This is a genomic window from Flavobacterium flabelliforme (assembly GCF_017948675.1).
GTDB lineage: Bacteria > Bacteroidota > Bacteroidia > Flavobacteriales > Flavobacteriaceae > Flavobacterium > Flavobacterium pygoscelis.
Window position 1 is genome coordinate 115343 of sequence record NZ_JAGFBU010000004.1, and the last position, 115343, is coordinate 230685.

The 115343-nt window shown below is 31.6% G+C and carries 95 protein-coding genes, 1 other RNA gene and 1 pseudogene (2 of these 97 running past the window's edge); 55 read left to right on the plus strand and 42 right to left on the minus strand.

Annotated features, from left to right (window positions below; genetic code table 11):
- From J3S90_RS11085 to J3S90_RS11110, 6 genes are all read left to right on the plus strand, one after another.
- Nucleotides 1-2988, plus strand: partial view of a glycoside hydrolase family 3 N-terminal domain-containing protein gene (locus J3S90_RS11085; RefSeq protein WP_210646247.1) — the 3' portion only. 9 nt of this gene lie to the left of the window's left edge; 2988 of the gene's 2997 nt are visible here — the last part of the coding sequence; the start codon falls outside the window, past its left edge; the stop codon is at nt 2986-2988.
- A 158-nt stretch (nt 2989-3146) separates the two neighbouring features.
- A complete protein-coding gene (locus J3S90_RS11090) occupies nt 3147-3791 on the plus strand; it encodes a phosphatase PAP2 family protein (RefSeq protein ID WP_210646248.1) in 645 nt (214 codons plus the stop codon).
- Between the two features lie 26 nt (nt 3792-3817).
- Nucleotides 3818-5017, plus strand: a complete 1200-nt coding sequence (locus J3S90_RS11095; protein WP_236023936.1) for an MFS transporter — start codon at nt 3818-3820, stop codon at nt 5015-5017.
- Nucleotides 5001-7022 carry a heavy metal translocating P-type ATPase gene (locus J3S90_RS11100; RefSeq protein ID WP_210646249.1) on the plus strand — a complete coding sequence of 674 codons (2022 nt, stop codon included), beginning with the start codon at nt 5001-5003 and terminating at the stop codon, nt 7020-7022. The genes J3S90_RS11095 and J3S90_RS11100 overlap by 17 nt, the downstream gene beginning before the upstream one ends.
- A gap of 80 nt (nt 7023-7102) precedes the next feature.
- On the plus strand, nt 7103-8236 hold the full coding sequence (gene bshA, locus J3S90_RS11105; RefSeq protein ID WP_210646250.1) for an N-acetyl-alpha-D-glucosaminyl L-malate synthase BshA: 1134 nt from the start codon (nt 7103-7105) through the stop codon (nt 8234-8236).
- Between the two features lie 70 nt (nt 8237-8306).
- Nucleotides 8307-8738, plus strand: a complete 432-nt coding sequence (locus J3S90_RS11110; protein WP_210646251.1) for a protease complex subunit PrcB family protein — start codon at nt 8307-8309, stop codon at nt 8736-8738.
- A gap of 48 nt (nt 8739-8786) precedes the next feature.
- Here J3S90_RS11110 and J3S90_RS11115 read toward each other — a convergent pair whose 3' ends face one another.
- Entirely contained in the window at nt 8787-9293 is a 507-nt protein-coding gene (locus J3S90_RS11115) for a hypothetical protein (RefSeq protein ID WP_210646252.1), read from the minus strand.
- Nucleotides 9294-9656: 363 nt separating this feature from the next.
- Here J3S90_RS11115 and aroC point away from each other — a divergent pair, with 363 nt between their 5' ends.
- The 3 genes from aroC to J3S90_RS11130 all read left to right on the plus strand — a co-directional run bounded on the left by aroC (nt 9657) and on the right by J3S90_RS11130 (nt 14462).
- Nucleotides 9657-10715, plus strand: coding sequence for a chorismate synthase (gene aroC, locus J3S90_RS11120; protein ID WP_210646253.1), 1059 nt, complete (start codon nt 9657-9659; stop codon nt 10713-10715).
- 96 nt (nt 10716-10811) lie between these two features.
- On the plus strand, nt 10812-12092 hold the full coding sequence (locus tag J3S90_RS11125) for a dicarboxylate/amino acid:cation symporter (RefSeq protein ID WP_188050375.1): 1281 nt from the start codon (nt 10812-10814) through the stop codon (nt 12090-12092).
- Between the two features lie 171 nt (nt 12093-12263).
- Nucleotides 12264-14462: a response regulator gene (locus J3S90_RS11130; RefSeq protein ID WP_210646254.1), complete on the plus strand. Its 2199-nt coding sequence runs from the start codon at nt 12264-12266 to the stop codon at nt 14460-14462.
- A 131-nt stretch (nt 14463-14593) separates the two neighbouring features.
- Here J3S90_RS11130 and J3S90_RS11135 read toward each other — a convergent pair whose 3' ends face one another.
- Both J3S90_RS11135 and J3S90_RS11140 read right to left on the minus strand, forming a co-directional pair.
- A complete protein-coding gene (locus J3S90_RS11135) occupies nt 14594-15847 on the minus strand; it encodes a DEAD/DEAH box helicase (protein ID WP_188050377.1) in 1254 nt (417 codons plus the stop codon).
- Between the two features lie 130 nt (nt 15848-15977).
- Nucleotides 15978-17018, minus strand: a complete 1041-nt coding sequence (locus tag J3S90_RS11140; RefSeq protein ID WP_188050378.1) for a formimidoylglutamase — start codon at nt 17016-17018, stop codon at nt 15978-15980.
- Between the two features lie 91 nt (nt 17019-17109).
- On the opposite strand from J3S90_RS11140, the gene J3S90_RS11145 reads away from it, so the two are divergent.
- Entirely contained in the window at nt 17110-17994 is an 885-nt protein-coding gene (locus J3S90_RS11145; RefSeq protein WP_210646255.1) for a hypothetical protein, read from the plus strand.
- A gap of 48 nt (nt 17995-18042) precedes the next feature.
- Here the strand turns inward: J3S90_RS11145 and hutI are convergent, their stop codons facing one another.
- Both hutI and J3S90_RS11155 read right to left on the minus strand, forming a co-directional pair.
- The gene (gene hutI, locus J3S90_RS11150; RefSeq protein WP_210646256.1) at nt 18043-19281 is read right to left on the minus strand and encodes an imidazolonepropionase; all 1239 of its coding nucleotides are present in this window, start codon (nt 19279-19281) and stop codon (nt 18043-18045) included.
- Nucleotides 19282-19487: 206 nt separating this feature from the next.
- The gene (locus J3S90_RS11155) at nt 19488-20561 is read right to left on the minus strand and encodes a glutaminyl-peptide cyclotransferase (protein WP_210646257.1); all 1074 of its coding nucleotides are present in this window, start codon (nt 20559-20561) and stop codon (nt 19488-19490) included.
- Nucleotides 20562-20649: 88 nt separating this feature from the next.
- On the opposite strand from J3S90_RS11155, the gene ffs reads away from it, so the two are divergent.
- The 3 genes from ffs (at nt 20650) to fsa (ending at nt 22520) form a co-directional block, all read left to right on the plus strand.
- Nucleotides 20650-20747: signal recognition particle sRNA small type (ffs, locus tag J3S90_RS11160), an RNA gene on the plus strand.
- A gap of 110 nt (nt 20748-20857) precedes the next feature.
- Nucleotides 20858-21661, plus strand: coding sequence for an SDR family oxidoreductase (locus J3S90_RS11165; RefSeq protein WP_210646258.1), 804 nt, complete (start codon nt 20858-20860; stop codon nt 21659-21661).
- Between the two features lie 202 nt (nt 21662-21863).
- Entirely contained in the window at nt 21864-22520 is a 657-nt protein-coding gene (gene fsa, locus J3S90_RS11170; RefSeq protein WP_035672771.1) for a fructose-6-phosphate aldolase, read from the plus strand.
- 83 nt (nt 22521-22603) lie between these two features.
- On the opposite strand, the gene J3S90_RS11175 is transcribed toward fsa, so the two are convergent.
- The 3 genes from J3S90_RS11175 to J3S90_RS11185 all read right to left on the minus strand — a co-directional run bounded on the left by J3S90_RS11175 (nt 22604) and on the right by J3S90_RS11185 (nt 26172).
- Complete coding sequence (locus J3S90_RS11175; protein ID WP_210646259.1) at nt 22604-24265, minus strand: MFS transporter; 1662 nt, start codon at nt 24263-24265, stop codon at nt 22604-22606.
- Between the two features lie 163 nt (nt 24266-24428).
- Nucleotides 24429-25130 carry a LytR/AlgR family response regulator transcription factor gene (locus J3S90_RS11180; protein ID WP_210646260.1) on the minus strand — a complete coding sequence of 234 codons (702 nt, stop codon included), beginning with the start codon at nt 25128-25130 and terminating at the stop codon, nt 24429-24431.
- Nucleotides 25120-26172 carry a sensor histidine kinase gene (locus J3S90_RS11185; protein WP_210646261.1) on the minus strand — a complete coding sequence of 351 codons (1053 nt, stop codon included), beginning with the start codon at nt 26170-26172 and terminating at the stop codon, nt 25120-25122. The genes J3S90_RS11180 and J3S90_RS11185 overlap by 11 nt, the downstream gene beginning before the upstream one ends.
- 340 nt (nt 26173-26512) lie before the next feature.
- Between J3S90_RS11185 and J3S90_RS11190 the strand changes: the two genes are divergently transcribed.
- The 4 genes from J3S90_RS11190 to J3S90_RS11205 all read left to right on the plus strand — a co-directional run bounded on the left by J3S90_RS11190 (nt 26513) and on the right by J3S90_RS11205 (nt 35689).
- The gene (locus J3S90_RS11190; protein WP_210646262.1) at nt 26513-29554 is read left to right on the plus strand and encodes a SusC/RagA family TonB-linked outer membrane protein; all 3042 of its coding nucleotides are present in this window, start codon (nt 26513-26515) and stop codon (nt 29552-29554) included.
- Nucleotides 29555-29681: 127 nt separating this feature from the next.
- Nucleotides 29682-31262: a RagB/SusD family nutrient uptake outer membrane protein gene (locus J3S90_RS11195; RefSeq protein ID WP_210646263.1), complete on the plus strand. Its 1581-nt coding sequence runs from the start codon at nt 29682-29684 to the stop codon at nt 31260-31262.
- Between the two features lie 389 nt (nt 31263-31651).
- Nucleotides 31652-33589 carry a glucosamine-6-phosphate deaminase gene (gene nagB, locus J3S90_RS11200; RefSeq protein WP_210646264.1) on the plus strand — a complete coding sequence of 646 codons (1938 nt, stop codon included), beginning with the start codon at nt 31652-31654 and terminating at the stop codon, nt 33587-33589.
- A gap of 27 nt (nt 33590-33616) precedes the next feature.
- Nucleotides 33617-35689 (plus strand): beta-N-acetylhexosaminidase, encoded by a 2073-nt coding sequence (locus tag J3S90_RS11205; protein ID WP_236023937.1) that lies wholly within the window; start codon nt 33617-33619, stop codon nt 35687-35689.
- A 150-nt stretch (nt 35690-35839) separates the two neighbouring features.
- Here the strand turns inward: J3S90_RS11205 and J3S90_RS11210 are convergent, their stop codons facing one another.
- On the minus strand, nt 35840-36556 hold the full coding sequence (locus tag J3S90_RS11210; RefSeq protein ID WP_210646265.1) for an ion transporter: 717 nt from the start codon (nt 36554-36556) through the stop codon (nt 35840-35842).
- A 272-nt stretch (nt 36557-36828) separates the two neighbouring features.
- Here J3S90_RS11210 and J3S90_RS11215 point away from each other — a divergent pair, with 272 nt between their 5' ends.
- The gene (locus J3S90_RS11215; RefSeq protein WP_188050390.1) at nt 36829-38448 is read left to right on the plus strand and encodes an ABC-F family ATP-binding cassette domain-containing protein; all 1620 of its coding nucleotides are present in this window, start codon (nt 36829-36831) and stop codon (nt 38446-38448) included.
- 94 nt (nt 38449-38542) lie between these two features.
- On the opposite strand, the gene tamL is transcribed toward J3S90_RS11215, so the two are convergent.
- From tamL to J3S90_RS11230, 3 genes and pseudogenes are all read right to left on the minus strand, one after another.
- Nucleotides 38543-40837, minus strand: coding sequence for a translocation and assembly module lipoprotein TamL (gene tamL, locus J3S90_RS11220; RefSeq protein ID WP_210646266.1), 2295 nt, complete (start codon nt 40835-40837; stop codon nt 38543-38545).
- Entirely contained in the window at nt 40830-45833 is a 5004-nt protein-coding gene (locus J3S90_RS11225) for a translocation/assembly module TamB domain-containing protein (RefSeq protein WP_210646267.1), read from the minus strand. The genes tamL and J3S90_RS11225 overlap by 8 nt, the downstream gene beginning before the upstream one ends.
- Nucleotides 45834-46326: 493 nt before the next feature.
- Nucleotides 46327-47821, minus strand: a pseudogene (locus J3S90_RS11230) (succinate CoA transferase).
- 157 nt (nt 47822-47978) lie between these two features.
- Between J3S90_RS11230 and J3S90_RS11235 the strand changes: the two are divergent.
- From J3S90_RS11235 to J3S90_RS11250, 4 genes are all read left to right on the plus strand, one after another.
- Nucleotides 47979-48809 carry an AraC family transcriptional regulator gene (locus J3S90_RS11235; protein ID WP_188050394.1) on the plus strand — a complete coding sequence of 277 codons (831 nt, stop codon included), beginning with the start codon at nt 47979-47981 and terminating at the stop codon, nt 48807-48809.
- A 110-nt stretch (nt 48810-48919) separates the two neighbouring features.
- Nucleotides 48920-50290, plus strand: a complete 1371-nt coding sequence (locus J3S90_RS11240; RefSeq protein WP_210646268.1) for a TolC family protein — start codon at nt 48920-48922, stop codon at nt 50288-50290.
- A gap of 37 nt (nt 50291-50327) precedes the next feature.
- Nucleotides 50328-51380, plus strand: coding sequence for an HlyD family secretion protein (locus J3S90_RS11245; protein ID WP_210646269.1), 1053 nt, complete (start codon nt 50328-50330; stop codon nt 51378-51380).
- 4 nt (nt 51381-51384) lie between these two features.
- Nucleotides 51385-52968 carry an MFS transporter gene (locus J3S90_RS11250; RefSeq protein ID WP_210646270.1) on the plus strand — a complete coding sequence of 528 codons (1584 nt, stop codon included), beginning with the start codon at nt 51385-51387 and terminating at the stop codon, nt 52966-52968.
- A gap of 159 nt (nt 52969-53127) precedes the next feature.
- Here J3S90_RS11250 and J3S90_RS11255 read toward each other — a convergent pair whose 3' ends face one another.
- The 3 genes from J3S90_RS11255 to J3S90_RS11265 form a co-directional block, all read right to left on the minus strand.
- Nucleotides 53128-53565: an acyl-CoA thioesterase gene (locus J3S90_RS11255; protein WP_210646271.1), complete on the minus strand. Its 438-nt coding sequence runs from the start codon at nt 53563-53565 to the stop codon at nt 53128-53130.
- A gap of 86 nt (nt 53566-53651) precedes the next feature.
- Nucleotides 53652-54041: a DUF1398 domain-containing protein gene (locus J3S90_RS11260; protein ID WP_210646272.1), complete on the minus strand. Its 390-nt coding sequence runs from the start codon at nt 54039-54041 to the stop codon at nt 53652-53654.
- A 111-nt stretch (nt 54042-54152) separates the two neighbouring features.
- The gene (locus tag J3S90_RS11265; protein ID WP_210646273.1) at nt 54153-54485 is read right to left on the minus strand and encodes a hypothetical protein; all 333 of its coding nucleotides are present in this window, start codon (nt 54483-54485) and stop codon (nt 54153-54155) included.
- Nucleotides 54486-54773: 288 nt separating this feature from the next.
- On the opposite strand from J3S90_RS11265, the gene dnaK reads away from it, so the two are divergent.
- Complete coding sequence (gene dnaK / locus J3S90_RS11270; RefSeq protein WP_188050401.1) at nt 54774-56660, plus strand: molecular chaperone DnaK; 1887 nt, start codon at nt 54774-54776, stop codon at nt 56658-56660.
- A gap of 97 nt (nt 56661-56757) precedes the next feature.
- Here dnaK and J3S90_RS11275 read toward each other — a convergent pair whose 3' ends face one another.
- Nucleotides 56758-57651: a Brp/Blh family beta-carotene 15,15'-dioxygenase gene (locus J3S90_RS11275; RefSeq protein ID WP_210646274.1), complete on the minus strand. Its 894-nt coding sequence runs from the start codon at nt 57649-57651 to the stop codon at nt 56758-56760.
- A 109-nt stretch (nt 57652-57760) separates the two neighbouring features.
- Between J3S90_RS11275 and J3S90_RS11280 the strand changes: the two genes are divergently transcribed.
- Nucleotides 57761-58486, plus strand: a complete 726-nt coding sequence (locus tag J3S90_RS11280) for a bacteriorhodopsin-like (protein ID WP_210646275.1) — start codon at nt 57761-57763, stop codon at nt 58484-58486.
- A 127-nt stretch (nt 58487-58613) separates the two neighbouring features.
- Complete coding sequence (locus J3S90_RS11285) at nt 58614-59219, plus strand: hypothetical protein (RefSeq protein WP_210646276.1); 606 nt, start codon at nt 58614-58616, stop codon at nt 59217-59219.
- 143 nt (nt 59220-59362) lie between these two features.
- Here J3S90_RS11285 and J3S90_RS11290 read toward each other — a convergent pair whose 3' ends face one another.
- The gene (locus J3S90_RS11290) at nt 59363-61924 is read right to left on the minus strand and encodes a zinc-dependent metalloprotease (RefSeq protein WP_236023939.1); all 2562 of its coding nucleotides are present in this window, start codon (nt 61922-61924) and stop codon (nt 59363-59365) included.
- A gap of 325 nt (nt 61925-62249) precedes the next feature.
- Between J3S90_RS11290 and corA the strand changes: the two genes are divergently transcribed.
- The 4 genes from corA to J3S90_RS11310 all read left to right on the plus strand — a co-directional run bounded on the left by corA (nt 62250) and on the right by J3S90_RS11310 (nt 68434).
- The gene (gene corA / locus J3S90_RS11295) at nt 62250-63320 is read left to right on the plus strand and encodes a magnesium/cobalt transporter CorA (RefSeq protein WP_210646277.1); all 1071 of its coding nucleotides are present in this window, start codon (nt 62250-62252) and stop codon (nt 63318-63320) included.
- Nucleotides 63321-63392: 72 nt separating this feature from the next.
- Entirely contained in the window at nt 63393-65486 is a 2094-nt protein-coding gene (gene pta / locus J3S90_RS11300; protein WP_210646278.1) for a phosphate acetyltransferase, read from the plus strand.
- 205 nt (nt 65487-65691) lie between these two features.
- Nucleotides 65692-66891, plus strand: a complete 1200-nt coding sequence (locus J3S90_RS11305; protein ID WP_210646279.1) for an acetate/propionate family kinase — start codon at nt 65692-65694, stop codon at nt 66889-66891.
- 166 nt (nt 66892-67057) lie between these two features.
- On the plus strand, nt 67058-68434 hold the full coding sequence (locus tag J3S90_RS11310) for a M28 family peptidase (protein ID WP_210646280.1): 1377 nt from the start codon (nt 67058-67060) through the stop codon (nt 68432-68434).
- A gap of 47 nt (nt 68435-68481) precedes the next feature.
- On the opposite strand, the gene J3S90_RS15965 is transcribed toward J3S90_RS11310, so the two are convergent.
- From J3S90_RS15965 to J3S90_RS11355, 10 genes are all read right to left on the minus strand, one after another.
- Nucleotides 68482-69093: a sensor histidine kinase gene (locus J3S90_RS15965; protein ID WP_236023940.1), complete on the minus strand. Its 612-nt coding sequence runs from the start codon at nt 69091-69093 to the stop codon at nt 68482-68484.
- Nucleotides 69094-69243: 150 nt separating this feature from the next.
- On the minus strand, nt 69244-69594 hold the full coding sequence (locus J3S90_RS15970) for a PAS domain-containing protein (protein WP_236023941.1): 351 nt from the start codon (nt 69592-69594) through the stop codon (nt 69244-69246).
- Nucleotides 69595-69887: 293 nt separating this feature from the next.
- Nucleotides 69888-70733 carry a hypothetical protein gene (locus J3S90_RS11320; protein WP_210646281.1) on the minus strand — a complete coding sequence of 282 codons (846 nt, stop codon included), beginning with the start codon at nt 70731-70733 and terminating at the stop codon, nt 69888-69890.
- An 18-nt stretch (nt 70734-70751) separates the two neighbouring features.
- Nucleotides 70752-71570: a 3-deoxy-8-phosphooctulonate synthase gene (gene kdsA / locus J3S90_RS11325; protein ID WP_210646282.1), complete on the minus strand. Its 819-nt coding sequence runs from the start codon at nt 71568-71570 to the stop codon at nt 70752-70754.
- A 169-nt stretch (nt 71571-71739) separates the two neighbouring features.
- A complete protein-coding gene (locus J3S90_RS11330; protein ID WP_188050412.1) occupies nt 71740-72192 on the minus strand; it encodes a 2-dehydro-3-deoxyphosphooctonate aldolase in 453 nt (150 codons plus the stop codon).
- 260 nt (nt 72193-72452) lie between these two features.
- Nucleotides 72453-72638: a YgaP family membrane protein gene (locus J3S90_RS11335; protein ID WP_188050413.1), complete on the minus strand. Its 186-nt coding sequence runs from the start codon at nt 72636-72638 to the stop codon at nt 72453-72455.
- Between the two features lie 23 nt (nt 72639-72661).
- The gene (locus J3S90_RS11340) at nt 72662-72967 is read right to left on the minus strand and encodes a hypothetical protein (RefSeq protein WP_210646283.1); all 306 of its coding nucleotides are present in this window, start codon (nt 72965-72967) and stop codon (nt 72662-72664) included.
- Between the two features lie 78 nt (nt 72968-73045).
- Nucleotides 73046-76294, minus strand: a complete 3249-nt coding sequence (locus tag J3S90_RS11345) for an efflux RND transporter permease subunit (protein ID WP_210646284.1) — start codon at nt 76292-76294, stop codon at nt 73046-73048.
- 131 nt (nt 76295-76425) lie between these two features.
- Nucleotides 76426-77502, minus strand: a complete 1077-nt coding sequence (locus tag J3S90_RS11350; RefSeq protein WP_210646285.1) for an efflux RND transporter periplasmic adaptor subunit — start codon at nt 77500-77502, stop codon at nt 76426-76428.
- 475 nt (nt 77503-77977) lie between these two features.
- Nucleotides 77978-79291: a TolC family protein gene (locus J3S90_RS11355; protein WP_210646286.1), complete on the minus strand. Its 1314-nt coding sequence runs from the start codon at nt 79289-79291 to the stop codon at nt 77978-77980.
- Between the two features lie 247 nt (nt 79292-79538).
- Here J3S90_RS11355 and J3S90_RS11360 point away from each other — a divergent pair, with 247 nt between their 5' ends.
- Both J3S90_RS11360 and J3S90_RS11365 read left to right on the plus strand, forming a co-directional pair.
- On the plus strand, nt 79539-80099 hold the full coding sequence (locus tag J3S90_RS11360) for a YeeE/YedE family protein (protein ID WP_188050418.1): 561 nt from the start codon (nt 79539-79541) through the stop codon (nt 80097-80099).
- Nucleotides 80100-80142: 43 nt separating this feature from the next.
- Complete coding sequence (locus J3S90_RS11365) at nt 80143-80559, plus strand: DUF6691 family protein (protein WP_210646287.1); 417 nt, start codon at nt 80143-80145, stop codon at nt 80557-80559.
- Between the two features lie 41 nt (nt 80560-80600).
- On the opposite strand, the gene J3S90_RS11370 is transcribed toward J3S90_RS11365, so the two are convergent.
- The 8 genes from J3S90_RS11370 to J3S90_RS11405 form a co-directional block, all read right to left on the minus strand.
- The gene (locus tag J3S90_RS11370) at nt 80601-81284 is read right to left on the minus strand and encodes a lysoplasmalogenase (RefSeq protein WP_210646288.1); all 684 of its coding nucleotides are present in this window, start codon (nt 81282-81284) and stop codon (nt 80601-80603) included.
- A 9-nt stretch (nt 81285-81293) separates the two neighbouring features.
- A complete protein-coding gene (locus tag J3S90_RS11375; RefSeq protein WP_210646289.1) occupies nt 81294-82565 on the minus strand; it encodes a sterol desaturase family protein in 1272 nt (423 codons plus the stop codon).
- A gap of 95 nt (nt 82566-82660) precedes the next feature.
- A complete protein-coding gene (locus J3S90_RS11380) occupies nt 82661-82936 on the minus strand; it encodes an ATP-dependent Clp protease adaptor ClpS (protein ID WP_210646290.1) in 276 nt (91 codons plus the stop codon).
- A 45-nt stretch (nt 82937-82981) separates the two neighbouring features.
- On the minus strand, nt 82982-83815 hold the full coding sequence (gene prmA / locus J3S90_RS11385) for a 50S ribosomal protein L11 methyltransferase (RefSeq protein WP_210646291.1): 834 nt from the start codon (nt 83813-83815) through the stop codon (nt 82982-82984).
- A gap of 108 nt (nt 83816-83923) precedes the next feature.
- Nucleotides 83924-84676, minus strand: a complete 753-nt coding sequence (gene tpiA, locus J3S90_RS11390; RefSeq protein ID WP_210646292.1) for a triose-phosphate isomerase — start codon at nt 84674-84676, stop codon at nt 83924-83926.
- Nucleotides 84677-84727: 51 nt separating this feature from the next.
- Nucleotides 84728-85222 (minus strand): TlpA family protein disulfide reductase, encoded by a 495-nt coding sequence (locus tag J3S90_RS11395; protein WP_210646293.1) that lies wholly within the window; start codon nt 85220-85222, stop codon nt 84728-84730.
- Nucleotides 85223-85483: 261 nt separating this feature from the next.
- Entirely contained in the window at nt 85484-86584 is a 1101-nt protein-coding gene (locus tag J3S90_RS11400) for a BT_3928 family protein (protein ID WP_210646294.1), read from the minus strand.
- A gap of 139 nt (nt 86585-86723) precedes the next feature.
- Nucleotides 86724-87269 carry a DUF1599 domain-containing protein gene (locus J3S90_RS11405; RefSeq protein WP_188050427.1) on the minus strand — a complete coding sequence of 182 codons (546 nt, stop codon included), beginning with the start codon at nt 87267-87269 and terminating at the stop codon, nt 86724-86726.
- 89 nt (nt 87270-87358) lie between these two features.
- Here J3S90_RS11405 and folP point away from each other — a divergent pair, with 89 nt between their 5' ends.
- Nucleotides 87359-88183 carry a dihydropteroate synthase gene (folP, locus tag J3S90_RS11410; RefSeq protein ID WP_210646295.1) on the plus strand — a complete coding sequence of 275 codons (825 nt, stop codon included), beginning with the start codon at nt 87359-87361 and terminating at the stop codon, nt 88181-88183.
- The gene (locus J3S90_RS11415) at nt 88183-88806 is read left to right on the plus strand and encodes a hypothetical protein (protein ID WP_236023942.1); all 624 of its coding nucleotides are present in this window, start codon (nt 88183-88185) and stop codon (nt 88804-88806) included. The genes folP and J3S90_RS11415 overlap by 1 nt, the downstream gene beginning before the upstream one ends.
- Before the next feature lie 37 nt (nt 88807-88843).
- Here J3S90_RS11415 and J3S90_RS11420 read toward each other — a convergent pair whose 3' ends face one another.
- The 4 genes from J3S90_RS11420 to J3S90_RS11435 all read right to left on the minus strand — a co-directional run bounded on the left by J3S90_RS11420 (nt 88844) and on the right by J3S90_RS11435 (nt 91071).
- Nucleotides 88844-89413, minus strand: a complete 570-nt coding sequence (locus J3S90_RS11420; protein ID WP_188050429.1) for a helix-turn-helix domain-containing protein — start codon at nt 89411-89413, stop codon at nt 88844-88846.
- A gap of 103 nt (nt 89414-89516) precedes the next feature.
- Nucleotides 89517-89990, minus strand: a complete 474-nt coding sequence (gene rlmH, locus J3S90_RS11425) for a 23S rRNA (pseudouridine(1915)-N(3))-methyltransferase RlmH (RefSeq protein ID WP_188050430.1) — start codon at nt 89988-89990, stop codon at nt 89517-89519.
- 115 nt (nt 89991-90105) lie between these two features.
- Nucleotides 90106-90597 carry a CIA30 family protein gene (locus J3S90_RS11430; protein ID WP_210646296.1) on the minus strand — a complete coding sequence of 164 codons (492 nt, stop codon included), beginning with the start codon at nt 90595-90597 and terminating at the stop codon, nt 90106-90108.
- 27 nt (nt 90598-90624) lie between these two features.
- Complete coding sequence (locus J3S90_RS11435) at nt 90625-91071, minus strand: hypothetical protein (RefSeq protein WP_210646297.1); 447 nt, start codon at nt 91069-91071, stop codon at nt 90625-90627.
- Nucleotides 91072-91285: 214 nt separating this feature from the next.
- Here J3S90_RS11435 and nadC point away from each other — a divergent pair, with 214 nt between their 5' ends.
- The 4 genes from nadC (at nt 91286) to priA (ending at nt 96148) form a co-directional block, all read left to right on the plus strand.
- Nucleotides 91286-92143 (plus strand): carboxylating nicotinate-nucleotide diphosphorylase, encoded by an 858-nt coding sequence (gene nadC / locus J3S90_RS11440; RefSeq protein WP_210646298.1) that lies wholly within the window; start codon nt 91286-91288, stop codon nt 92141-92143.
- Complete coding sequence (locus J3S90_RS11445) at nt 92140-93051, plus strand: YihY/virulence factor BrkB family protein (RefSeq protein WP_188050434.1); 912 nt, start codon at nt 92140-92142, stop codon at nt 93049-93051. The genes nadC and J3S90_RS11445 overlap by 4 nt, the downstream gene beginning before the upstream one ends.
- Nucleotides 93052-93193: 142 nt before the next feature.
- Complete coding sequence (locus J3S90_RS11450; protein ID WP_210646299.1) at nt 93194-93622, plus strand: DUF2147 domain-containing protein; 429 nt, start codon at nt 93194-93196, stop codon at nt 93620-93622.
- Between the two features lie 75 nt (nt 93623-93697).
- Entirely contained in the window at nt 93698-96148 is a 2451-nt protein-coding gene (gene priA / locus J3S90_RS11455; protein WP_210646300.1) for a replication restart helicase PriA, read from the plus strand.
- 114 nt (nt 96149-96262) lie between these two features.
- On the opposite strand, the gene J3S90_RS11460 is transcribed toward priA, so the two are convergent.
- The gene (locus J3S90_RS11460) at nt 96263-96958 is read right to left on the minus strand and encodes a LytR/AlgR family response regulator transcription factor (RefSeq protein WP_188050437.1); all 696 of its coding nucleotides are present in this window, start codon (nt 96956-96958) and stop codon (nt 96263-96265) included.
- Nucleotides 96959-97125: 167 nt separating this feature from the next.
- Between J3S90_RS11460 and rpsF the strand changes: the two genes are divergently transcribed.
- From rpsF to J3S90_RS11490, 6 genes are all read left to right on the plus strand, one after another.
- Nucleotides 97126-97467 carry a 30S ribosomal protein S6 gene (gene rpsF / locus J3S90_RS11465; RefSeq protein WP_188050438.1) on the plus strand — a complete coding sequence of 114 codons (342 nt, stop codon included), beginning with the start codon at nt 97126-97128 and terminating at the stop codon, nt 97465-97467.
- Nucleotides 97468-97469: 2 nt separating this feature from the next.
- Nucleotides 97470-97766, plus strand: coding sequence for a 30S ribosomal protein S18 (gene rpsR / locus J3S90_RS11470; RefSeq protein ID WP_066077030.1), 297 nt, complete (start codon nt 97470-97472; stop codon nt 97764-97766).
- Nucleotides 97767-97832: 66 nt separating this feature from the next.
- On the plus strand, nt 97833-98276 hold the full coding sequence (gene rplI / locus J3S90_RS11475) for a 50S ribosomal protein L9 (RefSeq protein WP_210646301.1): 444 nt from the start codon (nt 97833-97835) through the stop codon (nt 98274-98276).
- A gap of 216 nt (nt 98277-98492) precedes the next feature.
- Nucleotides 98493-98966: a DUF6495 family protein gene (locus J3S90_RS11480; RefSeq protein ID WP_210646302.1), complete on the plus strand. Its 474-nt coding sequence runs from the start codon at nt 98493-98495 to the stop codon at nt 98964-98966.
- A 76-nt stretch (nt 98967-99042) separates the two neighbouring features.
- Nucleotides 99043-101040, plus strand: a complete 1998-nt coding sequence (gene ligA, locus J3S90_RS11485; RefSeq protein WP_210646303.1) for an NAD-dependent DNA ligase LigA — start codon at nt 99043-99045, stop codon at nt 101038-101040.
- 108 nt (nt 101041-101148) lie between these two features.
- The gene (locus J3S90_RS11490; protein ID WP_210646304.1) at nt 101149-101850 is read left to right on the plus strand and encodes a hypothetical protein; all 702 of its coding nucleotides are present in this window, start codon (nt 101149-101151) and stop codon (nt 101848-101850) included.
- Here J3S90_RS11490 and J3S90_RS11495 read toward each other — a convergent pair.
- Together J3S90_RS11495 and J3S90_RS11500 are read right to left on the minus strand one after the other, a co-directional pair.
- A complete protein-coding gene (locus tag J3S90_RS11495; RefSeq protein WP_210646305.1) occupies nt 101847-102758 on the minus strand; it encodes a bifunctional metallophosphatase/5'-nucleotidase in 912 nt (303 codons plus the stop codon). The two genes, J3S90_RS11490 and J3S90_RS11495, sit on opposite strands and share 4 nt — an antisense overlap.
- Before the next feature lie 157 nt (nt 102759-102915).
- On the minus strand, nt 102916-103692 hold the full coding sequence (locus J3S90_RS11500) for a 5'-nucleotidase C-terminal domain-containing protein (protein ID WP_210646306.1): 777 nt from the start codon (nt 103690-103692) through the stop codon (nt 102916-102918).
- Between the two features lie 46 nt (nt 103693-103738).
- On the opposite strand from J3S90_RS11500, the gene J3S90_RS11505 reads away from it, so the two are divergent.
- The 12 genes from J3S90_RS11505 to J3S90_RS11560 all read left to right on the plus strand — a co-directional run.
- Complete coding sequence (locus tag J3S90_RS11505) at nt 103739-104257, plus strand: DUF6913 domain-containing protein (RefSeq protein ID WP_210646307.1); 519 nt, start codon at nt 103739-103741, stop codon at nt 104255-104257.
- A 7-nt stretch (nt 104258-104264) separates the two neighbouring features.
- The gene (gene dapA / locus J3S90_RS11510) at nt 104265-105146 is read left to right on the plus strand and encodes a 4-hydroxy-tetrahydrodipicolinate synthase (protein WP_210646308.1); all 882 of its coding nucleotides are present in this window, start codon (nt 104265-104267) and stop codon (nt 105144-105146) included.
- A gap of 134 nt (nt 105147-105280) precedes the next feature.
- Nucleotides 105281-106075: an outer membrane protein assembly factor BamD gene (locus J3S90_RS11515; protein WP_210646309.1), complete on the plus strand. Its 795-nt coding sequence runs from the start codon at nt 105281-105283 to the stop codon at nt 106073-106075.
- Nucleotides 106076-106083: 8 nt separating this feature from the next.
- Nucleotides 106084-106401, plus strand: coding sequence for a DNA-directed RNA polymerase subunit omega (locus J3S90_RS11520; RefSeq protein ID WP_073017603.1), 318 nt, complete (start codon nt 106084-106086; stop codon nt 106399-106401).
- A 7-nt stretch (nt 106402-106408) separates the two neighbouring features.
- Nucleotides 106409-107632, plus strand: coding sequence for a bifunctional phosphopantothenoylcysteine decarboxylase/phosphopantothenate--cysteine ligase CoaBC (gene coaBC / locus J3S90_RS11525; RefSeq protein WP_210646310.1), 1224 nt, complete (start codon nt 106409-106411; stop codon nt 107630-107632).
- 51 nt (nt 107633-107683) lie between these two features.
- Nucleotides 107684-108568 carry a type IX secretion system protein PorD gene (gene porD / locus J3S90_RS11530; RefSeq protein WP_210646311.1) on the plus strand — a complete coding sequence of 295 codons (885 nt, stop codon included), beginning with the start codon at nt 107684-107686 and terminating at the stop codon, nt 108566-108568.
- A gap of 57 nt (nt 108569-108625) precedes the next feature.
- Nucleotides 108626-110278 (plus strand): DNA repair protein RecN, encoded by a 1653-nt coding sequence (gene recN, locus J3S90_RS11535; RefSeq protein WP_210646312.1) that lies wholly within the window; start codon nt 108626-108628, stop codon nt 110276-110278.
- A gap of 89 nt (nt 110279-110367) precedes the next feature.
- Nucleotides 110368-111558, plus strand: coding sequence for an enoyl-ACP reductase FabV (gene fabV / locus J3S90_RS11540; protein ID WP_188050451.1), 1191 nt, complete (start codon nt 110368-110370; stop codon nt 111556-111558).
- Nucleotides 111559-111710: 152 nt separating this feature from the next.
- Entirely contained in the window at nt 111711-112712 is a 1002-nt protein-coding gene (locus tag J3S90_RS11545) for a glycosyltransferase (RefSeq protein WP_210646313.1), read from the plus strand.
- A 2-nt stretch (nt 112713-112714) separates the two neighbouring features.
- Nucleotides 112715-113308: a dephospho-CoA kinase gene (gene coaE / locus J3S90_RS11550; RefSeq protein WP_210646314.1), complete on the plus strand. Its 594-nt coding sequence runs from the start codon at nt 112715-112717 to the stop codon at nt 113306-113308.
- Nucleotides 113309-113370: 62 nt separating this feature from the next.
- Complete coding sequence (locus tag J3S90_RS11555; RefSeq protein WP_188050454.1) at nt 113371-114954, plus strand: sensor histidine kinase; 1584 nt, start codon at nt 113371-113373, stop codon at nt 114952-114954.
- 3 nt (nt 114955-114957) lie between these two features.
- Nucleotides 114958-115343: the 5' portion of a response regulator transcription factor gene (locus J3S90_RS11560; protein ID WP_188050455.1), read on the plus strand. 331 nt of this gene lie beyond the right edge of the window; only the first 386 of its 717 coding nucleotides appear in the window; its start codon is at nt 114958-114960; the stop codon falls past the right edge of the window.

Genomic DNA, 115343 nt, shown 5'->3' on the forward strand with positions numbered 1-115343 from the left:
ATAGGCATCAAAATATTTACCTTTTATGTCTTATTTCTTTTTGTTGCTACTAGTTGTGTTGGTACAAAAATTAATAAGAATAAAATACTTGTAACCAACGTTCCCGTCAAAGCTCAAAACCTTGATAGCATTGCCATTACTAATACTCCAATACTTTTTGATTTAGTTTCTGAAGGTGAAAAATGGGTAGATAGTGTTTATAACGGAATGTCTTTAGATGAAAAAATAGGGCAATTATTCATGATTGCAGCTTATTCGAATAAAGATGCTAAACATTACGCTGCTATTGATAAACTCATTCAAGAAAATAAAATAGGCGGATTAATTTTTTTTCAAGGTGGACCTGTTCGTCAAGCTAAATTAACAAATAGGTATCAAGCTTTGTCAAAAACACCTTTATTTATAGGTATTGATGCAGAGTGGGGATTAGGCATGCGCATTGATTCTACCTATCGCTATCCTTGGAATATGACCCTTGGAGCCATTCAGGACATGCAATTAATAGAAAAACTTGGTAACCAGATGGGAATGCAAAGTAAACGATTGGGTTTACAGTTTAATTTTGCTCCCGTTTTAGATATTAATTCTAATCCCAAAAATCCTATTATTGGATTTCGTTCTTTTGGAGAAGATAAATTTAAGGTTACTGACCACGCTATTGCTTTGATGAAAGGAATTCAAAGTCAGGATATATTTGCCACTGGAAAACATTTTCCTGGTCATGGTGATACCTCAAAAGATTCACATAAAGAATTGCCAACAATAAATGCGTCAAGAGAAAGGTTAGAAGAACTTGAATTCTATCCCTATCATAAAATGTTTCATGAAGGTCTTTCATCAGTTATGGTGGGGCATTTAAATGTTCCTAGTTTAGAATCACGACCTAATTTTCCTTCTTCTCTTTCATGTAATATTGTTACAAATGTGCTTCAAAAAGAATTAGGTTTTAAAGGGCTTATTTTCACAGATGCTTTAAACATGAAAGGAGTAAGTGATTTTAAAGTTCCTAGTGAAGTTAATTTTGAAGCCTTTATGGCTGGAAATGATATTTTATTATTTCCTGAAAATGTTCCTGCTACAATTCAGAAATTTAAGCTCGCTTTTTCCCTTGATTTATTCACGGAGGAAAGATTGGCTTTTTCTGTAAAAAAAATTCTCAAGTTTAAATACAAAGCTGGTTTGAACTCCTATAAACCCATTGAAACAGAAAATTTATATTCGGATTTAAATTTGGTATCAAATGAGGCGCTACAATATCAATTGTATGAAAATGCCATTACAGTATTAAAAAATACAGATGCAGTATTGCCTATCAAAAATTTGGATAAACAAAAGATAGCTTATGTAAAAATTGGTGATGATAACAATGATAAGTATGTATCAACGCTTCAAAAATATGCTGATGTTACTGTAGTAGATGATAAAAATATAGACAGTTTGCAGGTTAAATTAAGTTCTTACACAACTGTAATAATTGGCTATCATAAATCTGATATTGCCTTCAAGAATGATGATTTAAGAGTAGATGAGTTACTTAAGATAGTTGCTTTGGCTAAGAATAATAATGTGATTTTAAACGTTTTTGCCAAACCTTATTCATTGTTGGCATTTGATAATTTTGATAGTATTGAAGGATTGGTAGTTTCTTATCAAAATAGTCCTATTTCTCAAATTGTTTCTGCTGAATTAATTTTTGGTGCGATTGAAGCAAAAGGTAAATTACCCGTTTCTATTAATTCTTTTTTTAAAGTTAATGATGGACTTTCAACAGAAAAACTAAATCGATTAGGATTTACTACTGCAGAAAATGTTGGTATGAATTCCCAAATATTGTCAAAAATTGATGGTATTGCCAATAAAGCAATTGCGGATAAGATGACACCTGGAATTCAGGTTTTAGTAGCCAAAGCAGGTAAGGTAATTTACCAAAAATCATTTGGATATCACACTTACGATAAAAAGATTAAAGTTCAAAATTCGGATATTTATGATGTAGCATCATTAACTAAAATTTTGGGCACTTTGCCCAATGTTATGATAGCTTATGATCAACATAAAATAAATTTGGGAACTACATTGGGATCAATGTCTCCTATTTTTAAGGATTCTAATAAACAAAATATCAGTTTCAAGGATTTATTGTCACATTATGCTGGATTGCCTGCTGGATTACCATTTTATAAAGCTGCATTGAATAAGTCTAAAAAACCATCTGAAGATTATTTTAGAAAAATACCGGAAGTTAATTTTACAAAACAGTTAGGAGATAGTCTATTTATTAGAAATGATTTTAGCGATACCATCATGAAAATGATTGTAAAAAGTAAAATTTCCATAAAAAAAGAATATAAATATAGTGATTTAACCTTCATGATCTTGAAGGATTATTTAGAGAAAACAACTGGTAAAACATTAGATGTTTTAATTCAAGAAAATTTTTATCGTTCGTTAGGTATGAATAATTCTAGTTTTAATCCATTGGCAAAATTTGATAAAAATAGAATTCCACCAACAGAAACAGATGCTTATTTCCGTCATCAGCTTTTGCAAGGATATGTAAATGATTTAACAGCTGCTTTAGAAGGCGGTGTTTCAGGACATGCAGGTGTATTTTCAAATGCTATGGATGTTGCTAAAATAATGGAACTTTATCTACAAAAAGGAAGTTACGGAAATCAACAATATTTTTCTGAAAAAACATTTGATGATTTTAACACTTGTTACTTTTGTGCAGAAGGAAATAGGCGAGGCGTAGGTTTTGACAAGCCTCAACTAGGTACTTCGGGTCCTACCTGCGGATGTGCTTCAATGACTAGTTTTGGTCATACCGGTTACACTGGTACAATGGCTTGGGCAGATCCAGAAACTCAAATTGTGTATGTATTTTTATCTAATAGAACTTTTCCAGTAGCTACAGAAAATAGATTGTCTAAGGCTAGCATTCGTGAAAACATACAGCAAGTTATTTATGATGCAATTATTAGGTAATAAATCAATATGCTTTATTTTCCTTTTTAATTGTAGAATAATTATTAAATTGATTTTAGATTTCTAAAGTTTAAGCTACTAAAATCTAATGTTTGTTTTCTAAATCCTATGAGTTTTTTTAATCAGAATATGTTACATTTGATAGGAAAAATTTCGGTATGAATACAAGGACTCCTTTTTTGAAAATCATTAACTTTTTGGGATTGTTTTTTTGTGTCAGTCTTATGAATGCACAAAACATAGATGTCGATATTTTGCATAATATTAATGTAAACAGAAATACATCCTTAGACGGCACATTTAGAGTTGTTACCAATAGTGCTTTACCCATTAGTATTGCAACCCCTTTAATTATTTATTCTGTAGGACTTATAAAAAAAGACAGCACTACCAAAAAGACAGCCTTATTTATTGGTGAATCATTTGTAGTTTCGGCTTTTATTACTACTGCTTTAAAATATACAACAAAAAGGCAACGTCCTTTTAATGCATACGCTGATATTGAAAAAGGAACTGCCGGACCTGGGTTTTCATTTCCTTCAGGGCATACCTCTGTAGCATTTGCCACTGCCACATCATTAAGTATGGAATATCCAAAATGGTATATTATTGCTCCTTCATTTGCATGGGCTTCTGCCGTTGGGTATTCTAGAATGCACTTGGGTGTTCATTATCCTTCTGATGTTTTAGCAGGAGCAATAATAGGTAGTGGATCGGCTTACCTGAGTTATAAATTAAATAAGTGGATCAATAAGAACAGTAATGAAGAACAAAAGATTCTTAAAAACAACGAATTGAAATAGCTTTTACGAAATAAAATTATCGAAAGATGGGAATGTTAAAGTATATTTCAAGATCGGTTTGGATACTATCATTAGTAAGTTTATTTACCGATATGGCAAGCGAAATGCTATATCCCATTATGCCTATTTACCTCAAAACAATTGGCTTTTCGATTGTTTTAATAGGAGTTCTAGAGGGTTTTGCCGAAGCTTTAGCAGGTTTAAGTAAAAGTTATTTTGGCAAATTATCTGATAACTCAGGCAAGCGGACTCCCTTTGTTCAGTTTGGTTATGGATTAAGTGCAATTTCAAAACCGATGATGGCTTTATTTATTTTTCCGATGTGGATATTTTTTGCCAGAACCATTGATCGTTTTGGAAAAGGAATTCGCACTGGTGCTAGAGATGCCATTTTATCAGATGAAGCGACTCCCGAAACGAAAGGTAAAATTTTTGGATTTCATAGAGCAATGGATACTTTGGGTGCCGTTCTGGGACCTGTAATTGCTCTCGTATATTTATATTATTATCCACAAGAATATAAAACTCTTTTTTATATGGCATTTCTTCCCGGTTTAATAGCCGTTTTAGTGTCATTTTTATTAAAAGATAAAAGGAATAGTAAGCCAATTGCAATAAAAAAAGTTTCTTTTTTCTCTTTTTTAAACTACTGGAAATTAAGTCCATATGAATATAAAAAAACGGTAATCGGATTATTAGTATTTGCTGCATTTAATAGTTCTGATATTTTTTTATTACTAAAAGCAAAACAAATGGGTCTTAACGATACTTATGTAATCGGAATTTACATCTTTTATAATTTGGTTTATGCTGTTGTTTCTTTACCAATTGGTATTCTAGCGGATAAAGTCGGGTTAAAAAAAATGTTTATTTTTGGCCTAACCTTATTTGCTGTGGTTTATTTTGGAATGGCTTTTACCGAAAATAAATATTTTATTATTTTATTCTTCTTTTTATACGGCGTTTATGCAGCAGCCACTGAAGGAATATCAAAAGCATGGATTAGCAATATTAGTGACAAGAAAGACACTGCTACTGCGATAGGAACTTATAGTGGTTTTCAAAGTATAAGTGCGCTTATTGCGAGTTCTTTGGCGGGTCTAATTTGGTACCAGTTTGGAGCCTCTGCTACTTTTATTACAACTGGAATTGCTACAGTTCTAGTTATTATTTACTTTTCTTTCTTCATGAAAGATAAAATTATTAAAAATGAAACATTCAGATAATCAAGAAGATCAATACAATGAGGAGTGCTGTACTCCAAAGAAAAAAGCAACTCATAAAAATACTCATACAACTTCCGGTTGTTGTTCTTCAGAAGAGGATTCTGAAGATCATTCTGGACACGACCACGACCATGGCGAAACAAACGGAAGCACAATACAATTATTTTTACCCTCTATAATCAGTTTCGTTTTATTGATCGTTGGCTTGTTATTCGATCATATAATTGGTCCATCTTGGTTCAAAGACTGGATCAGAATTATTTGGTACATTGTTGCTTATTTGCCTGTTGGACTACCTGTTTTGAAAGAGGCGATTCAAAGTATTAGAAAGGGTGGCATCTTTTCTGAATTTTTTCTAATGAGCATTGCAACTGTTGGTGCTTTTGGCATTGGTCAATATGCTGAAGGAGTTGCTGTAATGTTATTTTACTCTATTGGAGAACTGTTTCAAATGCTAGCAGTAAGAAAAGCTAAATCAAATATTAAATCATTATTAGATCAAAGACCAGATGTAGCTAATGTTTTAGAAGGAAATAAAATCATTTCAAAGCAAGCTTCTGAAGTTACGATTGGTGAAATTATTGAATTAAAACCAGGAGAGAAATTAGCTTTAGATGGTAAATTACTTTCGGATCATGCGACTTTTAATACGGCTGCATTAACCGGAGAAAGTAAACCTGATTCTAAATCTAAAGGAGAGACTATTCTGGCCGGAATGATCAATCTTAACACTCTTGCTCTTGTAGAAGTAACAACTGAATTTAAAGACAGTAAATTGTCTAAAATTCTAGAAATGGTTCAAGAAGCTACCACCAAAAAAGCACCTACAGAATTATTTATTAGAAAGTTTGCCAAGATTTATACACCAATAATTGTCTATCTGGCGATAGGAATTTGTTTGATTCCAATGCTATTTGTTGACGATTATATATTTAAAGATTGGTTGTACAGAGCCTTAATTTTCTTAGTTATTTCGTGTCCTTGTGCATTGGTTATATCCATTCCGCTAGGCTATTTTGGTGGAATAGGAGCTGCTAGTAAAAACGGAATATTGTTTAAAGGATCCACTTTTCTAGACATAATGGCGGCTATTCAAGTAGTAGTAATGGACAAAACAGGGACCTTGACTAAAGGGGTTTTTAAAGTGCAAAAAGTAGTTGCTATTGGTGTTTCCGAAACTGATTTAGTACAATATACTGCCGCAATTGAAGCGAAATCAACTCATCCAGTAGGTTCAGCAATAGTACAATATGCTAAAGATAACTATAAGGAGATTATTGTTGCCGATGTAAAAGAAATTCCTGGTATGGGATTGAAAGGAGTTATAGATGGAAAAGAAATTGCAGTTGGCAATCCTAAATTGATGAAGGAATTGAATATCAATTATGATTTAGAATTAGATTCGATACCGTACACTACAATCCTAGTAGCGATCAATCAAAAATATGCAGGTCATTTTATTATTGCTGATGAAATAAAAGAAGACGCTAAAACGGCTATTGAAAGTTTACACAAACTAAAAATTAAAACAATTTTACTTTCAGGAGATAATCAGGCGGTAGTTTCGGCTGTAGCCAAAGAATTAAATATTGACGAAGCTTTTGGAAATTTACTACCCGAAAATAAAGTCGAAAAAGTAGAAGCCATGTTAAGTCGAAAAGTAAAAGTAGCCTTTGTAGGAGACGGAGTAAATGATGCTCCGGTTATAGCTTTGGCAGATGCTGGAATTGCAATGGGAGGATTAGGAAGTGATGCCACAATTGAAACAGCTGATATTGTTATACAAAATGATCAGCCAACTAAAATTTTTACGGCAATCAACATTGGGAGGAAGACAAAACAAATTGTCTGGCAAAATATAACTTTGGCTTTTGTGGTAAAATTGGTTGTTTTAATAATGGGTGCGGGAGGATTAGCAACCATGTGGGAGGCCGTTTTCGCTGATGTTGGGGTAGCTTTATTGGCCATTTTAAATGCAGTTAGAATCCAGCGAATGAAATTTTAAAAGAGGATCTTTTTTTTTAACTTAAATTTCAATAAAACTCAGCGCTATTTTGTTAAATTCGTTTTTATTAAATTACATACATGAAAATAGCAATAGTTTGTTATCCTACATTTGGAGGAAGTGGCGTAGTAGCTACAGAATTAGGTTTAGAATTGGCCCGCCGCGGTCATGAAATACATTTTATAACTTACAGCCAACCCGTACGTTTAGCCTTATTAAGTCCTAACGTACATTACCACGAAGTAAACGTTCCAGAATATCCATTATTTCATTACCAGCCTTATGAATTAGCTTTATCTAGCAAATTAGTCGATATGGTAAAGTTATATAAAATTGAATTACTACATGTACATTACGCTATTCCGCATGCTTATGCAGGTTACATGGCTAAACAAATGTTAAAAGATGAAGGTATAAATCTTCCTATGGTTACCACACTTCACGGAACAGATATTACTTTAGTCGGAAGTCATCCTTTTTATAAGCCTGCTGTGACTTTCAGCATCAATAAATCGGATTTTGTAACCTCTGTTTCTCAAAGTTTGAAAGAAGATACCTTAAAGTTATTCAATATAAAAAATGAAATTGAAGTGATTCCCAATTTTATCGAATTGAATAAAAATGTAAAAGATGCTGGCGTTCCTTGTCAACGTTCGGTTATGGCCAAACAAGAGGAACGAATTATTACCCATATCAGTAACTTCAGAAAAGTAAAACGCATTCCTGATGTTATCAAAATTTTCTACAACATTCAAAAAGAAATTCCAGCTAAATTGATGATGGTTGGAGATGGTCCCGAAAAAGAAAAAGCAGAAGTTTTATGCCAAGAATTGGGTATTGAAGACAAGGTGATTTTCTTTGGAAACAGTAATGAAATTGATAAGATTTTATGTTTAACAGATCTATTTTTATTACCATCAGAAACCGAAAGTTTTGGTTTAGCCGCGCTCGAAGCTATGGCCTGCGGTGTTCCAGTTATATCCAGTAATTCAGGTGGTTTACCAGAAGTTAATTTTGAGGGAATATCAGGCTACTTAAGTAATGTAGGTAATATAGAAGATATGGCAAAAAATGCTTTAAAAATTTTAAAAGATGATGCTACATTAGAAAATTTTAAAGAGAATGCTTTATCAGTTGCAAAACAGTTTGATATTAAAAATATACTACCTCTTTATGAAGACCTTTATCAAAAAGCTATTAATAAATATTTATAAACAGCGGTATAAAGTCATTAAAAATTACAAGACCATTAAAAGTTATCGATACTAATTAAATAATTATTAAATGAAAAAAACTTTTCTATCCTTATTTGCCATAACCTTATTTTCTTGTAGTACAACTAATGCTACAAAAAATGAAGGTCATAATAAACTTTATGAAGTATTAACGCAGCAATCTAATGGAGGAGCGAGTATTCGTTTTTTTGAAATACTTTCTGAACCTAATGAAATCAAAATGTTACAGGAGGATGATAATTTAAAAAATAAGATAAAAGACACTGACATTCAGAGCTCTAATTTTATTATTTTAAATATGGGAGAAAAGACATCTGGAGGTTATGCAATTGGTATTGAAAATGTTGTTGAGACAGATAACGATATAATAGTAACTGTAAAAGAAACTAATCCGGAAGCAGGAGCAATGGTAACACAAGGGTTTACAAATCCATTTTGTGTGGTTAAAATAAATTCTAAAAAACATCTCATTATTAAATAAAAAAAAAAGGCTATTCAGATGAATAGCCTTTTTTTAATATATTTTAGATTAGAACTGGAATCTTAGTCCTAAAGCAATATCTGAACCATAATTGTTTTTGTAGTAACCATTTCCTCCAAACTCAGGTCTAAAATCTAATGATATTAATAAAGGAAAATCAAAGTTGTATTCAATTCCGATATCACCCGCTGCAAATACAAAAGTGTCGCTATAACGTTTGTCATTTTTAACATCGTAGCTGTAGTTACCAACTCCACCACCTACACTAGCATACCAATTAAAACCACCATCAATGTTCCATACCCATTGGTATAAAGCTGCTAGTTTGATAGCATTGTCATCGTATCCACTATTTTCATAATTATTTCTATTTCTCCATCCTAAATCTAATTCAAGTCTATTACTTTTAGACAATCCTCTTTGATAAGAAAGTTCTCCTCCAAAACCATTATTTCCTCCTAAACGTAGACCTAAAGCATTTTTAGATATATCCTGTGCTTGAGCTGTAAATGCTAATCCAATTAACATTAATGCCGATAAAATAATTTTTTTCATATTGTATGTTTTTAAAGACGCAAATGTAACTCTTAACTACTTCCGGTTCTTATGAAATTATTGCCATTATTTATATAATTACCACATTTGTGATTTAAAACAATAATTAATTATTACATGAACAAATAAACCTAAGTAAATTTTTGTTAAAGTTTATAAGCAGAATTTTGAGATTAAATAAATGATAATTCTACACTATTAAAATTAAAACGGAATAATAATATATGATTAATATAAGTTGGAATTAATTAATGAAAAATTTAAAGATTTTATTCTTAAATAATGTATTGGTTTTTCAAAAGTTTAAACTCAAAAATTTTGAACTTTAAACTAAAACGTTACTTTTGTTTAAAACTATTTATAATGGCAGGTAATAGCTACGGAACACTTTTTAGAATAACAACTTTCGGGGAATCTCATGGTGAAGCTTTAGGAGGAATAATAGATGGTTGTCCTCCGGGAATAGCAATAAATTTAGAAGATATTCAATTCGAGATGTCTCGACGCAAGCCTGGTCAATCTGCAATTGTTACTCAACGCAAAGAACCAGATGATGTTCAGTTTTTGTCTGGAATCTTTGAAGGAAAAACAACAGGAACACCAATTGGTTTTATTATACCTAATACCAATCAGAAATCAGATGACTATTCTCATATAAAAGATAATTTTAGACCTAGCCACGCTGATTATGTCTATGAAAAAAAATATGGAATACGAGATTATAGAGGAGGTGGTCGCAGTTCTGCCAGAGAAACAGCTAGTAGAGTAGTGGCAGGAGCAATAGCCAAACAAATTTTACCTGAGATAAAAATTAATGCATATGTATCTTCTGTTGGACCTCTATTTTTAGAGAAACCTTACCAAGATTTAGATTTTTCAAAAACAGAAAGTAATCCTGTACGTTGTCCTGATATCGAAATGGCAACGAAAATGGAAGATTACATTCGTGACATTAGAAAGCAAGGTGATACTGTTGGTGGTACGGTAACTTGTGTGATTCAAAATGTACCAATTGGATTAGGTGAACCTGTGTTTGACAAACTTCATGCTGAACTAGGAAAAGCAATGTTATCCATTAATGCAGTGAAAGGTTTTGAATTTGGAAGTGGATTTTGTGGTGCGAAAATGAAGGGAAGCGAGCATAATGATTTGTATAATCCAGATGGAACAACTAAAACAAATCTTTCTGGTGGAATTCAAGGTGGTATTAGTAACGGAATGGATATTTATTTCCGTGTTGCTTTCAAACCGGTGGCAACAATAATGCAAAAACAAGAATCATTAGACAATAAAGGAATAATCACTGAAATGACAGGAAAAGGACGTCACGATCCTTGCGTTGTTCCCCGTGCTGTGCCAATAGTTGAAGCAATGGCAGCCATTGTATTAGCTGATTTTTATTTGATTAACAAAATATATTAATATTAATCTTTAACATTTTTTCTAGTAGTAATTGCACGTCAAATTTTATAATGATCAAAGTAATTATACCACTATAAAACTAAATATCTAAATTTAATGGATACCAATACAATAAAGAAAACATCCTTCTTTTCAGGATTAACAGGACAAATATTAATTGCTATGGTTTTGGGTGCTATTTTAGGCATCATCATACACAATTATATTTCACCAGCCGATGCAGAAGCCTTTAGTAAAAAAATTAAAATCTTAGCGACTGTTTTTATTCGATTAGTGCAAATGATTATTTCTCCGTTAGTCTTTACAACTTTGGTTGTAGGAATTGCTAAACTTGGGGATATAAAAGCAGTAGGTAGAATTGGTGGTAAGGCAATGGGGTGGTTTTTTACAGCTTCATTTATATCTTTATTATTAGGAATGTTTTTTGTAAACGTACTTAAACCAGGTGTAGGACTTAATTTACCAAGTATTGATTTGGCTTCGGCTTCAGAAGTTACTGGTAAAACCCAAAATATTTCATTCGAAAATTTTATTGAGCATATTGTTCCTAAAAGTATTTTTGAAGCCATGGCTACCAATGAGATTTTACAAATTGTAATTTTCTCTATTTTCTTTGGTCTTGCAGCTGCTTCATTGGGAGAATACGTAAAACCAGTTACTAATGCTCTAGAAAAGACATCTCATATTGTCCTTAAAATGGTTAATTACGTGATGAAATTTGCTCCAATTGGAGTTTTTGGAGCGATTGCAGGAGTTTTTGCAGTACGAGATTTTCAAGAATTAGCGATTACCTATTTCAAGTTCTTTGGCTCTTTTTTAATTGGAATTTCATCACTTTGGGTGGTCTTAATTCTTGTAGGTTATATTTTTCTTAAAAGCAGAATGACTGTTTTACTAAAAAGAATTATAAGCCCTTTAATTATTGCTTTCGGAACTACAAGTAGCGAGGCTGTTTTTCCAAAATTAACAGAAGAATTAGAACGCTTTGGTGTCAAAGACAAAATTGTTTCCTTTATGTTGCCACTGGGTTATTCTTTTAACTTGGATGGAAGTATGATGTATATGACTTTTGCAAGTATTTTTATCGCACAAGCCTACGGAATACATTTAGACTTAGGAACGCAGATGACTATGCTGTTAGTATTAATGCTTACGAGTAAAGGAATTGCTGGTGTTCCAAGAGCTAGTTTAGTTGTTGTTGCAGCAACTTGCGGTATGTTTGATATTCCTATTGAAGGAATCGCTTTGATCTTGCCAATTGACCATTTTTGCGATATGTTTCGTAGTGCAACCAATGTATTAGGAAATGCTCTAGCTACTTCTGTTGTAGGACAATGGGAAGGTGATAAAGAAGTAGAAGTGCCTACATTAGAATAATATTTTAACTAGTTATTGTCAATTTATATACTAAACCTGTTCCCTTATTTGTGAACAGGTTTTTTTATGCCTAATTTTATTTTTATGTACACTTATTCTGTATAATAAATTTGTTTAAATAAAGTTTTTATTTTGCTAATAAAAGGTATATTTGATAAATAAATTTTAGCTATGTATCTGAATCGTATTGTTTTGCTATTCGTTGTATTGACTGTTTTTTTTGATAATAACATACTAGCACAGACAATTACCTTTTCCAAAAAAGAAATTACTGTTTTAACAGATCAAGCTTCTCAATATCTAAAAGAGACAAATTTTAGTAAATCACTCGAGATTTCAAAAATGGCCTTGCATGAAGCCATCTTAGCAAATGATTTTTCATCTATAGCCATTTCATACAATACGATTGCTGCTAACTATGCAGAACTTGCACAATTTGAAAAAGCTATTTTTTTTTACAACAAAGCCTTAATTAATGCCAAAAAAGTAGAGTTTGATACTTTAAGCAATAAAATATACAATAACCTAGGAAATATTTATTGTTTTGAAAAAAAGCAATATCTAAAAGGAATTGCGTATTACCAAAACTCATTAAAATACAGTCAGAAAATAGCCGATACAAATCAAATTTTCATGACGAAATTAAATATTACTTGGGCGTATTTTGATATTAAAAATTTTGAAAAAGGATATGATAGTTTAAAATATATTAATAATCACAAGTCAAAAAAGGGTGATGATTCCAGTTTTGCTGCAATAAGCATGCTCAATGCAATGTATTATGCGCATGAGGGAAATAAAGAAAAAGCTAATGCATTTTTTTTAAAGGCTATAAAACTTGGAAATGAAACCGATCAAAAATCAGATTTATCTTTTGCTCATTTAGAATATTCTAAATTTTTAATTGGAAACGGAGATTTTAAAAATGGGTATCTAAACCTATCAAAATACAATGAAATTACAGACGCGCTTTACAGTAAAGATAAAATTGATCAAGCTAATAGTGTTGGTGTAAATTTAGAATTAGAAGACTATAAAAGAGAAATTGATAAGTTTGAAGCCGAAAAAAAAGCTAATCTGATATTGCTTGGAAAATCAAAAACAATATTATTTTTATTTTTAGCGATATCTGTTATCTTACTGTTGTTAATTTATTCTTTATTTAAAAATAATAATTTAAAGAAGAAATCCAATGCTGATCTTTCCCATTCAAACAAACAATTATTGATTGCTATAGAAAAAGCAGAGGTAGCCTCTAAGCTAAAATCTCAATTTGTATCTACGGTAAGTCACGAGCTGAGAACTCCTTTGTATGGTGTCGTCGGAATTACAAACATCTTGGCAGAAGAACACAAAGAATTAGCCAATAGTCCTTATTTAAGTTCTCTGAAATTTTCTGCTAGATACTTGCTATCATTAGTAAATGATATTCTCCAAATTAATAAAATTGAAGATAAAAGAATTGTCCTAGAAAATTTAACTTTTAATCTTTTAGATGAAATTAATCTGGTAAAAAACTCTCTTTCCTTTTTAGCAAAACAGAACAATAACAGCATTGTAGTGAACATTGATCCTGATATTCCGGACTATTTGATTGGAGATAAACTGAGGTTTTCGCAAATTATAATGAATTTGGTAAGCAACGCGCTAAAATTCACATCCAATGGAGAAGTAAGTATAAGTGCTAACTTGATTAAAACAGTTCACAAAACATATTTTATAGCATTTATAATTGCAGACAATGGTATTGGAATTGCTGCAGAAGATCAAGAAAAGATTTTTGATAAGTTTGTACAAATTCGAAGGAAAGAAACTGATTATCAAGGAACCGGTTTAGGACTTTCAATAGTGAAACAACTCTTAGAATTGTTTGATAGTTCTATTTCGGTAGAAAGTTCTATTAATAAAGGTTCGATTTTTAAATTTGTTATAGGTTTTGAATACAATCCTGAAAAAACAATTGATATTATAAACAGTATTCAAGTCAATCTTAGTCATTCTCCCAATACTGTAAATGTTTTGGTTGTAGAGGACAATCGCATCAACCAGTTGGTTACCAAAAAAACCATTGAAAAAAACAACTTTAAATGTAGTGTGGTTGATAATGGTTATGCTGCCATTGAAATTTTAGAGAAAGAATATTTCGATATTATTTTAATGGATATTAATATGCCTTTGATAAATGGTTTTGATACAACTCGAAAGATTCGTTCTAAAGGAATTATAACGCCAATAGTAGCATTAACAGCATTTGATAAGGCTGAAATTACTGAAGAAGCTATTTCGGCTGGAATTAACGATATTATAATGAAACCATTTGATGCTATTAAATTAGTTGATATGATTACTATTTTAATTTCTAAAAATTAATCAATTTCTGGAAAGATTGTTATTTCAAAATAATAAAAAAATCGCTGGATTAGAAAGTTTTAAATTTCAGATCCAGCGATTTATAAATTATTGATTCAGATATAATTAATCTATTTAAAATAAAAATTAGACTAATACCAGCGTTTTTTATTTTGTTTAGAAACTTCCGATTTTCTAGATTTATGAGCACCTGCACTTCTGTTAGAATTACTTTGTTTTGCACCAGGAGCTGTTTCTGGACTTCCTGAATGCCAGCCATAAGGATGATCACTTACTATTTTTACATCTACTTTGATTAATCTCTGAATGTCTTTCCAATACTGATGTTCGTCTTTTCCACAAAAAGATATGGCAACACCTACATTTCCAGCACGACCCGTTCTTCCAATCCTATGAACATAAGTTTCAGGCACATTGGGTAAGTCAAAATTAATTACAAATGGTAACTGATCAATATCAATTCCTCTTGCCGCAATATCAGTAGCTACTAATACGTTAACTTCTTTATTTTTGAAACCATCTAAAACGCGTTGTCTAGCATTTTGAGATTTATCTCCATGAATGGCTTCGGCAGCAATATCATGCTTACGCAACGCTTTTACAACATTGTCGGCTCCATGCTTGGTTCTCGAAAAAACCAAAACATTAGACAAGTTTTCATTTTTTATTAAGTGGTATAATAAATTTCTTTTTTCTCCTTTTTCGACAAAATAAACTCTTTGTTCTACACTTTCGGCAGTAGATGAAACGGGTGAGACGCTAACAGTTGCAGGATCTTTAAGAAACATTTCTGCTAATTCTCTGATAGCAGTTGGCATTGTTGCTGAGAAAAAAAGTGTTTGTCTATTATTAGGTGTTAGTTTTACAATTTTTTTGACATCATTTACAAATCCCATATCAAGCATTTGATCTGCTTCATCGAGTACTAATGTATGTAAATGATCTAGATCTATAAATCCTTGTTTTACTAAATCTAATAAACGGCCTGGAGTTGCAATTAGAATATCGATTCCTTTTTTTAGCATTTCTACTTGAGGAACTTGAGAAACGCCACCAAAAATAGTAAGTTGTACTAGGTTAGTGTATTTTGCATATTGATCAAAATTTTGTCCAATTTGGACTGCCAATTCTCTTGTTGGTGTAATAACAAGGGCGCGAATTGGACTAGCTTTTTTAGACGAACCTACAATTCTATGCAGTTGATGAATAATAGGTATTGCAAAAGCTGCCGTTTTTCCGGTTCCCGTTTGAGCGCAACCAATTAGATCACGTCCTGATAAAACGATAGGTATTGCTTGTTCTTGTATTGGGGTTGCTTCTATATAGCCTTGTTCAAATACGGCTTTTTGTATACTTTTTGAGAGCGATAAATCTTCGAATAACATAATTTTAATATTAAATATCTTGTATTAAGTACATAGATAAGGCAACAAAGATAGTATTATTATTTTTGATGCTTATTTATAACTTGTTCAAGACCTCAATTATAGCTGTTGTGCGTAAATATTGATTGGCTTATGAAAGTGCTGCACTGTTCGATTTCATAAAATCGGTTACAAGATATCCGATGAGTTTACCAATTAAGTGGTTGTTTTTTTCTTCTCCTAAATCTGGAGCTCCTTCACAAATGTGCAGATAAGATACGTTTTTGGTTTTTCCAAAATAGGAAATAAACTGTCTAAGTTGTTCTACCGAGAATCCGCTCATTGTCATTGCACTACTGGCAATATTAGGAATGGCATCTAAGTCAATTTCTAAGCCATAGAAATCATCATTAATAAAGTCTAAAGCTTGTTCCATCTCATGATCAAATTCTTTTTCTCTTCTGATATTTACACTATCATAGGTATTAAAACGAACTCGGTCTTCTATTTTTTTGATAATATCTAAAACACTTTTGGAAATGTAATTTTCATGCAAACCAAAAATGAAATATTTTTTAAGAAATCCTTCTTCGTAGGCATATGAAAAGCCATTTCCGCTGTGACGCCCCTCTAAAATTCTAAAATCAGAATGTGCATCAAAATTAATTGCATTTATTGGTTTTCCTTTTGCTAAGGCGGTACCTTTTATATTTCCGTAGGAATTATTATGACCACCACCAATTACAATAGGTATTTTACCTAATTTGATAAGATTAAAAATTATATGCGAAACATCTTTATCGATTTTGTCAACCAATTGACTTAATTTTGAACGATCATCAATGTCATTAAAATCTAGTAATTCGACATTTTTCATTACTTGAGTTACATCTAGTTGTCCTAAAACAACCAGTTGATTGCCTTTGCAAAAACGGTTGTGTTGTATGTTAGCGATGTTTTTTATGGCACTTTCCCAAGCTGATGCTGCTCCAGGTCTGCCATAATTTGCTCTAACGCCTATATCTTCAGGAATTCCAAATAATACATATTTAGCTTCACAAGTTTTTATAAATTCAAGAGAATCAGTATCTTTTGGAATAGTTATCATTTTCTCTCCAAATTTTATTTCACCACTTCTATGATTTGTTATTTTTGATAGATCTTTGATCGTGAAAGGGATAATTTTTTCCATTAAAAAAATATTTTTTCCAAAAATACTATAATTGTGTTAAGTTTCGTTATTAGATAATTATATATTATTAAATTTGAAAAAAAAAATCTATATGGAAAATCAAAAAAGCAATTCAAGTCTTAAGGCAGTAGTAGCAGTATTAGCTATTTTATTAGTAGGAAGTTTAATATACATATTTAAAATGACCTCTGACGCGGATACCGTTAAAACAGAATTGAAATCAACTATGACTGAAAAAGAATTAGTCATGAAGGATCTAGAAGAGCTAAAATCGACTTATGATGCTGCTATTTCAGAAAACACATCGATGTCTGACGAATTAATTCAAGAAAGAGACAAAGTTGTTAATCTAATGGCTGATTTAAGTAAATCTAAAGGTGATGTCGCTTCATTATCAAAATACAAAACTCAATTTGTTGCCTTGCAATCAAATATGAAAGTATTAATGGCAGAAAATGAGACTTTAAAAAAGGCAAACACTACACTAACCTCACAACGTGATAGTACAGTAGTGGTTTTAGGAGAGACTAAGAAAAATGTAGAAGCATTAACAGGTCAAAACGAAGAATTGTCTAAAGCAGTAGAAATGGGTTCTAAACTAACGGTTTTAAACACAAGAGGTTCTGCTTATAAATTAAAAAGTTCAGGAAAACAAATTGAAACAGATAAAGCTAGTAGAGCTGATGTTTTGAGAGTTAACTTTACAATTGCTGAAAATGCTATTGCAAAATCTGGTGCTAAAAGCTATTATGTACAAGTAATTGACAGTAAAAATAATGTTTTAGGTGATAAGAAAACAGAGACTTTTGGACAAAATATTTTGACGTACAGTTTTATAACTAATGTTAATTATGAAAACAAAACAATTCAAGTTTCTGAGGATTTAAAAGGTAAAGATTTTGCTAAAGGAACTTATTTTATCAATATTTTTGATAAAGATCAATTGGTTTCTAAAACAAGTTTTAACTTAAGATAGTCTTGAAGTAAAATAAAAAAAAAGAGGAACGTAATGTTCCTCTTTTTTTTATGCCAAAATTTCACCTTCTATGATAATCATTTCAATTAGGTTACTACCAAAAGCGTAGGGCAATTGGTAATAGGAGGGAATGGGTTTTGTGATAATGAGATTTGCTTTTTTGCCAATAGTAATACTTCCATGAGTTTCTGAAATTCCCATGGCATAAGCACCATTTATTGTTGCTGCATTTATAGCTTCTTCTGGAGTCATCCTCATTTTAATACAGGCTGTTGCTACCACAAAATTCATATTTCCTGATGGAGTTGATCCAGGGTTATAATCTGTAGCCAATGCTATTGGCAGTCCTTGAGCGATCATTTCGCGTGCAGGTGTGTAAGGAATACTCAGAAAATAAGAGCATGATGGCAATGCCACTGGCATTGTTTCGGTGTTTTTTAGAGCCATAATATCTTCTTTAGTCATAACTTCTAGATGATCTACAGAAAGTGCCTGGTATTTTACTCCAGCTTGAATTCCTCCAATAGAGTTAAATTGATTTACGTGAATTTTGGGTTTTAAACCTAGTTTAATTCCAGCTTCCATAATGGCTTCTGTTTCGGCAACAGTAAAATAACCGGTTTCACAAAACACATCTATGAAGTCAGCGAGTTTGTTTTTAGCAATTTCAGGAAGCATTTCATTTAACATGCAATCTATATATCCTTTTCTATTTTCTTTGTATGCTGTTGGAATAGCATGAGCGCCAAGAAAGGTAGCTTTAATCGTTATAGAATAATTTTGAGCTAATTGTTGAATAACACGAAGCATTTTAAGTTCTCCTTCTACGGTTAGTCCATAACCCGATTTAATTTCTACGGCGCCAGTTCCTAAACGCATCACTTCTTCTAAACGTGCTTTTGATTGCTGATAAATTTCCTCTTCAGAAGTTTCGTTGAGTTTTTTTGCCGAGTTTAAAATTCCACCACCGCGATTGGCAATTTCTTCGTAGGTCAATCCGTTGATGCGATCTACAAATTCTTGCTCTCGATTTCCAGCATATACAATATGAGTATGACTGTCACACCAAGATGGTAGCACTATTTTTCCGGTTGCATCAATAATCTTATCTGTGTCTATTTTTGGTACATCATTCATCGATCCAAAATCAGCAATAAAATTGTCTTTGATAACTAAATAAGCATTTTTTATAGTTGGAAGAATAGCCATTTCTGCTCCAGAAACTTTAGCAACACTAATTGCTCTAACTTGGAGTAATTCCTTAATATTTGTGATTAAAGTTGTCATTTTTGTGGGTTTGTTTTAGGTAGATTTCAATGTCTGATTCCTGACATTTTTTTTTTACGCAACGAAGGCACTAATGCACAAATTTTAAATTTAATTTAGTGGACTTAGTGCCTTCGTGGAAAAATTTATAAATCAATTTTAGTTTACACAGAATTTAACTTAGTGTCTTCGCATCTTTCTGGCAAGTAGTAATACTCTAAATTATGTTACTCTGAAACTGAAATTTCAAACATTTTATCCCAGTTTTTTCCAGTTACAAAAATGGTTTTAGTTTTAGGATTGTAAGCAATTCCGTTTAAAACATCAGTGTCGGGTAAATGACTGACTTTACTTTTTAGGTCAACAAGATTGATAATTGCTTCAACAATTCCGCTTTTTGGATCTATAATAGCAATAGCATCTTTTTGATAGATATTTCCGTAGATTTTACCATTAATCCATTCCAATTCATTCACCGCCTTTATTTTGGTTTCATAAGAGTAAACGTTAATATAATCTACTTCTTTGAGTGTTTTAGGGTCTAATTTCCAAATTTTCTCTGTTCCGTCCGATTGGTATAAATAAGTTCCGTCATTTGTAAGTCCCCAACCTTCAATTTGTTTAAAGTACGGGAATGTTTTTTCTTTCTTGAAAGTATCGGCATTATAAATATAGCCTTCGTTATTTTGCCAAGTTAGTTGGTAGACTTTGTTATTTAGAATTGTGATCCCTTCACCGAAATACTGATCCGCAAGTTCTACTTTTTTGTAAACTTTACCAGTTTTATAATCTGTTTTTCTTAAGCTCGAAACACCTCTTTTACCAGTTGGACCACTTCCATTTCCTGTTCCTTCATATAATGTGTCACGATAAAATTCTAAACCTTGAGTGTACGCTTCATAATCATGAGGGTAAGTATTTACAATTTTATACTTTAATAATTTAGGTTGTACATTAGAAACTAGCTCAACTCTTGCAGTAGCTTCAGAAAATTCATTATCATAATAAACCTTTGCTTTAAGGTTTTGATAACCTAATTTTTGCTCTTTTAAATCAAAGTTAAGTTTTTCAACTCCTTTGATTGTTGCTACTTTTTTATCATTTACAAAGTAAGTGATACTATCTACCGCTTTGTTATTTGGATTTAATATAGCTAATATAAGAGACTCTTGTGGCTGATATTGCTCCTTAAAAGCACTATTATCAATAGTAAATATAGAATTTTCACCTTTTTTTGTATCACCGCAATTGGATAATGTGATTCCTAATAAAATGATAAATAGGAAGTTATGATTTTTCATAGTTTAAATTTTTGATAGAACAATATACAACGATATTTTATAGCTGCAAAGGTATTGCAAAAATATAAAAAGTGTTGTATATTTGCACCGGCAAGTCCTACACGACCAGCTCCTGCAGACTCCCCCAGGATGGGAACATAGCAAGGGTACGTGGTTGAGCGGTGCGATGTAGGTCGCTTGCCATTTTTTATAAATCTTCTTTTTTGGAAGATTTTTTTTTGAAATAAAGATAATAATAGTCTTCCTTCGGGAGGATTTTTTTATTTTTGGACCTTTCGTATTAAATAGTATAGCAAATGGGTAAAGTAGTTCTTATTACAGGAGGTTCTTCAGGAATTGGGAAATCTATAGGTGAATTTTTGCATCATAAAGGTTTTGTTGTTTATGGTACGAGTAGAAATCCTGAACGTGTTTTGAATTCGGTTTTTCCCTTAGTAGCTTTAGATGTCAGAGATTCTAATTCTATTGGTTTGGCTGTAGCCAAAGTTATTGCTTTGTCGGGAAAAATTGATATTGTAATTAATAATGCTGGTGTTGGAATAACAGGACCTTTGGAAGAAATTCCAATGGAGGAAATCAAAAATAATTTTGAAACGAATTTTTTTGGTCCTATTGCAGTTATGAAAGCAGTTTTACCACAAATGCGCAAACAAAAATCTGGATTAATTATCAATATTACCTCTATAGCTGGGTATATGGGATTGCCTTACAGAAGTGTTTATTCCGCCTCCAAAGGGGCTTTAGAACTGATTACAGAAGCTTTACGAATGGAAGTAAAGGCATTGGGAATCAAGATCACCAATGTGGCACCAGGAGATTTTGCAACCAATATCGCTTCTGGTCGTTTTCATGCACCAGTAATTCAGGATTCTGATTATAAAGTTCCGTATGAAAATACCTTACGTACTATGGATGAACATGTTGATTCTGGCAGTAATCCTAACGAAATGGCAGAAGCAGTTTATAAAATTATTCAATCTCCAAATCCAAAAATCCATTATAAGGTGGGGGTTTTTATGCAGAAATTTTCAATCGTTTTAAAAAGAGTTTTGCCTGATATAGTGTATGAAAAAATGCTTATGAATCATTATAAATTGTAATTTTGCACTCAATTTTAATAGCACGAGGTATTACTTCACTAAGCGTCTATTTTTTATAGGAGTTCAGTGATTTTCATTTGTAGTGAAAAGCCCATAGTATAATGTAGCATCAGCGGAATTATTTGAGGACTTGTAGCGCAAAGCCCGTTTCGCCACGGCGAACACGCCCAAATTATAAAACACACAATTAAATACAAAAATTATGAAATTTTTTATTGACACGGCTAATTTAGCTCAGATTAAAGAAGCACAAGCATTAGGCGTTTTAGATGGCGTTACTACAAACCCATCGTTGATGGCGAAAGAGGGAATTACAGGAAAAAATAGCATTTTGAAACACTATGTTGACATTTGTAATTTGGTTGATGGTGATGTGAGTGCCGAAGTGAATGCTTTGGATTACGACGGAATGATTAAAGAAGGGGAGGAGTTAGCTGATTTACACGATCAAATCGTGGTAAAATTGCCTATGACTAAAGAAGGTGTTATGGCTGCAAAATACTTTTCGGATAAAGGAATTAAAACAAATGTAACTTTAGTATTCTCAGCGGGACAAGCTTTATTAGCTGCTAAAGCGGGAGCTACTTATGTTTCTCCGTTCATTGGTCGTTTAGATGACGTATCTACCGATGGTTTGGCTTTGATTGAAGAAATTAGATTAATTTATGACAACTACGGTTATGAAACTCAAATTCTTGCTGCTTCAGTGCGTCACACCATGCATATTGTGAATTGTGCTAAGATTGGTGCTGATGTTATGACGGGACCACTTTCTGCAATTTACGGATTATTGAAACACCCACTTACTGATATCGGATTAGCTCAATTTGTTGCTGATTTTGAAAAAGGGAATAAATAAAAAGTTTTTTTTAGATTTCTATATTATTATAAAAAAATCCCATTCGCCGCGGCAAATGGGATTTTTTATTAGTTTTATTTTAATTAGTGTCCACTACCTACTTCTATTTCTTTTCCAATTCCTTGTTTCTCTAAAATTCTAATCACTTTCCAACCATAGAATGCAATAAAGGAGAAGCAAAGTACAGGAATAAAGTACGAAGCATGAATGCCTATAATATCAGCTAATTTTCCTTGTAATGGAGGAATAATTCCGCCACCTAAAATCATCATTACTAAAAAGGCGGAACCTTGTGAAGTATATTTACCTAATCCTGCAATTGCTAATGAGAAAATACAAGGCCACATGATACTTAGGAATAATCCACCACTCATAAAGGCAAAAATAGCAATTGTACCTGTAGTAAGTAATCCTATAATCATAGCTGTCATTCCCATTAATCCAAATATCATTAGCGTTCTTGAAGGTTGATCTTTACCTAAAAAGAAACCAGTTATTTGAAATAAAATTACAAATGCATAAGCATATAACGGAGTAACATCTTGTCCAGAAATTGCATTAGCAGTTAGTATAACACCAAATGCCACATAAGGAACTACAATTAATAATATTTTCTTTACCATAGACGACGGATTGAATACAGTAATTGCTCCAGCCCAACGACCAATCATTAAACTTCCCCAGTACATTGACATATAAGGAGCAAGACCAGGCCCAGAAATAGATCCAAAATCAGGAGTTACCAATAATTCACCAAGATTACTTCCTATCGTTACTTCTACACCTACGTAGGCAAAAAGCGCTACCATTCCCAAAACTAACTGAGGATATTTCATGGCGCCCCAACCTTCAGGATTTTTTTGTGCTGTAGTATTTGCAAAAAAGAGACCAATAACAACTACTAATAGCGTTGAAATAGTAAGTGCTAATCCTAAATAATCTTTTTCTTTATTTTCGATAAAATGGGTAATAAAGGTTGGGTCTTCGTATCGAGAAAAGATATAAGCAAAAATAATTACTAAAATTACTGTAATAGCAATAAGCGTCTTGATGGCTTTGTTTGCCATTTCAAAGGTAGCATCCGTTTTCCCAGCGGGCAGTTTTTTTGAAAAATGAAATAATGCAGCTGCCAATAAAAATAAACCACCTACAAATACATATAAAATTCTCATAGACTCTAATGAATCTGGTTTTTGAGCATATTCTTCAATATTTACTCCAGCAATTACACCAAATAATGCTATAGAAACTACTATTGGTCCTATCGTTGTTCCCAATGAGTTGATTCCTCCAGCAAGGTTTAACCTACTTGATGCCGTATGTGGCTCTCCAAGAGAAGCAGCAAATGGTTGTGCCGAAGTTTGTTGTAATGAAAAACCAAGGGCAACAATGAATAAAGCTCCAAGAATAAAAAGATAATTTCCTTCAGTTACTGCAAGAATCATTAACCCTGCGCCAAAAGTGCTTATTAATAAACCATAGATAATTCCTTTTTTGAATCCCCATCCATTTAAAATGTCTTTTTTAGCGATACTACTTAAAATAAAAAGTAATAATGCACCAATATAATAAGCGCCATAAAAGGCAAAATCAATTAGCTGACTTTGAAATTGGTCTAACCCAAATTTAGCTTTACAAAACGGAATAAAAACACCGTTTGATGCACCAATAAAACCCCAAAAGAAAAATACGGTTATTAGCGTGTAAAGCGCAGAATTGTTAGACTGAGTTTTTTCTGTATTCATAATTTTTGTTTGGTTAATTTTTTAGGTTAATAATTTGTTCCATCCGTAAATGTATCTTTTAGGAAAATTAAAAAAAAGTAATTCATTATAAAAATGACTTATATTATACCATCGACAGTATTTCTTTTACCAACTGCAAAATGTGTTGGTTGTAAAATTGCAATTACTCTAAAATTCTAATTTTTACATCCTTACTATAATTTCGGCCAATTGGTAATATGTATGAATGCACTTGTATTCTATTGCCCTCTATAAATTTTACTTTATTAATGGCAATTATATACGATTTATGAATGCGAGTAAATTTATCTACAGGTAATTCTTCGGACAGAGCGGTAAGAGATTTGTGGGTAATATAGGTTTTATCAGCGGTTACTACTTTTATATATTCTTTCATTCCCTCAATAAAAAGAATTTCATCAATAATTATTTTGACCATTTTTTTATCTACTTTGATAAAAATATGAGGATCTAATCTAGGTGTTTCTACTTTAAGATTATTTTTTAAATTAAAATCAGCTTCAATTTTATGAATGCATTTTATAAAACGAGGAAGCGGAATAGGTTTTACTAAATAATCCAACACATCTAACTCATAACTCTCTGCAGCAAACTCTCTAAAAGCAGTTGTAATTACAATTTTAGTTTTATTCTCAATCAATCGGATCAATTCAAATCCTGTCATCAAAGGCATGTGTATGTCTAAAAAGACAATATCAATCGTATTATTGTTTATAAAATCGAGCGCTTCTATGGCATTGTGAAAAACGCCAATAATTTCAAAGTCTGCAAAATTTGTGAAATAATTTTGCAGAATTTTTGTAGCCAATGGCTCATCATCAATCAAAACACATTTAATCTTCATTTTGAACAGGTATTTGTAAACGAATGATATAATAATTGAATTTAACTGTTTTTTCTAGGGTAAAATTATTCTGAAAAATTAATTTCAATCTCTTTTTAGTATTAGATAAACCAATGCCTTTTTTAGTTTTAGCATTTTGTGAAAGTACAAAATTATTTAGTATTTCAAATTCCAGTATTGTGTTGTCAATAACTTTGCAATTGATTTTGATTCTAAGATTACTGTTACAAGGACCACCATGTTTGAATGCATTTTCTATTAGCGTAATCACCAATAAGGGAGGGATTTTTATGTCGTCGATATTCGATTCTATATTTACTGCGACTTCTACGTTTTCAAAACGAAGCTTTTCAATTTCTATATAATTCTGTATGTAATCAATCTCTTTAGTCAAATCGACCATCTTAGTTCCCTTAACGTCATACAGAATATATTCCATCAATCGGGAAAGTTTTAGAATTACATCGGGAACTTTTTTTGAAGATTCTAAAGATAAAGCATATAAGTTATTGAGTGTATTAAAAAAAAAGTGAGGTTGTATTTGAGTCTTTAGATATTTTAGTTTCATTTTAGACTGATTCTTTTTCATAATCGTGTTGCGATCTCTTTCTTTTAACCAATTCATGGTAGAAAAAACAGAAGACGCTATCGATAGAACATAAATTTCACCAATGGTAACTGCTACAATATGATTGATATCAAAAGGATGATACATTTTATTGGCTTCTGGCCAAATATTCTCAGAAATCATATAATATGTCAAACCTGTCTTTAATATATAGATTACTGCTAAACTACCTAATAGAGCCAGAGTGTATTTATAATATTCAAATTTTACAATGTAACGCGGAATGAGTACTAACAAATTAAAGTACACAAAAGGAATGTGTAATGAAAACTCGATCAGATTGGATTTGAAAGAATACGGATAATTATCAAAGTAAGATCCCCAACGTAAAAAGTTGATTAAAAAAAAGATAATCCAAAAACCAAAATGGTTTCTAAATTCGGTATTAAATTTTATTTTTTTAATGAGGTTCAATACTAAATAATTTATTGATAAGAGATTGTTTTTTACAAATTCAAATAAGAATGTTTTGCAACTTTAAGGAATTTGAAACCAAAAATCGAATTTTATAGTACCAAAATTTAAAATAATTTAAAAATAAATTGGTAACGACTTTCAAAAAGCATTTCGTAGTAGAAACAGTGTCGTTGGTTGAATATAGTTGCGATCTCACTGTTAAATTTCATAAAATTTACGCATTGTTTATTAAAGTAAGTGGTTAATGTTGATTTTATGGTTGTTAGTATATTTTGTTTTTTTAAGAATGTTTTAACAATTAGATTTACACTATAACTAACAAAATAAATCATTTATAATGAAAAAAATTATTTTAATCTTTATGATTCTTTTCAGTGCGCAGGTTTCGCTTGCTCAAATGAAAACAATTAAAGGTTCTGTGACGGACGGAAGTGGTTCGCCATTGCCTGGTGCTAATGTAAATGTACTTGGTGAAAAAAACGGAACTGTTACTGATCTTGATGGTAGCTTCTCTATTAAAGCAGAGAAAGGAAGGACTTTAGTAATTTCTTACATCGGTTTCGATCAACAAAATGTTGTTGTTGGAGACGAAGTAATTAAAGTACGATTAAAAGAGTCCTCAGAAAATAAACTTAATGAGGTTGTGGTTACGTCATTGGGAATTAAGAAATCTAAAAAATCCTTAACCTATTCTGCTCAGGAGGTCAAAGGAGATGAAGTTACCAGAGTTAAAGATGCAAACTTAGTAAATAGTCTGTCCGGAAAAGTGGCAGGTTTAACCGTAGAGAAAAGTGCTTCTGGAGCAGGTGGTTCTGTAAAAGTTACTATTAGAGGAAATACATCTGCTACAAACAATCAACCGTTGTATGTAATTGATGGAATACCAATGTTAAATACCTCTTCGTCTCAAGGGAATCAAGTTTTTGGAGATACAGCTGGTGGAAATAGAGACGGTGGAGATGCCATTTCTATGATGAATCCAGATGATATAGAATCTATTACGGTGCTAAAAGGAGCTTCGGCAGCTGCATTATATGGTTCTCAAGGAGCTAATGGTGTAATCTTAGTCACTACCAAAAGAGGTAAAGAGGGTAAAGTTACAGCTAATTATAATTCAAGTGTATTTGTTGATAATGTAGTTTCTTTACCTGAGTTTCAAACTTCTTATGCTGCAGAAGCTGGTGCTACTACTTCTTGGGGCGCTGCAAAAAAGTCACCAAATCATGTAAAAGATTTTTATAATACCGGTATGACCTATATTAATTCTGTTTCGATAAACGGTGGAACAGATAAAATGACAACGAGTCTAACTTATGCCAATACTAAAGTTGATGGTGTTATGCCAACAAATGAGTTTAAGAAAAACAATATTGCGCTACGTCAAAGTATTAAAATGTTTGATGATAGAGTAACTGTTGACGCGTCTTTGTCTTATGCGGAACAAAAAATTAACAATAAACCAGTAAATGCATTGTATTTTAATCCATTAACGGGTGTGTATTTATTTCCAAGAGGGAATGATTTTGATACTTATAAAAACAATTATGAAGTTTTTGATCCAGCAAGAAACTTAATGGTACAAAATTGGCCAACGGGTACTAGTGATATTATTCAAAATCCTTTTTGGATTCAAAATAGAAACCGATCTATTGATAAAAATCAGTCTTTAATTTCATCTGCAGCAATTACTTATAAAGCGAATGATTGGTTAAGTTTTAAAACTAGAGGAGGATATAATAAATTAAATAATTCATTTGACAAAAGAATGTATGCTAGTACAAATCTAACCTTATCTGGTGCTAATGGAAGATATATTTATTCTGACAGCGAAAGTTCTCAATTGTATGCCGATTTAATTGCTACTATTTCAACTAAAATCAATGCTGATTTTTCATTTAATGCTAACATTGGTACGAGTTTAACTAAATCAACAATTAATGATGCAATTACAAGTGATTCCGGTACTACAAAAGGCGGATTAGTTTATGCTAACTGGTTTAACACAGGTAATTTTGACTCTGCAGGTAAAAATAATCAAATTGTAGGTGCCAAAAAAGAAGTTCAATCGGTATTTGCTAGTGCCACTTTTGACTACAAAGAAATTCTTTTTCTGGATGTAACAGGTAGAAACGATTGGTCTTCAACCTTAGTAAATACAGATAATTTAGGTTTCTTTTATCCGTCAGTAGGTCTTACAGGGATTTTAAGTGAAATGGTTTCATTGCCAGAAACAATTAGTTTTGCAAAATTCAGAGCTTCCTATGCTCAAGTTGGTAATGATGTTGGTGCTTATTTAACAACTCCTTTAAATACAGTAGGTAACGGAGGTCAACTGGGTATTCCGCAAGTAGGACCGAGTCCAGGATCCTCTTTGAAACCAGAAAAACAAAACTCTTATGAGTTGGGTACAGAATGGAGATTTTTTAATAACAGATTGGGTTTTGATTTTACATACTACCAAAACGAAACCAAAAATCAATTGATACAAGCTCCAGCTCCAATTCCTAACACTACAGGATACGCTAATTATGCTTTTAATGCCGGAAGTATACAAAATAAAGGATTAGAGATTACATTATTTGCAAAGCCAGTAGTTTTAGATAATTTTTCATGGGATTTAGGTTTAAATTTTGCTTCGAATAAGAATACAGTTTTAGATTTAGGAGCTGGTGCTCAAGGAGCTGTTAATACTGTTATTCTAACAAATGGTGATCCAAACAGTTATAGATATGTATTAGAAGTTGGTAAACCATTTGGAGAAATACAAGGAAAAAATATTCTAAGAAATGACAAAGGCCAAATTGTATTAGATGCCGACGGTCGCATTCAAAAAACCGAATTTGTTGATTTAGGAAGTTCTAATCCAGACTTTATGTTAGGTTTCTCTAACACGTTCAAATACAAAAAAGCATTTTTAAATGTTCTTGTAAATGGAAGATTTGGTGGTCATGTAATGAGTATGACTGAAGCTATGTTAGATTTTTATGGTGTTTCTAAAGCTTCAGGAGACGCTCGAGATGCAGGTGGTGTTGCAATAAATGCTGTTGATATTAATGGTAACGCAGTAACTACAATGTCAGCTAAAGAGTATTACAATCAAGTGGGTGACAGAAGTGGTGCTACGGGAGAATATATGTACAAAGGAACCAATATTAAACTAGGAGAAATTTCATTGGGCTATTCTTTTGATTTTAGTAAAAGCACCATTTTTAATACCGTAAACCTTTCTGTAGTAGGTAAAAATTTATTTTTCTTTTACAAAGATGCCCCGTTCGATCCAAACGTGACATTAAGTACGGGAGAAGGTTTACAAGGAGTGGACATTTTTGGAGCTCCTTCAACAAGAAGTATTGGTGTTAATTTAAATTTAACTTTCTAATTCTATTAAAGAACTCCGTTTTTTGATTGTAAGATGTTTGTTTTTTCAACTTTAAAATAAATAGCTGAACTCGAAAGAGTTGCTTACAAGTCAACGAAAAGATTTTAATCAATAAAAAAATCCACAAATGAAAAATAAATTATTAATCTTAGGTACATTCATATCCCTTTCTTTAGGGAGCTGTACAGGTGATTTTGAAAATATAAATACTAGCGATTCTAATTTTAGTAATGCACAGTTAGAACAAGATTTTAATCATGTCAAAGGACCGATTAAAAAGATGGAACGTTCCATGTATATTCTTGTTGCCGATGATTGGCAAGGCGATATTCAGTTCAATTTAAGTGCCGATATATTCTCTGGATATATGGCAACTCAGCATGATTTTGCTGGAAATAGTAATAACTCTACTTATGCTCTTACAGATGGTTGGAACCAAGCAGAATGGGTTCAGAAGTATCAAAATGAAATGGTGTATGCTTATAATCTTGAAAAATTAACTAAAGACAAGTACCCACAATTTTATGCTTGGTCTTTGATTTTGAAAGTCTATGCAATGCATAAAACCACAGATTATTATGGACCAATTGTATATTCTGGTTTTGGTAATCCTGATGGATCCACTCCTTATGATTCTCAACAAGCTGTTTACAACCAATTTTTTGCGGAATTAAAAACGGCTACAGATATATTGAATGCAAAAGTAGCTAGTGGTACTACTACATTTTTCCCTGATGCAAATGACAAGACAGATGGAACTACCGCAAAAGGAAGTATTGTAAAATGGATAAAATTTGCTAATTCATTGCGTTTGCGTTTGGCAATGCGCATCTCAAATATTGATCCAGCAAAAGCAAAAACAGAAGGTGAAGCGGCTTTAACAGGTTATGGAGTTATTAGTTCTAATGATGACAATATGCTTTACTTAGCAGATCATCCTGTTGCTACTTTTAGCGGACCGTGGGCTGATATTGCTGCTGGCGGAGCCATAACGTCTATCATGAACGGATATAATGATCCAAGAAGAGCCATGTTTTTTAAGACGGCAAAAAATGGTACTTTTCAAGGTATCAGAATGGGATCTTTGGTAAATGATGAATATAGATTTTCAAAAGCGGATCAATTTTCTATAATTGGTCCTATTGTTGAAAATGGAATGATACCTTGGTTTTGTGCTGCTGAATCCCACTTCTTGAAATCGGAAGGAGCTTTAAAAGGTTGGAATGTTGGTGGTACTGCACAGAGTTTTTATGAGTCAGGTATAACAACCTCTTTCGCACAGTTAAGTACTAGTGGAGTTGCTTCTTACCTAAGTGATGATGTTTCTATGCCAGCTAATTTCTCAGATCCATTAAATGCGGCAAATAATAATGCAGCTCAAAATTTAGTAACTGTTAAATGGTCTGATGCTGTTTCTAATGAAGTGAAACTACAAAAAATTATTACTCAAAAATGGATTGCAGGTTTCCCTGACGGTCAAGAAGCTTGGGCAGATACTAGAAGAACAGGATATCCTAAATTATTTTTACCGGTAAACAATTATTCAGCAGGAAAGATTCCGGTGGGAACTTTTGTGAAAAGATTGAACTTTCCTGTAAATGAGAAAACATCAAATCCAATGGGATATGCTAAAGGGCTTCAACTTTTAGGTGGTCCAGATAATGGCGGAACTAAACTTTGGTGGGATACAGGTATTAATAAATTCTAAAAAAAGGAAATAAAAAAGGAATAGAATTGGCATAAGTATTTCCATGCTTATGCCTTTTTTTATTTTGAAATTACATAAATTTTACAATCCAATTTTGTTAGAATTATTTGTAAAACCAGCTGTATTTTAATCCTAATAGTCAATTTAAAAACGGAATAGTTTGTATGATTTAGTATAATAACGATACTATACCCAATGTGATTATCCAATCTGATAATAAATAAACGTACAAACAAAATAGGCCAGTGCTTCCAGAAGAATAAAGCGGAACTAAAAAATGAAGAGTAGCTTTTTGATCGGAATAATTTAGATTAAAACGATTTGAACTCAAGCATCAATTTAGAGCACATTAATTTCAAGAAATGCTAGCCAATTGAAAAAAAATAATAATGAAAAATACTTTAGAAATTAAATCTGATATAAGTTATAAAAGCGCAGGAAAATTTGAAGACACCAGATTTGAAAAAATTCATAATGAAATCTTCAAAAATTCTATTGATGGTTCTCTAATTGTTGCTCAGGAAATAGCGCAATTAATAAGAAATAAACAAGAAAAAAACAAAAAATGTGTTCTTGGTTTAGCTACCGGTTCTTCCCCGATAAAAGTTTATGAAGAATTAGTACGTATGCACAAAGAGGAAGGACTTAGCTTTACCAATGTTACTACTTTTAATTTGGATGAATACTATCCAATGACCAAAGAAAATAGCAAAAGTTATCATTATTTCATGCACCAACATCTCTTTAATCATATTGATATTAATCCTGAGAATATCAATATTCCTGATGGAACAGTAGCAATAGAAGAGTTAAACCAATATTGTGTGGATTATGAAATGAGGATCAAAAATGCCGGCGGATTAGATTTTCAATTATTAGGAATTGGACGTACGGGTCACGTTGGATTCAATGAGCCAGGATCTCACATCAATTCAGGCACCCGAATCATTACTTTAGATCATATTACAAGAGTAGATGCTTCTTCTGATTTTAACGGAATTGATAACGTTCCTAAAAGAGCAATTACAATGGGAGTTTCTACAATTATGAGATCTAAGAGGATTGTACTAATGGCTTGGGGACAAAACAAAGGAGAAATTATAAAGAGAACAATTCAAGGAAATATTAGCTCGGATATTCCTGCTACATTCTTACAAAATCATACCAATGCGACATTCGTTTTAGACCAATTTGCTGCTTCCGAGTTAACTCGTTTTAAAACTCCTTGGTTAGTGGGCGAATGCATTTGGACACAAGAATTAAAAAGTAAAGCAATCGTTTGGTTATGCCAGAAAACAGAGCAATCTATTTTAAAATTAACAGATAGAGATTACAATAATAACGGTATGTCAGATCTTTTGGCACAGGAAGGTTCCGCTTATGATTTAAACATCAATATGTTTAATGTATTGCAACATACCATAACGGGATGGCCAGGAGGAAAACCTAATACAGATGATTCGCACAGACCAGAAAGAGCTACTCCTGCCAAAAAAAGAATCATCCTTTTTAGTCCACATCCAGATGATGATGTAATTTCTATGGGAGGTACTTTTTCAAAATTAATAAAACAAGGTCATGATGTTCACGTAGTTTATCAAACTTCGGGTAACATAGCAGTTACAGATGATGAAGCATTAAAATTTGCTGAGGTTTCGAATGATTTTATTGCAAAAGAAAAAAGTGTTCTCGATTTTGAGTCGATAATTCATTTTCTTAATAATAAAAAAGAAAATCAAATTGACTCTCTTGAAGTTCGAAAACTAAAGGGATTAATCCGAAGAAGAGAATCCTATGCCGCCACAAGATATATTGGTTTAAAAGATGAAAACACCCATTTTTTAGATCTTCCTTTTTATGAAACGGGTCAAATTAAGAAAAATCCATTAGGAAACGTAGATGTTGCTATTGTCGCAGCTATAATTGCTAAAATTAAGCCCCATCAAGTTTTTGCTGCTGGAGATCTAGCAGATCCACATGGTACACACGAGGTTTGTTTGAACGCGATTTTTGCTGCAATGAAACAATTAAAATCAGAACTTTACATGAAAGATTGCTGGTTGTGGTTGTACCGTGGCGCTTGGCACGAATGGGATTTACACGAAATAGATATGGCTGTTCCTTTGAGTCCAGATGAGGTTTTGCTAAAAAGGCACGCTATTTTATACCATCAATCTCAAAAAGACAGAGTTATGTTTCAAGGAAATGATTCTCGAGAGTTTTGGGTAAGAGCCGAAGACCGAAATAAAAACACCGCAAAACTGTACGATGATTTAGGGCTTGCTGAATATGAAGCGATTGAAGCATTTAAGCGTTTTGATTATTAAAACAACATTTAATTTAGTTCCTACAATATGAAATACTCCCTAATCTTACTATTGGTAGCTTTTGTATCGAATGCTCAAATAAAAAAAGAGCAATTAGATTTGATGCCTTGGCCCAAAAATATAAATTTGACTGATGGTACTTTTACAATTAACAAAAATTTCAAAGTAAATATTACAGGCAATCCCAATCCTAGAATTTTTGTTGGTGTAACTCGTTTTTTAAGAAGATTGGATGGAAGAACCGGATTGTTTTTTCAGCAAGATTTTATAACCAAAATAAATCAAGAACCTTCGGCAGAATTACAAATAAATTGTGTTCAAAGCGGAAAAATAGAATTATATGAAGATGAAAGTTATCAGTTAGAAATACAATCGGATAAGATCATTATTAATGCAACTTCAGATCTTGGTGCACTTCATGGTTTAGAAACATTATTACAACTGTTGCAAAATAATAGTACTTCTTATTATTTTCCAACAGTAAAAATTACAGATTTACCAAGATTTACTTGGCGTGGACTTATGATTGATGTTGCAAGACATTTTCAGCCAGTTGATGTAATTAAAAGAAATTTGGATGCAATGGCAGCCGTAAAAATGAATGTTTTTCACTGGCATTTAACAGACGATCAAGGTTGGAGAATACAGCTAAAAAAACATCCAAAATTAACGGAATTGGCATCAGACGGATTGTTTTACACGCAGGAAGAAATCAGAAGTATTGTGAAATATGCCGATGAAAGAGGAATTCTTGTAGTCCCAGAAATTGATGTACCAGGACATGCTTCGGCTATCTTGACAGCCTATCCCGAAATGGGAAGTAAAGTTCTTCCTTTTTCTAATGCAAATGCAGAGAAGAAACAAGAATTGTTGTCCTTATCAAATTATACAATCGAAAGAAATGCAGGTATTTTTAATCCAACATTAGATCCCTCAAATCCTAAAACCTATCAGTTTTTGAGTGAAGTTTTTGATGAGGTTTGTCCTTTATTTCCTGGCGCTTATTTTCATATTGGTGGAGACGAAAATGAAGGAAAAGATTGGGATTCAAATCCTAAAATCCAGGAATTTAAAAAGAAAAATAAATTAGTAACCAATCACGATCTTCAAACCTACTTTACCATGCAGTTAGTTCCGATGCTTAAAAAACATAAAAAACAATTGATGGGCTGGGAAGAGATCATGACAAAAAATATGTCTAAAAATGCTATTATTCATTCCTGGAAAGGTCCAAATGAAGGAATTCCAGTAGGAGAATCAGTTGCAAAAGCGGCTAAAAATGGCTATAAAACGGTATTGTCAAACGGATATTATATCGATTTAATGCAGAGTATAAATGATCATTATTTGAATGATCCAATTCCTCAAAATAGCAATCTAACACCTGAAGAAAAAGCAAAAATATTAGGTGGAGAGGCGACTATGTGGACAGAACTTGCGACACCATTGACGTTAGATTCTAGAATTTGGCCAAGAACGGCAGCCATTGCAGAAAGATTATGGTCTAATGCAGACGTAAATGATTTGCAAAGTATGCACAAGAGAATTAAAACAGTATCTTTTAGATTAGAAGAGCTTGGCATTACGCAACTTAGAAATAAAGAAGTAATTTTAAGAAATATTAGTAACAATCAAGATATAACAGCTGTTCAAAATTTTTCTAATCTGTGTGAACCATTAAAAATTTATTCCAGAAATGCAGGAGGAACAGAATACCAAACCTATTCACCTCTAACTTTGTTTGCCGATGCTTGTACTCCAGATGCCTCAGCAGCTTTAGATTTTGATGCCGCCGTTTCTCTTTATTTAGCAGATAAGAATAAGAATAATGCGGTTTTGGTTAGCAGTTTTTTGAAAAAATGGATTCAAATCAATAAAGATTTAGCTCAAATAAGTTATAATGCTCCTCTGGTAAAACCTATTTTGCCGTTATCAAAAAGTTTAAGCGATGTATCGGAACAACTTTTGTTGGTTATGGAGAAGAATCAAGTAGCTAATTCTGATTTATTAAATCAATTGTTAAAACAATGCAATTCTAAAGAGCATGCAGATGTAGAATTAGCGGTTTATGCTAGTTTGAAAAAGTTAATAGGTTCGTAGAATCTAATAATATTTGACGTATTTGAATTAGTTAGATTTAATTTGGTTTTGGTTTAACTGAAAATTGCCTTTTTTAATATGTCAATAGGATGACCTGGTATTTTTTATCAGGTTTTTTCTGTTAGTAAAAATACGACGCAATAATTGTTTTTATTCTTCTTTTTCCTCTAAAGTTCTCGCTTTTGTTAATGCTGTAGCTACTAATCCTGCTGGAATTGTAACAATACCCACACCAATTATAAGAACAAAAAAAGTAAATATTTTACCACCTAAAGTGATTGGATAAACATCACCATATCCGACTGTAGTTAAGGTTACGATCGACCACCATAAACTATGAAATAAGGAGCTAAACACTTTGGGTTGCGCTTCGTTTTCAAAAAAGTAAATCCCTGATGATGTTAGAAATACTAAAATTAAGGTAATCATAAAAAATAGCACTAATTCCTCTTTTATGATAGTGAATGCCCTGCTGAACCTATTTAATGCCTTATTGTATCGAACCAATTTGAAAGCCCTAAATATTCGAAATATTCTAAAAGCTCGTAAAGCTTTTAAGTTGAAAGTGGCACTTAGATAAAAAGGAAGAATCGATAATATATCTACAATTCCATAAAAACTAAAAATATATTTTAGAGGTTTTTCAGCAACATAAATTCGCAGTAAATATTCAATGCTAAAAATCACAATACTGATCAATTCTATAGTTGCAAGTATTTTTTTAGTTTGTAAAGAATTGTCTGGTAAGGTTTCTATAGAAAAAGCGACTAAAGAAATTAATATTAAGATTTGAATAAAATAGTCAAAAATTCTTCCTATTCTGGTTGTATTGTCTTCGATTATCAAACGTAATTTATTTCTCTTCATTTTTTTATTCTTTAAAAAGATTCTTTTCCAGCAAACTGTTTTACTAAAAAAATGGAATGCAAAGTTATAAAAAACATTTTATTTGGTTTTTGAACTAGAAAACGTGTGGTAAAAAAAGGAGTATTTTAAAATCCAGAAGTACTGATTAGTAAAAGTTTTTCGCGATTGCACGCTTTAAAAAATCTATTAGCAAATCACTAATGCGTGTTTTAAAATGGTTAAAAATCAGTATTTTTTTCGTACTTTTGCCAAAATTTTATAAAAAGATATTCATGTTAACAGTTAATAATTTATCAGTTCAGTTTGGCAAAAGAATTTTGTTTGACGAAGTAAATACAACCTTCACTCACGGTAATATCTATGGTGTTATTGGAGCAAACGGTGCTGGAAAATCTACTTTTCTTAAAATAATTGCCGGTGAAATGGATCCTACTTCAGGACATATTCATTTAGAACCAGGAAAACGGATGTCGGTTTTAAACCAAAACCACAATATGTTTGACGAAAGTACGGTTCTTGAAACGGTAATGATGGGGAATAAAACCCTTTACGCTATCAAAAAAGAAATGGATGCTTTATATCTTGATTACGATGATAAAAATGCTGACAGAATAGGGGAGTTGCAAGTGCAATTTGAGGAAATGAATGGATGGAATGCGGATTCAGATGCAGCATCTATGCTATCCAATCTTGGAATTACAGAGGAGCATCATTATACGTTAATGGGCGATTTAGAGGGGAAAATAAAAGTACGTGTACTTTTGGCACAAGCTTTATTTGGAAATCCAGATTTACTTATTATGGATGAGCCTACCAATGACCTGGATTTTGAAACCATTGCTTGGTTAGAAAATTTCTTAGCCAATTATGAGAATACAGTAATTGTAGTTTCTCACGATAGACACTTCTTGGATTCCGTTTGTACACACATTTCGGATATTGATTTTAGTAAAATAAATCACTATTCTGGAAATTATACGTTTTGGTATGAGTCAAGCCAATTAGCGGCAAAACAAAGAGCGCAACAAAACAAGAAAGCAGAAGAAAAGAAACAAGAATTAGAAGAATTTATTCGTCGTTTTAGTGCGAATGTAGCCAAATCAAAACAAGCTACTTCCCGTAAAAAAATGATTAGTAAGTTGAATATATCCGAGATTAAACCATCAAGTCGTCGTTATCCAGCAATCATTTTTGATCAAGAGCGTGAGGCAGGAGATCAAATTTTGAATGTTCAAAACTTAAGTGCTTCTATAGAAGGAGATGTTTTGTTTAAAGGAGTCGACTTAAATATGGCAAAAGGAGATAAGATTGTTCTTTTCTCTAAAGATTCCCGTGCTACGACTGCATTTTATGAAATCTTAAACGGAAACAAAACAGCAGATTCAGGTACTTTTGATTGGGGAGTTACTACAAACCAAGCGTATTTACCGGTAGAAAATCATTCTTTTTTTGAAAGTGATTATACTTTAGTAGATTGGTTGCGTCAATGGGTAAAAACAGAAGAAGAGCGCGATGAGGTTAACATTCGTAGTTTTCTAGGTAAAATGATTTTCTCTGGAGAAGAAGCTTTAAAAACCTGTAGAGTTTTGTCAGGAGGAGAAAAAGTGCGTTGTATGTTGTCTCGTATGATGATGGAAAGAGCGAATGTATTAATGTTGGATGAGCCTACGAATCACTTAGATCTAGAGTCTATTACTGCTTTTAATAACTCTTTGAAAAACTTTAAGGGTTCTGTGATTTTTACTACTCATGATCACGAATTCTCTCAAACGGTTGCTAATAGAGTTATCGAATTAACACCAAACGGAGCCATTGATAGATATATGACTTTTGATGATTATCTTGATGATGAAAAAGTTCAAGAATTAAGAGTTAAAATGTATACAGTATAAAAAGATACTTTATAATAAGTCAAAAAAAATCTCCTGAATTTCAGGAGATTTTTTTTTAATTAAATAAGAGGCAATTGAATAAATATTAAATGGCTTAGAAAGGATAACCAATAGCTAAATTGAATATCAGATTTTCTTTTCTCCAAGAACCACTACCAAAATCTACTTTATCCAATACCCAGCGATTGCCTTCTGATAAATAGGGTTTGCGAATTGGGAATGCCAAGTCGGTTCTTAATACTAAAAATGAGAAGTCAAAACGCAATCCAGCTCCAGCTCCAACTGCTAATTCGCTAATAAAGTTTTTTGAAAATTTAGCTCCAGGTTTATCTGCGTTTTCATTTAGTAACCAAATATTTCCAGCATCTATGAATAATGCTCCTTTTACCAAACCATATATTTTAGCTCGGTATTCCGTATTCAATTCTAATTTTATATCTCCAGATTGATCTGGTAAAAATGTGTTAGTAGCCGTAGTAGATCCGTCAAATGTTCCCGGACCTATAGAACGAGCTCTAAAAGCGCGTAAGCTATTGGTACCACCAATAAAAAATTGTTTTATAAATGGCATTTCTGTTGAGTTTCCATACGCATAACCAGCGCCTACAATAATCCTACTGGCTATTTGAGAATCGGGACCTAATTTATAATAATGTCTAAAATCATTTTCAATTTTTATAAATTGACTAAAAGGAACATTAAAAATGTTAATCGTATTTCCCTTTTTAGTGTCGGCACCAGTAGCCAATCCTGTAATATTTCCTGCTAAATCGACTGTTCCTTTATAGTAAAAAGTGTTTTTCTTTCTTTTTTGTACTGTGTTCGTATAAGTGTAGGAATAGGTTGGCCCAAAAATTAATTGTTTATCAATTACTTTTTGTAACGATTGATTGGCTTGAATTTGATCCAAATACAATGCAGTTACGTTCCGTGGACTAGCATAAGTGATTTCCGTTAGATTTAATAAGTGTTCTTTTCTTTCACTTTCTTTCCATAAGTAACCAAAAGAACCTTTAAAAGTCTGTAAGGAATACAATTTAGTTCTGTTTTGATATTCGTATCCTAAGGTTAGTTTCGTTTTTGGTACAAATCCACTTGGAGAATGAAATCTAAAAGGAGCCACTAATCTAGGCCATATTAAATTGGCTTCTGATCCAAAACGATACACATTAAAACCGTTATTTTGTCCCGATACTTGCACTTCAAGACCTCCAAATGCTGAAATAGTGAGTAATTCTGCACCACCAATCGCATTTCTATTACTCCAATTTAAGTTTAATTCCGTTCCAGTATAATTGGCTGAATTAGTTTTTGCTAACAATTCTAAACGTAAAGACTTTTTAGGTAATGGCGTAAGAAAATAATAAGCATCTAAGTAGTTTCCGATAGTATCAGAAACCTTAAACTGATTTTTTACAAATTTAAATGTTCCTAAGTTTACTAAACGATTTAAAGACAAATTATGATCGGTGCGATTGTATAAATCTCCTTTTGAAAAATTTAAAGTACGATCAAAAACTCGAGGTTTGAACATTTTTGTCGAGTCTATAATGGTAATATCATTGTATTTAACAATAGAGTTTTTATTGTCTATCAGACTATCAACGCCAATAGAGTAATTTGGATAAACAATGATTTTATTAATTTGATAAGGCGTTTCAGCCATCTTAGGTGTTGCTTCTTTTATTTTTACGATAAGGTCTACCTGATGATCTGCTACGGTACTATCTACTTGAATTAATAAATAATCAGGATTAAAGTAAAAGAACCCTTTTTCTTTTAATCGTCCGTCAATACGAGCTCTTTCCTCTTTTATAACATCAAGATTAAATGCTTGATCTTTCTTTAAGAGACTTCTTTTAGAGGTCTTTCTTACGGCTGTTGCTAATACTGATGAGTCCGTTGGAAATTTAACTTCGTTGATCTTATATTGTCTTGCAGGCTTTACGGTATATTCTGCTGTTGCTTTTTTCCCTCTTCGAGTAGAGTCGGCACTTGTTTTTGCATTAAAGTAGCCATTGTTTTCAGAGAAGTTTTGTAAAACACTTTTGTTGTATTCAAGATCTACTTGACTATACAATACGGGCGGTTCTCCCACTTTATTTTTTAACCAATAACGAAAACCTTTATCTTTTTTCGTTTCACCAGCAATATTGTAAATGTATAATTTAGGTCTTAATCCTAATATTTTTGCATTAGGTTTTGGCCGAACGAGTTCTTGTAATTTGCTTTTTAATGCTTTTCTTTCTTTTTTACTCACTTCTTTTCCCTCGACTTTTACTGTAGCTCCAGTATATAGTAAATCTCCTTCTGACAAGAAGCGAGTGTTACTACATGATGAAACGAGTACAATTAAAAAAAAGGTATATATAAAAGGATACTTATTCATTTGATTTTTTTTTCGATTCCTCTTTGTTTTTTTTTGCAACTTTTTTCGATTCACTTTTCGAAAATAATTCTTTGAATTTATTATAATCCATCGTTATTATAAAAGCAATACCCGTTTCTACTACTTCTCCTTGAAGTGCCACTTGATATTTATTAACGCGATAGGCTCTCATTTTATACCTTCCGTCTTTCGATAGTTGATAATCTATAGAAATATCACCTGCTATATTGTTTGCATTCTGATTGGTTTTCTGTGGGCCTTCGATTCCAAAACTACTACCTACAGTAACTTTTAGACGGTCATTTAATAGTTTTTTAGAGACACCAACATTCAAATCTGTTTTGTTTTCTCGCTGTCCTGTGGTATAATCATCAGAACTGTCTATATCAAAATTAAGTTCAACACCTTCAATTAAGTCACCAGCTAAATTATTAAGTTGTTGTGATAAAATTTTACTCGCACTTTCACGTGCTAAAGAGGAAACGTTGGTACCTCCAGTTTCACTCGCAAATGGATTTTCTCCAATAAAACGATTTAAAAGTAGCAAGGCAAAAACTTGCTTGTTCATTTCATCAGGTTGCTGACGCAATTGCGTTAATTTAGCTTGAGTAGTATTTATAATTTCTGTAGAAACGCTATTGTTTCCTTCTGGTAAAACGACATCAAAAGAAATGGTTGGTTTCATTAACTCTCCTGTCATTTTTAAATTCGTTTCAAAAGGAATTTTTTGCTTATAAGTATTTCTAACTTCATTTGTTATTGCACCAAGTTGGTCGCTTACCAAATCTATTGGAGCAGCTTCAGTTTTATAGATAGCCGTTATGTTTATATCGGCCATAGTTGGCTCGCCAGTCCAGAGAATATAACTTCCTTCTTTAATATCAAATTTTCTCTTAATAGCGTTAAAACTCATTTCGTAACTTCCTTGGGATAATTCATATCTACCAGTCAGCGTAGTTTTTCCAGAAGGGTCAATACCACCATTAAGTTGTGCTTCTCCTTTTAATTTTAAGAAATCTCCATTTGCTTTATCAATAACCATCGATAGTTCTGCATCTTTATCAATTTCGATGTTTACAGACGCATTTATACCTTTAATATCCATTTCACTACTGACATCAGATAAAGCCAATTTTTGAACTATTTTAGGTTTATCTTGATCTATAAATTCTATAATTCCTTCTCTATCCGCTATAGACGGATCAGATTGTGGTAATACTACTGTAAATTTGGTGTCTTTATTAATCTTGATAGTTCCTTCTACAATAGGATTATCAAGTGTTCCTGTTACTTTTAGATGGTTGTCCATAAAAAGGGCACCATAATACAAATCGTTGTCTTTTGCCTTTGAATTAACTGCTTGAAAATTATCAGCATCCACAGTTAAATTGAAACCAAAATTGCTAAAATTACTACTGTTTATTTTTCCGTTCACTACTAAGTCATTATCATTTTGATCCTTAACAGTAAAATCATTGAAAATAATGGCATCGCTTGTAAATCTAATTTTATCATTTATAGATTTAAATGTGGCGTTCAGGGCAGTTGCTTTAAAGCCAACATCATTAAATTTTAACTCTCCAAGAATCAAAGGTTGTTTTGTATTACCTGTAATTTTAAAGTTTCCGTTCAAGAATCCAGTACTCTCCGCTAGGTTATCTAATGTAAATCCTTGAATACTTTTTAAATTCAATTTTTCAATATTCAGATCCATATCAAAACTTGCCTCAGTGGCTTTATAAAATCCTTCCAAATTTAATTGATTGCCTTGTCCGGTTATCGCAATTTTTGCATCGTATCGATTGGCAATGTTATTATTGACTTTTATACTAATTGTACCAATTGTATCGTTTTTGAATGCAAAATTTTCAATATTTAAATCAGAAGTGAAAAGCGGACTTTTATCTAAATTTTTAACTTCTGCAGTTCCATTAATTGTACCTCTGAATTGTAAATCTTTTTTCTCGATGAAACTAGTGATGGTGCTAATTTCAAAATCCTTAAAATTGACCGCAATAGGAGCATTGGGAACATTCGTTTCTGATTGTATTTTTATGGTACTTCCGGCTTTACTCAAATCAAATTGTCCAACATAAATGCCTTTGTCTCCAAAACGAATTACATTTTCGGGTGCAATGGACCATCCGTCGTAATTTAGCACTAATTTACTTGGATCAAGACTAACTTCATTGCTACCATCTATACTTTTTAAAGTTCCAGCAATTAAATAGCGTTCGACTTCTTTTAAATCTTTTAGTTGCAAAGTATAACCTACGCTATTTTTCTCTACTACTCCAGAAATACTAGTGTACGGTAATTGAAATTGTTTGTTTTGTATATCATCGATAACTACATTATATACTAAGGATTTGTCTTTTGTTTCTACTTTTAAAACAGCATTAGTAATCGTATTTTCTCCATAAATAAGTTTAGGAATTGCGCCATTAATAACAATGGAATCATTAACTGAATTGTATTTTCCTTCAATAATTATGGGTTCTAAACTTTTTAAATTTGGAATTAACTTGTATAAAATTGGATCATCTTTTACATTCACTTTAAAAGTAAATTGCTGCTTCTCAACTACTGTTTTTTTAGATTTAGGATTTGCATCATAATATTTTGCAATAGAATTACTGAGCGCTTTACCTATTTTAGAAAAACTATATTTCCCATCTACATCTGCAACTAAAAAAGGAGATTTTATAGATAAGATATTTTTCTCAGCTGTTGATTTTGCAATAATACTTATAGAATCAATAGCAAATTCTTCTTTTGCATCAACAACACTGATGCTGTGTGCGTAAACAGATCCGTTTAAATAATCTAAATTTGCCGACTGAATATCAGCATCTATTGCACCTCTTATTTTTAAAGGTCCAGCATGAAGATTTAGTTTTTCTAAATCCGCAATATCTACATTCAACTTTAATTTTGCAACAGGATATTTATCTTTAAAACTTCCATTACTCACTAAGTCAAAGGTTAGATTAGGATCATTTGCTGAGGCAACTGCATTAAATTTTCCGTTGGCAATTGCACCTTTTAAAGCAAGGTTTGTATAAGTGTATTTATTATAATAGGCTTTTATAATATTCCCGTTTAATGATGCTGTGGCGGTTTTAGGATCAAAACCTGTTCCCTTAATGTTCGCTTTAAGCGTAACTTTTCCAACTGAATCATTTTTGATTAATTTACCCAAATCAAAATTAATTAATTCAGTTTGTGCATTATATCGTTCGTATTTTTTTCTGCTTTGATCAAAAGAGGCATTTATTTTGGCATTACCAAAACTACTTGTCAAATTCATTTTTGTACTGAAATTAGCGATCATTCCTTTAAAGGTTCCTTTTGCGCTAAATTTAGAGGGCAATTGTATAGAGTTCGGAATTGTCCCTTTTGGTAAAAAACTAAGAAAATCTTTCTGTGTTGAATTTAATTCTTTAATGTCTAAATCGAAAACAGTTTTATTAATATCGGGCAAACCAACAATGCTTCCGCTGGCTATCAAATTGGTGTTACCAAATCCGCTGATGTTAATACCAGGAAATTCTAAATTTTTTAGTTTTCCGTTAATGACACCATCAATTAATAAAATTGCATCTTGATTACTATTAAAGGGACTCGTATTTGCCAAAGTAGGAGCGAAGAGCAAAATATCTTTGATGCCTAACTTGCTTTTCTTAAGATTGGCATTTAATCCTAATTCTCCGGGATTTTTTGCTAAAGAAGCTATTGATGGATATCCTATTCTAATTTCATTTTTTAATTCGGTTTGGGGAGTTTTTAAATATAATTTCTTAAAAAAAGCATTCTTATTACCATAGAAAAATTCTGTGGTCATAGCTTGTATGTTTAAACCGCTTTTATCCTTTACCGTTAATGAATTTACCGTTCCCGAAATATTTTCAGGATTGTAATTTAAGGCTTTAGCTTTTAAATTAAGATTGGTAATATTTAAGTGATTGTAGTCAATTCCTTTTTGGGTGGCAGCAACACTATTTTTGTCAAAACGAAAATTAATTTTTTCTAATTCTGTTGTATTTACTTTTATTTGCCAGTTATTGGAATCATCATTTGATGCTGGTTTTTTAGATTCTATTTTGTCTGATTTATCAATAGATAGATTTCCTTTTAGTCCTTTTATATCCAAACGTTCAACTATAGCAAATTGATTATTGAGATCCATTTTATCAATTTTTGCAAGCAGTTTTTTCAAATAAAAAGTAGTAGCTAATTTGGTCTCTTCACTTTTATAATCAAAGTCAATCTTAGCCAAATCAATTTCACCTAATTTTAATTTTAGCAATGATTCTGGCTCATTATTTACAGTAGCTTTTTTAGTTTTTTTGGATGCGTCAGCAATACCTTGCTGCAATTTTAATTTTAAACCATTGATTTTAGCTTTAGGAATTTCAAAATTCATTTGGGCTAAATCAAAAGTCTTAATCTTTGTTTGAAAATAAGTCAGATTGACATCAATATTATTATTGGTAATTTGATCATTATATTTCAAACGGATACGATCTAATTCTATTTCGGCCACAGAAAATTCCATAGGAGGAGAATCACTTTTTGGTTTATCAGGAGAAGTAAATGATTTTATAATGTAGTCAAAGTTAAAAACAGATTTCGAATCTCTTTTTAAATTAGCTGTAATTCCTTCTAAATGAACAGAGTTGATTTCTACTTTATTATTTAGTAATTGAAATAAACTAATATCGACTGCTAGTTTTTCTCCAGCAAGAAGCGTGTCTTTTTTCTGATCTTCAAAATAAACGCCCTCCAAAATTATTTTTTTAGGCAAACCAATTTCGATCCTATTTATCTGAACCTTAGTTTTAATTTTTTCCTGCAGGTAGGTAACCGCTTTATTTTTTGCTAAATTTTGTATAGAAGGAATCTGAAGTGCGATAACCAATAGAAGGAATAATAGAATAATAGATCCTATTATCCAAAGCAAAATTTTGAGACTTTTCTTTAAATATTTTTTCAATCGAGGCAATTTTTTGGTTAAAAATAGCAAAATTAAATCAGAATTACAATTTCATCGCTAAAGGCACTAGTTGGTAAAGATCAAAAATTAGCGGTACAACTCTTTATAAAATTTACGATTAAAATTATAAAATTTAGGGTTTCTTAATTTCTAATGTTAATACTAAAGTGTATTTGCTGAACTGAAATTCAATAAAAAAAGTAGTTGTATAATATGATAAAGTCTTTTGGAATCATTTACATTATAGGGGAGTATAACCACTCAATTTAAACTTGTTGTCCGTTTTTACTTCTGTAAGGTTGTTTAAAATTGTTATGTAATTCTATTTGAAATTCCTCAAACGATTTAAGTAATAGTAAAGCGATAAATAATTTATTAGTTTTAATAAAAACCTAAGTACAAAAACATGATTTAATTTAATATAAAAAAAACTACAACTTTTAAGGCTGTAGTTTTTAGTATCAAATGGAAAAAAAGGGAATTAGATTCAGGTTTACTTCTTCATACTTCCTGTTTCCATAAATCGTAAGTTAAGTTTAAATGCTTCTTCCAGAAGGTGAGGAGTATGACCGCCACGCGCACAAGCACGGTTAAAATAATCTAATAATTCCTCTTTGTATTCGGGATGTACACAGTTTTCAATGATGACTTTGGCTCTTTCTCTCGGAGCAAGTCCTCTTAAATCAGCGACTCCTTGTTCTGTTATCAAAATATCGACATCATGTTCCGTATGATCCAGATGCGAAACCATGGGTAATACATGAGAAATAATATTCCCTTCTTTAGAAGAAGATTGAGTAACAAATATGCTCAAATACCCATTTCTTGCAAAATCTCCCGAACCGCCAATTCCGTTCATCATTTTTGTTCCAGAAATATGTGTGGAATTTACATTTCCATAAATGTCAAATTCAATGGCTGTATTAATTGCAATGACGCCTAGTCTTCGGATTACTTCTGCTGAATTGCTAATGGTTTGTGGTCGAAGCACTATTTTGTCTTTATAAAAATCGAAATTTTCAAGAATATTTTTATAACAATTTTCAGAAACTGTAATTGAAGAGGCCGAAGCAAAACTCATTTTTCCGCTGTCAATAAGTTCAAAAGTGCTGTCTTGCAATACTTCTGAATACATTACTAGATTTTCAAAATTGCTTTTGGCAAATCCAGACATTACTGCATTAGCGACTTTTCCAATTCCGGCTTGCAAGGGCATTAGTGAATTGGTTAAACGGCCTTCTTTAATTTCATTTTCAAAAAATTCTAACAAATGATTAGCAATAGCAGCCGTTTTTGGATCTATTTCGGTTGGTTTTGCAGGACTGTCTAAAATTTCAGTAAAAACAATTCCAACCACTTTTTTGGGATCAATACTAATGAAATCTTGACCAATTCGGCTATCTGTAGCAGTGATGTTTAAAACAGCTCTATTGGGATATGATTTTGAAGTGTAAACATCATGAATTCCTTTAAATTCTAAAGGAATTGAAGTGTTTATTTCGATGATTATTTTATCTGCCAAATGCGCAAATGTGGCGGAGTTTCCAACAGAAGTTGTCGGGATAACATTTCCGTTTTCATCAATATAAGTGGCTTCAATTACCGCAATGTCAATTTTAGGAAGGTGTTTGTTTTCTAATAATTCAGCGGTTTCACTTAAATGTTGATCGATATATAAAATGGTACCTTCATTTATTTTTTTTTCTCAAACTTGCATCAGATTGAAAAGGCATTCTTTTATATAAAGCATTATTGTTAGCTAAATCAGTATCGGTAGTTTGACCTAAAGAAGCGCCCGTAATCAATGTGATTGCAATCGTTTCCGATTTTGCCCTTTCTGCAAAAGCTGGTAAAACGGCTTTACTATCACCTGCTTTTGTAAATCCGCTGGTTCCAACAGTCATTTTATCTTTAAAATAAAGAGCGGCTTGCTGCGCAGAAATAACTTTGTCTTTGTAACTTTGAAATCTGATTCTGTCCAATTGCATAATTTGTTTTTATTTTGAAATAAAACACCTAAAAAATGATGTTTCCTTAATGAATGAATTGTTTTTTTTAATATCATTTATAGGTAGTGCAATTTTAGCAAAAAATGAAATTGGATAAATATCGTAGGAAGCCATAAAAATATTCATTTCAGCCAGTATGGAAGAGCAAACGATTTTAGCCGAAAAATATTACACGAGAGAGGTTGATACTGATAAAAAAAGTATTTATTGTCATCATGATTTAATGGGAGAACTGATGATTCCCACTCATAAACATGAAAAAGGCCAAATGCTGTATGCAGAAGGCGGAATAGTTTATGTTACCACCGAGGCTAAAACTTATTTTCTTCCGGCCAGACATTTTATTTGGATTCCTGCTGGAATTGCGCACAGCATTCAACCCAATTCTCAAAGCGTAATGATGCGTAATTTGTATTTTCCGGTGGAAATGAATGAAGATTCCTTTTATGGAACCGAAGGGATTTACCCCATCAATGATTTATTGTTGCAAATGATGCTTTTCACGAATCGATGGAATGGAAATCTAAAAAAAGGAAGTCGTAATTATAGTATCGCCCTTGCTATAAAAGCTATTTTACCCGAAATCTGCTTGACCAATTTGCCTTTATCACTGCCTTTTCCAAAGGATACTCGGCTGATTAAAATTATTGATTACTTAGATAAAAACTTAGGCGACACAATACTTTTTTCTGATTTAGCGGATCGATTCGGATTTAGCGAACGCTCCTTATACCGCTTATTTCAAAAGGATTTAGGAATGTCTTTTATCCAATATTTCACAATTCGAAGAATTTTAAAAGCGATTGAATTATTGCTTGAAAAAAAACTTTCGGTAAATGAAGTGGCGCAAGCAGTTGGTTATAATAGCGTACCTACCTTTAGTAATACCTTTTTCAAAACTTTAGGGCAACGACCTTCGGATTATTTAAACGGAGTGGAGATTTTAAAAAAGAACAATTATAGTTAGTAGTAATTTTTTTTTCATTTTATTTTGTCTGAAATGAATAAATATATGACTTTTGTTGATTTTACCACATGAAATAGAGTAGATACCTTTGTGGTAAATACTTTTATATTATGTTTCTCATAAACTGGGTTTCTTCAAACCAATCGAGAATTAATTTGCTTCAAGTTCTCTTATTAGCATTCCTTTTTTTTCAAGTTCCAATAGGAGCACATGCGCAGCAACCAAAAGTCCTTACTTTGAATGAAGCAATCCAAATTGCAAAAGTTAATAATAGGACAATACAAAAATCCCATATTTTAAAGAAAATTTCGGAAACTGGAATTAAGGAGGCCAAAAATCTTCGTTTACCAGAAATTGGTTTTAATGCCATGTATTCAAGATTGTCTGATGTGACTTTGTGGGAAGGTGGTGGTTTTACTAAACAAATAGTGGTCGCTCCAGAACCTGGAAATACAATTTATGATGCGGTTACAAAGTTTGATATGCCACTTTATGAAGGAGGTAAAATTAAAAATGAAATCAAAAAATCACACCAAGAAAATGAAATTGCTGAACTACATGTGGAGAAAACAGAGAACGATGTTCAATTAGAGGTTACAGCTACTTTTTTGGGAATTTACAAAATGATGGAGCTCCAAAAAATAATTGAGGAAAGTATTAAGGAAGAAGAAGAACGATTGAAGGAAGTGAAAGCATTTAAAAGTCACGGAATCGTTACCAAAAATGAAGTACTTCGTGCTGAATTACAACTTTCTGATCGCGAGTTAAGTTCTTTGACCAATAAAAAAAATATCAGAATTGCTCTTCAGGATTTAAAGACACTATTGCAGTTGCCCGAAGAGGAGGACATTAGAATTGATTCAACAAGCTTGATCGATATGATACCTGTCATGAAACAGTATGATTTTTATTTTAAGGAAACGATGCAAAACGAAGAAATGCGTATTGCAAGCAGAGAAATTGATGTCAAAAAAACAGAGTTGAAAATGGTAAAAGCAAATGCTTTGCCCAGGCTAGCCTTCTTTGGAAATTATAATTTACGCTATCCGATGTATTTGACTTTTAGTCTAGATATGCCATTTATGTACACAATTGGGCAGGTAGGGATTGAGGCTTCTTATGATATTTCAAATTTATATAAGAATAGAGCCAAAGTACAACTTGCTAATTTGAAAGTGGAATTGCAAAAAAATGAATCTGAGATAGTGAAAAATGAGATGAACGATAAAGTCTTTCGAAATCACACACAGTATCAGGAAATACTAGATAAACTGAAAGTTACTGATAAAGCTTTGGTTTTAGCCCAAGAGAATTATCGTATTGTAAAAGCAAAATATCTCAATCAGTTGGTTTTAATTACCGAAATGGTCGATGCTGATAATGCATTGCTTCAAGCAAAATTCAACAAAATTTCTATGAAAATAGATGGTGCTATGAAACAATATGAATTGCTTCATACCGCTGGAATACTTAATAAATAACAATCAAAGTTTACAATAATTTTAGTTTCATTTCTATATGATAATAGCAGAAAATAAGTCAAGAGCCCATAAATCGTTTAGCAAATTAATCACTGTTGTTGCCAGTATTCTGGTTTTCAGCGGAATTATTTTGGGTATTTGGTTCTATATTTTTAATAAAAACCATGAGGAAACTAATGACGCTCAGGTTGATCAGTATGTGACGCCTATTATGGCAAGAATAACAGGTTATGTTCAGGAAGTCCGTTATGATGAAAATCAATTTGTTCATAAAGGCGATACTTTGGTTGTAATCGATAACAAGGAATATACATCGCATTTGAATATGGCTTTGGCGGATGTTGAAAATGCAAAAAGTAACGTTATCGCTATAGAAAAAAATGTGGAGACAACTGCTAATACGACTTCCGTTAGGCAATCTCAATTGTTGGCTGCGAAGACCCAAGTTTGGAAAACAAAATTGGAATACAATCGATATCAATCTTTATTAAAAGAAGATGCCGCAACAGAACAGCAAGTAGAAAAGGTTAAAGCGGATTATGAATTGGCCAAAGCGCATTATGAAGAAATAGCAAACACCATTCAGTCGGCGGTATTAAATACCTCAGAAGCTTCGGCTAAAATACCAACTGCTCAAACCGTAATTCAGTCAAAACAAGCCGTTGCTGACAACGCTGGTTTGTTTCTTTCTTTTACAGTAATTACAGCTCCTTATGATGGTTGGGTTGGGAAAAAAATGATTCAGCCGGGACAAATGATAAAGGAAGGACAGACTTTGGTTTCTATAGTTAGCAAGGAAAAATGGATTACGGCTAATTTTAAGGAAACGCAGTTGCAATATTTATCTGTTGGACAGGAAGTTGAAATGAGTGCCGATGCCGTAAATGGTAGAAAATTTATCGGAATCATCGAGTCTTTATCACCAGCAAGTGGAGCTCGTTTCTCGTTATTGCCGCCCGATAATGCAACAGGTAACTTTATTAAAATTGAACAAAGAATTCCGGTTAGAATAAAATTGAAAGAAAATGATCAACAAACTGATTTTCTTAGAGCAGGAATGAATATGGTGGTTGTAGCTGAACATAAATAATCAGATGTCAAATACAAAGTTCTTTAAATCTTGGGTTCCCAATTGGGCCATAATCGCTATTATATTTTTCTGTCTGTTGCATTCGATGGTTTTGTTGGGAGTTTATACTTCCAATGTGACGTACGCTGCCAGTTTTTTAGATGTGGAGCCAGAAGATTTGCAGTTTTCAATGATTGTTACATACGCTACTTTTTTGACCACTATTTTGGTCGAAAGCAGATTGTTTAAGTTTTTCCCGACCAAAAAATATTTCCTGACAATTTACGGCCTGTCTGCAATAACATTCATATTAACGGCTTATATCGAAAATTTTTCGTTATTTATTATTTTGAGAATAGCCGAAGGAATATTGATGGCATTGCCTTGTGTAGCCTTAAGACAATTTCTGATTTCAAGATTCAAGTCAAAACATGCATTAATTATTGGTTTTACCCTTAATTATAGCGCTTTGTTTCTGGCGACACCTTTTATAATGAATATTGCAGTTTGGCTTCTTGAAAATTACGATTGGAAATACATGGCGTATGGTTCGGCATTGTTTCAAATCGTCTGTGTGGGCTTGGTTATGCTTACATTTGAGAGTCATCGTTTTCACAGAAAAATCCCGTTATATCAGATAGATTGGTCAAGTTTTATTTTTTTGCTCACTTCCCTTTTGTCTGGAGCTTATTTCTTTGTTTATGGCGAAAAAAAGTATTGGTTTGAATCCCATCAAATTATAATCGCACTTATAGTTTCGTTACTAACTGGTGGGCTTTTTGTGCTGAGGCAAATGCTGATCAAACGACCTACTTTTGATATGGGAGTATTTCGCTATGCCAATTTACGCAACGGATTATTCATATCTGTTTTTTTTTATATCGCCAGAGCGACTCTGAATATTTGCCATAGCACGATGTTCACCGTTTGGAATTGGGAGCCTTCGAGAGTGGCGCATGTGCAATATTTAAATTTAATTGGTAATGTAATAGGGATGGTTTTGGCGGGAGTATTTCTGGCAAAATCAGTGTCCTCAAAGTATATGTTTATTATCGGATTTTCACTTTTTGCAGTTTTTCATCTGTGGTTTACCTTTCTTTTTGTGCCAGATGTTTCTTTGTCTGATATTGCTATTCCGTATATGTTGCAAGGAGTTGCGGTTGGAATTATATTTGTACCATTAGTCTTGTTTACAGTAGCTGCTGTACCTACTCATTATGGACCATTTGCAGGAATTGTTGGAGTTGCAGGACGTTTTTGGGGAAGTATTTTAGGTTTTGCTATTATTCAAAATGCTGGAGTGTTTTTACAAAGAAATCATTATTCGAAATTGAGTCAATTTGTTTTGCCTGAAAGTCCAGAAACCCAAATGCGTGTAGCGCAAATCACCCAAAGTTTTATTGCCAAAGGATATTCTTCTGATAACGCTAATAAATTAGCAATTAAGCAAATTGTGAGTTCTATATCCAAACAATCGGTTTTATTGTCAAATATGGAAATTTTTACTTTTATGGGTTACGCCATGCTTGTTATCGTTGCTTTATTGTTGATCAATCAGCATCTGAAACAAACCTTTGATATTTTTAGAAATAGGATTTGGGGGAATTAGAACAATATTTATTTGTAGTATTGCTGCTATTTTGGTTTTCAAAAAATATTTTCTTGTAAAGATTATAACAATGTGCAATAAATAAAAAAGACTCGAAATTTGAAGTTTTTTAGATTTTAATCTGTAAAACTCTCCAAATTTCGAATCATATTTTGCTATTTAAAGCTGCATAAAATCTTCGCTTTTTGGGAAATGACTAATCGCTTGAACAGCAATTTCTGGAGTTGGATCGGCTATTTTGCGTAATTTGGTGTCCATCCAAGCACCATCTACGGTTATTACTGCACATAGTTTATTTTCTTCATTCAGGAACTCATGCACAATAGACCATCGGGAAGCGTCGGGTTTCATTTTAGAAACTTTTGTTTGCATTACAATCTTGTCAGAAAGTTTAATTTCTTTTCTAAAAATACATTCTTCTCTAAATAAAATAGGACCAAAATGATTTTGTTGTAATATTTTCATCGTCAATCCTAGACTTTCCAAAATTTCAATACGATGTTGTGCTCCAAAATCATAATAAGCACTGTGACGAACATGAAAATTAGGGTCTAAATCGGACCAACGCAAGGATAATTGTTTACTAAATGATGTCATTGTTTTTTATTTAATTGCTGTTATTTGATATTTTAAAAAAAATACAAAAGTAAAATTAGCTATTAAAAATTTAAATTATGTATAAATTAAACTGGAATTTTTTCGATTATCATGGGAGCATCTAAAATATCAAAATAGGTACAAGTCATTTCAAGAAGGGCAACGCGCGATTTTGCAATACCACATTGTGCCGCTTGTTCGCAAAAAGTATAATAATCGGTTTGGCCGTCTTGATGTAATACTAAAAATTCTATAAAGCGTTCCTTATTTACATTTGGTGCAATCTTTAATGTCGGATATTTTTCGGTAGTACTCACAGAAAAATTATCAACACCATAATATGATACTCGACCGTCATTTATAAAAGTGTCATATCCTTGTACTCCCATTTGTATTACTTCTTTTATGTAATTTGAAAAATCAGCAGCTGTTTGTACTTTATCATGTGCTTCTTTAATTTGTTCTAGTGTAAACATACTTTTTGTTTCTAAAGGATTTATTGTAAAGAATTACAAAAGTATTGGTTTTATTTAACAACAAGTATCTAATAAATACTAATTTCTGGACTTGCAATATAAACGGAATGTTTAATAATTATGATATGCCATTTGCATAATTACTCCTATTATTATAAAAAGTACTATTATTAAAAGGAATATTAATGAGGAGGATCGAGGAGATTTTATAATGGCAATGTTATCTTTGTAGAAATCCATAACGACACCATTTGCACCATAACCTAGAATTATTTTACAAGGTACTTTGCGATCTTCTTCCATTATAGTAAAAAGGTGCGTTGCGCCAGTGATTGATTTCTTTTCGGAAACGGTTTCTCCATTCAATCGTATGGTTTCTCGCCCTAAATAAGAATTAAAAATTTCTATTTTATTAGTTCCTAACTGTATTGTTGAAAATTTCATATCTTTTTTTTTCAAACATAGGAATTTAATTATAAAAAAAGCCAATCCATTTCTAATTTGATTAGTTAAATAGAGATTGATTGTGGTGCCTATTTAAGGATAGAGTTCCGCTACAACTATTAAATTCCACCTCTGTCAGTCAGTCTAAAATGTCATATTGTCATATTTATTATTATTAATTTTAACATAAACTGACAATTTATAAGTGTCATTTGTATTGGCACAAAGATTGACTTAAAGACTCCGAGTGAATAAAACTAATATACAATAAAATTAAATATATTAAAAATGGGTAAAATAATCGGAATTGATTTAGGTACGACAAACTCTTGTGTTTCTGTAATGGAAGGTAATGAAGCAGTTGTTATTCCTAATGCAGAAGGAAAAAGAACAACACCATCTATCATCGCTTTTGTTGAAGGTGGAGAAATTAAAGTAGGAGATCCTGCTAAGAGACAAGCGGTAACTAATCCAACTAAGACTATTGCTTCTATCAAACGTTTTATGGGTCATTCTTTTAGCGAAGTTTCTGCTGAAGCAAAAAGAGTTTCTTACAAATTAGTAAAAGGAGACAACAATACACCACGTGTTGATATTGATGGTCGTCTTTATACTGCACAAGAATTGTCAGCAATGACACTTCAAAAAATGAAAAAAACTGCTGAAGACTATTTAGGTCAAACAGTTACTGAAGCAGTTATTACTGTTCCTGCTTACTTTAATGATGCACAACGTCAAGCGACTAAAGAAGCTGGTGAAATTGCAGGTCTTAAAGTAATGCGTATCATCAACGAGCCTACTGCTGCGGCATTAGCTTACGGATTAGATAAAAAAGGAAAAGATCAAAAAATTGCTGTTTACGATTTAGGTGGAGGTACATTTGATATTTCTGTTCTTGAATTAGGAGACGGAGTTTTTGAAGTATTGTCTACAAACGGAGATACTCACTTAGGTGGAGATGATTTTGACCACGAAATTATTGACTGGTTAGCGAATGACTTCTTGAAAGAAGAAGGTATTGACTTACGTCTTGATCCAATGTCATTACAACGTTTGAAAGAAGCTGCTGAGAAAGCTAAAATTGAATTGTCATCTTCTGCTGAAACTGAAATCAACTTACCTTACGTAACTGCTACAGCTTCAGGACCAAAACACTTAGTTAAAAAATTAACTAGATCTCAATTTGAAAAATTAACAGATGCTTTAGTAAAACGTTCTATGGAACCAGTTGCTAAATCATTGAAGGATGCAGGTTTAACTGTAGCTGATATTGACGAAGTTATTCTTGTTGGAGGTTCTACTCGTATGCCAAGAATCGCTGAAGAAGTGGAAAAATTCTTTGGTAAAAAAGCGTCTAAAGGAGTTAACCCTGATGAAGTTGTTGCTATTGGAGCAGCTATTCAAGGTGGAGTTCTTTCTGGAGATGTAAAAGATGTATTGTTACTTGACGTTACACCTTTATCTTTAGGTATCGAAACTATGGGTGGAGTTATGACTACATTAATTGAGTCTAATACTACTATTCCAACTAAAAAATCTCAAGTTTTCTCTACTGCTGCAGATTCTCAACCAACAGTTGAATTGCACGTTCTTCAAGGAGCTAGAGCAATGGCTGCTGATAACAAAACGATTGGTCGTTTTAACTTAGACGGTATTCCACCAGCACCAAGAGGAGTTCCTCAAATTGAAGTAACTTTTGATATTGATGCTAATGGTATCATCAAAGTTTCTGCAACTGATAAAGGAACTGGTAAATCTCATGATATTCGTATCGAAGCTTCTTCTGGATTAACTTCTGAAGAAATCGAAAGAATGAAACAAGATGCTGAAGCTAACGCTGAGTCTGACAAAATCGCAAGATCTAGAGCAGAAAAATTGAACGAAGCTGATGGAATGATCTTCCAAACTGAAACTCAATTAAAAGAACTTGGTTCTAAATTAGCTGATGATCATAAAGTTGCTGTAGAATATGCATTAACTGAATTGAGAATGGCTCACCAATCTCAAGATATTGATGCAATCCAAACAGCTTTAGATAATATCAATGCAGCTTGGAAAACAGCTACTGAGGCAATGTATGCTAAAGGAGAACAAGGTCAACAAGAAGCTGCTCCACAAGGAGAAGCAACTCAAGGAGACAATGTTGAAGACGTTGAATTCGAAGAAGTAAAATAATAAATTATTGTAAAGACTCGATGTGTTTATCGAGTCTTTGCTTTTTTTATAAAAGAAAACCGTTCACTTTAAGTGAACGGTTTTTTTTTGCATTTTTTTAAACTTCTTCTTTTCTTTTAAACATTTTGTTAATCACTAAGGTATGAGGAAATGTTATTGCTGCTAAAAAAGAAAAAAACAAAGCATTGAATAATTCTTCTTCTTGATACCGATAGTAAATTAGAGCAATTCCTATTATTGATATTAACCAATATACTCCAGCAGATTTGCAGTAATTAAAAAAGTTTGGAAAGGTAAAGGATTTATTCAAAAACTTAATTTGATCTATTATGGAAGGTATGCTGTGCCAGAGAACGAAGTATATGGCAAATCCCCAAATTAAGCTAGAAGACTTAAATAAAATTGCGAATACAAATAAAAAAAATAATTCTAAGATTATTTTTTTTCTAATCTTTTCTATTTTCCAGCAAAAGTAACTACTTATTATAAGGAATGAGACAATCGAAGCTTGAAGAGTGTATAATAGTAATTCTTTTGGAATAATGAAATGAGTGATTGTTTTGATGATATCTTTTACTTGATCACTGTGAAAATTAAAAAGCAAGAGTAATACAATCATACCATATAAAGATTGATATACAACAACTAATGTTTTAGGAAAAAGAGAATTCAATTTTTGCCATTGTTGTTCTCCAAAATGATTCGCGCTGACTATTATAAAAAGTAAAAGAGCAAACTGCGGAATAATGTAAAAAAGTAATATTCCAGCTAAAACAATTATTACATAATATGTAAAGATTTTTAGCCAAGAATTAGATTTATTTTTTGCAATTATATTCTTAATTAGTAATAAATCATTGGCTCCGTGAAGTATTCCGAATGAAAATATGAATAAAAAACCCATAAATATCTGATTTATAGTAGATAAAAAGGAATCCATCCATAAAGCAAAAAAGCTTGCTACGATTGCAATGTTGGTATAATTTTTCATTGGTATTAATTATTGTTTAAAAATAGTTAAAAATAGTTAAACAAAAAGATAAATTATTGTTTAACTTTTATTAACTTTGAGTAAACAAAAACCATTTAAATTTTTACTTATGACAAACTTTATGTTTATTTCAGCATTGGTTGGTAAGTTATCACCAACAGATTATGTAGGTTTTACGTTCTTTGTAGGCTGTATGGCTATGATGGCTGCATCAGCATTTTTCTTTCTATCTTTAAGTCAGTTCGACAGAAAATGGCGTACCTCCGTTTTAGTTTCGGGACTGATTACTTTTATCGCAGCAGTGCATTACTTTTACATGCGAGATTATTGGGCTTCTTTTGGGGAATCGCCTACTTTCTTTCGCTACGTTGATTGGGTATTAACAGTGCCGTTAATGTGTTTAGAATTTTACCTTATCTTAAAAGTAGCAGGAGCAAAACAATCCTTGTTATGGAAAATGATTATTTACTCAATTGTAATGTTAGTTACAGGTTACTTTGGTGAAGTAGTTTTTACTGATAGTGCAGCACTTTGGGGCTTTATTTCGGGTCTTGCTTATTTTGCTATAGTATATGAAATTTGGTTGGGAGAAGCATCAAAACTAGCTGCATCAGCTGGAGGAGAAATTCAAAAAGCACACAAAATCTTATGTTGGTTTGTTCTAGTAGGTTGGTCTATTTATCCTTTAGGATATATGATGGGGACAACAGGATGGTACAACGGATTTATACCAGCAGGAAATATTGATGTAGTATATAACATTGCAGATGCCATTAATAAAATTGGATTTGGTTTAGTTATTTACAGTTTAGCAGTTAAGTACCAAAAAGATTAATTTTTTTGTTTGTTTATATTTAATTGTAAAACCAGGCTATTTATAGTCTGGTTTTTTTTATTTCAACTTTTTAATAATTATCATACTATTCTTCTTAATTTTGTTGAAAATTCTTAGCTCCCATATAATGTATAAAATTAGCGTATTGCTTATTCTTTGTCTTTCATTTAATATCAATTATAGTCAAAAAAAGAAAAGCTCCAAAAAAATTACTGGTGTAACTTTAGCAAAAATTGATAATATTAGAGCGGAAGTATCTAATAATAATTTTTATCTGCTGATTGTTAATAAAGAGGTGAGTAACGATACCATTCAATTGAAAAAGATTCAAGATCCTAAATTGCTTTTAGAATGCAAAATTACTCCATTCACCGCAAAAGGAATTAAATTGTATAATTTAAGTTGGCTTGAAAGTAGTTCAATAATTAGTCCTTCAAAAACGGAAGAGTCTTCTTCTATTTACAATGAAATATTTGATGTACTTTCAAAAGAGATTTTAATTTCCAATGTTCAGTCTGTTGTTAAAATTAAAGAAACAAATTTTGTAGATAAAGATCAGAGTGCTACTCAAACGATTCAAAAAGTACGAAATGCAGGATTTATGCTGAATGTTACTAATGAAGGAGATATAATTTTAAAAAACAAAACGCAGGAAAACAAATTGACGTATAACTTAACAGATAAAAAGTTTGAAAATGTTTCTAATGTGATACCTAAAAAGAAAAAAAAATAACGTTGCTGTTTTTTAATCTTAATTAAAAAATAGTAATATTTTATTCTTATTTATAAAATATAAACCCGACTTATTGTTATAATAAGTCGGGTTTTATTTTACATTTTATTTTATAAAAAAGTATTTATTGAGACTGAATAATCCTATTTAGGATTTAAAGCTTCTCCAATTCTTGCTATTAAATCTTGCACATGGTATTTACTCACAGTATCAGTCATCCTGATCGTAGCCATTTTTAAATCATTTTTTAAAGTGTTCAATTGACCTCTAGCTATTGAAGGAAGATCGGTTTGTGCTAAGTTTACTTTTCGGGTATTAAAACCATAAGTTACACCTACAGGAACAGATCTTACTGTTGCTGAACCAGGTTTAAGTAATTCGATAAGTTTATCTACATAGATTTTTTGAATATTTCTTCTGTAAATATCTATACTGCTGGAGCCTTTTAACTCAGAGAAAATTCCTTTATTTAAATCAGTCATCAGTTCGTCTACAGCGTAATTTTCTTTGCTAGCACTAGAAGTTTCCATTAATCGAACCATTCTATCTCCCGCTAATAAACTACTTAATGTTGCGTCCTGCATCGATTTAATGGCTTCAACACCACTATCAGGATTTATTTTAGATAGAATATCTTGATTTAACAACCATTTTGGAGTCGTAAATAATTGTGTATTTAAGAAAGCTACAGCATCTTTCTGAATACTTTTTGGAACAACTGTAAACTGATTTCCAGTCATATCGTATGTTTTTGGAGAGTCATATATTCCACCAACATTTTTTGTAACATGTCCCATATACCTTCTAAACTGTCCGGTAAGTGCGCCATAAAGCTCATCTAGTTCACTATAGCTTTCTCCTTTTTCGCTGGACCATTCTATAAGGTTTGGTAAAATTCTTTTTAGGTTTTTAATTCCATATTCCGAAGCTCTCATTGCGTTATCACCAATATCCTCTGTTTGGTACCTTGGATCGTAAGGACTAGATTCAGTTCCAAACCACAAACGATTATTTTTGTAGGCTTCTTTAGTCATTTCGTTTAAAATGGTTTTTTCTTCTTTCTCAGATTTCGCTTCTTCAAAATAAGAGTAACCCCATTTTATTGCCCATTTGTCATAATCTCCAATTTTTGGAAAGAAATCAGTTACCCCATCTTCTGGTTGCGCCACATAATTAAAACGAGCATAATCCATGATAGAAGAAGTATGACCATTTTTTGCAACAAAATCTTTGTCTCTTAATTTTTCTACAGGAGTTGCAGAACTAGCTCCCATATTATGACGAAGACCTAATGTATGTCCCACTTCGTGAGAAGACACAAAACGAATTAATTCTCCCATTAGCTTATCATCAAATCTCTTTGCTCTTGCTTCTGGATTTGCAGCGGCAGTTTGAATTAAATACCAATTTCTTAAAAGGCTCATGATATTATGATACCAACCAATGTGACTTTCTAAAATTTCTCCACTTCTTGGATCATGCACATTGGGGCCGTATGCATTTTGAATTTCTGCAGCAAAATATCTAAGTACACTAAAACGAGCATCTTCTAGACTCATCGTCGGATCATTTTCTGGCCAATATTCTCCACGAATGGCGTTTTTCCAACCCGCAGCTTCAAAAGCAACTTGCCAATCATCAATTCCTTGTTTGATGTATTTTTTCCATTTTTCTGGAGTCGCTGGGTCAATATAATAAACGATTGGTTTTAGAGGTTCGATTAGTTCTCCATTTTTTTGTTTTTGAGCATCCTCAGCAGATTTTGGTTCTAAACGCCATCTTACCGCAAATACTTTTGTGTCAGATTTATGAGAATCCTCTTCAAAAACGCCAAATTGGTTTGCAAAATAACCCACGCGAGCATCAAATTCTCTTTTTCGCATCGGTGTTTTTGGTAATAAAATCATAGAAGTATTCATTTCTACTGTAATCACACCAGCGTCTAATGCAGAAGGTAAATTTACTCCAATTTGTGGTGTTGGTGTAGGACTGATTTTTGGAGGTGTGGTAGTAAATGTTTTTACACTTCTTATTTCGGTGTTTATAGGATAACTACTGACTTTTGAGATAAAAGAGCGGTCTTTTTGAAAAGCTTGTATATTTAATAATTGTTTTTTAATCGGATCTAGTGAAAATGTTTGAACATCGGCATCAAAAGTAGGTGTCAAATCGATTACATATCCTATAATTTTTCCATCATTATCTTTTTTATAGGCCAAGACATCATAGTTTCCTATAATAGGATCTGAAGTAGAATTTTTGACTGCTTGTGCCAATGGTTTGTCTTCGTCTGGAGACATTATAACATAAGTAATAGATCGCAAAAGAAGGTTGTTATTCAATCCCTTTTCCCAACGAACAACTTGTCGGTTAATTTCTTCTCCACCAAAAATACCTCCACCAGCTGGGGTTTTAGAATAACGGGTGATGGTCATTATTTCACTTCCTAAAAGAGAATCCGAAATTTCATAAAGATATTTTTGGTCAATTTTATGAACAGTAATTAGTCCGTTTTGGGTAACTGCTGTCGAATCAATTACTTTTCGATAAGGTTTTGGTTCTTTTTTTAAATCACTGGATTTTGCATCCACTTTTGCCATAGCATTTTTAGCTGCTTTTTTATCCTTTCTACTTTGAGCAATTGTTCCTTGGGCCGAAAAAATAAACAGACTAACAATAAGTAAGGTTAAATTCTTTTTAATCATTTAGTTAATAGTATGTTGGTTAATAAATAGTAGGAATAGTAAATAATAAGAATTTTTTATTTTTTACCATCAATTTTCAAATCTATTGATATATTTTCAAAATTTAGCACTATGAAATTTAATTTTAGAGAATTAACATTTGTTGATGTTCTTTGAATTATAATTAATTATATGATTTATCTCATGAAATAGGATCATAATTGTCGTTATTTTTGTTTTAAAATTGGTGATTTAATAACATGATATTCGTTTTAAAAGCCCAAAAGGAATATGAAGCGGAGGTTTTAAAAAAGTTTTTGTAATATTACTACATAAACGATTTTGCATGAGAAAAATAAAATATAAAAAAGGCCGAAAGCTGCAACCGTATAATCTTGAATATACTGGAATTCATAAAAAAAATGAATCAGAAATGCAATTATTTGTATATGACGATCTAGATTTAGCCGAATATGAAGATTTTGAAGTGTCTGATCTGTCTAAATACATTAACAATCAAAAAAGCAATTGGCTCAATATTCATGGTTTAAATGATATTGAAGTCGTAAAAGAGATTGGTGCTTATTTTAATTTAGATAATTTTATGCTTACTGATATTTTAAATACCAGTAGAAGAACTAAATTAGAGGAACAGCCTGATGTTTTATTTTTTAATATAAAATCACTTTTGCCCGCCGGAAATTCAGATAATATAAGTGTTGAGCAAATTAGTTTTTTAATAAAAGATGGTGTTCTAATCTCTTTTCAAGAAAAACGTTCAGACTTTTTTACACACATTCGGGAACGCATTCGAACCCATTCGGGATTAGTACGTACTAAAAAAGTAGATTATTTATTATTCATTCTTTTAGATACCATCATGGAAAATTTCTACATCACTATCGAAAATGAAGAAGATAAAGTAGAAGAATTGATCAATCTTTCTAAGAAAAGTATTGATCCTTTGACATTAGAACATATAGAAAAACACAGAGATAATTTTAATTTTTTAAAACGTTCTATAATACCGCTGAGGGATTCTTTGTATGAAATCAAAAGTATGAAAGATGACAATGTTTTTGAAGGCATAGCATTTGAGAGTTTTAGTTTTTTTTCCCGTTTGCATCAAAAAAGTTTTGAACTTTTAGAACAAATAGAAGCAGATATGGGATCATTAGAAAGTGCTTCCAATTTTTATTTTGCCGCTCAAACGCATAAAATGAATGAGATTATGAAAACGCTAACCATAGTCTCTGCCATATTTATTCCATTAACATTTATTGTTGGTGTTTATGGTATGAATTTTAAGTTTATGCCAGAATTAGAATACCGCAATGGATACTATATTATCATTGGAGTAATGGTATTTATCGGAATAGCAATGATTTTTTATTTTAAAAAAAGAAAATGGTTTTAATTCCAGACATGATATAAATTATAATAAATAGAATTTTAGAAAATAAATTTAGTACGAATAAAAAATAGTATAATGAACAAAGCCATATATATTGCAACGAGTGAACACAATAGCGGAAAATCTATTATTACTCTTGGATTGATGAGTATGCTTATTGGAAAAACTGCTAAAGTTGGTTACTTCAGACCCATAATAGAAGATTTTGAGGATGGAAAATTAGACAATCATATCGAAACTGTTATTTCTCATTTCGGTTTAGATATTGATTTTGAAGATGCTTTCGCAATTACCAAAAGTAAGCTGATTAAAAAAAAGAATAAAGGAAAAATAGGAGAGGTTTTAGATCTTATTATTGATAAATACAAACGTTTAGAAGAACAGTTTGATTTTGTTTTGGTAGAAGGAACAAGTTTTAGTGGTGAAGGAACAGTCATAGAGTTAGATATGAATGTCCTTATTGCCAAGAATTTAGGAATTCCAACCATAATTGTGGGTTCTGGAGTAGGAAAAACGCTAGATGAATTAATTGATAGTCTGTATTTGGCTTACGATTCCTTTAAAGTTAAGGATGTTGAAGTCTTGGCTGTCATTGCCAATAAAGTGCAGCCCGAGAATATTAAATTAGTAACAGATGGTTTAAAATCTAACTTACCTAAAGAAGTTTTAGTCGACGCCATTCCTATAATATCTAGTTTACACAATCCTACGATCAAAGAAATTGTAGAAGTTTTGGGTGCTAAAGTATTGTTTGGTGCAGATTCCTTGAATAATGAAGTTGGTAATTTTAGCGTAGGTGCTATGCAATTGCGCAATTATTTATTACACCTAAAAGAAAACGCCTTAGTAATTACTCCGGGAGATAGAGCCGATATTATATTGGGTGCTTTACAAGCAAATGAGTCCGCAAATTACCCCACTATTTCAGGAATTGTTTTAACCGGTAATATTCTGCCAGAAGATAGTATCATCAAATTAATTGAAGGATTGACAACTATTGTTCCTATAATTACCGTAGAAGGAGGAACCTACGGAATAACAAACCAATTAGGAAACATAAAATCAAAGATTTATGCCGATAATAAACACAAAATTGAGGCTTCTATAACCACTTTTGAAAAATATGTTGATTTAGATGGTTTATCAAAAAAATTAAGTTCTTTTGAAGCAGATGGTATGACTCCAAAAATGTTTCAATACAATCTTGTAAAAAGAGCAAAACAACACCGAAAACATATTGTTTTACCAGAAGGAAGTGACGAAAGGATAATTATTGCAACTTCTCGATTATTAGCGATGGATGTGGTTGATATATCTATCATTGGAAACAAAAAACAGATAGAAAGTAAAGTAGCCGAATTAGGAATTGCATTTGATTTTTCTAAAGTCAACATTATAAATCCAATCGAGTCTGAAAAATATGAGGATTATGTAAATACCTATTATGAGTTAAGAAAAAATAAAAACGTTTCTATGGCTATGGCCAAAGATTTAATGGAAGATGTCTCTTACTTTGGAACAATGATGGTGTATAAAGGAGATGCAGACGGAATGGTTTCTGGCGCAGCTCACACAACGCAACATACTATTTTACCCGCTTTACAATTCATAAAAACCAAACCGGATACCTGCATTGTTTCGTCTATATTTTTCATGTGTTTAGAAGATCGAGTATCTGTTTTTGGTGACTGTGCTATTAATCCAAACCCAACAGCTGAGCAATTAGCAGAAATAGCTATTTCATCAGCAGATTCCAGTTTAGCTTTCGGAATAGAACCTAAAATTGCCATGCTTTCCTATTCTTCTGGTGCTTCAGGAAAAGGGGACGAAGTCGATAAAGTTAGAGCAGCAACTGAAATAGTACGAAAAAAACGTCCTGATTTAAAAATTGAAGGACCAATACAATATGATGCTGCCGTTGATATGGAAGTCGGTAAAAGTAAAATGCCAAATTCAGAAGTAGCAGGACAGGCGAGTGTGCTTATTTTCCCAGATTTAAATACAGGAAATAATACTTATAAAGCGGTGCAAAGAGAAACAGGAGCATTAGCAATTGGACCAATGTTACAAGGTTTGAACAAACCAGTAAACGATTTAAGCAGAGGTTGTACTGTAGATGATATTATAAATACAGTTGTAATTACTGCAATTCAAGCGCAAGGATTGTAAATTTTTATAAAAAAGAAAAAAATCAAGCCACTAAGACTCAAAGTCACTAATAATATTAATTAAGATATTCAAAAAAAATTTCGTGCCTTAGAGTTTTGCAAGTAAAGAAAATGATTAAAGAAACTTCGTGACTTAGCGTCTTGGTGGTATAGAAAAGACTTTTAGGAAACTTTCGAGTCTTTGTAGTAAAAACAAAATAAAAAAAATGAAAATAATAATAATAAACTCAGGGAGTTCTTCTATAAAATACCAATTGATTTACATGCCTGCAAATGAAGTTATCTGCTCTGGGATGATTGATAGGATTGGATTAGAAAATTCAAACTTAACGTACACAACTAAAACAAGTAAAGTAGAAGAGTCCTTGTCTATTGCAAATCATAAGATAGGTTTAGAAAAAATTGCAGAATTATTAATGCATCCCGAAATAGGAGTTATAAAAAGCACCAATGAGATTGAAGCGGTTGGTCATCGAGTAGTACATGGCGGAAGTACTTTTTCTGATACAGTCGTTATTACTGAGGAAGTGAAAGAAAAAATCAGACAACTTTTTGATTTAGCTCCATTGCACAATCCGGCTAATTTAGAAGGTATAATTGTAGCTACAACTATTTTTACTGCAGCGAAACAAGTGGCTGTTTTTGATACCGCATTTCATCAATCAATTCCTGTTATCGCACATAAATATGCCCTGCCAAATTATCTTTTGACAGAACATAAAATAAGATTGTATGGTTTTCACGGGACCAGTCATAAATACGTTTCGGAAAATGCAGTTCATTATTTGACACAGAATTCTTTTAGTAAAGAATCTAAAATAATTACAATTCACTTAGGAAATGGATGCAGTATGACTGCTATAAAAAACGGAAAAAGTGTAGATCATACTTTAGGTTTTGGGCCTATGAATGGTCTTATAATGGGAACTAGAAGCGGAGATGTAGATCAATCTATTCTATTTTATTTAGTGAATACTTTAGGTTACTCTTTAGAAGCGGTAAATACAATGTTACAAAAACAAAGCGGAATGCTTGGGCTTACGGGCTATAGTGATTTAAGAGATATCGAAGCTAATGCGGAAAATGGAAATGCAGATTGTCAATTAGCATTGGCCATGAATGCTTATAGAATAAAAAAATATATTGGTTCTTATGCTGCAGTTCTAAACGGACTTGATGCTATTGTATTTACAGCAGGAATAGGCGAGAACTCTTCCTATATTCGAAAACTAGTTTGTGAGGATATGGATTATTTTGGTATTGAATTAGATTTAGAAAAAAATGAATTGCGTTCTAAGGAAATCAGAGAAATCAATACACCAGATTCTAAAACAAAAATATTAGTAATTCCAACCAACGAGGAAATTGAAATTGCCAATCAGGTGTATGAATTGTTACTGAATTAATTACCTGTTTTTTCATATACAGTAGTTATGAAACTATTACTAAAGTCCTGCAAGTTTTAACACGAGCAGGATTTTTTTTAATGTGTTATTAATATTTCATTAATAATGACGAAATTGCGAATCTAACTAAAACTAAATTTTATTTTTTAATATCTATTTTAAAATTATGAAAAAATCAATCGTATTAGCCGCATTGCTCTTAAACGGCATAGCCATTTTTGGACAAACTAAAGACGAATTATTCTTTAAAGAAATTTATAAATCTTCCTTGACAAACGCTAAATGCTACGATTGGTTAGATCATTTATCCAATAAAATTGGTGCACGACTTTCTGGATCTGATAATGCTCAAAAGGCTGTTTTGTACACTAAAGCACAATTAGAAACACTAGGTTTAGATAAAGTTTATCTTCAGGAAGTGATGGTCCCAAAATGGGTTAGAGGCGAAAAAGAAACGGCTTATATTCTAGACAATAAGACTAAAATAACAGTGCCAATTTGTGCGTTGGGAGGATCTATTGCTACAGCTAAAAACGGACTTACTGCAGCGGTGATCGAAGTACAAAGCATTGCCGAATTGAACACTTTAGGCGATAAATTAAAAGGTAAAATTGTTTTTTTTAATAGACCAATGGAACAAGAGTTTATTGAAACTTTTAAATCCTACGGAGGATGTGTAGACCAAAGATATGCAGGAGCAAAAGAAGCAGCAAAATTTGGTGCTGTAGGAACAATTGTTCGTTCTATGAACTTAAGACTAGATGATTTTCCGCATACAGGAAATCAAAGCTACGGTGATTTACCAAAATCTCAATACATTCCAACGGCAGCAATAAGTACGAATGGAGCAGAGTTGTTGAGTAAATTATTAAAAAAGAATCCGAATTTAAAATTCTATTTTAAGCAAAACTGTCAGCAATTAGAAGATGTTTTATCTTATAATGTTGTTGGTGAAATAAAAGGTAGCGTACATCCTGAAAATATTATGGTCGTAGGAGGGCATTTGGATTCTTGGGATTTAGCGGATGGTTCTCATGACGATGGAGCAGGAGTGGTACAAAGTATGGAGGTGATTAACATTTTTAAGAACTTAGGATATAAACCTAAAAACACCCTTCGTGTTGTATTGTTTATGAATGAAGAAAATGGAGGAAAAGGCGGTAAGAAATATGAAGAATTGGCTCAGGCAAATCATGAAAATCACATTTTTGCTTTAGAAAGTGATTCAGGTGGTTTTAGTCCAAGAGGTTTTTCTTTTGAATCAGATGAAGCCAATTTTAATAGAATTCAAGGATGGAAAAATCTTTTTGAACCGTATTTAATCCACAGTTTTACAAAAGGACATGGAGGTTCAGATATAGATCCACTTACTTCTAAAACTATTGTAAAGGCGGGCTTAAAGCCAGATTCGCAACGTTATTTTGATTATCATCATGCTGCTAATGATACTTTTGATGCTATAAATAAAAGAGAATTAGAATTAGGAGCTGCAACAATGGCTTCTTTGATATACTTAATAGATCAAAACGGAATTCTAAAATAAAAATAGCAAAACACTAAATTTTTTGAAGGTGCTATATTATGTTTTTTTCAATATTTGAATGAAATAGTAAATGTAGCACCTTCATCTAATTTGCTCTCTACTGCAATTCTTCCACCTAAACTAGAAATGTGATTATACACTAAATACAAACCAATGCCGTTGCTGGTACAATCTTCATTACCATGAAATTTTTCATATAAACCAAATATTTTATCCTTCACTTTATCCATATCAAAACCAATACCTTCATCCGAAAAAATTAATTGTTTAATGCCATTCGTTCTCTGGGTTTTGATGGTAATGCATGGAACTTGCTCTGGTTTAGCATATTTTATTGAATTAGTAATCAAATTCAAAAAAATACTTTTTATATAAGCTTTATTGAAAATTATATTTTGCACTTCAGAAAAGTCAATATTGATAATGGCTTTTGAATCCTCTAGTAAAGAATTGATAGAAAGGAGAACTTCCTCTAGAGCTGTATTTAGATTAATATCTGTTAACTGAGTGTTTACATTTTCATTTTCTATTAATTGGTCTATGGAGTCGTTTAAAGTTTCTTTTAAATTTTCACTTGTTAATTTTAGAATTTCGATTAATTCTAATGTTTCAGGATCATTAATTTTTGAAACATCAATTAGGTTAAAAACGGAAAGCATATTATTAATAGGAGACTTTAGGTCATGTGATGTTTTATGTGATAAAATTTTTAGCTCCTTGTTTATTTGCGTAAGATTCGTCAATATTAAATTTCGTTCTTCTTCTATTCTTTTTTTATGGGTGATATTTTTTGCAATTGCATAAATCAATTATTCTGATTCTACAGGCATAGAGGTCCAGGACAACCAAACAATTTTACCACTTTTGGTTAGGTATCTATTTTCGAAGTTTAATAAGGGTTTATTGTTATAAACTTGTTCCCTTGTTTCCATTGTTGCTTGTAGATCATCTTTGAAAACAAAATCAAGAATAGGTTTTGCATATAATTCTTCTTCAGAGTATTCTAATAATTTTGCAACAGCTGGATTTATTCGCTTAAAGTAACCATCAAATCCTGCAATACAAATTAAATCAGCTGAGATCGTAAAAAAATTATCAAAGCGGTAAATCCCATTGGGATCACTTGTAGTTTTATTTTTGGTCATTGGACTGAGTCGCATTAATTATTTAGTTTTATGCTATTACTAATTTTAAGAATTGTCTAGTGAAAAAAAATAATAATGATTTGCTCAAATTTAAATAATTAATATTAAATAAAGCCCATATGTAATTCTTATTTCAAATAAAATAAGTAAGCATAACTCGTAAGAATTAACATAATTAAATAAGAATAAAAAACAAATTTAAAATAAAATTCCCCCAAAAAGTAAATCACTATTTGGAGGAATTTTATTTAGAAAACATTAAATTACGCTACTTTTAAGATTACATATCTTTACTTTATTGAAAACTGTTAGATTTTAAATATACCTCCTACAGCAATTATTCTTTGAAAAAAGAAAAAATCTTGAGAAGCACTATCCTCACTACTTTTAGTGGTTTTTATATCTTGCATATTGATATAACCTCCTTTTAATTCTCCTTGTACGTAAAAGTGTTTAAAAAAGGTAAGATTCAAACCTGCTTTTACAGAAGTTCCAAAGCCTGAAACATGAAAATCATCATGACGATCTTTGCCCAGTAAAGTGGTATTTGTTTTAGGATATAATAATCCAAATCCAATTCCTTCTGTTAGATTTACTTGAATTTTATCGGTGTTAGTGATTTTAAACAAAGAGGATATATCATCAAATCTTGAGACCTCCGTATTTACATAATTCAATCCATCAGTATGTTCAAATTTTAAAAACTTTTCAGTCAACAAGATTTGATTGTTTGGTAATAATTCGTCATAAGTTCCCGAATTAGGGTAAAAACCAGTATAATTTACCGCTTTATCTTGTGACATAACATATTTCATGTGATCTACACCAATTGTAACACTGTAGTGATCCGTAATAAAATAGCCCAGTCTCAAATTAGTTTGAGGAATTGTCATTCTAGCTGGATTAACATAATCTACATGCCAACCTTTTGGTTTGTCATGTGCTGTTACGTTTTCTAAAGTAAAATTATAATCTTTCCCTCTAAAGTTAATGTCTGACTTAGTATAATTTTCGCGGTTTCCTCCCCACGAAACAAAAAATTTGCCTTTATTGTGCGCAGTATATTTATCTTGAATTGGAGTATTTTCTTGTGCATTCGCATTATTACTAAATAATGTAATAAGAATGGCAGCAATATAAAAAATGGGTTTCATTGTAATTTAGTTCTTTATTTAAAATGAGTTTACTGTTTTTCTAATAGCAACTAATTTGGTCATTAACGATTCAAAATAATCTAAATGCAACATATTTGCACCGTCACTTTTTGCATTAGCAGGATCAAAATGAGTTTCTATAAAAATCCCATCAACACCCACTGCGATACCAGCTTTAGCAACAGTTTCAATCATGTCGGGTCTTCCACCAGTTACACCAGCACTCTGATTCGGTTGTTGCAAAGAGTGTGTAACATCAAGAACCGTTGTAGCGTATTGTTGCATCGTTGGAATTCCTCTAAAATCAACAATCATGTCTTGATAACCAAACATGGTTCCTCTATCGGTCACCATTACATTTTCATTTTGGCAATCTAAAACTTTTTGTACGGCATGCTTCATACTTTCTGGACTCATAAATTGTCCTTTTTTCAAGTTTACAACTTTACCTGTATTGGCTGCAGCTACAACAAGATCCGTTTGACGCACTAAAAATGCTGGAATTTGTAACACATCAACATATTGAGCAGCCATATCCGCATCCTCATTCGTATGAATATCAGTTACTGTAGGAACATGAAATGTTTCCGATACTTTTCTAAGAATTTTAAGTGCTTTTTCATCTCCAATTCCTGAAAAACTATCTATTCTTGAACGATTTGCTTTCTTAAAAGAGCCTTTAAAAACGAATGGAATTTGTAAATTGTCAGTGATACCAATTAATTTTTCTGCAATTCGCATTGCCATTTCTTCACTTTCAATCGCGCAAGGACCAGCTAATAGAAAGAAGTTACCGCTTTCGGTATGCTTAATTTGTGGAATTTTATGTATGTTCATAGTAGTTGTTTTTTGAAGGTGCAAAGATAGTTAGGTTTTATGACTCTCCTTTATTATTAACGTTTTATTTGAAGCTGTTTCCTGCTATCCGTTGCAATCTTTTCCTTTTATTTTCAAAAAAGGAAAAGGATTTTCACTACTATCAGGGCTAGGGAATACGGTTAAAATGCTAATTTTTCTTTAAACTAAGCCCAACAGGAACCATCACTAAACCTTTTTCATAAATGTTTAGGTATAATTTTATTGGTTTTTTTTGCCCTTCCCATTTTAATTCATAAACATCTAAAAAACCTGCGCCAAGATCCGTTCTTTTAGTGGGAAAAGGACAGCAACTTTCTAATTTTTCGTATGTTATTTTTTCACCATTTGGACCTGCTAGTGCATTTAAGAAGCGTTGTTGATTAATCTTATCGTTTAAGGTGTTTTTATAAAAGATATTAATAGGATAATCAGCTTCATATCCATATTTTTTATCTGTACTAAAAGCAGTGATTACAAACGTATTTTGATTTGTAAGAACTAAGTTTGGTGCGTTGTCATCAACATTTTTCAAAGTCGATTTGGTACTCACACAAGATACAGTAAGTATTAATAAAGCGATAAATAGAAGATTTTTTTTCATATGGTTGATTAATCTGTAGCGTTAAAAAGTATTGGTAATTGCTTGGCCAAAACATTCATTAGTAGTACAAAGATAATCAGAACTTTAAATTCTATAAGAGTAGAAAATGTTTTTTTGCTAATAAAAGCTTTAAAAAACATTCTTTAGTTTTTAATCTATAGTTTTACGTTAAGAATACTTACTTTAGAATTCACATCAATTCCTAAATCTTGATTTACTAAGCGCTAATCACTCAGCACAAATTATTAGTAACTAAAAAGCTAATCTTTTACACCTAATTTATTCAAAATGGTATCTAACAAACACCATTTGCTAATGGAAGATTGAAATAAATTAGCTCCCACAAAGGCTGTAAGCCATAACCAATTTGGACTTAAATAATGTGCTAAAAGCAAACTAGTCAATATAAAAATTCCTGCTACGGCTCTTACGATTCTGTTTTTCATGATACTGTGTATTTATTATTTTATTAATTTGATTTTTCAATATTAAGAACTGCAATATGAATGTTTGATTTAGTTACTTGTTTTGCATTAAAGTCATTAACCAAATCAAACAGTGGGTCAATATTTTCTTTTTTCACAAAAGCATAAAAAAGGATGGATTCTGTTTCGTGCATATCGCCAGCAAACCAGTTGCTTTCTATGGCTTCTTCAGAAAGATCTGTAAACCCCTTTACTTCTTTAAAAGTAAAGGTTTTTACATGAGCTTTTTTTAACATTTGCTTGATGTCATTTTCAAAATCTAGGACAGCAGTTATAATAAGTAGTTTCATAGTTTCATAGTTTATATTTTAAAAGTCCAAAGTCCAAAGTCAAAAAACTTCAAGTACTTTTCGTTAATAAATGTTATTTTATAATTTAGTAGAAGACTCTGTTTCTGGCTCTCCAACTTTGGATTGGTTGGTGGACGATTCCCATTTTTTTCTCTCTGTGATATAATAAATTAATGGCACCACTAATAAGGTTAGAATAGTAGAAACAATAGCTCCAAACACTAATGAAATTGCCAATCCTTGAAACAATGGGTCAAACAATATGATCGATGCTCCAATAACTACTGCTCCAGTCGTTAGTAAAATAGGGGAGGTTCTTACCGCTCCAGCTTCTATAATCGCTTGTTTTAACGGAACGCCATCTTGCAATCTAATCTCGATAAAGTCAATCAGTAAAACCGAGTTTCGAACCATTACACCAGCTAAGGCAATCATCCCAATGAAAGAAGTAGCTGTAAAATAAGCACCTAACAACCAGTGCCCAAATACAATTCCAATCAGCGATAACGGAATGGCTAACATCATTACGATTGGCGTTTTAAAGTTTTGGAACCATCCTACGATTAACATATAGATGATAACAATCGCTACCATAAATGCAACTCCTAAATCACGGAACACTTCTAGTGTAATTTGCCATTCTCCATCCCATTTTACGGTAAAATTACTTTCATCCGTAGGTTGTTCCATGTACAATTCATCTACTTTATAGCCTTTTGGAACTTTCATTTTAGCTAGTTGGTCGCTCATTCCTAAAATGGCATAAACAGGACTTTCTAAAGCTCCAGCCATATCAGCTGTTACATAAACCACACGTTTTTGATCTTTTCTGTAAATGGTTTTTTGTAAAGTATCTGTTTTTACTTTTACTAAATCACTCACCGGAATCATGTTTCCTTGATTTCCTTTGATTTTTAAATTCTGAATGTCTTGTAAACTTGTTTTGTCTTTATCATCTAGAGAAAGAACGATTGCTACATTATCATTTGAATTTTCATCGTATAAGTTAGCAACAGGATATTCTTTTAGTAAATAGGTTAGATTGCCAACCACTTGTTGTGGAGCAATTCCGTTTAGCATTGCTTTTTCCTTATCTATTTCGAGTTTGTATTCTACTTGATTGTCCTCAACCATCCAATCGATATCAACGACATCAGAAGTGTTTTCTAAAATAGTTTTTACTTGTTTGGCTACTTTTATTTGCTCGTTATAATTAGGTCCGCCATAAATTTCAGCAACTAAAGTCGATAAAACTGGCGGTCCTGGTGGCACTTCAATCAGTTTCACATTCGCACCATATTTCTTAGCAATTTTCTGAACATCGGCACGCATATCTCTAGCAATAGCATGACTTTGAATCGATCTATCTTCTTTGTGTAGTAAATTAACTTGAATATCCGCCATATTACTACCGCCACGCATGTCGTAATGACGCACTAATCCGTTGAAAGTGATAGGAGCAGAGGTTCCAATATAATTTTGATAATTAACAACTTCTGGCCTTGTTGATAGATATTGCGCAATTTCTTTAGTAACCGCTGTTGTGCGTTCTAGAGTAGTTCCCTCTGGCATATCAATCACCACTTGGAACTCATTTTTATTATCAAAAGGCAACATTTTTACCACCACCGATTTGGTGAAAAACATAAAAACGGAACCAATTAATAATAAAACCGTTACGGCTAATAGTATTCTTCTTTTGGAACTGCTTTCTAATAAAGGGCGTTCTAGTTTGTTATATATTTTATAAATACGGCTCGTTTCTAATCCTTCGGCTTCTTTGTGTTCTTGTGTATCTTTTTCTTGAAGTAAATGATAGCCTAAGTAAGGCGTAACCGTCAAGGCTACAAACAAGGACAATATCATCGCAATCGAAGCTCCAATAGGCATCGGACTCATATAAGGGCCCATCATTCCTGATACAAATGCCATGGGTAAAATCGCTGCAATTACTGTAAAAGTGGCTAATATTGTTGGATTTCCTACTTCATTAATCGCATAAATAGCTGCTTGTTTAAACGGTAGTCGCTTCATCTTGAAATGGCGGTGCATATTCTCGGCAATAATAATACTATCATCAACCACAATTCCCACCACAAAAACTAGTGCAAAAAGTGTAATTCTATTTAAAGTGTAATCCAATAAATAATAACTAAATAAAGTCAGTGCAAAGGTTAATGGAACAGAGAAAAATACCACTAATCCACCACGCCATCCCATAGCTAGCATTACTAAAACGGTTACCGCAACAATCGCAATAAATAAGTGAAATAAAAGTTCGCCTACTTTATCCGAAGCTGTTTCTCCATAATTTCGAGTTACTTCAACGTGAACATCATTCGGAATTAAATCTTTCTTCAATAATTCCACTTTGTGAAGGATTTTCTCCGAAATTTTCATCGCATCTGCTCCTTTTACTTTTCCAATAGAAATAGTAACAGCAGGATATTCTGATTTGGCTGTTTTAAATTTTTCATTGGCTTTACCATATCCAAAAGACACATAACTACGTGGTGTTTCTGGTCCATCTTGCACTTTGGCCACTTGCTTCAAATAGACAGGCATGTTTTTATTAATACCAACCACTAAGTTTTCTAAATCCTCAGCATTCGATAAAAATTGTCCTGTAGTCACTAAATATTCTTGATCATTTTGAACAAAACCACCCGATTGTGAACTGCCGTTATTCGCCTGAATCATTTGCATAATTCCTAAAGCATCAACACCATTTTCGGCCATTTTATCTTTATCTAAAACTACTTTTAGCGCACGATTACTTCCTCCAATTTCTTTTGTAATAGCTACATCTTTGATTTTCTCAATCTCCGAAGTTACTTCTTCAGCAATTTGTCGAATTTGAAAAGCATCTTCTTTTTCGCTCCATAAAGTAATTCCCAGCATCGGAACATCATCAATCGAACGTGTTTTTACCATTGGTTTATACACTCCTTTTGGGAACATATCCTCATGTTTTGCTAATTCATCGTATAGTTTTACATACGAACGTTCCACATCTTGACCCACATAAAACTGTACAATAATCATGGCTTGGCCGTTCATAGCCATCGTGTGCACATGTTCTACACCTTTTATGTTAGATATAATTTTCTCTAATGGTTTTGCCACACGACTTTCTACCTCTGACGGACTTGCTCCCGGATAACCAACTAAAATGTCGGCCATTGGTACATTTATTTGAGGTTCTTCTTCCCTTGGAATCAAAAATGAACTGTAAATTCCAATAATCATCAAACCAATCATTAATAAAATGGTGAGTTTTGAGTTCATGAAAAAACTGGCTATTTTACCTGAAATACCTTCTTGCATAATTTTTTATTTTATCCCCTAACTCCCAAAGGGTGAATTAATTGAGGGTAGTTATTTTAAAAAAGTTTTTTTTATACTGTTATTCTCCCTTCCCTTTTGGAAGGGTCGGGGATGGGATCATTTTTTTTCTTTTACTGAACACTGATAGTTGCTCCATTATACAATTTCCCATCTGCTGAAACGATATATTGTTCATTATATGAAAGTCCAGACAAAACTTCAACTTGGTCGCCAAAGCTTTTCCCAACACGCAACCATCTTAATATGGCTACATTTCCAGTTCCTATTGTGTAAATTCCAGTTAATTGTCCTTGTTTTACTAAAGCGGATTCTGGTACTAGCAGCACTTCACTTTTTGATGTGTTTGCTTTATTTGCAATTGGAAACTGAATATTGACAAACATTCCTGATAAAACAGTAACGTCTGTTTTGTCTAAATCTACTTTTACTAAATATTGCCCTCCCGTATTAGTAGCCGAAATACTTACCTCGCTTACCTTTCCGTTTAATTTCTCATTCGATGATTTTACTAAAACACTAACTGGCATTCCTTTGTTAATTGCCGCAATATCATTTTCAGACACCATTGCCATAACTTGTAACTTAGAGGCACCTTCAACACTTACTAAAGGCATTCCTGGATTAGCCATATCACCTTGTTTGATAAATGTATTGGTAACCACGCCAGCAAATGGAGCTGTAATATTCGAGTAAGAAAACTGAGCCATCACTTCATTTCTCATTTGTTTTGCCCCTTCTAATCCTGCTTTTGCCATTTCGTAGCGTGCAGTCATATCATCTAATTCTTTTTGCGAAGCACTTTGAACTTTGAATAAATTCACAAAACGATCGTAATCTTTTTTAGCAGTATTAAAACCTGCAGTCGCTTGAAGAATACTCGCATCAACCTGCGCTTTTTTAGCTTGTAAATCGGTATTATTAATGCTTACTAGTAATTGTCCAACATTTACTTTTTGACCTACTTGTACGTGAAGTTTGGTTACATACCCCATCATTCTAGTACTTAAGTTGGCACTATTCTTAGCTTCAATTTTTCCGCTTGCAGTAACAAAAGGACTATTGTTGTTTTCAGAAACTCCGCTTACTTTTACAGCAATAGCAGGTTCTTTTGCAATTTCTTGTTTCTTTTCGCTGTTACAAGAAGCTAAAAGAATTACTGCTAATAAGGGTATAAATATCTTTTTCATAGTTTTGTTTTTATTGATTTCTGTCCTGCAAGGTTTTTTTTAACATTGTAGGTATAATTTTGATTTATATTATTACGATCTACTAAATTTTTTAATACCTACAAGGTTTTGGAAACCTTGCAGGAATAAAAAGCGTCTAAGTAATTTTGCAATTGTAAATTTTTTTTTTATTTTCAATCCTGCAAGGTTTTTTTTAACCTTGTAGGTATAATTTTGATTTATATTATTACGATCTACTAAATTTTTTAATACCTACAAGGTTTTGGAAACCTTGCAGGAATAAAAAGCGTCTAAGTAATTTTGCAATTGTAAATTTTTTTTTATTTTCAATCCTGCAAGGTTTTTTTTAACCTTGTAGGTATAATTTTAATTTATATTATTACGATCTACTAAATTTTTTAATACCTACAAGGTTTTGGAAACCTTGCAGGAATAAAAAGCCTACAAGTAATTTTGCGATTGTAATTGTCGTTTTTTATTTCGTTAAAAAATGTAAATAGTTTTGAGTAAAATTATATTCGAAAACAGCTTGCAAAAACTCCAATTCTTTTTGAAACATCAGTGTTTCTGATTGTAACAAGTCGGTTGTTTTTTCTAAGCCTTGTGTAAAACGGTTGCTGCGAATGCGATAGGCTTCTTGCGATTGTTCTAAAGCTAGTTTAGAAAGATTCACTTTGTTCTCCGCATCTTTTAACTGACGGTTGGTTTTGTTTAATTCCAACTGGCTTTTGGCCTTATATTGCTGCGTTTCAATCTCTGATTTTTGGAATTCTGCTTTTGCTTTTTCCATTTTTCCAATGGATTTATAACCGTCGAATAAACTCCAAGATAATTGTGCTCCAATTAAATATCCTTTAGCATTGGTACCAAACAAAGTATCATTGTACAATTCGTAACTTCCAAAAGCATATAATCTTGGTAAGAAATTCATCTTACTAGATTGTAACATTTTGGCGTAAGCTTCGGATGATTTATCCATCGCTTGAATGTCTTTTCTATCGTTTGAAAGTGTTGTATTAATGCTTTCTAGTGCAATTACATTTTCTAATTCTTCAATTGGTTTATAGACTTTGTTCGTGTTGTCATCATTTAAAAGGAAGGCTAAATAATCTGATGTGTTTTGCACATTACTTTTTGCATATTGCAACTGATTTTCAATTTCATTTACGCGAACCTGAACCGATAGTAAATCCGTTTTTTGTAGAATTCCTTGTTTGAAATAATTTTCTATCAGTTTCAAATTTGCATCGCCCGTTTTATTTGCTTTCTCTAAAACTTTAACTGCCTTATATCCTAATTGCAATTCCATGAAAGCTTTGTTAACTTCTAGTTCTAAATATTCTTTAGTGCGTTCTGTTTGCAAAGCGTAAGCATCCATTTTAGCCTTAGCTGCTTGTCTTCCGTAAATTCCGTCCACATTGATTATAGGCTGTAAAACCTCAAATTTGGTTGCGAAGTTTTTTGTTCGAGCAGGATTATTTAGCAAAGCAGGATTAAAATCAGAAGCTGTCAAAATTTCCTGATTCAGTTTAGAACCAAAAGCCATCAAAGGATTTGTAGTAGAAATTGCAGTATGTGAAGCTGAAATACTTGGCAAAAACAAAGAATTCGATTGCCTGTAATCTGCCTGTGCTGATTTAAAGTCTTGATTTGAAATCTTAATTTGTAAATTTTTATCGGAAGCTTTTAACCAAATATCTTTTTTAGAAATAGTCAAAGTGTCTTGACTAAATCCTACAGTAGAAATAGTAAGAATTCCTAAGAGCAGTATAAATTTTATATTCTTCATAATTATTGTATCAGATTTATGAAGCAAAGATAGATTGACAAAAAAGCTTGTACGGTAACATAAGTCACACACGCCATTTAAATCTACTAATTTTTAAAATAATGAATTTTAGTTGCTTTCATTTTCAATTTATTGAGAATGGCTAAATTTTAAAATGAACAATCAGTTTATACTGTCACTTTCATTGCTTAACCGCTTCCTTTTATTGAAAATGCGCCTTATCTTTGTAAAAAAATAAAAATAAAATATGGAAGTAATTTTTCAAACGTGGCCGTGGTATTTTTCTGGATTTATAATAGGTATGATTATGATGTCGTTAATTTATTTTGGCAAAACATTCGGAATGTCTTCTAATTTAAGATCTCTATGCTCTATTGCAGGTTTGGGCAAAAGGGTTTCTTTTTTTGATTTTGATTGGAAAGCACAGCGCTGGAATTTAGTTGTAGTTTTAGGCGCAATGATAGGTGGTTTTGTAGCCGTTCATTATATGAGCGATCCTTCTAATGTGTCAATTAATCCAGAAACTATAAAACAATTATCAGAAATGGGAATTGATGCTCCTAACGGAAAATTAATGCCAGAAGCTCTTTTTGGAACTCAGATTTTACAATCGCCAAAAATTATTTTCATTCTTTTAATAGGGGGTTTATTAATAGGTTTTGGTTCACGTTATGCTGGAGGTTGCACTTCGGGTCATGCTATTCAAGGGTTAAGTAATTTGCAAATCCCTTCTCTTAAAGCAGTTATAGGTTTTTTTGTGGGTGGTTTAATCATGGTACATTTTTTATTACCATTAATTTTGAACTAATACGAACAACAAAAATTAATTTTTAAAAATTAAAATACAAAGAATGAAAAATATATTAAAATACTTAGTTGTCGGTTTTATTTTTGGAATCGTTCTAACTAAATCTGAAGCAGTTTCTTGGTATCGAATTTACGAAATGTTCCAATTTCAATCGTTTCACATGTACGGAATTATTTCGGTAGCCATTTTGACGGGAGTTATAGGAATTCAGCTAATTAAAAGAAACCAAATAAAAGATATTAAAGGAGAAGCAATTGTTATTCAAGATAAAGAAAAAGGATCTGCTCGTTATTGGATTGGAGGTCTTTTATTTGGATTAGGTTGGGCATTAGTTGGTTCTTGCCCAGGACCTATATTTATATTAATAGGGGCAGGATTCTGGACGGTTTTTATTGTTCTTTTTGGAGCACTTTTAGGAACTTATCTTTACGGATTGCTAAAAAATAAATTGCCTCACTAAATCAATTAAAAATTATAGTATCATTATCAAAGCTGCATTTTCTAAGGAATTTGCAGCTTTTTTTTGTTTAGTTTTAAAATACCAATTACTATTAAATATTGTGCTGTTAAGTAAGTTGACATAATCAAAAAGGTACTGTATTGTATTGCTGCATAAAACTTATCAAAAGCCAGTATACTATCCGAAGCTACAAAAATTATTGCACCTATTAAAATATAAGTATTAGCAGGCTTATGCCAATTTAAAAATCCCTTTAATGCAAATAACAACATGATTGAAATGGTCATTGCATATACAAAAACAGGCAGTAGTAATTCACCAAGATTTGGCATCAGTAAAACCATCATTCCTATTAGATAAATTATTATTAATGTAATTCCTATCCAATAAATAGTTTTACTTTTTCTTAAATAGATTTTTAATTGTTTGTTAAATAATATAATATAAAACACATGCGAAAATAAAAAAGCAATCAATCCTCCTATAAAATAGATTTCTCCTTTGGCTGCAAAAAGTAATATAATATCGCCAATCCAGGATAATGTAATTGCTATTAAAAGTGTTTTTTTACTAGAAAAGTTTTCTTGTAAATAAACAGCCGTTATTAAAAAAGGAAGTAGAAAAGGTTTTAAAAAGGCGGTAATATCTTCTCTACCCAAAAGAATTATAACCAAATAAATAAGGCTGAAGCCAATAAAACCAGTTAATACGTTATTACTTTTCATAGAATAAGTTTAAGGAGTTGTCACTGACAAAAGTTCTTTTTCAAAATTATTATTGTTAAAATATAATGTAACAACTAACGATAAAATGAGATAAGCGGCTATTAAATATGTAGCAAAAGGGAAAAGTTGATTTATACCAAACCAATCTCCAAAATAGAAGATTAATCCAATACCAAATAAAAACCGGATGCTTTCCCATAGCATAGAAATTTTTCGGGCATCCATCAATTCAGTATAACTGTAAACGCTCAAGAAAATAAACGCTCCATAAATGAATACATTTGGCAATCCTATTATTGCAATTGAGTTGTACATGTATGTTATAAGTAGTAAAGTAATTGCTGCTTGAAAAATAGACCAATACATCAATTTTTTAGAGTATATAGCTCCGTACTTTTCGAAATTATAGACATCTGTAATTTTTTTGACAGGATATTTAATTTCAAAATTTTCTGGTCGCCATCCTGTTGGTTTAAACCAAATAGTAAATTTGTCCTGCCACTTTTCTGCGCGCCAAGCATCAGTGATCAACAACCATAAATGCTGAAAATTAATCCGTATCGGATTCCAAGTTTGTGCAGGTCTTGTAATGCCAAAAACAGGAGGAACACTTTCTAATTCTTCTTGAAAAGTACCAAATAATTTATCCCAAATTATAAATATTTGCGAATGGTTCTTGTCTAAATATTCGGGATTTATGGCATGATGTACTCTGTGATGAGAAGGAGAAACGAGTATTTTTTCTAGAAATCCAATTTTTTTAATGTGTTTGGTGTGATACCAAAACTGCAAAAACAAATGTATAGGAATAGTGATTGCAATAACTTTTGCGGGAACGCCAATAAGTGCTGCTGGTATTAATAAAAAGGTAAATAGATTGACAAAACTTGAAACAGTTTGGCGCAAAGCACAAGCCAGATCAAATTCTTCACTACTGTGATGAATGGCGTGTTTGTTCCATAAAAAATTTATTTGGTGAGATAAACGATGACTCCAATAACCATAGAAATCGATAACGATAAAACCGATAACATACGTTAATATGTTTGCTTCTAAATGAAATATAGCAATTTTAGAAACCATCCAATCATAGGATACTAATGTAACGCTAATTCCCAATACATCTTTTACAGAATTGACCATTCCGGAGCTTACACTCGAAACAGAATCCATATTTGGAGAAGTATTTTCTCCTTTGTAATGTCCGTATAATTTTTCAATTATAATTAAAATTAAAAAAATAGGCATTACATAAACTAGAATTTTACCATATTCTTCCATAAAAAAAACACTTTCATTTATCCAAATATAGGATAAAAGAGAGTGTCTTTAAATTATTTACAATAAATTTTTTCTAAAACAGAATTTACTGTTATTTAAATTATTTCAGCATTAAGTCCTGCTGCTAATAATTGAGTGCATTGTAATTTTAATTTTTCGTAAGCACCTGTTTTAACAGTACACTTTCCATTATAATGTATGATTAGCGAACATTGTTCCGCTTGTTCGGGAGCGTGTTCACAAACACGCATCAAAGTTTCAATAACATGATCAAAAGTATTTACATCATCGTTGTAAACTACTATTTCATTATCTAAATGCACTGATTCTTTTAGACTTACTCTTTCTCTTACTTTTTCTTTAGTACTCATTTTGTAGGTTTTTGTACTTTCGTAATTAATAAAATAATACCAACACTAATTTACGTATTTTAAAGATACCCAATTGTTTCTTTCTAATTTTTTAACATAAGTTAACCCTTTCTCTTTGCAAGAAGAATCTATAAATGGAATGTCTTCATTATAAAAACCGCTTAAAAGTAAAGTTCCACCCGGATTTAAACTATCTACATAACTTTGCATATCATTCAACAAAATATTACGGTTAATATTTGCAATAATCAAATCGTATTTTTTATCTGTAAGTAATGATGCTTCGCCTTCATAAACCGTAATGTGCTTGCAATTATTACGTTCTGCATTCTCGATAGAGTTTAAGTAACACCAGTTGTCGATATCAATTGCATCGATAGGTTTTGCTCCTTTCATCTCTGCTAATATGGCTAAAATAGCTGTTCCACAACCCATATCTAGCGTTTTCATTCCGGTAACATCCATTTCTAATAAATGTTGAATCATCATGTGAGTCGTTTCATGATGTCCGGTTCCAAAACTCATTTTTGGTTCAATTAAAATATCAAATTCGGCATCTGTTTTTGGATGAAATGGAGCGCGAACATGGCAGTTTCCATCTACATCTATCGCTTCAAAATTCTTTTCCCATTCTTCATTCCAGTTCACTTGTTCGATTTCTTCAAAAGTATAATCAATAGTAAATTCGTCTGATTGTAAAATGTGAATATCATCAAGAATCATTTCGTCCCATAAATCCTTTTGTACAAAAGCAGAAATTCCTTTTTCTGTTTCGGTAAAGCTTTCAAATGCTTTTTCGCCCAACTGAGCTATTAATATTTCTGAACCCAATTCTTTAGGTTCAATAGTAAAATGATATCCTATATATATGTTTGACATGTTTAATTTTTTTGCAAAGGTAGCATTCTATTTCAATTCAATAATGAAAACAAAAAAAAAGAGGCTTGAATACTTTCAAACCTCTTTTTGCAACTTATTTTTTAACTTTTATATTGCGTTTACGATAGCTACAAAATCGTCAGCATTTAGTGCTGCACCACCAATAAGGCCTCCGTCAACATCTGGTTTAGAAAAAATTTCTTTTGCATTATTTGGTTTCACACTTCCACCATAAAGTATAGATACTGTATCGGCAATGTCAGCTCCAAAAGCAGTTCGAACCGTCTGTCTAATAAATTCGTGCATTTCCTGCGCTTGCTCTGGCGAAGCAGTTTCTCCCGTTCCTATTGCCCAAACTGGCTCGTAGGCCAAAACAATATTTTCCCAATCTTTGGCTTCAATATGAAATATCCCATCTTTTAGCTGATTTTCAACAATATTAAAATGGTTTTTAGTTTGGCGATCTTTTAATTCCTCTCCAAAGCAAAAAATAACCGTCATATCATGTTCTAAAGCGGTGTCTACTTTATTAGCAATTAAAGCATCTGTCTCATGAAAAATAGCTCTGCGTTCAGAATGACCTAGAATTACTGTGTTTACACCAACACTCTTTAACATATCAGCAGAGATTTCTCCAGTAAAAGCCCCAGATTCTGCTTGGTGAACATTTTGTGCAGCCACATCAATATTAGTAAATTCTAAATGATCTACAGCTGAAGCTAAATTTACAAAAGTAGGAGCAACCAATACTTTTACAGTTGTATCTGTAGGTATTTTTGCTATTAACTCATTCAATAAATCTTCGGTTTGCTCAGCATTTTTGTGCATTTTCCAGTTTCCTGCAACAATCTTCTTTCTCATATTAATTATCTTAATAATTTAATAGTTTGCTTTTATGGTTGTTTAAAAAAATTATTTCAATTTTTCTAGAGTCTCATTAATTTTATCAAAATCAGTTTCAATAGCTCGGTAAAGAACAATTTTTCCTTTTTTATCAACGATTATATATCTCGGTATCCAATCTACGTCTAGTGCTTTTGCAAAAACACCTTTCATTTGATCATTTGCCATAAAATGATCTCCTTTAATTTCGTGTTTTTCAATTCCATTTTTCCATTGCTCTGCAGTTTTATCCATTGAAAGGAATAAGTAAGCAACATCAGGATTTTTAGCTTGTAATTCTTTTATTTTAGGCATTGCTTTGACACAATCACCGCACCAAGAAGCCCATACTTCGATTACTAATGTTTTTCCTTTATATTTTTTTAAAATATTTTTAAAAGCAACTTGACTTCCATCAGTTGCTAAAAGAGTTTCTGATAAAGCTTCTTTTGCAAATTCTGTTTTTTGAGCTTTAGAACAAGAAAATGTTGCAAAAGCAATTAAGGCTAATATTGTTTTTTTCATTTCAGGTTGTTTTAACAAATTTAAACAAACATTCTGAACCTTTCACACACAATATGAATTTTTTGAAACTTTCAAACCCTTACGATCCAAGTAATATCGTTATAGTTAATAAGTAAATGGATTTGTTTTTAAAAAACATGGTTTTAATTTCTAAAATTAAAAGGTTTTGGAATAGTGTTTAATTAAAAAAAGGATATGAATTACTGCCACTCCAAAAGAGTTTTTGTAATTCATATCCTAAATTTGTAAAGTGATCGTTTGTTATAATTTTAAATCGCTAAGATCATTATGATGCGCCTTTTGAGTAACTGTTCCTTTATCAAGAATAACAATACTAGGATTCGATCTTTCAATTGTTTTTAAGGTAATAGCATCACAAAAATAGAAATCAAATGTTAGTCCAAATTGTTTTTTTACAGTATCAATTTCTTCTGGAGTAGAGGCTGTCATTCCCGCTACTTTATATCCTTTTGCCTTTGCTTCAAGATATAGTTTTTCCATTTTGGCCATGCCACCTTTATCTGCGTTTACCAAGTCATAAGCAACGATTAGCATTGTTTTTGGTGATTCTAAAAACTCGTCTTTATAATCTGTATCATTTTTTTCCATCGTAAAATCGTGAATAGGCGGAACATAACCTTCTGTAATTATTTTATCTTTACGGTCAACAAATACAGCTACTTCTGGGATGTTTGCCAAATCTTTTTCGGTATATTCTTTATCAACTCCATTTACCTTGTAGATAAAAATCATTTCAACTACTGATTTTTCTGCATTGTCAGGAATACGCATTCCTTTTTGGATATTATTTCCGACTTTGAATGGTCTAAAATCAATTAGTGGTAAATGATTTAAAACTAAAATTCCCATAAATGAACATAAAAAGATACTAACGTAAATAATTATATTTTGAATACTATTCTTAAATAATGGTCTAATAAGTGTTTTATTAAAAAATAAAATTAAAATAAAGAAAAGCAATACAATATCTTTTGTAAAAGATTGCCAAGGCGTTAGTTTTAAAGCATCTCCAAAACATCCACAGTCTTTTACGACATTAAAGTAAGCAGAATAAAAGGTAAGGAAAGTAAACATTACTATCAAAATTAGTAAACTCCAAACTGTAAATTTAGTTTTGTAACCAATGAGTAACATAATTCCCAGAACAACTTCAAGAATCACTAAAAATAAAGCAATTCCCAATGATAATGGAACCAGAAAAGGCATGTTGAAAACAGGTTCACTAAAATATTCGGCTAATTTATAAGAGAATCCTAATGGATCATTTAGTTTTATTAATCCAGAAATTATAAATAGAATTCCAACAAATATTCTAGAAAATTGAGTAATTATATTTTTCATTATTTTTTATATTTTTATTTTATTGCTAATTATTTTATGATTTGTTACAAACTATAAAAGACAAAAATTTTAAATTTTACGTACTAACTATTTATGTGTTCTTGTAAATAAAATAGAGTAATTTTTATAAATTAAAATCTTACTTGTTTCCAAAACCCATTAATATCAAAGCAAAAATTGAATAGTTAATCATGTCTTGGTAATTTGCATCGATTCCTTCAGACACTAATGTTTTTCCTTTGTTATCTTCAATCTGTTTAACGCGAAGTAATTTTTGAAGAATTAGATCAGTTAATGAACTCACGCGCATTTCGCGCCAGGCTTCACCATAATCATGATTTTTATTCTGCATTAATTCTTTCGTGATTGCTACTTTTGAATCGTATAATTGAGTGGCTCTTTCGACAGTTAAATCAGGTTGGTCCGCAACTCCTAATTCAAGTTGAATCAACGCCATTATAGAATAATTGATAATCCCGATGAACTCACCTGTTTCATCTTCATCTACTTTGCGCACTTCATTTTCTTGTAAACTTCTAATTCGTTGTGCTTTGATATAGATTTGGTCAGTTAGTGAAGGCAGTCTTAAAATACGCCAAGCACATCCATAATCTTTCATTTTGTTAATAAATAATGTACGACAAGTACCAATTACTGTGTCATATTCCTTTGAAGTATTCTTCATTATTGATGTATATTTGTATTCAAATTTCTTCAAAAATAGCAATAATATTCTTGATTGGAGAATTTTGAAGTCTATAAAAATATAAACGAATGACTATTAACTGCAAAGGAATACTGGTTGACTTAACAATCCCCAAAGTTATGGGGATTTTGAATGTGACACCCAACTCTTTTTACGACGGTGGAAAGTATAAAAAGGAATCTGAAATTCTTTCTCAAGTTGAAAAAATGCTTATTGATGGAGCTGCTTTTATTGATGTTGGCGCTTATTCCAGTAAACCCAATGCGGAATTTGTTTCAGAACAGGAGGAAATTTCTAGAATTATTCCTGTTGTAAATTTAATTCTAAAACATTTTCCTGAAACGATATTGTCTATTGATACTTTTAGAAGTCAAGTCGCCAAGGTTGCTATAGAAAGTGGTGCGGCAATTATCAATGATATTTCAGCAGGAATGCTAGATGCAAAAATGTTAGAAATAATAGGCAAATACAATGCTCCTTACATTATGATGCACATGCGCGGTAACCCGCAAACCATGCAAACGATGACTACTTACGAAGATATTGTCAAAGAAATGTTATTTTACTTTTCTCAAAGAGTGGCAGCAGCACGAAGTTTCGGAATCAATGATTTGATATTAGATCCTGGATTTGGATTCGCCAAAACTATAGATCAAAATTATGAGGTTTTTCAAAAATTAGAATTGTTTAAAATGATAGAATTGCCATTGCTGGTTGGTATTTCAAGAAAGTCAATGATTTACAAAACGCTAGATATTGGAATCGAAAATGCTTTGAATGGGACTACAGTTTTAAATACATTGGCATTGACTAAAGGAGCGAAAATTATTCGTGTTCACGATGTAAAAGAAGCTGTGGAATGTGTTACCTTGTTTACTAAAATTAATTTATAATGATGAAATATTTTACTCTTGTTGTTCTTTTATTTTTATTTTCTTGTGGAAATAAAGAAGATATTATGTTGCCAAAAGCGGCAACAACTATTGTCAAAAATGTTGATGATTTATCTCCAATTTATATCTTTTTTCGAACAAATGGCAAAGATACTTTAGCAGAAGTAAACCGAAAAAACAGTATTATTTCTACTAATTGGATCCTAAATATTGACAAACGTTTGCCACTGCGTTTGGTAATTCCTGAGATTATGAAATTACAAAAAAAGAAACGCGAAGAAAAAGCACATAAGAACGAAAAAGCTGAAAATTATTATTCTTATGCCGATACTATTGGAAAAAATTTAGCATTTATTCCTTTTACAAATGTTTATTATAAAATGGAGAACCCTATTGGAACTGTAATTTATATCAACAAGAAAAATGAAATTTTAATTGACAATAATATTGTAAAAAGACAAGACCTGAAAAAATATTTACTAAAATTAAAAGACGAATCAAAAGAAGTTACTTTTTGTTTTGACAAACAGATGTCTTATGGAAGTTATCTACAAAATAAAATTTTTATAGAAAGTTTGATTCCTTCAAAAGCAAATGTGGAAACAGATGAATTTGTGTTTTAGTGGAATAAATTTTTATTAATCTTAGCGAATGATTCGCTTATAGATCAGGCGATTTTTCTCTATTCATTAAACTGTCTCCATAAAACAAAGTGAAAAGCGCAATTGATAAACAAACGACTAAACCTGTTAAAAAAGCTGTCGGGAATCCCACACTAATTATTGATGCAATAATATAAAGAAAAAGCCCGCTGCCAAATTTCAAAAGTCTTTCTGTTTTATTAATATTTTTTGTCAAGAAAACTATGAATATTGGAATAAAAAAGCTTAAAAGTAATGCTGCAAATCGACTATTCAAATTTGCTTCAGAATCTAAAGTTAACCAACCTATAATTCCCATTAAGACCAAATTTATTACAATTAAAAACATATACTCGAAAAACAATTCAGCATAATTCCTTGTAATTTTATTTTGTTTAAATTCAGAAATTGTATTATTTATTTCTAATACATCAAAGATTAATTTTAATGTGCTTTCGCGTGGCTTATTTTGATTATTCTCAATTCTTTGAATTGTTCTCAAGTTCACTTTAGAAATTTCTGCAAGCTCTTCTTGAGTTATCTTTTTATCTTTTCTAGAATTATAAACTAATTCGCCTATTGAAATCATGACACAAGTTTTTAAAGTTAGTTGTCAAATTTACTGTTATTCATTCATAATTTTAACGACTTTATTTGACAATTGGACGACATTACTTAGTCAAGACTTTCTTTTACTGATGATGATACGGTTCGTTCTTCAAAATCGTAAATCCTCGGTATAATTGTTCAATAAAAAATAATCGGACCATTTGATGCGAAAATGTCATTAACGAAAGTGAAATTTTACCTTGAGCTTTGGCATAAACCGTGTCTGAAAAACCATAAGGACCACCAATTACAAAAACTAAAGTTTTAACGCCTGAGTTCATTTTTTTTTGCAATTCTTCTGAAAAAGTGACACTCGAAAATGTTTTTCCGTTTTCGTCTAGTAATATAAGTTGGTCTGTAGCAGTGATTTTAGACAAAATCAATTCTCCTTCTTTTTCTTTTTGTTGACTTTCCGATAAGTTTTTTACGTTTTTGATGTCAGGAATAATATCCAAATCAAATTTGATATAAAAAGACAATCGTTTCGTATAGTCGTCTATTAAAGTTTGTAGAGCTTTGTTATCAGTTTTACCAATAGCAATGAGTTTGATATTCATTTTTATTAAATTTCAGAAATGCAAATATATATAAATTACAAATTTTGAAATGTACTTTAATGATGCAAGTTTTTTGAAAACATTTTAAAAATGACAGGAATTAAAAGGTGTTAATTTATTTTATCAGAATTTGATCAATAAGCAATTCAAAATGTTCTCTTTTTTTATTGCCTATTAAAAATGCAATTTCCTCTAAATTTGAACCATCATAATTAGGTAAGTCTAATTTTCTACCTCTAAAATAAGGTTGGAATTCAGTGATTGGAATTTCAATGTTTTGCCAATCTCCATTGGTTTCAAAACTATAAATATAGGAATGAGAATCACTTTTACTGTTTTTTAATCTAAACTGATATATTTTTCCATCGCCTTTTATGTAAAGGCAAATTATTTTGTTTTTGTCTAGAATAATGGGCTCAAAAGCATATTTAACAGAACAAAATCCACCATTGTTTTCTAATGAAACCATTCCTTCAAAAGAACCATGATGTTTAATATTCAAATTTATTTTACTTTCTGATATGCCTCCCATTACACTATCATTTACCACTTTCCAGAGGGAAATTTCACAGTTTTCATGAAATTTAAATAGCGTAATTGGTTGCATTTTGATAGCCTATTTATAGTTATAAATTTATTCTTTAGGTAACGGTTCACCAACAGCAATGTCACATCTATGATTGGCTTGACCGTGTGGTGGGTTCATTCCTTCAGCAGTAACAACTGTTTCAGAAGCTGTAGCAGTAGTAGTGTAAGTCATTGTAGGAGCAGGAGCACTTTGCTGATTTTTTGCTGCAGCAGGAGAATTTAATGGTGCACCAACTGGAATATCACAACGATGTCCTGGTTGTCCATGTTCTGGATTCATTCCTTTTGCAACTGGAGCAGGAGCAACTGAATTATTGGTTACCACTTGTTGCTGTTGTGCGTTTGCTTGAGATTGTTGAGCTTTCATTTGATTGCCAACTTCTGTAAAAGGAACAACAGTGGTCTTAATCGTATTGTTATCTAGGGTATCTTCTTTTTTACAAGAACTCATTAATAGTGATGTTGCAAAAATTAGAGTTAAATAATATCTCATTAAATGTTTTTTTTAAAATGGGTTTTAAATTACTATTTTCAAATATATGATTTTAAACAGTAAACCCAAAAATATTATAATTCATTTTGCTTTTCTTATTTCTTAAATTGTTTTGTTAGAGAGATTTTTAAAAATTTGTAGCATTTCTAACTTTACAAATTTTCAAATCCACAAAATATACATTACTTTAGCCTTCCATAAATTTTATGTAAAAATGATTAGCGAAAAACAATTCAAGCAAGAATTAGATCTAATAATAAAAAATGCTATTCTCGAAGATGTAGGTCCTGGAGATTATAGTTCTTTGGCATGCATTCCAGATTCAGCTACAGGCAAAGCAAAATTACTGGTCAAAGAAGACGGTATTATTGCTGGAGTAGCTTTTGCAAAAATGATTTTTGAATATGTAGATCCTAATATGCAAATAGAGACTTTTATAGCAGATGGAGCTACTGTTAAAAAAGGAGATGTTGTTTTTCATGTTTCAGGAAGTTCCCAATCAATATTAAAGGCAGAAAGGGTAGTTTTAAATTCGATGCAACGCATGTCGGCTATCGCAACAAAAACAAAAAAATACGTGCATTTGTTAGAAGGTACCAAAACTAAAGTATTGGACACTAGAAAAACAACACCAGGTTTTAGAGCTTGTGAAAAATGGGCAGTTAAAATAGGAGGTGGAGAAAATCACCGTTTTGCTCTCTATGACATGGTAATGTTAAAAGACAATCATATCGATTTTGCTGGTGGAATTACTTTGGCAATAGCCAAAACAAAAAAATATTTAAAAGAAAAGAACTTAGATTTAAAAATAATAATTGAAGCTAGAAATTTAGATGAAATTGATGAAATATTAAGAAGTGAAGGCGTTTATCGTATTTTGATAGACAATTTTAATTTTGAGGATACTAAAAAAGCTATCGCTATGATTGGTAACAAATGCTTAACAGAATCATCCGGTAATATAAATGAGAACACAATTCGGCAGTATGCAGAATGTGGAGTGAACTATATTTCTTCTGGTGCCTTAACGCATTCCGTATATAATATGGATTTGAGTTTAAAAGCAATATGAGTGTAGAAATTGAAGCTAAAATTGAAAAAATTCCAATCATTCGGAATCTTGTTCATGGTCTAAAAAAGATAAAACTCCCTTGGTTGGAAGGTTTGTCTTTGTATGATTTATTAGAACTCTATGGTTTAGGAATTGTAGAAAGTGCTTTGACTTATCATGCGAGCGCAATTGCCTTTAGTTTCTTTATGGCATTATTTCCATTTGCTCTTTTTATTTTAAATTTAATTCCTTTTATACCTATTACAGGCTTTCAGGAAGATTTTTTAATGTTTGTTAAGGATGGTGTTCCTCCAAATACTTATGATGCAATTTATAAAATCATTAATGATATTCTGAATAATAGTGATTCGGGATTATTATCTTCTGGATTTATGTTATCCATTTTTTTAATGGCAAATGGATTAAATGGAATTTTAGGTGGTTTTGAAACTTCAAGACATGTTCTCGTAAAAAGAGGTTTTGTGCGCCAATATTTAGTAGCATTGAGTATGTCGTTGCTTTTGTCCTTGTTATTAATAGTTACGGTTTCTACAATTGTAGTTTTTGAGGTTGTTTTGCAACAAACAGTATTTAGTGATCAAGTACAACTCATTGTTTTAGGACGTTATGCGTTTGTTATTTTGATGATTTTAGTTACCACTTCAATCCTTTTTAAGTTTGGAACAAAACAAGTTAAAAACAGAGCTTTTATATCTATCGGATCTGTATTTACAACAATCCTGATAGTTTTAGATTCTTATTTTTTTGGAATTTGGGTAACAAAATTCTCAAAATATAATGAATTATATGGGTCAATAGGAACATTATTGGTTTTGATGTTTTACATTTGGATCAATTGTATGATCTTATTATTAGGCTTTGAACTAAATGCGACCGTAAATAAATTAAAAACAAAAAATAATAACTAACTAAATTAAAATAGCTTTTACTATTAGGAGCTATTTCCTGTTTGAGAAAGATTGAAATCTTGGCATGATTATTTCATTTACCAAATTAGGAGAAAATTTTCTCAACAATCTTAGGAACTTCAGGACTTAAAAACAAAAAAAAATGAAAAACACAATCACAATCCTCTCTCTATTTGTTTCAATGGCTTTTTATGCTCAAGGAAATACGGTCATGGGAAAATGGAAAACTATTGACGACGAGACCGGTAAAGCTAAGTCTATTGTCGAAATCTATGAGCATTCCGGTAAAGTTTACGGTAAAGTTGTAGATATTTTAGATGCAGACAAGAAAAAAAACTTATGTACTAATTGTACAGGCGAAGATAAAAACAAGCCTGTAATGGGACTTGTAATTATAAAAGGTTTGTCAAAAGATGGTAGCGAATACAATTCAGGAAAAATTCTAGATCCTGTTTCTGGAAAGACTTACAAATGCTTTTTAGCCTTAGAAGGAAATGATAAATTAAAAGTGCGTGGTTATATTGGTCTTTCTTTATTTGGAAGAACGCAAACTTGGCAAAGAGTAAAATAAATTTAAATTGTGAGTTATGAGTTTAGAGTAAAGATTCAATTCATAACTCAATTCATAACTCATAATTAATTATAGATGTATTTTGTAGAGGTCATTTTGCCACTTTCCTTGGCTAAAACATTTACTTATAGTGTTTCTGAAACAGAGTTTCATTACATTAAAACAGGAATGAGGGTCGCCGTTCCTTTTGGAAAAAGTAAAATATATACGGCTTTAGTTATTGAAATTCATCAAAACAAACCTGCGTTATACGAAGCGAAAGAGATTCATCAAATTTTAGATGAAAGACCTATAGTTACTCCAATTCAAATAGCCCATTGGCAATGGATTGCTTCTTATTATATGTGCGCTATTGGAGATGTTTATAGAGGGGCAATGCCTAGTGCGCTTTTGCTAGAAAGTGAAACCCTTATTTCTCAAAAAACGGATTTTTTTGTCGATACTAGTCTGCTTTCTGATGATGAGTTTCTAATTTATGAAGCTTTACAGCAGCAAAATTCATTAAAAGTTCAAGATATAATTGCAATATTAAACAAGAAGAATATTTTTCCTGTAATTCAAAAATTAATAGATAAAAATATCTTAATTCTTCACGAAGAAATACAAGAAAGCTACAAACCTAAGCTCGTTCGGTACATTCGTTTGCATCCTAAATATGATTCTAATCAAGGTTTAAGTGAATTGCTTGAAATCCTTAAAAGTGCTAATAAGCAAAAGGAAATCGTAATGCGTTATTTTCAATTAAGCGCAACCGAAAAAAAACCGATAACAGTCAAAAAACTAGTAGAAGAGGCTAATTCTTCTTCTGCAATTGTTAAAGCTCTGATAGAAAAGGAGATTTTTGAAGATTATTTCTTGCAGGAAGATAGAGTGAATTTTAAAGGCAAGATAAACGAAAAAGAATTAGAATTAAGTGAGGCACAGCAAAATGCCTTTGTTGCTATAAAAGAGAGTTTTATTCAAAAAGAGGTTTGCTTACTTCATGGTGTTACTTCTAGTGGAAAAACTGAAATCTACATCAAACTTATTGAAGAATATCTAGCAAGCGGAAAACAAATCTTGTATTTATTACCAGAAATTGCTTTGACAACACAATTAGTAGGTCGATTAAGAGCTTATTTTGGAAATAAAGTAGCTGTTTTCCATTCGAAATACAATAACAATGAACGCATCGAAGTTTGGAATCAAGTATTGCAAAATTCTGAAAAAGCACAAGTAGTAATAGGAGCAAGGTCTTCTTTATTCTTACCATTTGATAATTTAGGATTTATAATTGTTGATGAGGAGCATGAGCAAACCTTCAAGCAAGTTGATCCTGCGCCTCGTTATCATGCGCGTGATGCAGCAATAGTATTGGCTCATTCGCACAAAGCAAAAGTTTTATTGGGTTCAGCGACGCCTAGTTTAGAAACCTATTTTAATGCTACATCTGAAAAATTTGGTTTAGTAGAAGTGTCAAAACGATACGGAAATGTTATGATGCCTATTATTGAATTAGTAGATCTTAAAGATAAATATTTCCGAAAGAAAATGACTGGACATTTCAGCGATGTTTTAATTGCTGAAATTACAACAGCTTTGTCATTAGGCGAACAAGTTATTTTATTTCAAAACAGAAGAGGCTATTCGCCCATTGTAGAGTGTATTACTTGCGGTCACGTTCCGCAGTGTCAACAATGTGATGTGAGCTTAACGTATCACAAACATAAAAATCAATTGCGATGCCATTATTGTGGTTATACCATGGCAAAACCAACGAATTGTCATGCCTGTTCGAGTATAGATTTGACCACTAAAGGTTTTGGAACCGAACAAATAGAGCAAGAATTACTTTCTATTTTTCCAAGTTCTAAAATAGGGAGAATGGATCAAGATTCGACTAGGGGAAAGTTTGGTTTCGAAAAAATTATTGATAGTTTCAAGAATAGAGAAATAGATATTTTAGTAGGTACGCAAATGCTAGCTAAAGGATTGGATTTTGATAATGTAAGTTTGGTAGGAGTTATGAATGCTGATAATATGTTATACCATCCGGATTTTAGAGCTTTTGAGAGAAGTTTTCAAATGTTAACACAAGTTGCTGGAAGAGCAGGAAGAGCTGAAAAACAAGGCAAAGTTATTATACAAACTTATAATCCAAATCATAATACGATACAACAAGTGGCAAATAATGATTATGTTGGAATGTATAAAGAGCAGCTTTATGACCGACAAATTTATAAATATCCACCGTATTTTAGGATCATCAAATTAACATTGAAACAAAGGGATTATGACAAATTAAAAGAAGGTGCAATGTGGTTGTATCAAGTAATGAGTCAAAATTTGAATATGCCTGTTTTAGGCCCAGAAGAGCCACTTATAAGCAGAATTAGAAATGAATACATCCGCACCATTATCATTAAAATACCTCAAAATACTTCTATAGGTGCTACAAAAATTACTATTCAGAAAATGTTGAATAGTTTTGAAGCGGTTGCTCAATATAGGGCTATAAAAGTAATGCTGAATGTTGACTTTTACTAAAAAAGATTATTTGATATTACTACTATTAGAGATTATTGATGACTTATAAATAAAATCCCCCATTTTTTTTAATTAAAAAAAATGGGGGATTTATAATTTATTGATTTTATTCTTTTAAGAGAATGAAAGCGCTTTGACTAAGTCTTCTTTCTTGTGTCTACTTAAAGGTATTTTAGTCATTCCAATTTCGGCATACTTGCTATTAAAACGCTCTACTTTATCAATATTGATGATGTAAGACTTATGTACTCTGACAAATTTTTCTTTTGATAAATCATTCTCAAAAGATTTCATCGTCGAAAGGACTAGATTGCTATCGTCTTCGGTTACAACTCTAACGTAATCACCAAAAGCTTCAATCCACTTAATTTTAGAAGTGAAAATTTTTAATTTTTTTAAATTACTTTTAATAAATATATGTTCTCCTTCTTCTTCTTTATTGTCTTTTTTTAATAAGTGAGAATCAATAGCTCTTTTTACTGACGAATTAAAACGATCAATGGCAATAGGCTTTTGAAGGTAATCTGTTGCATCATAATCAAAAGCTTTCATAGCATATTCAGCCTTAGAAGTGATAAAGATAATTTGAGGTTTTACTTTTAAACCATCAAGAAAATCAAAGCCACTAATAACAGGCATCTCAATATCAAGAAAAATCAAGTCAACGTTATGTATAGCCATACAATTCTTGGCTTCTATAGCATTAGAGAAGTCGCCTATTAAGTTCAAATTTTGATGATTATTAACTAACTTAGCTATTATCATTCTCTGGATAGAACTATCATCCACTACGACACAGTTTAGTTTCATAAATAATGAATTTTTAGATTTGGCTACGTAAACATACTTTTTTTATTTGAAAAAAACCAAGTGAATTTCCTTTTTTTTAGTCATTCGTCGAATAAAAGGAGTTAAGACTTGTTTGTTTAAAAATATTGATTACTTTTGCACCCAAAATAACATATAAATATATTTTTATGAATCATTATGAAACTGTTTTCATTTTAAATCCCGTTTTATCTGACACACAGGTAAAGGAAACAGTAAGCAAATTTGAAGATTTTCTTACTAGTAGAGGAGCAGAAATGGTATCGAAAGAAGATTGGGGTCTTAAAAAAATGGCTTACGAAATTCAAAACAAAAAATCTGGTTTTTACCATTTATTCGAATTCAAAGTACCAGGAGAAGTTCTTATTGCTTTTGAAACTGAATTTAGACGTGACGAAAGAATTATGCGTTTCTTAACTGTAAGTTTAGACAAACACGCAATTTCTTGGGCGGAAAGAAGAAGAACTAAATTAAAAGCAACAAAAGCGTAATCATGGCTACACTACAACAATCGGCTTCAGGAAAAAAAGACGGGGATATTAGATATCTTACGCCTTTGAATATAGAGACAAACAAACAAAAAAAGTATTGTCGTTTCAAAAAATCAGGTATCAAATATATTGATTATAAAGATGCTGATTTCTTATTGAAATTCGTAAACGAACAAGGAAAAATTCTTCCACGTCGTTTAACTGGAACTTCATTAAAATACCAAAGAAAAGTTTCAGTTGCTGTAAAAAGAGCTCGTCACTTAGCTTTAATGCCATACGTGGCGGATTTACTAAAATAATATTTAACAAAGTTTGTTGGTTTTCTGAAATATGAAACCTAACTTCTATAATACAAGGACAACAACATGGAACTTATTTTAAGACAAGACGTTCAGAATTTAGGATTTAAAGATGATATCGTTACGGTAAAAAATGGTTACGGTCGTAACTTTTTGATCCCAACTGGTCAAGCACATTTAGCTACTTCTTCTGCAAAGAAAGTATTGGCTGAAAACCTAAAACAAAGAGCGCACAAAGAAGCTAAAGTTGTTGCAGATGCAAAAGCATTAGCAGAAGCTTTAAAAGCTATCGAAATTAAAATCTTCGCGAAAGCAGGTGGTGAAAAATTATTCGGTTCAATCACGAATATTGATATCGCTGCAGCTTTAGCTAAAGGTGGACAAACAATCGATAGAAAATTCATCACTAGCGGAATCGTTAAACGTACTGGTAAATATACTGCTAACGTTCGTTTACATAGAGATGTAATCGTTGAATTGGATTATGAAATTGTTGCTGAAAAAGCATAATTTCTATATTTAGATATCTAAATCCCGATGAAAGTCGGGATTTTTTTTGTTTTAATTACCTCACGAAATACCGAAGAAATTGATTTTTTTTCTTGAAAATAATTTTATTTCAACACCATTTTAAAATTCTTTTCAATTTCGTGAAAAAGTGATTATAATTACAAGTCATAAAAAATTTCTTCGCGCTTTAATGCCTTAGCGGCAAAATTTACTATTATGAAATACTCCAGATTAACTAAAGAACAATTTGAGAAACTAAATCAGGAATTTAGTACTTTCCTAGCGACGCAAACTATTGATAAAGCAGAATGGGATACCATTAAAAAAGAAAAACCAGAAGTGGCTGAACAAGAATTAGATGTTTTTTCTGATTTGGTTTGGGAAGGCGTTCTTACAAAAGCAGAATTTTTAGAGCATTTTTCTAAAAATCATATTTTTCTTTTTCAATGTTTTGATACCCACGTACAATCTATCGTGTTGAAGTCTTTGGTTCCCGAGACTGATTTTTTAACTAAAGAAGGATTGCAGTGGTTAAGCGACAATATGTTTACCGATACTATTGAAATGAAAATAGGAAAGAAAGAATTTACAGAAGATCGAAACACTTCTCTTTTTGCATTGATTCAGCAAGGTGCATTTTTGAGTGATGGACTTTTGTACAAACAAATAAATTCGATTATTGAGTCGTAATTTTAGTGTTTTTATTTTTAAATTGGTTATTTTAGTACGCTTTTACAGAAACTAAAATAGCCAATTTTTATTTTATATGGACATCCAAAATACAATTCAGACTCTCAGAGAGGAATTAAATCAACACAATTATAATTACTATGTGTTAGATGAAGCATTAATTTCTGATTATGATTTTGACTTGAAATTAAAACAACTTCAAGAACTTGAAAATCAGTATCCTGAATACTTTGATGAAAATTCTCCAACACAAAGAGTAGGTGGTGCTATAACCAAAAACTTTCAAACAGTTGCGCATCAACAACGCATGTATTCTCTTGATAATTCTTATTCTAAAGAAGAATTATTAGATTGGGAAAAACGAATTCAAAAAGTATTAGGAGACGTTCCTTTAGAATATACGTGTGAATTAAAATACGACGGCGCATCAATTAGTATTACTTATGAAAATGGAATTCTAAAACGTGCGGTAACTCGCGGAGATGGTTTTCAAGGTGATGATGTTACCAATAATATTAAAACTATAAAATCAGTTCCATTAAAACTGAAAGGAAATTTCCCTGAAAAGTTTGATGTTCGTGGAGAGATTATTTTGCCATTTGCTGGGTTCGAAAAAATGAATCAGGAATTGATTGAAATAGGTGAAACACCTTATTCTAATCCTAGAAATACAGCTTCAGGAAGTTTAAAATTACAAGATAGTGCCGAAGTAGCAAAACGTCCGTTAGATTGTTTGTTGTATTTTTTAGTAGGTAACAATCTTCCTTTTAAATCTCAATTTGAAGGACTAGAAGTCGCTAGAAACTGGGGGTTCAAAGCGCCTAAAGAAGCTAAATTGGCTCGAAATTTGCAGGAGGTTTTTGAATTTATTGATTATTGGGATATACATAGACACAATCTTCCTTATGAAACGGATGGAGTAGTGGTAAAGGTTAATTCTTTTCATTACCAAGATGAATTGGGTTTTACGGCTAAATCGCCACGTTGGGCAATTGCTTATAAGTTCAAATCAGAACAAGTTTCTACAAAATTAAATTCAATTTCTTATCAAGTAGGACGCACAGGAGCAATAACTCCTGTTGCTAATCTAGAGCCTGTACAATTAGCAGGAACCATTGTAAAAAGAGCTTCTTTACATAATGCTGATCAAATAGAAAAACTCGATATCAGAGTTGATGATACTGTTTTTGTAGAAAAAGGAGGTGAAATTATACCTAAAATAATTGCAGTAGATTTAAGTAAAAGACCACAGAATTCAGAACGCACAAAATACATTACCCATTGTCCAGAATGTGAAACTTTATTGGTTCGCAATGATGGTGAGGCCAATCATTACTGTCCTAATTTTTATGGTTGTCCTCCGCAAATTATTGGCAGAATTCAACATTATATTTCTAGAAAAGCAATGGATATTGAAGGACTAGGTGGTGAAACCGTTGCGCTATTATTCAATAATGGGTTGGTTCATAATTATGCTGATTTGTATGAATTAACAGTGGATCAAATTCTTCCTTTAGAAAGAATGGCTCAGAAATCTGCAGAAAATTTGGTTAAAGGTGTTCAAAATTCCAAAAATATACCATTTGAAAGTGTATTATTTGCTTTGGGAATTCGTTTTGTGGGTGAAACTGTAGCTAAAAAATTAGCGAAACACTACAAGTCTATTGATGCTTTAAGGAAGGCAACTTTACCAGATTTGATTTTAGTAGACGAAATAGGCGAACGTATAGCAAAAAGTGTAATAGAATTTTTTGATAATGCTGAAAATAAAATTATTATAGAGCGATTGAAAAATTATGGAATTCAGTTTGAAATTATAGAGAAAATAAATCTAAATGCGACCAATAAACTTGCAAATAAAACCTTTGTAGTTTCTGGAGTTTTTGAAAAATTCTCACGGGATGACTTAAAGAAAGCAATTGAAGATAACGGAGGAAAAGTGGGAAGCTCTATTTCTACCAAAACGGATTATGTGGTTGCTGGAGAAAATATGGGACCAGCAAAACTGGAGAAAGCTAGTAAACTCAATATTCCTATTATTTCAGAAATTGAATTTATGAAATTAGTAGAATAATAATTTGTACATTTATTATTAAATTAAACTTATTTACTCTAAGTCGCTCTTTATGAGTGGTTAATGGTGAATTGGTGTATTTTATAAATTGAAAAAAAACAAATTATTATGTTTACTCTTAAACATGAAAATAGGATTGGAAAAAGCTTGTCTTTACTTTTTTTTATCATAGTGATAATTGAAGTAGTGATAGAATTCTTTTTTGATAAAGGCTTGTTGTTTTTTTTTAAACCATTATTGTCAATTGGGATTATGGTTCTTTATTGGAACATGTCTAAAAAACGAAATTGGCTCTTTTTTATAGTTCTCTTTCTTTCCTTAATTACTAATGTTTTGTTTATACCCAATACTCAATATTTATTGTTTTTAGGTCTACTCGTTTTCTTAGTACACAGAATCCTTTTAATTTATTATGTTATTCAATTAATTAAACTCAAAGATTACATTCCTTTTTTTATTGCTATAATCCCTTTTGTATTTATTTTTTTCTATCTCTTGTTAATTTCTACTGGTATCGACACCAAAAGTTACGTTCTACTAGTGTTTCAAAACATACTAATATCTGTAATTGGAGGTCTCGCTTTATCCGAATATCTAATGGATCCTAACAAAAAAAATGCTTGGTTGTTTATTTTTGGATTATTGTCTCTGACACAATATTTTATTGTTTTTATAGAAAAATATTATTTATCTAACTTAGCGCCAATCGTGTTTAGACCATTGGCGATGTTGCTAAATGCGGGTGTTTATTATGTTTTCTATCGCTTTGTTATAGATGCAGAAACGAATGCTATGAAAAACATTAGTTAAACCACGATTGATCTTCCTTGGTGTGTTTTATTTTTGTCCGAATCAAAAAACACATCAATTCTTCCAAGATTAATTCCGTAACATCCTACTTGGTTTACTAGTACGTCTTTGTCCTCAATATTTTTCACAATAGTTGGTTTATCTAGAAAGGTGTGTGTATGTCCACCAATTATCATGTCAATATCTTTTGTTAAAGTAGCTAATTTTAAATCACATATTTTATTAGGTTCATTTTTATAACTGTAACCAATGTGAGACAAACAGATAACCAAATCGCATTTCAGTTCTTTTTTTAATATACGAACCATATCTTGAGCAGTTTCTACAGGATCATTGTAAACTGTTTCTCCGTACATTTTTTTATCAACCAAACCTTGTAATTCAACTCCCAATCCAAAAACACCCACTTTTATTCCGTTTTTATCAAAAACTTTATAAGGCTTTACAAACCCATTCATAACTGTATTTTTAAAATCGTAATTAGCCGATATAAAATCGAAGGTAGCATGCGGAAGTTGAGCATATAAACCTTGTAAACCGTTATCAAAATCATGGTTTCCTATAGCAGAGGCATCATATTTCATCATGCTCATTAGTTTAAATTCTAATTCTCCTCCATAATAGTTAAAATAAGGAGTTCCCTGAAAAATATCTCCTGCATCAAGAAGCAGTACGTTTGGATTTTCTTTTCTAATTGTTTCTATCAATGCTGCTCTGCGGGCTACACCTCCCATATTTGCATTTCTCGGATGATCTGCCGGAAATGGATCAATATAACTGTGTACATCATTGGTATGTAAAATGGTAAGGTGTTTGGTCTTTGAGGTTTCAAAACTACTTAAGGAAAGTCCTAAACTCAATAAAGCTGAAGTTGCAGCTGTTTTTTCTATAAATTCTCTTCTTTTCATTTTATGTATTTTTAGTGATCGCCAGTATAAGGCAAATAACAATCAGGAGCTTTTTCCCGCTTTACGCTGTATCCACGCTAAAAAGCGTGGGATGCCGCTTCAATCGGGCTAGGGGGTAATGTTTCTAAAGAATATCTTTCTTTCAGACTTCTTTTATCTATTCAACAGTTATTCTAACATCAGTAATTACTGGAATGGTATCTACTTGCTTAAAATAGTCAATAAGTATGTCTCGTAACTTGTAATCTAAATAAAATTTCTGAACTGCTTTTTTAAAGAAATTCATATTATCGCCACCATCAGATAAATAATCATTTGTTCCTACATAATAAATAGTCTCTTTTTGAAGTGGTTTTCCTTGGACTAATATTTTTTTAGACTGATTGTTTTTATCAATTGTAAATGTTATTCCAGAAAGAGGATGTGGCTTTTTATCAGCGATAAAGAAATCAACCATTTCATTGATTTGCTCTCCTTTTAAAGCAATTACAACCATACTGTTTTCAAACGGCATAATCTCAAAAGCATTTCTAGCGGTTACATTCCCTTTTGGAAGTATAGAACGAACACCGCCACTATTTAGCAAGCAAATATCTATTTTTTTGTTTTCTCTTGCTTCAAATACAAGATTCCCACGCATTAAAGAAACATCTGCCATAAGATTACCAATAGTAGATTGCCATTTTCCGCTTTTATCAAGTGTTACTGGGCAGTAAGCAAGAATACTGTCTAAATCCTTATTAATATGTTCTCTGTATGGTTTTATAAAATTCTCAATTTCAGCAACTTGATTTTCCTTCTCAGTAATAGGAAATTGTTTGCCAACAATCTTAGTGACTTGATAATTTTGTTTACTACACGATGTGACTAAAAATAATGTTAAGAATATAACAAAAAGTTTAGAAACGTCATTATACTTTTTTAGATTTACCATTTAAATGCAACTTAATTAATTAATTTTGTAACCAAGTAAAAGTAATATGTTTTTAAAATATATAAAGGATTTTATTGTAAAAAAAACATTTAAAAATAACTTGGAAAATACAATTGCTATTTTCTCTGATAATAGAATTCAAAAAGTAGGTTTATTGATTGATAAAACTAATTTTTCTGAAACAAAAAGTCTTGTTAAGGATTTGATTAGTAATGGTTTTTTGTCTGAAAATATTAAAATAATCATGTATTGCGATACGATTAATAAAACATACATAGAAACCTATCCTACCTTTGGGTTCAGTGCGATTTCGTGGAACGGAAAAATTGTCGATCCAGTTGTTAGTGAATTTATAAATGAAAAAACGGATCTATTGATCAGTTTTTACGAGGTAGAAAGAGCAATTTTATTGCAAATTACAAAACAATCAAAAGCCGAATTTAAAGTTGGTTTTGCAACAATTGATCAACGATTGAATCATTTTATGATCAACACAACTCTTACAGATTATGATATTTTTGTAAAGGAGTTATTTAAGTATTTAAAATTATTAAATAAAATATAAGACTAATATGCAATCATTAATAGGAACTGGTGTAGCTCTTGTAACGCCCTTTAAACTCGATTTTTCAGTAGACACAGAAGCTCTAAAAAGAATTGTAAAATATTCAATTGACGGAGGAATTGAATATTTGGTAGTTTTGGGTACTACCGCAGAAAATGCTACGTTATCAGTAGAGGAAAAAGAATTAGTGATTCGTACAGTAATCGAAGCTAATAAGGGAACTTTACCATTAGTTTTAGGCGTTGGCGGAAACAACACAATGAAAGTAGTAGAAGAGCTAAAAACGAGAGATTTATCTGCATTTGCAGCCATACTTTCCGTTTCTCCTTATTATAACAAACCTACTCAAGAAGGAATTTATCAACATTTTAAAGCGGTTGCAGAGGCATCTCCAATTCCTGTTATTTTATATAATGTGCCAGGAAGAACAGCCAGTAATATGCTTCCTTCAACTGTATTGCGCTTGGCTAATGATTTCAAAAATGTAATTGGTATAAAAGAAGCAGCAGGAGACATTGTTCAAGCCATGCGAATATTAAAAGATAAACCTAAAGATTTTCTTGTAATTTCAGGAGATGATATGATTGCTTTACCAATGGTTTTAGCAGGAGGTTCAGGAGTTATTTCTGTAATTGGTCAGGGTTTTCCAAAAGAATTTTCTGAAATGATTAGTTTAGGACTGAATAAAAAAGTAAATGAGGCTTTTAAATATCAATATCTATTATCGGATTCTATTGATATGATTTTTGAACAAGGAAATCCTGCCGGTATTAAGGAAGTCTTCCTGTCATTGGGAATTTCAGAGAACACCGTGCGTTTACCACTCGTGCAAGTAGATCATTCTTTATCGGAAAGACTGCATGAATTTGTTAAAAAAATCAATAAATAAGTTTAAATAAAGACTGTTTTTTTAAACGAAAAATATATTTTGAAGTCGCTAAATTAATAACTAAATTTGCCACCGAAACTTCGGTATGATTTCGTAGGTTGTTTCAATCAAGAAATCATGAAAAAAGTAAAAAAATGAAAAAAATAATATCTCTATTGCTTCTTGTTGCTATTTTTAGTTCTTGTAATGAGTATCAAAAAGCATTAAAATCCGAAGATGTTGCTGTAAAGTTTGAAATGGCAACTAAATTATATGATTCAGGTAAATATACTAAAGCAATTCGAATTTTCGAACAAATTGCTCCAGCTTACAGAGGAAAACCGCAAGCTGAAAAATTATTTTACATGTTTGCTCAGTCTTATTATAAAACTAAACAATATTATTTAGCAGGATACCAATTTGAAAGTTTCGTTTCAGGATATCCTAGAAGTGAAAAATTGCAAGAAGCAGCTTTTTTAGGTGCAAAGAGTTATGCGATGTTATCTCCAGTTTATAGTTTAGATCAAACGAGTACTAATAAAGCTTTGGATAAATTACAAATGTTTATTGATAATTATCCTAATTCACAATATTTAGCGGAAGCAAATAGTACTGTAAAAGTGCTTAGTGAAAAAACAGAAAAAAAGGTTTACGAAAACGCTAAAGGATACAATACAATTTCAGATTATAAATCGGCTATTGTTGCTTTAGATAACTTTGTTTCTGATTATCCAGGAACACCTTTTAAAGAAGATGCATTGTTTTATAAGTTTGATTCTGCTTATCAACTAGCGATTAATAGTATTCCTTCTAAAATGGAAGAAAGACTACTTGTTGCTAAAGCAGCACATTCAAATTTGATTAAATTTAATGCTGAAACAAAATACAAAAAACTTGCTACCGAAATGTTAGTGAGAATTGAAAAAGATTTACAAAAATTTACTAAATAAATAAAGTCATGGATTTAAAAAAGACGAATGCTCCAGTAAATACAATAACTTACAACAAAAGTGTTATTGAGGAACCTACTGGTAATGTGTATGAAGCAATAACCATTATGGCTAAAAGAGCAAATCAAATTAACTCTGAAATCAAAAAAGAATTGACAGAGAAATTAGAAGAATTTGCTACATATAATGACAGTCTTGAAGAAGTTTTTGAAAATAAAGAACAAATTGAGGTTTCTAAATTTTACGAAAAATTACCAAAACCACATGCTTTAGCAGTTCAAGAATGGTTAGATGGTAAAATCTATCACAGAGATTCTAATAAATAATAGTACGATGTCAGTTTTAAACGGTAAGAAAATTTTACTAGGTATTTCTGGTGGAATTGCAGCCTATAAAACAGCTTCATTAGTACGACTTTTCATAAAAGCAGGTGCACATGTCCAAGTGATAATGACACCTGCTTCTAAGGATTTTATAACTCCACTTACGTTATCTACGTTATCTAAAAATCCTGTTTTTTCTAGTTTTTACAATCAAGATGAGGAGAACGAAAAATGGAATAATCATGTTGAATTAGCACTTTGGGCTGATTTGATGATTGTTGCGCCTGCAACAGCCAATACGTTATCTAAAATGGTAAATGGGACTTGCGACAACCTTTTGCTTGCTACTTATTTATCTGCTAAATGTCCCGTATATTTTGCGCCAGCAATGGATCTTGATATGTACAAGCATCCTTCTACTATTTCTAATTTTGCAAGGCTTTCACAATTTGGAAATATTATAATTCCAGCGGAGTCTGGCGAATTGGCAAGTGGTTTATCTGGAGAAGGAAGAATGGCAGAACCAGAAACTATAATTCATTTTATAGAACTTGACTTAAATAATAAATTGCCGCTTAAAGGGAAAACCATTTTGGTAACTGCGGGTCCAACTTATGAAGCAATAGATCCTGTTCGTTTTATTGGGAATCACTCTTCTGGTAAAATGGGTTTTGATATAGCAAATAGTGCTGCGAATTTAGGCGCACAAGTAGTATTAATATCTGGACCTACTCATTGTAAGGTTGTAAATTCATCCATCCAGTTGGTTGAAGTTGTTACCGCTCAAGAGATGTATGAAGCTTGTCAAAAATTTTATCCCGATGTTGATGTTACTATCGCTGCAGCTGCTGTGGCGGATTACAAACCAAAAAACGTTGCGTTACAAAAAATAAAAAAGGCAGCCGATAGTTTTGTTATTGAATTGGAAAAGACAAAAGATATTTTAGCCTCGCTAGGAGATCAAAAGAAAAATCAATATTTAATTGGTTTTGCACTAGAGACAGAAAATGAAATAGAAAATGCAAAGTTAAAAATCAAGAAAAAAAACTTAGATTTGATTGTATTGAATTCTTTACAAGATGATGGTGCTGGTTTTGGTAAATCAACAAATAAAGTTACTTTTATTGATAAAGATTTTAATATTGAGCCAATGCAATTGAAATCAAAAGAAGCCGTTGCCGATGATATTTTGAACAAAATAATAGCTCATTTTAATATTCTTGATAGGGAATAAGAAATACTTCTTTTTCGCAGCTTCGATTTAGACAAAAATAAAAAACTAGAAATGAATAAAATATTTACTTTTTTACTACTTTTTATTCTTGGTTTTGCCCAAGCACAACAACTGAACTGTACTGTTACTGTTGATGCACAACGTTTAAGTGTTACGAATCAGCAAGTTTTTAAAACCTTAGAAACTTCAATAAATGAATTTGTCAATAAAACAGATTGGACTGGTGTTGCGGTTAAGCAAAATGAGAAAATAAATTGCTCGATGTACATTACTATTTCCTCTAATAGCTTAGATCAATTTTCAGCAACTATTCAGGTGCAATCTTCCAGGCCTATTTACAATTCCTCTTATTCCTCGCCGATTTTAAATTATAATGATAAAGACTTTAATTTTAGATATACTGAATTTGAAAATTTAATATTCAATCCATCCAGTTTTGATTCTAATTTAGTTTCTGTTTTAGCTTTTTATAGCTATATTATTATTGGTATGGATGCGGATACTTTTGTTTTAGAAGCAGGTGATCCTAATTTTGAAATTGCACAAAATATTTCAAATGTTGCTTTACAAGGTGGATCAAAAGGATGGAGTCAGGCAGACGGAAATCAAACGCGTTATTTTTTGATAAATGACCTTTTATCACCAACATTCAAACAAATCAGGCAAACTACCTTTGATTATCATGTTGGTTTAGATTTGATGAGTACAGATCTAAAAACAGCTAAAGAGAAAATTAAAAATTCGATAATTAATCTTTCTAAGTTAAATGCTTCAAGACCTAATGCTTTTTTAACACGAGTATTTTTTGATGCAAAATCGGATGAAATCGTTTCTATATTCTCTGGCGGACCCAGTATTACGGTTTCAGACTTAACAGAGAACCTAAATAAAATTTCTCCTTTGAATATGAGCAAGTGGTCTCTGATAAAATATTAATTTGTTTTTCAAATTTTAGTTTAAACCTTGTTCCCCATTTCTAATAAACAACTATAAATGATAAGTTCACTTTCGATAAAAAACTATGCTTTAATAGAAAAATTAACTATTGATTTTTCTAGAGGTTTCTCTACTATTACTGGTGAAACGGGTGCTGGTAAATCAATAATTTTAGGTGCAATTGGTCTCGTTTTAGGAAAAAGAGCTGATCTTACTTCCTTAAAAAATAAAGAAGAAAAATGTATTATTGAAGCCCATTTTGAAATAGCTAAATATAATTTGAAACCTTTTTTTGAAGCCAATGATTTGGATTACGAAGAGGAAACTATAATTAGACGCGAAATTCTTCCTTCTGGTAAATCTAGAGCTTTTATTAATGACAGTCCTGTAAATCTTCAAGAGCTTCAGGAATTAAGCATGTTTTTGATAGATATTCATTCGCAGCAACAAACTCAAGAACTTTCTGATGAAAATGTTCAATTCAAAATAATTGACGCTATTGCTAATAACAAAGAGACAATTATAGAGTATCAATTGCTTTTAAAGACTTTTAAATCCGATCAGTCTAAATTAAATTCTATTTTAAAAAGACAAAGTGAATCTAAAAAAGAGCAGGAATACAATACTTTTTTGTTAGACGAATTGGTTGCAGCAAAATTTAAAGCAGGCGAACAAGAAACATTAGAAGCAGATTTTGAAAAATTAAATAATGTTGAAATAATTAAAGAATCACTTGATAAAGCATTAGCAATTGCTAATGAAGAACAAATTGGGGTTCGGAATAATTTGAATGAAATAAAAATTTCATTACAAAAAATAGGGGGTTTTTCAACTGATTACAGCGCAATACTGGAAAGAGTTTCAAGTTTAACTATAGAGTTTGATGATATTTCTCAAGAGATGAATCGCTTTTCAGAAAAACTAATAAATGATCCAGAACAATTGGATTTAATTAGTCAAAAATTGCAGGTAATTTTTAACCTTCAAAAGAAACATCAAGTCTCTACAGTTGGGGAATTGCTGGATATTCAGCTTAATTTAGAAAACGCTGTTCTTGAATTAGGAAACATGGAAGAAGAAATTACTATGTTGAACAAATCAATTGAATCTAAAAGAGTTGAACTCGACGAATTAGCAGGAAAAATTCATTACAATAGAGAAAAATCTATTCCGGTTTTATCTCAAAAATTAATTGCTATTTTAGAAACTTTGGGAATGCCTAACGTACGTTTTAAAATTGATATAACAGGAAGTGAGAATTACTTTAGTAATGGTAAAGACGAACTAGAGTTCTTATTTTCTGCTAATAAAGGAACTGATTTTGGTTTGCTGAAAAAAGTAGCTTCAGGAGGAGAAATGTCTCGAATTATGTTGGCGGTAAAAGCAATATTGGCTCAATATTCAAAACTACCAACATTAATATTTGATGAAATTGATACCGGTGTTTCTGGAGAAATTGCTATTAGAATGGGAGAAATCATGAAGGAAATGAGTCGTGAAATGCAAATTTTTGCAATTACTCACTTGCCTCAAATCGCTGCCAAAGGAGAGGCGCACTTTAAAGTTTCAAAAGCAACAGTTGGAGAGGATACACAATCAGAATTAAAGTTATTAAACCAAGATCAACGAATAGTAGAGATTGCACAAATGTTATCTGGTACTATTGTTTCTGAGTCAGCCTTAAATCATGCAAAAGCATTGCTTAACTAATATTTTCCTTTATATTTGTTTCCTTTTGGAACATTTGGCGGAAGCTTATAAAAAAAATACAAAATATTAAATTTAAAGAATTACCCAATATGATTATAGAACCTAGAATGAGAGGCTTTATTTGTACGACATCTCACCCAGAGGGATGCGCTCAAAATGTTAAAAATCAGATAGAATATATAAAATCAAAAGGAGCTATTAATGGCGCGAAAAAAGTTTTAGTAATTGGTGCCTCGACTGGTTTTGGTCTGGCTTCTAGAATTACAAGTGCTTTTGGTAGCGACGCCGCAACTATTGGTGTATTTTTTGAAAAAGAGCCTGCTGAAGGGAAAACAGCTTCACCAGGTTGGTATAATTCTGCTGCTTTTGAAACAGAAGCTCATAAAGCAGGTCTTTATGCAAAAAGCATCAACGGAGATGCTTTTTCTAATGAAATAAAAAGACAAACACTAGATTTAATTAAAGCAGATTTAGGTCAAGTCGATTTGATTATTTACAGTCTTGCTTCACCAGTTCGTATGAATCCTACAACTGGAGTATTACACCGTTCTGTTTTGAAACCAATTGGTGATGTATTTACTAATAAAACTGTAGATTTTCATTCTGGTAAAGTTTCTGAAATATCTATTCAGCCAAGTAGTGGTGATGATATTGAGAATACAGTTGCTGTTATGGGCGGTGAGGATTGGTCTATGTGGATTGATGCTTTAAAAGCAGAAAATTTATTAGCGCCAGGAGCTACAACTGTTGCTTATTCTTATATTGGGCCCTCTTTGACAGAAGCAGTTTATAGAAAAGGTACCATAGGACGCGCAAAAGATCATCTTGAAGCTACTGCATTTGCCATCACTGAAAAGTTAGCAGACATTGAAGGAAAAGCATTTGTATCTGTAAATAAAGCATTAGTTACTCAAGCAAGTTCAGCAATTCCTGTCATTCCATTATACATCTCTTTGTTATACAAAATAATGAAGGAGGAAGGAATACATGAAGGATGTATCGAGCAAATTCAGCGTTTATATCAAGAAAGATTATTTACCGGAAAACCAGTTCCTGTGGATGAAAAAGGTAGAATTCGCGTTGATGATTTAGAAATGCGTGCTGATGTTCAGGAAAAAATAGCTAAATTATGGGTTGAGGCAGTAACAGAAAATTTATCTGAAATAGGAGATTTAGAAGGTTATAGAAAAGATTTTTATAACTTATTTGGATTTGATGTTCAAGGTGTAGATTACAAAGCCGATGCAAACGAAATGGTAAACATCGAAAGTATAGGATAATTTATATTTATTTCTATACAAGGTTACGTATAGAAATGCATAAAAATATTTAAAAACCATCAACTTATAGTTGGTGGTTTTTTTATGGATAAAGATTATATTTGTTAAAATTTTCAAGCCCCAAAAAATTAAAATAATACCCAATCTAATTTATGTTGTTTTCCTTAATTATTCCTGTTTACAATCGTCCTGATGAAGTTGATGAGCTCTTAGAAAGTTTGACTCATTCTACCTATGAAGATATTTTTGAAATTGTGCTTGTAGAAGATGGATCCTCTTTGCTGTGCAAGGATATAGCTCAGAAATATGGTGATCGTCTTGATATTTCCTATTATTACAAGGATAATTCAGGCCCTGGTAATTCAAGAAATTACGGAATGAGAAAGGCGAGAGGTGATTACTTTATTATTTTTGACTCTGATTGCATCATTCCAAAAGAGTACTTAAGTGAAGTTGATAAAGCTTTAGAACAAAATTATGTCGATTGTTTTGGTGGTCCAGACAAAGCGTTAGATAGTTTTTCGGATATTCAAAAAGCAATTAATTTTGCCATGACCTCTTTTCTTACAACGGGAGGAATAAGAGGAGGTTCTGAGAAAATTGGTAAATTTCAACCTAGAAGTTTTAATATGGGATTGTCTAAAAAAGCTTTTGATGCGTCAAAAGGTTTTGGAAATATCCATCCAGGTGAAGATCCCGATTTATCCATTCGTTTGTGGAACTTAGGTTTTGAAACTAAACTATTTACAAACGCATACGTTTATCACAAAAGAAGAATTGACTGGGATAAATTCTCTGTGCAAGTAAATAAATTTGGAAAAGCGAGACCGATCCTTAATAGTTGGTATCCAAAATACAATAAATTGACCTTTTTTTTTCCTTCGCTTTTTATCATCGGATTCTTTGTATCTATTGCATTACTCTTAATTTTTAATTTTGATTATTTATTACAGCTTTATTTTATTTACTTTTTAATTTTATTTTTAGTTTCTTCTTACCAAAATAAGAGTATCAAAATAGGATTTTTATCTTTAATAGCGGTTTGGAAGCAATTTTATGGTTATGGTTTAGGTTTTATAAAGTCCTATTTTAAAGTGATTATTCTAAAACAAAAACCACAAGAAGCTTTTCCTGAATTATTTTTTAAATTATAGTTATGACAAAGATTATAGGCTTAACAGGCGGAATAGGAAGCGGAAAAACAACTATTGCGAATTATTTGCATTCTTTTGGTATTCCAATTTATATTGCTGATGATGAAGCTAGACAATTGACGCAATCTAAGGAGATTACTGTCGCTCTTGAAAATACTTTTGGAGAAGCTATTTTTGAAAACGGAATCCTCAATAGAGAAAAACTGGCAGCCATTGTGTTTAATGAGCCAGAGAAATTGGAACAATTAAATGCAATTGTTCATCCTGTGGTGAAAAGACATTTTGAGAATTGGCTTACTGATAATAATAAAGCTTCTTATATTATTTATGAAGCTGCTATATTATTTGAAAGTGGAAGTTATAAAAAATGTGATATAATTATCACTGTGACAGCACCATTAGAAACAAGAGTTGAACGGGTTATTAAAAGGGATAAAACCAGTCGAGAACTTATTTTAAAAAGAATTAAAGCACAATGGACTGATGAGCAACGCATATCAAAAAGTAATTTTGTTATAGAAAATAGTTCATTAGAAGTTGCAAAGCAAAAAGCAGACGAAATTCTTAAAATTTTAGCGATTACACAAAAACACTGATAGGTGTTAATGTTTGGTTAATGTATTATTTAATATATTGTTAAAATACTAATTTTGTCACGATGAATAAACTTTTTTTTAGATTACTCGTTTTGCTAATGAGCTTATCCCTAATTGGGATAATTCTTGTACAGGTGTATTGGTTTAATACTTCTTTTAATAACAATGATGAACAATTTAAGTTTCATGTAAAGCAAGTTATTAGTGATGTTGCTAATAAAATTCAGAAACAAGAAGCCTATAATTTTTATGATAAGATAAATCATTATAAAGATAGTACGGGTAATATTCCAAAAAAGAATGAAATAACAGAATTTTATTACGTTCAAAAGAATCCAAAAACTAATAAAACGATAGTATATTCTAATAGTATAACATCAGAAGATTTTAATATTTCACCTACGTTCTTTGATAAGAAATTTGATAGCGAAAAATTTAGAAGCTTTAGTTCCAAGCGTGTAACTGAAGTTTATAATAATAAATCTATCGATAAATCTGGCGTTTCTCAAAGTTTAATTCCTGATGTTAGAATTGAAAAAATGGGGAATTTGGATGCTTTAGATAATGCTTCTTTCGAGATATATTATAAAGATTATGCATCAGCTTTGCCCATTCAAGAAAGAGTTTCAAAAGAAACTTTAAGTAAATTGATTAAAAAGGAATTAGAAGAATCGGGTGTGAACACTAAATTTGAGTTCAGTATTTATAGCAATAATTTAGCAACAAATGTAAAATCAAGTGATTTTAAATACGATAAAGACGCAACTTATTCTATTCCTATTTTTTCAGATAATGAAGGAAATAGTAAATACCAGCTTTTAGTAACTTTTCCTTATAAAAAGAAATTTTTGCTATCACAGTTGGTTAGTATTACTATACTTTCTATCATTTTTACATTGATTATTTTGATTGCTTATACTAGTGCTTTAAATCAATTAGTGCGTCAGCGTCAGATTTCTGAAATTAAGAATGATTTTATCAATAATATGACACATGAGTTTAAAACTCCTATCGCCACGATAAACTTAGCTTTGGATGCTATTAGAAATCCAAAAATTATTGATGATAAAGAAAAGGTTCTTCGATACCTTCAAATGATAAAAGATGAGAATAAGCGAATGCATGCACAAGTTGAAAATGTGTTACGCATATCAAAATTAGAAAAGAAAGAGCTTGATATTACTAAAGAGCCTCATAATGCGCATGATGTAATAAATGATGCCATTGAGCATGTAAATTTAATATTAGAAGACCGACAAGGAACGATTGTTTGTCACTTTAATGCTCTAAGAAACACCATTTTAGTAAATGATGTGCATTTTACTAATGTGATTGTAAACATATTAGAAAATGCAATAAAATATTCTCCGAATATTCCTGAGATAGAAATTTTTACAGAAAATATCAAAGATATGATCATTGTGAAAATTAAAGACAAAGGTTTAGGAATGAGTAAAGTAGCTCAAAAAAGAATTTTTGAAAAATTTTATAGAGAACATACAGGAGATATTCATAATGTAAAAGGACATGGACTAGGTTTAGCCTATGTAAAAAGAATAGTTGACGACCATAATGGTCAAGTTTATGTAGAAAGTGAAAAGGGAAAAGGAAGTACCTTCATTATAAAATTACCACTAATAAATTAGTATATGGAAAATGTAAATAAAAAAATACTTCTTGTAGAAGACGATCTTAACTTTGGAGCAGTTTTAAAAGATTATTTAATGTTAAATGATTTTGACGTTACCTTAGCTAAGAACGGAATGGAAGGATTTGAAAAATTCAAAAAAGATGCTTTCGACTTGTGTATTCTAGATGTGATGATGCCTTATAAAGACGGATATACACTTGCTAAGGAAATTAGAGAAAAAAATAATGAAGTGCCAATTATTTTCTTGACTGCAAAATCTATGAAAGAGGATGTTTTAAAAGGATACAAAGCAGGTGCGGATGATTATTTAAACAAACCATTTGATTCTGAAGTATTGTTGATGAAAATTAAAGCAATCATTCAGAGAAAATCATCAGATGTTAA

Excerpts from the sequence above, each read along its gene's own strand:
- J3S90_RS11090 (WP_210646248.1), top strand. The coding sequence starts at position 3,147 with ATGAATACAAGGACTCCTTTTTTGAAAATCATTAACTTTTTGGGATTG.
- J3S90_RS11095 (WP_236023936.1), top strand. The coding sequence starts at position 3,818 with ATGGGAATGTTAAAGTATATTTCAAGATCGGTTTGGATACTATCATTA.
- J3S90_RS11100 (WP_210646249.1), top strand. The coding sequence starts at position 5,001 with ATGAAACATTCAGATAATCAAGAAGATCAATACAATGAGGAGTGCTGT.
- bshA (WP_210646250.1), top strand. The coding sequence starts at position 7,103 with ATGAAAATAGCAATAGTTTGTTATCCTACATTTGGAGGAAGTGGCGTA.
- J3S90_RS11110 (WP_210646251.1), top strand. The coding sequence starts at position 8,307 with ATGAAAAAAACTTTTCTATCCTTATTTGCCATAACCTTATTTTCTTGT.
- J3S90_RS11115 (WP_210646252.1), bottom strand. The coding sequence starts at position 9,293 with ATGAAAAAAATTATTTTATCGGCATTAATGTTAATTGGATTAGCATTT.
- aroC (WP_210646253.1), top strand. The coding sequence starts at position 9,657 with ATGGCAGGTAATAGCTACGGAACACTTTTTAGAATAACAACTTTCGGG.
- J3S90_RS11125 (WP_188050375.1), top strand. The coding sequence starts at position 10,812 with ATGGATACCAATACAATAAAGAAAACATCCTTCTTTTCAGGATTAACA.
- J3S90_RS11130 (WP_210646254.1), top strand. The coding sequence starts at position 12,264 with ATGTATCTGAATCGTATTGTTTTGCTATTCGTTGTATTGACTGTTTTT.
- J3S90_RS11135 (WP_188050377.1), bottom strand. The coding sequence starts at position 15,847 with ATGTTATTCGAAGATTTATCGCTCTCAAAAAGTATACAAAAAGCCGTA.
- J3S90_RS11140 (WP_188050378.1), bottom strand. The coding sequence starts at position 17,018 with ATGGAAAAAATTATCCCTTTCACGATCAAAGATCTATCAAAAATAACA.
- J3S90_RS11145 (WP_210646255.1), top strand. The coding sequence starts at position 17,110 with ATGGAAAATCAAAAAAGCAATTCAAGTCTTAAGGCAGTAGTAGCAGTA.
- hutI (WP_210646256.1), bottom strand. The coding sequence starts at position 19,281 with ATGACAACTTTAATCACAAATATTAAGGAATTACTCCAAGTTAGAGCA.
- J3S90_RS11155 (WP_210646257.1), bottom strand. The coding sequence starts at position 20,561 with ATGAAAAATCATAACTTCCTATTTATCATTTTATTAGGAATCACATTA.
- J3S90_RS11165 (WP_210646258.1), top strand. The coding sequence starts at position 20,858 with ATGGGTAAAGTAGTTCTTATTACAGGAGGTTCTTCAGGAATTGGGAAA.
- fsa (WP_035672771.1), top strand. The coding sequence starts at position 21,864 with ATGAAATTTTTTATTGACACGGCTAATTTAGCTCAGATTAAAGAAGCA.
- J3S90_RS11175 (WP_210646259.1), bottom strand. The coding sequence starts at position 24,265 with ATGAATACAGAAAAAACTCAGTCTAACAATTCTGCGCTTTACACGCTA.
- J3S90_RS11180 (WP_210646260.1), bottom strand. The coding sequence starts at position 25,130 with ATGAAGATTAAATGTGTTTTGATTGATGATGAGCCATTGGCTACAAAA.
- J3S90_RS11190 (WP_210646262.1), top strand. The coding sequence starts at position 26,513 with ATGAAAAAAATTATTTTAATCTTTATGATTCTTTTCAGTGCGCAGGTT.
- J3S90_RS11195 (WP_210646263.1), top strand. The coding sequence starts at position 29,682 with ATGAAAAATAAATTATTAATCTTAGGTACATTCATATCCCTTTCTTTA.
- nagB (WP_210646264.1), top strand. The coding sequence starts at position 31,652 with ATGAAAAATACTTTAGAAATTAAATCTGATATAAGTTATAAAAGCGCA.
- J3S90_RS11205 (WP_236023937.1), top strand. The coding sequence starts at position 33,617 with ATGAAATACTCCCTAATCTTACTATTGGTAGCTTTTGTATCGAATGCT.
- J3S90_RS11210 (WP_210646265.1), bottom strand. The coding sequence starts at position 36,556 with ATGAAGAGAAATAAATTACGTTTGATAATCGAAGACAATACAACCAGA.
- J3S90_RS11215 (WP_188050390.1), top strand. The coding sequence starts at position 36,829 with ATGTTAACAGTTAATAATTTATCAGTTCAGTTTGGCAAAAGAATTTTG.
- tamL (WP_210646266.1), bottom strand. The coding sequence starts at position 40,837 with ATGAATAAGTATCCTTTTATATATACCTTTTTTTTAATTGTACTCGTT.
- J3S90_RS11235 (WP_188050394.1), top strand. The coding sequence starts at position 47,979 with ATGGAAGAGCAAACGATTTTAGCCGAAAAATATTACACGAGAGAGGTT.
- J3S90_RS11240 (WP_210646268.1), top strand. The coding sequence starts at position 48,920 with ATGTTTCTCATAAACTGGGTTTCTTCAAACCAATCGAGAATTAATTTG.
- J3S90_RS11245 (WP_210646269.1), top strand. The coding sequence starts at position 50,328 with ATGATAATAGCAGAAAATAAGTCAAGAGCCCATAAATCGTTTAGCAAA.
- J3S90_RS11250 (WP_210646270.1), top strand. The coding sequence starts at position 51,385 with ATGTCAAATACAAAGTTCTTTAAATCTTGGGTTCCCAATTGGGCCATA.
- J3S90_RS11255 (WP_210646271.1), bottom strand. The coding sequence starts at position 53,565 with ATGACATCATTTAGTAAACAATTATCCTTGCGTTGGTCCGATTTAGAC.
- J3S90_RS11260 (WP_210646272.1), bottom strand. The coding sequence starts at position 54,041 with ATGTTTACACTAGAACAAATTAAAGAAGCACATGATAAAGTACAAACA.
- J3S90_RS11265 (WP_210646273.1), bottom strand. The coding sequence starts at position 54,485 with ATGAAATTTTCAACAATACAGTTAGGAACTAATAAAATAGAAATTTTT.
- dnaK (WP_188050401.1), top strand. The coding sequence starts at position 54,774 with ATGGGTAAAATAATCGGAATTGATTTAGGTACGACAAACTCTTGTGTT.
- J3S90_RS11275 (WP_210646274.1), bottom strand. The coding sequence starts at position 57,651 with ATGAAAAATTATACCAACATTGCAATCGTAGCAAGCTTTTTTGCTTTA.
- J3S90_RS11280 (WP_210646275.1), top strand. The coding sequence starts at position 57,761 with ATGACAAACTTTATGTTTATTTCAGCATTGGTTGGTAAGTTATCACCA.
- J3S90_RS11285 (WP_210646276.1), top strand. The coding sequence starts at position 58,614 with ATGTATAAAATTAGCGTATTGCTTATTCTTTGTCTTTCATTTAATATC.
- J3S90_RS11290 (WP_236023939.1), bottom strand. The coding sequence starts at position 61,924 with ATGATTAAAAAGAATTTAACCTTACTTATTGTTAGTCTGTTTATTTTT.
- corA (WP_210646277.1), top strand. The coding sequence starts at position 62,250 with ATGAGAAAAATAAAATATAAAAAAGGCCGAAAGCTGCAACCGTATAAT.
- pta (WP_210646278.1), top strand. The coding sequence starts at position 63,393 with ATGAACAAAGCCATATATATTGCAACGAGTGAACACAATAGCGGAAAA.
- J3S90_RS11305 (WP_210646279.1), top strand. The coding sequence starts at position 65,692 with ATGAAAATAATAATAATAAACTCAGGGAGTTCTTCTATAAAATACCAA.
- J3S90_RS11310 (WP_210646280.1), top strand. The coding sequence starts at position 67,058 with ATGAAAAAATCAATCGTATTAGCCGCATTGCTCTTAAACGGCATAGCC.
- J3S90_RS15965 (WP_236023940.1), bottom strand. The coding sequence starts at position 69,093 with ATGCTTTCCGTTTTTAACCTAATTGATGTTTCAAAAATTAATGATCCT.
- J3S90_RS15970 (WP_236023941.1), bottom strand. The coding sequence starts at position 69,594 with ATGCGACTCAGTCCAATGACCAAAAATAAAACTACAAGTGATCCCAAT.
- J3S90_RS11320 (WP_210646281.1), bottom strand. The coding sequence starts at position 70,733 with ATGAAACCCATTTTTTATATTGCTGCCATTCTTATTACATTATTTAGT.
- kdsA (WP_210646282.1), bottom strand. The coding sequence starts at position 71,570 with ATGAACATACATAAAATTCCACAAATTAAGCATACCGAAAGCGGTAAC.
- J3S90_RS11330 (WP_188050412.1), bottom strand. The coding sequence starts at position 72,192 with ATGAAAAAAAATCTTCTATTTATCGCTTTATTAATACTTACTGTATCT.
- J3S90_RS11335 (WP_188050413.1), bottom strand. The coding sequence starts at position 72,638 with ATGAAAAACAGAATCGTAAGAGCCGTAGCAGGAATTTTTATATTGACT.
- J3S90_RS11340 (WP_210646283.1), bottom strand. The coding sequence starts at position 72,967 with ATGAAACTACTTATTATAACTGCTGTCCTAGATTTTGAAAATGACATC.
- J3S90_RS11345 (WP_210646284.1), bottom strand. The coding sequence starts at position 76,294 with ATGCAAGAAGGTATTTCAGGTAAAATAGCCAGTTTTTTCATGAACTCA.
- J3S90_RS11350 (WP_210646285.1), bottom strand. The coding sequence starts at position 77,502 with ATGAAAAAGATATTTATACCCTTATTAGCAGTAATTCTTTTAGCTTCT.
- J3S90_RS11355 (WP_210646286.1), bottom strand. The coding sequence starts at position 79,291 with ATGAAGAATATAAAATTTATACTGCTCTTAGGAATTCTTACTATTTCT.
- J3S90_RS11360 (WP_188050418.1), top strand. The coding sequence starts at position 79,539 with ATGGAAGTAATTTTTCAAACGTGGCCGTGGTATTTTTCTGGATTTATA.
- J3S90_RS11365 (WP_210646287.1), top strand. The coding sequence starts at position 80,143 with ATGAAAAATATATTAAAATACTTAGTTGTCGGTTTTATTTTTGGAATC.
- J3S90_RS11370 (WP_210646288.1), bottom strand. The coding sequence starts at position 81,284 with ATGAAAAGTAATAACGTATTAACTGGTTTTATTGGCTTCAGCCTTATT.
- J3S90_RS11375 (WP_210646289.1), bottom strand. The coding sequence starts at position 82,565 with ATGGAAGAATATGGTAAAATTCTAGTTTATGTAATGCCTATTTTTTTA.
- J3S90_RS11380 (WP_210646290.1), bottom strand. The coding sequence starts at position 82,936 with ATGAGTACTAAAGAAAAAGTAAGAGAAAGAGTAAGTCTAAAAGAATCA.
- prmA (WP_210646291.1), bottom strand. The coding sequence starts at position 83,815 with ATGTCAAACATATATATAGGATATCATTTTACTATTGAACCTAAAGAA.
- tpiA (WP_210646292.1), bottom strand. The coding sequence starts at position 84,676 with ATGAGAAAGAAGATTGTTGCAGGAAACTGGAAAATGCACAAAAATGCT.
- J3S90_RS11395 (WP_210646293.1), bottom strand. The coding sequence starts at position 85,222 with ATGAAAAAAACAATATTAGCCTTAATTGCTTTTGCAACATTTTCTTGT.
- J3S90_RS11400 (WP_210646294.1), bottom strand. The coding sequence starts at position 86,584 with ATGAAAAATATAATTACTCAATTTTCTAGAATATTTGTTGGAATTCTA.
- J3S90_RS11405 (WP_188050427.1), bottom strand. The coding sequence starts at position 87,269 with ATGAAGAATACTTCAAAGGAATATGACACAGTAATTGGTACTTGTCGT.
- folP (WP_210646295.1), top strand. The coding sequence starts at position 87,359 with ATGACTATTAACTGCAAAGGAATACTGGTTGACTTAACAATCCCCAAA.
- J3S90_RS11415 (WP_236023942.1), top strand. The coding sequence starts at position 88,183 with ATGATGAAATATTTTACTCTTGTTGTTCTTTTATTTTTATTTTCTTGT.
- J3S90_RS11420 (WP_188050429.1), bottom strand. The coding sequence starts at position 89,413 with ATGATTTCAATAGGCGAATTAGTTTATAATTCTAGAAAAGATAAAAAG.
- rlmH (WP_188050430.1), bottom strand. The coding sequence starts at position 89,990 with ATGAATATCAAACTCATTGCTATTGGTAAAACTGATAACAAAGCTCTA.
- J3S90_RS11430 (WP_210646296.1), bottom strand. The coding sequence starts at position 90,597 with ATGCAACCAATTACGCTATTTAAATTTCATGAAAACTGTGAAATTTCC.
- J3S90_RS11435 (WP_210646297.1), bottom strand. The coding sequence starts at position 91,071 with ATGAGATATTATTTAACTCTAATTTTTGCAACATCACTATTAATGAGT.
- nadC (WP_210646298.1), top strand. The coding sequence starts at position 91,286 with ATGATTAGCGAAAAACAATTCAAGCAAGAATTAGATCTAATAATAAAA.
- J3S90_RS11445 (WP_188050434.1), top strand. The coding sequence starts at position 92,140 with ATGAGTGTAGAAATTGAAGCTAAAATTGAAAAAATTCCAATCATTCGG.
- J3S90_RS11450 (WP_210646299.1), top strand. The coding sequence starts at position 93,194 with ATGAAAAACACAATCACAATCCTCTCTCTATTTGTTTCAATGGCTTTT.
- priA (WP_210646300.1), top strand. The coding sequence starts at position 93,698 with ATGTATTTTGTAGAGGTCATTTTGCCACTTTCCTTGGCTAAAACATTT.
- J3S90_RS11460 (WP_188050437.1), bottom strand. The coding sequence starts at position 96,958 with ATGAAACTAAACTGTGTCGTAGTGGATGATAGTTCTATCCAGAGAATG.
- rpsF (WP_188050438.1), top strand. The coding sequence starts at position 97,126 with ATGAATCATTATGAAACTGTTTTCATTTTAAATCCCGTTTTATCTGAC.
- rpsR (WP_066077030.1), top strand. The coding sequence starts at position 97,470 with ATGGCTACACTACAACAATCGGCTTCAGGAAAAAAAGACGGGGATATT.
- rplI (WP_210646301.1), top strand. The coding sequence starts at position 97,833 with ATGGAACTTATTTTAAGACAAGACGTTCAGAATTTAGGATTTAAAGAT.
- J3S90_RS11480 (WP_210646302.1), top strand. The coding sequence starts at position 98,493 with ATGAAATACTCCAGATTAACTAAAGAACAATTTGAGAAACTAAATCAG.
- ligA (WP_210646303.1), top strand. The coding sequence starts at position 99,043 with ATGGACATCCAAAATACAATTCAGACTCTCAGAGAGGAATTAAATCAA.
- J3S90_RS11490 (WP_210646304.1), top strand. The coding sequence starts at position 101,149 with ATGTTTACTCTTAAACATGAAAATAGGATTGGAAAAAGCTTGTCTTTA.
- J3S90_RS11495 (WP_210646305.1), bottom strand. The coding sequence starts at position 102,758 with ATGAAAAGAAGAGAATTTATAGAAAAAACAGCTGCAACTTCAGCTTTA.
- J3S90_RS11500 (WP_210646306.1), bottom strand. The coding sequence starts at position 103,692 with ATGGTAAATCTAAAAAAGTATAATGACGTTTCTAAACTTTTTGTTATA.
- J3S90_RS11505 (WP_210646307.1), top strand. The coding sequence starts at position 103,739 with ATGTTTTTAAAATATATAAAGGATTTTATTGTAAAAAAAACATTTAAA.
- dapA (WP_210646308.1), top strand. The coding sequence starts at position 104,265 with ATGCAATCATTAATAGGAACTGGTGTAGCTCTTGTAACGCCCTTTAAA.
- J3S90_RS11515 (WP_210646309.1), top strand. The coding sequence starts at position 105,281 with ATGAAAAAAATAATATCTCTATTGCTTCTTGTTGCTATTTTTAGTTCT.
- J3S90_RS11520 (WP_073017603.1), top strand. The coding sequence starts at position 106,084 with ATGGATTTAAAAAAGACGAATGCTCCAGTAAATACAATAACTTACAAC.
- coaBC (WP_210646310.1), top strand. The coding sequence starts at position 106,409 with ATGTCAGTTTTAAACGGTAAGAAAATTTTACTAGGTATTTCTGGTGGA.
- porD (WP_210646311.1), top strand. The coding sequence starts at position 107,684 with ATGAATAAAATATTTACTTTTTTACTACTTTTTATTCTTGGTTTTGCC.
- recN (WP_210646312.1), top strand. The coding sequence starts at position 108,626 with ATGATAAGTTCACTTTCGATAAAAAACTATGCTTTAATAGAAAAATTA.
- fabV (WP_188050451.1), top strand. The coding sequence starts at position 110,368 with ATGATTATAGAACCTAGAATGAGAGGCTTTATTTGTACGACATCTCAC.
- J3S90_RS11545 (WP_210646313.1), top strand. The coding sequence starts at position 111,711 with ATGTTGTTTTCCTTAATTATTCCTGTTTACAATCGTCCTGATGAAGTT.
- coaE (WP_210646314.1), top strand. The coding sequence starts at position 112,715 with ATGACAAAGATTATAGGCTTAACAGGCGGAATAGGAAGCGGAAAAACA.
- J3S90_RS11555 (WP_188050454.1), top strand. The coding sequence starts at position 113,371 with ATGAATAAACTTTTTTTTAGATTACTCGTTTTGCTAATGAGCTTATCC.